The organism is Desulfobacter sp. (assembly GCA_028768545.1).
GTDB lineage: Bacteria > Desulfobacterota > Desulfobacteria > Desulfobacterales > Desulfobacteraceae > Desulfobacter.
Window position 1 is genome coordinate 2,350,556 of the sequence record CP054838.1, and the last position, 115,343, is coordinate 2,465,898.

The 115,343-nt window shown below is 48.5% G+C and carries 106 protein-coding genes, 2 tRNA genes and 5 pseudogenes (2 of these 113 running past the window's edge); 53 read left to right on the forward strand and 60 right to left on the reverse strand.

Going from position 1 to position 115,343, the window contains the following annotated elements:
- The 7 genes from HUN05_11285 to HUN05_11315 form a co-directional block, all read right to left on the reverse strand.
- Positions 1-860, reverse strand: partial view of a trimethylamine methyltransferase family protein gene (locus HUN05_11285; protein ID WDP85642.1) — the 5' portion only. The gene continues 394 nt to the left of window position 1, outside the view; 860 of the gene's 1,254 nt are visible here — the first part of the coding sequence; the start codon lies at positions 858-860; the stop codon falls past the left edge of the window.
- Positions 861-905: 45 nt separating this feature from the next.
- Entirely contained in the window at positions 906-2,468 is a 1,563-nt protein-coding gene (locus HUN05_11290; GenBank protein ID WDP85643.1) for a BCCT family transporter, read from the reverse strand.
- A gap of 51 nt (positions 2,469-2,519) precedes the next feature.
- Positions 2,520-3,458 carry an NAD(P)/FAD-dependent oxidoreductase gene (locus HUN05_11295; GenBank protein WDP85644.1) on the reverse strand — a complete coding sequence of 313 codons (939 nt, stop codon included), beginning with the start codon at positions 3,456-3,458 and terminating at the stop codon, positions 2,520-2,522.
- 24 nt (positions 3,459-3,482) lie between these two features.
- Positions 3,483-3,794 carry a thioredoxin family protein gene (locus HUN05_11300; GenBank protein WDP85645.1) on the reverse strand — a complete coding sequence of 104 codons (312 nt, stop codon included), beginning with the start codon at positions 3,792-3,794 and terminating at the stop codon, positions 3,483-3,485.
- 103 nt (positions 3,795-3,897) lie between these two features.
- Positions 3,898-5,460, reverse strand: a complete 1,563-nt coding sequence (locus HUN05_11305) for a sulfatase (GenBank protein ID WDP85646.1) — start codon at positions 5,458-5,460, stop codon at positions 3,898-3,900.
- Between the two features lie 352 nt (positions 5,461-5,812).
- Complete coding sequence (locus HUN05_11310) at positions 5,813-6,436, reverse strand: sigma-54-dependent Fis family transcriptional regulator (protein ID WDP85647.1); 624 nt, start codon at positions 6,434-6,436, stop codon at positions 5,813-5,815.
- Between the two features lie 120 nt (positions 6,437-6,556).
- Positions 6,557-7,180, reverse strand: coding sequence for a sigma 54-interacting transcriptional regulator (locus HUN05_11315; GenBank protein WDP85648.1), 624 nt, complete (start codon positions 7,178-7,180; stop codon positions 6,557-6,559).
- 200 nt (positions 7,181-7,380) lie between these two features.
- Between HUN05_11315 and HUN05_11320 the strand changes: the two genes are divergently transcribed.
- Both HUN05_11320 and HUN05_11325 read left to right on the forward strand, forming a co-directional pair.
- On the forward strand, positions 7,381-7,950 hold the full coding sequence (locus HUN05_11320; GenBank protein ID WDP85649.1) for a YkgJ family cysteine cluster protein: 570 nt from the start codon (positions 7,381-7,383) through the stop codon (positions 7,948-7,950).
- A 316-nt stretch (positions 7,951-8,266) separates the two neighbouring features.
- A complete protein-coding gene (locus HUN05_11325) occupies positions 8,267-10,258 on the forward strand; it encodes a PAS domain S-box protein (protein WDP85650.1) in 1,992 nt (663 codons plus the stop codon).
- A 109-nt stretch (positions 10,259-10,367) separates the two neighbouring features.
- On the opposite strand, the gene HUN05_11330 is transcribed toward HUN05_11325, so the two are convergent.
- From HUN05_11330 to HUN05_11355, 6 genes and pseudogenes are all read right to left on the reverse strand, one after another.
- On the reverse strand, positions 10,368-11,834 hold the full coding sequence (locus HUN05_11330; protein WDP88034.1) for a PAS domain-containing protein: 1,467 nt from the start codon (positions 11,832-11,834) through the stop codon (positions 10,368-10,370).
- Positions 11,727-12,602 (reverse strand): annotated as a pseudogene (locus HUN05_11335) (transporter substrate-binding domain-containing protein). Before HUN05_11335 ends, HUN05_11330 begins: the two are co-directional and overlap by 108 nt.
- Positions 12,603-12,634: 32 nt before the next feature.
- Complete coding sequence (locus HUN05_11340; GenBank protein ID WDP88035.1) at positions 12,635-13,804, reverse strand: IS4 family transposase; 1,170 nt, start codon at positions 13,802-13,804, stop codon at positions 12,635-12,637.
- A 548-nt stretch (positions 13,805-14,352) separates the two neighbouring features.
- Positions 14,353-17,562, reverse strand: coding sequence for a cyclic nucleotide-binding domain-containing protein (locus HUN05_11345; GenBank protein ID WDP85651.1), 3,210 nt, complete (start codon positions 17,560-17,562; stop codon positions 14,353-14,355).
- Positions 17,562-18,401: pseudogene (locus HUN05_11350) on the reverse strand (formylglycine-generating enzyme family protein). Before HUN05_11350 ends, HUN05_11345 begins: the two are co-directional and overlap by 1 nt.
- 165 nt (positions 18,402-18,566) lie before the next feature.
- Positions 18,567-19,685, reverse strand: a complete 1,119-nt coding sequence (locus HUN05_11355) for an ISAs1 family transposase (protein ID WDP85652.1) — start codon at positions 19,683-19,685, stop codon at positions 18,567-18,569.
- Between the two features lie 379 nt (positions 19,686-20,064).
- Here HUN05_11355 and HUN05_11360 point away from each other — a divergent pair, with 379 nt between their 5' ends.
- The 3 genes from HUN05_11360 (at position 20,065) to HUN05_11370 (ending at position 21,464) form a co-directional block, all read left to right on the forward strand.
- Positions 20,065-20,247, forward strand: a complete 183-nt coding sequence (locus HUN05_11360) for a hypothetical protein (protein WDP85653.1) — start codon at positions 20,065-20,067, stop codon at positions 20,245-20,247.
- Between the two features lie 56 nt (positions 20,248-20,303).
- On the forward strand, positions 20,304-20,603 hold the full coding sequence (locus HUN05_11365) for a hypothetical protein (protein ID WDP85654.1): 300 nt from the start codon (positions 20,304-20,306) through the stop codon (positions 20,601-20,603).
- Between the two features lie 180 nt (positions 20,604-20,783).
- A complete protein-coding gene (locus HUN05_11370) occupies positions 20,784-21,464 on the forward strand; it encodes a hypothetical protein (GenBank protein WDP85655.1) in 681 nt (226 codons plus the stop codon).
- 36 nt (positions 21,465-21,500) lie between these two features.
- On the opposite strand, the gene HUN05_11375 is transcribed toward HUN05_11370, so the two are convergent.
- The 7 genes from HUN05_11375 to HUN05_11405 form a co-directional block, all read right to left on the reverse strand.
- Entirely contained in the window at positions 21,501-21,689 is a 189-nt protein-coding gene (locus tag HUN05_11375; protein ID WDP85656.1) for a hypothetical protein, read from the reverse strand.
- Positions 21,662-22,390, reverse strand: a complete 729-nt coding sequence (locus tag HUN05_11380; protein ID WDP85657.1) for an adenylate/guanylate cyclase domain-containing protein — start codon at positions 22,388-22,390, stop codon at positions 21,662-21,664. Before HUN05_11380 ends, HUN05_11375 begins: the two co-directional genes overlap by 28 nt.
- Positions 22,341-22,913, reverse strand: a complete 573-nt coding sequence (locus tag HUN05_11385; protein ID WDP85658.1) for a hypothetical protein — start codon at positions 22,911-22,913, stop codon at positions 22,341-22,343. The genes HUN05_11380 and HUN05_11385 overlap by 50 nt, the downstream gene beginning before the upstream one ends.
- A 210-nt stretch (positions 22,914-23,123) precedes the next feature.
- A complete protein-coding gene (locus HUN05_11390; GenBank protein WDP85659.1) occupies positions 23,124-24,203 on the reverse strand; it encodes a glycosyltransferase in 1,080 nt (359 codons plus the stop codon).
- Positions 24,204-24,347: 144 nt separating this feature from the next.
- Entirely contained in the window at positions 24,348-25,628 is a 1,281-nt protein-coding gene (locus tag HUN05_11395; protein WDP85660.1) for an HlyD family type I secretion periplasmic adaptor subunit, read from the reverse strand.
- Between the two features lie 2 nt (positions 25,629-25,630).
- The gene (locus HUN05_11400) at positions 25,631-27,301 is read right to left on the reverse strand and encodes an ATP-binding cassette domain-containing protein (GenBank protein WDP85661.1); all 1,671 of its coding nucleotides are present in this window, start codon (positions 27,299-27,301) and stop codon (positions 25,631-25,633) included.
- 27 nt (positions 27,302-27,328) lie between these two features.
- The gene (locus HUN05_11405) at positions 27,329-28,669 is read right to left on the reverse strand and encodes a TolC family protein (protein ID WDP85662.1); all 1,341 of its coding nucleotides are present in this window, start codon (positions 28,667-28,669) and stop codon (positions 27,329-27,331) included.
- Positions 28,670-28,904: 235 nt separating this feature from the next.
- On the opposite strand from HUN05_11405, the gene HUN05_11410 reads away from it, so the two are divergent.
- Positions 28,905-31,118 carry an adenylate/guanylate cyclase domain-containing protein gene (locus HUN05_11410; protein ID WDP85663.1) on the forward strand — a complete coding sequence of 738 codons (2,214 nt, stop codon included), beginning with the start codon at positions 28,905-28,907 and terminating at the stop codon, positions 31,116-31,118.
- A 55-nt stretch (positions 31,119-31,173) separates the two neighbouring features.
- Here the strand turns inward: HUN05_11410 and HUN05_11415 are convergent, their stop codons facing one another.
- The 3 genes from HUN05_11415 to HUN05_11425 all read right to left on the reverse strand — a co-directional run bounded on the left by HUN05_11415 (position 31,174) and on the right by HUN05_11425 (position 36,434).
- Positions 31,174-33,525: a GAF domain-containing protein gene (locus HUN05_11415; protein ID WDP85664.1), complete on the reverse strand. Its 2,352-nt coding sequence runs from the start codon at positions 33,523-33,525 to the stop codon at positions 31,174-31,176.
- Positions 33,526-33,813: 288 nt separating this feature from the next.
- Positions 33,814-34,947, reverse strand: coding sequence for a hypothetical protein (locus tag HUN05_11420; protein WDP85665.1), 1,134 nt, complete (start codon positions 34,945-34,947; stop codon positions 33,814-33,816).
- Between the two features lie 317 nt (positions 34,948-35,264).
- Positions 35,265-36,434 (reverse strand): IS4 family transposase, encoded by a 1,170-nt coding sequence (locus HUN05_11425; protein WDP88036.1) that lies wholly within the window; start codon positions 36,432-36,434, stop codon positions 35,265-35,267.
- Between the two features lie 169 nt (positions 36,435-36,603).
- Here HUN05_11425 and HUN05_11430 point away from each other — a divergent pair, with 169 nt between their 5' ends.
- The 7 genes from HUN05_11430 (at position 36,604) to HUN05_11460 (ending at position 44,376) form a co-directional block, all read left to right on the forward strand.
- Entirely contained in the window at positions 36,604-37,818 is a 1,215-nt protein-coding gene (locus HUN05_11430; protein ID WDP85666.1) for an ISL3 family transposase, read from the forward strand.
- A 134-nt stretch (positions 37,819-37,952) separates the two neighbouring features.
- Entirely contained in the window at positions 37,953-38,975 is a 1,023-nt protein-coding gene (gene gshB, locus HUN05_11435) for a glutathione synthase (protein WDP85667.1), read from the forward strand.
- Positions 38,947-40,683 carry an ABC transporter substrate-binding protein gene (locus HUN05_11440; protein ID WDP88037.1) on the forward strand — a complete coding sequence of 579 codons (1,737 nt, stop codon included), beginning with the start codon at positions 38,947-38,949 and terminating at the stop codon, positions 40,681-40,683. The genes gshB and HUN05_11440 overlap by 29 nt, the downstream gene beginning before the upstream one ends.
- A gap of 21 nt (positions 40,684-40,704) precedes the next feature.
- Entirely contained in the window at positions 40,705-41,676 is a 972-nt protein-coding gene (locus tag HUN05_11445) for an ABC transporter permease (protein WDP85668.1), read from the forward strand.
- Between the two features lie 13 nt (positions 41,677-41,689).
- Entirely contained in the window at positions 41,690-42,583 is an 894-nt protein-coding gene (locus HUN05_11450) for an ABC transporter permease (GenBank protein WDP85669.1), read from the forward strand.
- Between the two features lie 4 nt (positions 42,584-42,587).
- On the forward strand, positions 42,588-43,562 hold the full coding sequence (locus HUN05_11455; GenBank protein WDP85670.1) for an ABC transporter ATP-binding protein: 975 nt from the start codon (positions 42,588-42,590) through the stop codon (positions 43,560-43,562).
- Positions 43,555-44,376 (forward strand): ABC transporter ATP-binding protein, encoded by an 822-nt coding sequence (locus HUN05_11460; protein WDP85671.1) that lies wholly within the window; start codon positions 43,555-43,557, stop codon positions 44,374-44,376. The genes HUN05_11455 and HUN05_11460 overlap by 8 nt, the downstream gene beginning before the upstream one ends.
- 11 nt (positions 44,377-44,387) lie before the next feature.
- Here HUN05_11460 and HUN05_11465 read toward each other — a convergent pair whose 3' ends face one another.
- The 18 genes and pseudogenes from HUN05_11465 to HUN05_11550 form a co-directional block, all read right to left on the reverse strand.
- A complete protein-coding gene (locus tag HUN05_11465; protein ID WDP85672.1) occupies positions 44,388-45,440 on the reverse strand; it encodes a hypothetical protein in 1,053 nt (350 codons plus the stop codon).
- 4 nt (positions 45,441-45,444) lie between these two features.
- On the reverse strand, positions 45,445-45,942 hold the full coding sequence (locus tag HUN05_11470) for a hypothetical protein (GenBank protein ID WDP85673.1): 498 nt from the start codon (positions 45,940-45,942) through the stop codon (positions 45,445-45,447).
- A gap of 16 nt (positions 45,943-45,958) precedes the next feature.
- On the reverse strand, positions 45,959-46,624 hold the full coding sequence (locus HUN05_11475; GenBank protein ID WDP85674.1) for a hypothetical protein: 666 nt from the start codon (positions 46,622-46,624) through the stop codon (positions 45,959-45,961).
- A 27-nt stretch (positions 46,625-46,651) separates the two neighbouring features.
- Positions 46,652-48,451 carry a hypothetical protein gene (locus HUN05_11480; GenBank protein ID WDP85675.1) on the reverse strand — a complete coding sequence of 600 codons (1,800 nt, stop codon included), beginning with the start codon at positions 48,449-48,451 and terminating at the stop codon, positions 46,652-46,654.
- A gap of 10 nt (positions 48,452-48,461) precedes the next feature.
- Positions 48,462-50,051 (reverse strand): SUMF1/EgtB/PvdO family nonheme iron enzyme, encoded by a 1,590-nt coding sequence (locus tag HUN05_11485; GenBank protein ID WDP88038.1) that lies wholly within the window; start codon positions 50,049-50,051, stop codon positions 48,462-48,464.
- On the reverse strand, positions 50,051-51,694 hold the full coding sequence (locus tag HUN05_11490; GenBank protein ID WDP85676.1) for an ABC transporter permease: 1,644 nt from the start codon (positions 51,692-51,694) through the stop codon (positions 50,051-50,053). Before HUN05_11490 ends, HUN05_11485 begins: the two co-directional genes overlap by 1 nt.
- A gap of 12 nt (positions 51,695-51,706) precedes the next feature.
- The gene (locus tag HUN05_11495) at positions 51,707-51,853 is read right to left on the reverse strand and encodes a hypothetical protein (GenBank protein WDP85677.1); all 147 of its coding nucleotides are present in this window, start codon (positions 51,851-51,853) and stop codon (positions 51,707-51,709) included.
- On the reverse strand, positions 51,850-52,578 hold the full coding sequence (locus HUN05_11500; protein WDP85678.1) for an ATP-binding cassette domain-containing protein: 729 nt from the start codon (positions 52,576-52,578) through the stop codon (positions 51,850-51,852). Before HUN05_11500 ends, HUN05_11495 begins: the two co-directional genes overlap by 4 nt.
- Positions 52,579-52,657: 79 nt before the next feature.
- Positions 52,658-54,784 (reverse strand): annotated as a pseudogene (locus HUN05_11505) (VWA domain-containing protein).
- A 188-nt stretch (positions 54,785-54,972) separates the two neighbouring features.
- Positions 54,973-55,824, reverse strand: coding sequence for an EamA family transporter (locus HUN05_11510; GenBank protein WDP85679.1), 852 nt, complete (start codon positions 55,822-55,824; stop codon positions 54,973-54,975).
- Between the two features lie 84 nt (positions 55,825-55,908).
- Positions 55,909-56,793 (reverse strand): sodium:calcium symporter, encoded by an 885-nt coding sequence (locus HUN05_11515; protein ID WDP85680.1) that lies wholly within the window; start codon positions 56,791-56,793, stop codon positions 55,909-55,911.
- A 199-nt stretch (positions 56,794-56,992) separates the two neighbouring features.
- Positions 56,993-58,585, reverse strand: coding sequence for a hypothetical protein (locus HUN05_11520; GenBank protein WDP85681.1), 1,593 nt, complete (start codon positions 58,583-58,585; stop codon positions 56,993-56,995).
- 117 nt (positions 58,586-58,702) lie between these two features.
- Entirely contained in the window at positions 58,703-59,860 is a 1,158-nt protein-coding gene (nrfD, locus tag HUN05_11525) for a polysulfide reductase NrfD (protein ID WDP85682.1), read from the reverse strand.
- Positions 59,861-59,871: 11 nt separating this feature from the next.
- On the reverse strand, positions 59,872-60,696 hold the full coding sequence (locus HUN05_11530; GenBank protein WDP85683.1) for a 4Fe-4S dicluster domain-containing protein: 825 nt from the start codon (positions 60,694-60,696) through the stop codon (positions 59,872-59,874).
- The gene (gene dsrJ, locus HUN05_11535) at positions 60,693-61,088 is read right to left on the reverse strand and encodes a sulfate reduction electron transfer complex DsrMKJOP subunit DsrJ (GenBank protein ID WDP85684.1); all 396 of its coding nucleotides are present in this window, start codon (positions 61,086-61,088) and stop codon (positions 60,693-60,695) included. Before dsrJ ends, HUN05_11530 begins: the two co-directional genes overlap by 4 nt.
- Entirely contained in the window at positions 61,081-62,748 is a 1,668-nt protein-coding gene (locus HUN05_11540; protein ID WDP85685.1) for a (Fe-S)-binding protein, read from the reverse strand. Before HUN05_11540 ends, dsrJ begins: the two co-directional genes overlap by 8 nt.
- Positions 62,749-62,751: 3 nt before the next feature.
- Complete coding sequence (gene dsrM / locus HUN05_11545) at positions 62,752-63,759, reverse strand: sulfate reduction electron transfer complex DsrMKJOP subunit DsrM (GenBank protein ID WDP85686.1); 1,008 nt, start codon at positions 63,757-63,759, stop codon at positions 62,752-62,754.
- A 55-nt stretch (positions 63,760-63,814) separates the two neighbouring features.
- Complete coding sequence (locus HUN05_11550; GenBank protein ID WDP85687.1) at positions 63,815-64,324, reverse strand: RsbRD N-terminal domain-containing protein; 510 nt, start codon at positions 64,322-64,324, stop codon at positions 63,815-63,817.
- A gap of 330 nt (positions 64,325-64,654) precedes the next feature.
- Here HUN05_11550 and HUN05_11555 point away from each other — a divergent pair, with 330 nt between their 5' ends.
- Positions 64,655-65,179 carry an acyloxyacyl hydrolase gene (locus tag HUN05_11555; protein ID WDP85688.1) on the forward strand — a complete coding sequence of 175 codons (525 nt, stop codon included), beginning with the start codon at positions 64,655-64,657 and terminating at the stop codon, positions 65,177-65,179.
- Positions 65,180-65,352: 173 nt separating this feature from the next.
- Here HUN05_11555 and HUN05_11560 read toward each other — a convergent pair whose 3' ends face one another.
- Entirely contained in the window at positions 65,353-66,006 is a 654-nt protein-coding gene (locus HUN05_11560; GenBank protein WDP85689.1) for a sulfotransferase, read from the reverse strand.
- Between the two features lie 282 nt (positions 66,007-66,288).
- Between HUN05_11560 and HUN05_11565 the strand changes: the two are divergent.
- Positions 66,289-66,552: pseudogene (locus HUN05_11565) on the forward strand (transposase).
- Between the two features lie 253 nt (positions 66,553-66,805).
- On the opposite strand, the gene HUN05_11570 reads toward HUN05_11565, so the two are convergent.
- From HUN05_11570 to HUN05_11580, 3 genes are all read right to left on the reverse strand, one after another.
- Entirely contained in the window at positions 66,806-67,213 is a 408-nt protein-coding gene (locus HUN05_11570; GenBank protein ID WDP85690.1) for a hypothetical protein, read from the reverse strand.
- A 476-nt stretch (positions 67,214-67,689) separates the two neighbouring features.
- Positions 67,690-67,782: transfer RNA gene (locus tag HUN05_11575), tRNA-Ser, on the reverse strand.
- 15 nt (positions 67,783-67,797) lie between these two features.
- A tRNA-Ser gene (locus HUN05_11580) sits at positions 67,798-67,885 on the reverse strand.
- Between the two features lie 432 nt (positions 67,886-68,317).
- Between HUN05_11580 and HUN05_11585 the strand changes: the two genes are divergently transcribed.
- From HUN05_11585 to HUN05_11635, 11 genes and pseudogenes are all read left to right on the forward strand, one after another.
- Entirely contained in the window at positions 68,318-68,770 is a 453-nt protein-coding gene (locus tag HUN05_11585; protein WDP85691.1) for a hypothetical protein, read from the forward strand.
- A 6-nt stretch (positions 68,771-68,776) separates the two neighbouring features.
- On the forward strand, positions 68,777-70,456 hold the full coding sequence (locus HUN05_11590) for an arginine--tRNA ligase (GenBank protein ID WDP85692.1): 1,680 nt from the start codon (positions 68,777-68,779) through the stop codon (positions 70,454-70,456).
- A 6-nt stretch (positions 70,457-70,462) separates the two neighbouring features.
- Positions 70,463-71,245, forward strand: a complete 783-nt coding sequence (locus tag HUN05_11595) for an SPOR domain-containing protein (protein WDP85693.1) — start codon at positions 70,463-70,465, stop codon at positions 71,243-71,245.
- Positions 71,242-71,529 (forward strand): Asp-tRNA(Asn)/Glu-tRNA(Gln) amidotransferase subunit GatC, encoded by a 288-nt coding sequence (gene gatC / locus HUN05_11600; protein ID WDP85694.1) that lies wholly within the window; start codon positions 71,242-71,244, stop codon positions 71,527-71,529. Before HUN05_11595 ends, gatC begins: the two co-directional genes overlap by 4 nt.
- A gap of 54 nt (positions 71,530-71,583) precedes the next feature.
- On the forward strand, positions 71,584-73,059 hold the full coding sequence (gene gatA, locus HUN05_11605) for an Asp-tRNA(Asn)/Glu-tRNA(Gln) amidotransferase subunit GatA (GenBank protein WDP85695.1): 1,476 nt from the start codon (positions 71,584-71,586) through the stop codon (positions 73,057-73,059).
- 76 nt (positions 73,060-73,135) lie between these two features.
- Positions 73,136-73,315 (forward strand): hypothetical protein, encoded by a 180-nt coding sequence (locus HUN05_11610; GenBank protein ID WDP85696.1) that lies wholly within the window; start codon positions 73,136-73,138, stop codon positions 73,313-73,315.
- 98 nt (positions 73,316-73,413) lie between these two features.
- Positions 73,414-74,430 (forward strand): annotated as a pseudogene (gene mutL / locus HUN05_11615) (DNA mismatch repair endonuclease MutL).
- A gap of 198 nt (positions 74,431-74,628) precedes the next feature.
- Positions 74,629-75,435, forward strand: a complete 807-nt coding sequence (locus tag HUN05_11620; GenBank protein ID WDP88039.1) for a hypothetical protein — start codon at positions 74,629-74,631, stop codon at positions 75,433-75,435.
- Positions 75,436-75,585: 150 nt separating this feature from the next.
- Positions 75,586-77,229, forward strand: a complete 1,644-nt coding sequence (locus HUN05_11625; GenBank protein ID WDP85697.1) for a hypothetical protein — start codon at positions 75,586-75,588, stop codon at positions 77,227-77,229.
- Positions 77,230-77,364: 135 nt separating this feature from the next.
- Positions 77,365-78,429, forward strand: coding sequence for a hypothetical protein (locus HUN05_11630; protein ID WDP85698.1), 1,065 nt, complete (start codon positions 77,365-77,367; stop codon positions 78,427-78,429).
- Between the two features lie 349 nt (positions 78,430-78,778).
- Positions 78,779-79,960, forward strand: coding sequence for a hypothetical protein (locus HUN05_11635; GenBank protein ID WDP85699.1), 1,182 nt, complete (start codon positions 78,779-78,781; stop codon positions 79,958-79,960).
- 688 nt (positions 79,961-80,648) lie between these two features.
- Here HUN05_11635 and HUN05_11640 read toward each other — a convergent pair.
- Positions 80,649-81,281: a hypothetical protein gene (locus tag HUN05_11640; GenBank protein ID WDP85700.1), complete on the reverse strand. Its 633-nt coding sequence runs from the start codon at positions 81,279-81,281 to the stop codon at positions 80,649-80,651.
- A 12-nt stretch (positions 81,282-81,293) separates the two neighbouring features.
- Entirely contained in the window at positions 81,294-82,718 is a 1,425-nt protein-coding gene (gene gatB, locus HUN05_11645) for an Asp-tRNA(Asn)/Glu-tRNA(Gln) amidotransferase subunit GatB (GenBank protein WDP85701.1), read from the reverse strand.
- A gap of 195 nt (positions 82,719-82,913) precedes the next feature.
- On the opposite strand from gatB, the gene HUN05_11650 reads away from it, so the two are divergent.
- The 7 genes from HUN05_11650 (at position 82,914) to amrB (ending at position 88,714) form a co-directional block, all read left to right on the forward strand.
- Positions 82,914-83,102 carry a DUF2065 domain-containing protein gene (locus HUN05_11650; GenBank protein WDP85702.1) on the forward strand — a complete coding sequence of 63 codons (189 nt, stop codon included), beginning with the start codon at positions 82,914-82,916 and terminating at the stop codon, positions 83,100-83,102.
- 3 nt (positions 83,103-83,105) lie between these two features.
- The gene (queA, locus tag HUN05_11655; GenBank protein ID WDP85703.1) at positions 83,106-84,170 is read left to right on the forward strand and encodes a tRNA preQ1(34) S-adenosylmethionine ribosyltransferase-isomerase QueA; all 1,065 of its coding nucleotides are present in this window, start codon (positions 83,106-83,108) and stop codon (positions 84,168-84,170) included.
- 93 nt (positions 84,171-84,263) lie between these two features.
- A complete protein-coding gene (tgt, locus tag HUN05_11660; GenBank protein WDP85704.1) occupies positions 84,264-85,436 on the forward strand; it encodes a tRNA guanosine(34) transglycosylase Tgt in 1,173 nt (390 codons plus the stop codon).
- Positions 85,433-86,620, forward strand: coding sequence for a pyridoxal phosphate-dependent aminotransferase (locus tag HUN05_11665; GenBank protein WDP85705.1), 1,188 nt, complete (start codon positions 85,433-85,435; stop codon positions 86,618-86,620). The genes tgt and HUN05_11665 overlap by 4 nt, the downstream gene beginning before the upstream one ends.
- Before the next feature lie 63 nt (positions 86,621-86,683).
- Entirely contained in the window at positions 86,684-87,034 is a 351-nt protein-coding gene (gene hypA, locus HUN05_11670) for a hydrogenase maturation nickel metallochaperone HypA (protein ID WDP85706.1), read from the forward strand.
- 58 nt (positions 87,035-87,092) lie between these two features.
- Positions 87,093-87,758 (forward strand): hydrogenase nickel incorporation protein HypB, encoded by a 666-nt coding sequence (gene hypB, locus HUN05_11675; GenBank protein ID WDP85707.1) that lies wholly within the window; start codon positions 87,093-87,095, stop codon positions 87,756-87,758.
- Positions 87,759-87,811: 53 nt separating this feature from the next.
- Positions 87,812-88,714, forward strand: coding sequence for an AmmeMemoRadiSam system protein B (gene amrB, locus HUN05_11680; GenBank protein ID WDP88040.1), 903 nt, complete (start codon positions 87,812-87,814; stop codon positions 88,712-88,714).
- Positions 88,715-88,794: 80 nt separating this feature from the next.
- Here amrB and gltX read toward each other — a convergent pair whose 3' ends face one another.
- Complete coding sequence (gltX, locus tag HUN05_11685; protein WDP85708.1) at positions 88,795-90,210, reverse strand: glutamate--tRNA ligase; 1,416 nt, start codon at positions 90,208-90,210, stop codon at positions 88,795-88,797.
- Positions 90,211-90,443: 233 nt separating this feature from the next.
- Between gltX and rpmF the strand changes: the two genes are divergently transcribed.
- The 18 genes from rpmF to HUN05_11775 all read left to right on the forward strand — a co-directional run bounded on the left by rpmF (position 90,444) and on the right by HUN05_11775 (position 103,893).
- Positions 90,444-90,632, forward strand: a complete 189-nt coding sequence (gene rpmF, locus HUN05_11690) for a 50S ribosomal protein L32 (GenBank protein ID WDP85709.1) — start codon at positions 90,444-90,446, stop codon at positions 90,630-90,632.
- 22 nt (positions 90,633-90,654) lie between these two features.
- Positions 90,655-90,888 (forward strand): acyl carrier protein, encoded by a 234-nt coding sequence (acpP, locus tag HUN05_11695; protein ID WDP85710.1) that lies wholly within the window; start codon positions 90,655-90,657, stop codon positions 90,886-90,888.
- A gap of 21 nt (positions 90,889-90,909) precedes the next feature.
- The gene (gene rpiB, locus HUN05_11700; protein ID WDP85711.1) at positions 90,910-91,350 is read left to right on the forward strand and encodes a ribose 5-phosphate isomerase B; all 441 of its coding nucleotides are present in this window, start codon (positions 90,910-90,912) and stop codon (positions 91,348-91,350) included.
- 53 nt (positions 91,351-91,403) lie between these two features.
- The gene (locus HUN05_11705) at positions 91,404-92,645 is read left to right on the forward strand and encodes a serine hydroxymethyltransferase (protein WDP85712.1); all 1,242 of its coding nucleotides are present in this window, start codon (positions 91,404-91,406) and stop codon (positions 92,643-92,645) included.
- Positions 92,642-93,148 (forward strand): cytidine deaminase, encoded by a 507-nt coding sequence (locus tag HUN05_11710; GenBank protein WDP85713.1) that lies wholly within the window; start codon positions 92,642-92,644, stop codon positions 93,146-93,148. Before HUN05_11705 ends, HUN05_11710 begins: the two co-directional genes overlap by 4 nt.
- Before the next feature lie 19 nt (positions 93,149-93,167).
- Positions 93,168-93,671, forward strand: coding sequence for a transcriptional repressor NrdR (nrdR, locus tag HUN05_11715; GenBank protein WDP85714.1), 504 nt, complete (start codon positions 93,168-93,170; stop codon positions 93,669-93,671).
- The gene (gene ribD / locus HUN05_11720) at positions 93,664-94,800 is read left to right on the forward strand and encodes a bifunctional diaminohydroxyphosphoribosylaminopyrimidine deaminase/5-amino-6-(5-phosphoribosylamino)uracil reductase RibD (protein WDP85715.1); all 1,137 of its coding nucleotides are present in this window, start codon (positions 93,664-93,666) and stop codon (positions 94,798-94,800) included. Before nrdR ends, ribD begins: the two co-directional genes overlap by 8 nt.
- Before the next feature lie 10 nt (positions 94,801-94,810).
- Entirely contained in the window at positions 94,811-95,476 is a 666-nt protein-coding gene (locus HUN05_11725) for a riboflavin synthase (protein ID WDP85716.1), read from the forward strand.
- A gap of 42 nt (positions 95,477-95,518) precedes the next feature.
- Positions 95,519-96,721 (forward strand): bifunctional 3,4-dihydroxy-2-butanone-4-phosphate synthase/GTP cyclohydrolase II, encoded by a 1,203-nt coding sequence (locus HUN05_11730; protein ID WDP85717.1) that lies wholly within the window; start codon positions 95,519-95,521, stop codon positions 96,719-96,721.
- Positions 96,722-96,790: 69 nt separating this feature from the next.
- On the forward strand, positions 96,791-97,261 hold the full coding sequence (locus tag HUN05_11735) for a 6,7-dimethyl-8-ribityllumazine synthase (GenBank protein ID WDP85718.1): 471 nt from the start codon (positions 96,791-96,793) through the stop codon (positions 97,259-97,261).
- A 3-nt stretch (positions 97,262-97,264) separates the two neighbouring features.
- Entirely contained in the window at positions 97,265-97,681 is a 417-nt protein-coding gene (gene nusB, locus HUN05_11740; GenBank protein WDP85719.1) for a transcription antitermination factor NusB, read from the forward strand.
- A gap of 48 nt (positions 97,682-97,729) precedes the next feature.
- Positions 97,730-98,350 carry an MBL fold metallo-hydrolase gene (locus tag HUN05_11745; protein ID WDP85720.1) on the forward strand — a complete coding sequence of 207 codons (621 nt, stop codon included), beginning with the start codon at positions 97,730-97,732 and terminating at the stop codon, positions 98,348-98,350.
- Positions 98,350-100,605: an aminodeoxychorismate synthase component I gene (pabB, locus tag HUN05_11750; protein WDP85721.1), complete on the forward strand. Its 2,256-nt coding sequence runs from the start codon at positions 98,350-98,352 to the stop codon at positions 100,603-100,605. The genes HUN05_11745 and pabB overlap by 1 nt, the downstream gene beginning before the upstream one ends.
- 65 nt (positions 100,606-100,670) lie before the next feature.
- Positions 100,671-100,877, forward strand: a complete 207-nt coding sequence (locus HUN05_11755; protein ID WDP85722.1) for a hypothetical protein — start codon at positions 100,671-100,673, stop codon at positions 100,875-100,877.
- A 96-nt stretch (positions 100,878-100,973) separates the two neighbouring features.
- A complete protein-coding gene (locus HUN05_11760; protein ID WDP85723.1) occupies positions 100,974-101,375 on the forward strand; it encodes a hypothetical protein in 402 nt (133 codons plus the stop codon).
- 33 nt (positions 101,376-101,408) lie between these two features.
- On the forward strand, positions 101,409-102,041 hold the full coding sequence (locus HUN05_11765) for an HAD family hydrolase (GenBank protein WDP85724.1): 633 nt from the start codon (positions 101,409-101,411) through the stop codon (positions 102,039-102,041).
- A 131-nt stretch (positions 102,042-102,172) separates the two neighbouring features.
- On the forward strand, positions 102,173-103,450 hold the full coding sequence (gene sat, locus HUN05_11770; protein ID WDP85725.1) for a sulfate adenylyltransferase: 1,278 nt from the start codon (positions 102,173-102,175) through the stop codon (positions 103,448-103,450).
- A 242-nt stretch (positions 103,451-103,692) separates the two neighbouring features.
- Positions 103,693-103,893: a hypothetical protein gene (locus tag HUN05_11775; GenBank protein WDP85726.1), complete on the forward strand. Its 201-nt coding sequence runs from the start codon at positions 103,693-103,695 to the stop codon at positions 103,891-103,893.
- A 79-nt stretch (positions 103,894-103,972) separates the two neighbouring features.
- On the opposite strand, the gene HUN05_11780 is transcribed toward HUN05_11775, so the two are convergent.
- From HUN05_11780 to ffh, 11 genes are all read right to left on the reverse strand, one after another.
- Positions 103,973-106,234, reverse strand: a complete 2,262-nt coding sequence (locus HUN05_11780; protein WDP85727.1) for an inorganic phosphate transporter — start codon at positions 106,232-106,234, stop codon at positions 103,973-103,975.
- Between the two features lie 328 nt (positions 106,235-106,562).
- Positions 106,563-107,426 (reverse strand): 16S rRNA (cytidine(1402)-2'-O)-methyltransferase, encoded by an 864-nt coding sequence (gene rsmI / locus HUN05_11785; protein ID WDP85728.1) that lies wholly within the window; start codon positions 107,424-107,426, stop codon positions 106,563-106,565.
- Positions 107,407-107,781, reverse strand: coding sequence for a YraN family protein (locus HUN05_11790; protein ID WDP85729.1), 375 nt, complete (start codon positions 107,779-107,781; stop codon positions 107,407-107,409). The genes rsmI and HUN05_11790 overlap by 20 nt, the downstream gene beginning before the upstream one ends.
- Positions 107,782-108,375 (reverse strand): ribonuclease HII, encoded by a 594-nt coding sequence (locus tag HUN05_11795; protein WDP88041.1) that lies wholly within the window; start codon positions 108,373-108,375, stop codon positions 107,782-107,784.
- Positions 108,376-108,397: 22 nt separating this feature from the next.
- Positions 108,398-108,748, reverse strand: coding sequence for a 50S ribosomal protein L19 (gene rplS / locus HUN05_11800; GenBank protein ID WDP85730.1), 351 nt, complete (start codon positions 108,746-108,748; stop codon positions 108,398-108,400).
- A gap of 27 nt (positions 108,749-108,775) precedes the next feature.
- Positions 108,776-109,363, reverse strand: a complete 588-nt coding sequence (locus HUN05_11805) for an RNA methyltransferase (GenBank protein ID WDP85731.1) — start codon at positions 109,361-109,363, stop codon at positions 108,776-108,778.
- The gene (trmD, locus tag HUN05_11810) at positions 109,350-110,123 is read right to left on the reverse strand and encodes a tRNA (guanosine(37)-N1)-methyltransferase TrmD (GenBank protein ID WDP85732.1); all 774 of its coding nucleotides are present in this window, start codon (positions 110,121-110,123) and stop codon (positions 109,350-109,352) included. The genes HUN05_11805 and trmD overlap by 14 nt, the downstream gene beginning before the upstream one ends.
- Before the next feature lie 9 nt (positions 110,124-110,132).
- Entirely contained in the window at positions 110,133-110,660 is a 528-nt protein-coding gene (gene rimM, locus HUN05_11815) for a 16S rRNA processing protein RimM (protein ID WDP85733.1), read from the reverse strand.
- A 3-nt stretch (positions 110,661-110,663) separates the two neighbouring features.
- On the reverse strand, positions 110,664-110,894 hold the full coding sequence (locus HUN05_11820) for a KH domain-containing protein (protein ID WDP85734.1): 231 nt from the start codon (positions 110,892-110,894) through the stop codon (positions 110,664-110,666).
- A 55-nt stretch (positions 110,895-110,949) separates the two neighbouring features.
- On the reverse strand, positions 110,950-111,204 hold the full coding sequence (rpsP, locus tag HUN05_11825) for a 30S ribosomal protein S16 (protein ID WDP85735.1): 255 nt from the start codon (positions 111,202-111,204) through the stop codon (positions 110,950-110,952).
- A 14-nt stretch (positions 111,205-111,218) separates the two neighbouring features.
- Positions 111,219-112,544: a signal recognition particle protein gene (ffh, locus tag HUN05_11830; protein WDP85736.1), complete on the reverse strand. Its 1,326-nt coding sequence runs from the start codon at positions 112,542-112,544 to the stop codon at positions 111,219-111,221.
- A 95-nt stretch (positions 112,545-112,639) separates the two neighbouring features.
- Here ffh and rlmN point away from each other — a divergent pair, with 95 nt between their 5' ends.
- The gene (gene rlmN, locus HUN05_11835; protein WDP85737.1) at positions 112,640-113,680 is read left to right on the forward strand and encodes a 23S rRNA (adenine(2503)-C(2))-methyltransferase RlmN; all 1,041 of its coding nucleotides are present in this window, start codon (positions 112,640-112,642) and stop codon (positions 113,678-113,680) included.
- A 106-nt stretch (positions 113,681-113,786) separates the two neighbouring features.
- Here the strand turns inward: rlmN and HUN05_11840 are convergent, their stop codons facing one another.
- Positions 113,787-114,791, reverse strand: a complete 1,005-nt coding sequence (locus HUN05_11840) for a tRNA 4-thiouridine(8) synthase ThiI (GenBank protein WDP85738.1) — start codon at positions 114,789-114,791, stop codon at positions 113,787-113,789.
- A gap of 14 nt (positions 114,792-114,805) precedes the next feature.
- On the opposite strand from HUN05_11840, the gene nth reads away from it, so the two are divergent.
- Positions 114,806-115,343, forward strand: partial view of an endonuclease III gene (gene nth, locus HUN05_11845; GenBank protein ID WDP85739.1) — the 5' portion only. The gene runs 98 nt beyond the window's last position; only the first 538 of its 636 coding nucleotides appear in the window; it begins with the start codon at positions 114,806-114,808; its stop codon lies off the right edge, out of view.

A 115,343-nucleotide genomic window follows, 5' to 3' on the forward strand; every position in this document is an offset into this window, starting at 1 on the left:
GAAAAACTGCCGAACATCATGGGCATATCTTTTTTGCTCATGTCCGCAATGGTGGGCATGGCCGAATTCAAAGATTTTATACCCGGATGGATCAATTGTCCCAGAACCATGCCGAACAGGGCTTCTGACTGGGCCAGGGAGGCCAGGCCGGTCATGCTGTAAGGCCCTGTCAGTCCGCCGATGGGCATGGAGTTCATGATAAAGGGCAGACCCCGGGTCACGGTTTTTAAAAACGGGTCCACCATTTCATCGCTCACCGTCATATAGGTTGAGATAATACTCAATGCTGCGCCTACCTTATGGCCTTTGTCATGATAGTGTTTTAACCGGTCATAGGCCGCCTCTGATAATACCGTGGGCATGATCAGCTTACCGTTGGCCATCTCTATCATCTGGTCAATGGCCGCACATTCCATCTGTGCGCGTTTTTCCATATCCTTTTTTTTGATACGATTACAAATATTAAATGAGCTTTGGAGGCTGGTTAAAAGATCTGTTTTGCCAAAGAGCTCGGCCAGGCGGGCCATATCTTCAAGCCCGGGGGATCTGGGGCCGTCATCATCATCAAGATAGGCTGCCATGCCGCCGGTGCCAAAGCCCCTGGGCCAAAAGTCCATGTCCTGCCGGATCTGCTCCAGGCAGGAGTTGATCACCTCTTGGGTGATATAGATCCTGCCGACCTCTTCACTATAATTTAATTTGCCGGCCTGCTGGGCCGGTATTGCCTCCAGAAGCTTATTTGCGGTTTCAGGGGAAACTGCAAACCCGTAGGATTCAACTAGCATCACCGCATCCGCCTGGATCCGCTCGTAGAGTTCCGGATTGCCGAATCGTTTTTTATCTGTCTTATCTGCCGTCATGGGGCACCTTCTTGTATATTTTTTTAATTTTGTTTTTGAACCGGGTTATTGGGTGTCTTCTTGGGCACGGCGCAGCATTTTAATCAGGGAGGCCGCCATCATAAAGGTGAGAATGGCCAGGGGGGCACCGGCAATGATAGAGGCCTTCTGAAGGGCCTGCAACCCGCCCGAAGCCAGGAGTATCAAGGCCAGTGATCCGATAAAAATACCCCAGATTAGTTTCATGGGGACACTGGGTTCTGTTTTTCCGCCGGACATCTGCATGGCCACAAAAAACGAGGCGGAATCTGCAGAGGTGATCAGAAAAATAACCAGGTTTAAAAAGACGATGCCGGCCACTAGGTTGCCCCAGGGATAGGTGGCCAAAAGGACATAGATGCCCGATCCTATATCCGACTTGAGTGCGGCCGCTATGTCTGCTGCCCCTGAAATCTGGGCATGCTGGGCTGCGCCGCCCACAATGGAGAACCAGACAATGGCCACAAGGGTGGGAACCAGGCAGACCCCTATGATAAACTCCTCGATCGTTCTTCCCTTGGAGATCCTGGCCACAAAACCGCCGCAGAACGGTCCCCAGGAGATCCACCAGATCCAGTAGAAAATGGTCCACCATTCCAGCCATTGTCCCTTGGTGTTCGTGGCATCGGTCCAGAACGTCACAAAGACAAAATTTTTAATATAGCTGCCTGCGGTCTGAACCATGAGGCTCAGCAGTTCGGTGGTCGGTCCGGAAAAGAGAATAAAAACACCCCAGCAAAAGGCAATAATCACATTGATGGTGGATAAATTTTTAATTCCCTTTTCAATGCCTGAAACAGCCGACAGGATATACAGGCCGATGAGAATTGCCATGAAAATCATCTGCCCGCTTGTGCCCAGCGCCTGACCCGTGATGTGTTCTATACCTGCGTTGGTGCTGATAATGCCCAGACCAAGGGCTGTGCTCACCCCGGCGATGGTGGCAAAGGCTGCCAGGATTTCAATCACTTTGCCCAGGACGGAGGATGAAATTTTGTCACCGAACAGCCCGTAAAGAGAGATGGATACATTCATGGGTTTGCCCAGGCGGTAGGCCGGGAATGCAATGGCAAGACCCACCAGGGCAAAAATTCCCCAGGCATGAATTCCCCAGTGCATGATGCCGATCTGAATGGCGATGGGGCGGGCTGCAGGTGTTGCCGATTCTGCAAGGTAGGGCGTATTCATATAATGCATGATGGGTTCACCCACTGCCCAGAAGGCATATCCCACACCAACACCGCAGGAAAAGAGCATGGCCACCCAGGCAAAATAACTGAATTCAGGCGTGTCTGTCTCTTTGCCCAGCTTGAGGTTGCCATATTTACTAAAGGCGATCACCACAATGACAATCAGATAAATAGCAACCGAGAGAATGAAAAACCAGCTGAACCGTGAGGTAATCCATGATTGTGCGGCCGATAAGAGGCTGTCAAAATTCTTGGGGGATATAAATCCGTAAATAACCGCAATCAGGGTAATTGCTCCGGTTATAAAAAAAATGGCAGGGTCATAGTTTCCCAGAAAACGGTTAAATTTTTTGCCGGGAACGGACAAGGACGTTGCTGAATCTGTGCTCGAATTGGGCATGATAGACTTCCTTTTTTTTATTGACTATTGTACAGCGACAAAGACCGGGGCTCAAGCCGCAGGGTCATGCCGGTGCTTTTTACGGATATATTCGGCTGCGCTCAAGGCTGCGATGGTTCCATCACTCATGGCCGTGGTGATCTGGCAGTATTTTTTCTGCACAAGATCTCCTGCCGCAAAAACCCCGGGGATATTGGTAGACAGATCATCTCCGGCATCGATATATCCGTATTTATTCAAAGAGATTGTTTCCTTGAACAATGCTGTCTGGGTGTCGTGTCCCATATAGACAAAGATGCCGTCCGCTTTAAGCCGGCGTTCTTCATCTTTTTTTGCATTGTAAAGGAGAACACTGACCAGTTTGTTGTTCTCAATCTCCAGCTCTTTAACCCTTGTGTCGGTAAATATATCCACCTGTCCCTGGTGGCCTAACAGGTTTGTTTGTGCCTGCTGTGATGCAAACAGCCGGTCCATTTGTTCAATCACGGTGATGTGTCTGACGCCCAGGGAGAGCAGGTAGACAGATTCTTCTATACCGCTGTTGCCTCCCCCTACCACCAAAAAATTTTTTCCCTTGTATCCGGACCCATCGCAAATGGCACAATAATGGACTTGTTCACATTCGGTATTTATGGGCAGGGGTCTGGGGGTTCGGCCGGTGGCAAGGATCACGACATCCGCGGTAAAGATGCCTTCATCGGTTTCCACGGTTTTTATATCCCCTTCAAGGGAGAGCCGGTCCACCTCGATCACCTCTCGGATATCAACCCCCATGGCATCCACCTGATCCCTGACTTTTTCCATCAGCTCCTGCCCGGCGATTCGGGGCTGTGATGGAAAGTTTTCAACAAGATATGTGGTGTTTACCAAACCGCCGCAGATACTTTTTTCCAGAATAAGGGTTTTTAAGTTGGCCTGTGAGGCATAGATTCCGGCTGTCATTGCAGCAATCCCGCCGCCCAGAACGATTATATCGTAGTTTTGATCCATTGTTTTCTCCCTGAGAAAATTGTATCAGGCCACCAGCTTTTCAAGCTGGCGATAGGTAATATCCCCGCTTTTTTCAGCAATTTTTTCACCGTCCCTGAAAATAAACAATGACGGAATTCGCCCCACATCAAGCGTATCCACCGTTTTTGGGCAGTTTTCCCGGTTGAGTTGAAAATAGCGAATCTCTTTTTTCTGGGCGGCGGGCATGCCTGAAAACTTGGTCAAAATTTTTTTCATGGCATTGCAATAGGGGCAGCGGTCTTTATAAAAAAGAACGATATTCAGGCCTGCGGAAATACTGGCGTCAAATTCCTTGTCTGTAATGTCGGTTATCATCTGAAATTTCTCCTTTGAGTTGTTTTAAACCGGACCGGTTTCTGTGGGCTGAAACCGATCCTTTTTTTTACCGCCATTGGTTTATTTCATACCAACGCTCGTTTTATTCCGGGTAGATGGATTCTGCCTTGAGCTCGAGCATGAATTCCCGCAGCTTGTCAAACATCTCCCTGGCTTTTTCAGGATGCTTTTCAGCAATATTCTCCAGCTGGAAGGGATCCTTTGACCGGTCAAACAGGCTGTCTTTTTCCGGGACTTCTGTCAGGGAACCGGGAACACAGGTCCATTGATTTTCCTGCTGGGCCTTAATCCTGTCAAACATGGTCTGGGTATCCCCCACACCTTCAGAGACTTCGCCCTCCTGGATGTCAAACACTTCAAACATGGTTTTACCGCTGGCTTCTGAATTTTCCAGGGCCACGGTATTCAGCCAGTGGATATAGGACCACTCTTTGGTGATGATGGACCAGGACTGGCCGAAAAAACCAGTGATCAGAAAATCTCTGATATCCTCCACCTCACCCTTTAACAGGGGCCACAGACTCTTACCCTGCATATCAGGCCAGGATTCCTGGGGGATATTCATCCATTCCATCATGGTGGGGGTGATATCTATGTTTTGAACCAGGGCGGATTTTCGGGTTCCTGCCTCAAGTCCTTCTGCTTTTACGATCATGGGGACATGAACCAGTTCTTCATAGGGCCAGGGGCGGCATTTTCTGACAATGCCGTGTCCATGCTTGCCATTGCCCAGGGGCTCTCCATGATCGGCCATGAGAACCACCATGGTATCCCGTTCCAGGCCCAGATCCCTGATTCTGTCCAAAACCTTGCCCAGCCATTTGTCCACGTTGGTTACTTTTTCTGCGTACAGGGCGCGGATATGTTCCATTTCACGATCTGTGTATACATTGTCTGCATAGGTGGATACCGGATTCCAGATTTCCTGGCCGTCGTAATCTGGGTCATAGGGGCATTTTAAATCATCGTCATAGATGGAGGGGGCATCCCAGGGTTCATGGGGGTCAAAACTGTCGATCCAGAGGAAAAAGGGTTTGTTCCGGTCTGCCTCTTCCAGAAACCGGATGGACTGTTTGGCAATCTGGGCCACATTCTGGTCTGCATCGGTTTTCCAATACTGCCGCTGGGCCAGGTATCCCTTCATCTCATCCTTTGAAAACTCAGACCACATCTCCTCCACCTCATTACCGTCTTCATCTTTACGATAGGCAGGTTTATGGTAGTCCTCCATTTTCAAATGATAGAGGGGATCTTCAGCATAATAATGGTTGTCATCATCATGGCCCCTCAGATTATAGACATAATCAAACCCGCGCTGGTATCCGTACTTTGGCAGGTGCATCACCGCTGTGTCTGTTATCAAGGCAGAATAGGTGCTGTGCCGCCACAGGATATCGGCAATGGTGGTATCATCCAGTTCCAGAGGAGACCAGCCCCGGTAGGGAAGGGTGTAACGCCCGGTGAACAATGCCCGTCTCACAGGGATGGTGGGAAGTCCTTCTGAGTAGACATTGTCCAGAACAACGCCTTCCCTTGCCAGGCGGTCAAAATTCGGGGTTTTAATTTTCCCGCCGTAACAGCCCATGTAATGCCACTGAAGACTGTCACACATGATCATGACCACATTTTTATTACGTTTCTGCATTGGTTTTTCTCCTTATTTGTTATCCGGCCGTAAACCGTTATGGAACAAAATGATTTCATCCTGCTGCCAAGTCTGGCTACATTTTTTCCAGGCTCTGATTCAAACCCTCTGACAAGAGAATAACAATAAGTGTGCCAAGGCTCAGTGGGGCTCTTTTTTTTGAACCTAACCACCTGAAATAATAGGTTTGTCTGAAATGTTTTGGCGGGTTTGGGGCTGCGGGAAGGGAATATCATGATTACGACAAAAATGTCGCATAAACAGAGTTGTTTGAACGGAATGTATTGATATTAATCGAGAAAATCAAAAAGCGACAAAAAGGTCGCTTTTTGTGACACTATGGACCGATTATCTATTTTATCCCATGTTTTTTTAACTTGCGCTGCAAGGTTCTCATGGTAAGACCTAAAAGGGAGGCTGTGTCCCCTTTTTTCCACCGGCATTGTTCCAATGCGGATTGGATGAGTTTTTGTTCAAAACTATCCATGGAATCGGAGAGGCACATGCCCTGGCTCAGGGTCTCCTCTTTTGCCAGCTCAGCCGTGGAAATCGGAATGATATCTTCGATGTGCAGGTGGCCTAAGGTGATATAGCGTTCAACCACATTTTTCAATTCCCTGATATTCCCGGGCCAGGAATACATCTCCATCCTGAGCCTGAGGGCGTGGGGGAATTGTTTAATGGATGATAGCCGGCTGTCACTGGTTTGAAGAAAATGGTCAATTAAAAGGGGAATATCATCTTTGCGCTCTCTTAAGGGCGGCATTTTCAATGGAATGACATTGATCCTGTAAAAAAAATCCTCTCTCATATTTCCCTTGCGGACCAGTTCTTTTAGATCCCGGTTGGTTGCGCAGATCAGGCGAAAATCTGATTTTTGAAGGGATTTGCCGCCAATGGGGGTATATCCGATGCCGTCCAGCCCCCTGAGCAGTTTCATCTGGAAATTCAAGGATATTTCACCCACCTCATCCAAAAAAAGGGTGCCCTGTCTGGCCCGTTCCAGGTATCCGGGCTTGTCTGCAGTGGCACCTGAAAACGATCCCTCGCTATGACCGAAAAATTCTCTTTCCAGAAGATTTTCAGGGATTGCTCCTCAATTAACAGGTACAAAGGGGTGTTTGTTCCTCGGGCTTAGGGAGTGAATTGCATGGGCTGCCAGCTCTTTTCCCGTGCCGGACTCTCCTGTGATGATCACTGAAGCGTCGTTTTGGGCCAAGGTTAAAATCAGATCATAAACCGCCTGCATTGCATCACTTTTTCCAATCATCTGTTCCAGGCGGTACCGCTGGCCCATGGATGATTTTAACCGGATGTTTTCGCGCTCTAATTCCAGTTCAATTGTTTTTTGATCGGTAATATCGGTCAAAAGGCCCTCAATAAACTGAAACCGGCCGTCGGAGGAAAAAATAGCTATCCCTTCTTCTTTCACCCATTTGTTATACCCGTCAGCCGTTCTGACCCGATAGATGAGCCGGTATCGGGGAGAGTGAACAGACAATTTGCCCAGCACTTTTTTGTTCCGGCGCAGATCGTCTTTGTGAACCATCTTCCGGAAGGCCTTGTTTTCGATCAGATCCCCCGGTTCGTAGCCCAAAATGGATATGGCTCCCCTGCTGGCATATTGAATGGTCAGGTCCTTATCGTTCAGGCAGCGAAAGGCCATACCCGGAAGATTATCAATCAAGGTGTCAAGATCAATATTTAGTTTGCGATCCATTAATCAAAAGCTTATCTCTTTCACCCGGTTGTGTCAACGATAGAAATGATCTGGCAAAAAAACCGAAAATCAGACCATGGGCTGTTTTTTGACCTGCCTTTACTGGCCCGGGAGACCGTTTCTTTTTTTTCGAAGATCCTGTATAAGGATCGCAAGGATGATGCACGATACAATAACCACCCCCCGACAAAGGCCCTGCCATGTCCAAAGATGAGATACTTGACCCCTTATTAAAAAATTATACCGACCTGCTCAGCCGGGTGGATGTCCACATCCAACAGGTGGCGGCGCGTTATTCAGACCAGATTGCCTGCCACAGGGGATGTGACAGCTGCTGCCGGTTTTTAACCCTGTTCCCAGTAGAGGCTTTTGCCCTGTCCCGGGCCTTTGAGTGCCTGGATAAATCAGCTCAAAAAAAGGTGGAAAAAAGACTGCAACTTATTGAAAAATCAGGGGATAAAGAACCTGAGAATTGTCCCCTTTTAGTGGACAGAATCTGCCTGATCTATCCGGCCCGGCCCGTGATTTGCCGTACACACGGATTGCCTTTGTACATAAAAAAAGATGGAAAGGCCTTGGTGGATTTCTGCCCTGAAAATTTTAAAAATATGACCTCTTTTCCCAAGGATGCCCTGATCAACCTGGATCAGTTAAACACCCTTTTGACCGCTGTAAACAAACATTTTACAGCCTCGGTAGATGCTGATCTGCCCGATAGGATCCCCGTATCCCAGGCGCTTTTCCTATGCAGGGATATGATTGAAGATTAAACCAGGCCCTTATTTTTTTGTCCTGTATTTTCTGGATGATGAGAATGCGCCGAACCCGGGGAAAATATTGTTGACTTGCAAACTTTAGGGCAGTCCGTGAGGTTTGCTCCATCTGAGCCCGTTGATTCCAAAATTGTGAGGGCGGTTTTATTTGTCTTGAGAATTTTATAAAATTGAATTATCTCTGGAAACTCTGTTTTAGCTCCTGATGACGCTGTAAATCCCAGGCCCTTTAAAGACGATGCAAAAATGATACGGACAGACTTAAATGAAACCTAAACCCAAAAGCAGACCCCGCCTATGGGATGACGTTTTAATGCTTGAGTCAAAAACCATTATCTTCTTTATTGTCAGTATTTTGGCGGCTATTGTCCTGTCGATTATTGCCAATGCTTTCTGCCATAAAAAAATAATAATTGAGCATGAAAAGTCATTTCAGGAACAGCAATCTCTCCAGGCCTTGCTTGCAAACCAGGCCATGGCGGCTAAAATTCACTGGCTTTACAAGGAATCAGACACTCTCGGGAACTATTCATTGCCGGAATTTGCCATGGGCAAACGTGATATCCCCTCTTTGGTCAGACTATTTTCCCTTGAACAAAATGCCTACCCGGAAAATATCGCCCATGTATACATGGATGCCCCTAACCATGTTCTGCATTCAAAAATTCAGGAAAGCCTGACAGGGGCTGAGGCAAAACGTATGGCTGTTAAATGGGCGGACAGATACTGGGCCGGATTAAAGACCCCGGAACAAGGTCCCATGATTCCCGATTTTCATATCACTCCTGGGTATCAGATGATGGGAATGCTTTTTCCCGTACGAGTTCAAGATTCGCTAAAGGGGGTGCTGGCTGTTGTGATTGACCTGCGGCCAATGGTTGAGCGATATATCGCCCCCATCCGTTCGGGCCAATACGGGGCAGCCTATCTTCTTGATGAAAAGGGCACCATTGTTTACGATCATGAAACTCAAATTATTGGCAGAAATATTTTTGATGGAATACATGCCAACCATCCTGACCTGGAAAGGGTTGATAACCGCCTTGTAAATGAAAAAACAGGAACTGATGAATACCGCTTTACGGTACACCGGGAGGGCAACAGGGTCTCACGTAAGCTTATCGCCTGGAATACCCTTTACATTGGTGACCACAGCCTGATTGTCTGTATTTCGGCTCCGGATATTGAAATCAACAAGTCACTCTATGGCATAAGGCTTCAGAGAAATATTTCAGGCATCTTTCTGACCCTGGTCATTATTGTCATGAGTATGGTTTTTTTCCTCTCCCGGCAGCAGATACTGAAAAACAGCAACAGGCAGCTTCAAGAGACCCTTGGAAAACAAACAGCAAAATTGAGGCAAAGTGAAGAAAAATACCGGACAGTGGTGGAAAAATCACCCATGGGCATATCCATTATTGACCATAGTGGCTGTTATGGCTTTGTGAACCAAGAATTTTGCAGAATTTCAGGTTATACTGAATCAGAGCTGCTCAAAAAACCATTTTTTTTCAACATTGCAGAAACAAGCATGGATAAGGTTCTGAAACGTTATGAAAAAAGAATGCAGGGAGAACCGCTTCAGGAGGTCTATGAGGTCTCTTTTGTTCATAATAATGGGCACCAGCGAGAAGCCCTTGTCAGAAGTGTGGTCTATAATAATCATGAAGATCAAACCAGCTACCTTGTTCAAGTCTTGGATATCACCCAGCGCAAACAGGCTGAACAGGCCGTTATTGAGAGTGAAAAAAAATACAGAACCCTTTTTGATTCCTCGGTTGATTCAATCTCGATCATTGATGTGGATACTGGTAATTTCATAGATTGCAATGATGCTGCAGTCAAGCTGCACAATACAAAAGTCCGTGAAAATTTTATAGGGTTGACACCTGAACAATTATCTCCTGAATTTCAACCCAATGGGAAATCCTCCCGCCAGCTGGGGGCTGAATACATCCGGACTGCTGTTGAAAAAGGGGTGAAAATTTTTGAATGGACCCATTGTAAGCGTGACGGCACATTATTTACCGCCTTTGTGTCCCTTTCTGCCTTATTATTACCCCAAAAAAATCTTGTCCTGGCCATATCCAAAGACATGACAGAGCTCAAACAGGCTGAACAGGAACGCGAACGATTGATCAAAGATCTGCAGACCGCCCTTGAAGATATTAAAACTTTGAGCGGCCTGTTGCCCATTTGCTCCAAGTGCAAGAAAATTCGTGACGATAAAGGGTATTGGAACACGCTTGAGGACTATCTTGAATGCCATTCAAATATCATGTTTAGCCACGGATTATGCGCTTAATGTTCGGATGAACTTTACGGCAACCAGGACTGGTATCTAAAAGTCAAAAAAAAGCAGCAGGACAGAGACAAATAGGCATTGCAGGAGATGCTGAGGCGCTTGTTTCGGGTCAGCGATCTTTTCTGGGATTGATTTTGATCATATCCTTTTTTCCCTTTAAGGGCAGGCAGATGGTAAATTTTGTTCCGGCACCGGGACTTGACTCTACGCTGATTTCTCCTTGGTGGTTTTCAACAATAATAAAATAGGAGACAGAAAGACCAAGACCGGTGCCGACGCCCACAGCCTTGGTGGTAAAAAAGGGCTCAAAAATACGCTTGCGGGTAAGTTCATCCATCCCAGGGCCATTGTCCTCTATTTCCACACAGACCCTTTCCTCTTTTTTTTCAAGACGTGTCCTGATGATAAACACGGGTTTTTTAGTTTTTGCTGTTTTCATGGCCTGGGCACCGTTACCCAGGATATTAAGAAACACCTGCTGGATTTTAGCACTTTCACAGAGCACCGGCGGGACATTTTCATCATAATCCTTTATGATCTGAATCATTTTAAAATCATAGTGTTTCTTTAAATCAAAGTCTGTCGCCGCAAGTTCAAGCGTTTTTTCAAAAAGGTCTGAAAGGGAATTGGAAGACATCTGGGCATCGCTTTTTCGGGCAAAGCTGAGCATATTCCCCACAATTTCAGCCATGCGCCGGCCTGATTTGTTGATGGTCGAGAGCATACGTAAAATCCCCCTTTTTTCCATAAAGGCATTGATATCTTTTAGATCAATGCCGATTTCTTCTGCAACACGCATATTGGCCGGCATGGTCATATCGGTCAGGCGGTTATTTATGACATCGGAGGTCTGCATGACACCGGCCAGGGGATTGTTTATCTCGTGGGCCATGCCTGCGGCCAGTCCGCCCACGGAAAACATTTTTTCACTTTGGATCATCATCTCTTCCAATCGTACCCTTTCGCTCACATCATCAATCCTGATGACGGCACCTTCAACTCGGTTGGCAATCAAAGGATAGATGGTGACATCCTCATAACCTGCAAACTTTCCAAATATGCCGGAGGTTTTATGCTTTGAAATAATCTTGCGGGTGATTATGCTTTGGGCGATATTTCCCATAAACACACTCATCTGGGGCAATAGGTTTAAAATATGTTTCCCCTGGGCATCTGCCAGATCAATCCCGGTCATTTCCTGGGCCTTGTTGTTCCATTGGGTGATGTTTCCATCAGTGTCCACTCCGATGAGCATGGACGGCATGGAATTGATGATATTACTGATATAATTGCGCGCGTTTAACAGGTTTTTCTCGCTTTGCTGAAGCGCCTTTGTCCTTTTTAAAACGGTATTTTTCAAACTCCAGGACCAAAAAAAAACAAGAATAATGATTAAAATCAAAGGAGAGACAATCCAGGCGGTATATTGGATTATTTTCTTTTTTCCCCAGGTGTTGTTTTCGTATACCCCAAACCATTTATGATAAATTTTTTCATATACCCCGGTGGTTTTAATAATGCTCAGGCCTTCATTTAATTTTGCCAGCAAATTTGCATTCCCCTTGGTAACTGCCATACAGTATTTGCGTTGAATTATTGGCGGGCCAACCGCAATAATGTTTTTAATTTTTTCTTTTTCAAGGATGATCATCCCCTGTAATCTTGAAATAACCGCACAATCGCCTTTGCCTTGTGATAAATCATTCAGGGCCTCTTGGGTGCTGTTTTTTAATAATAGCGATTTGGTAATATTATTTTCAACCGTGAAATCATGGCCCAGATCATTTTTTTGTACGAGAATTTTCTTGCCTTGTGCATCTTTTAAGGATTTGATTTTTGATCCTTTTCGAACAAAAACTGAGTAAGAGGCAATGAAGTGGGGAATGGCAAAGTCAACGCGTTTCGCTCTTTGTTCTGTGTTAAACATGCCCATCAAGGCATCAATGGTTCCTGTTTCAATTTCAGGGCGGACCTGTGCCCAGGCATCCAGTTCTATTTGTATCTGAAGCCCCATTTCCCGTGCAACCGCCCTGATAATATCCACATTGAATCCATCGGGTTCATTTTTGTCGTTCAAAAACTCATAGGGTGGATAGTTGTTGTCTCCCTTAATCATTAATGGAGAAGTGTTTTGGGCATTTACATTCTCAACTGTAAATATACAGAGCAGGCAAAAGAGCAGATATTTCCATCGCATTAGATGATTGTCCCTTCTTGGATGAAAGCAGATAAAATGATTTCGGGTGTAACGAATTTCACGATAACTCCTTGTAAATTGGTTTGTGCCGGATTTGTTCTGGCGCAACTCGTGGCCGGCCAAAAACCCAATCGCAAAAACAGTCATGTAAATGTGTTGCAAAATTCAGTGATGTCCGGTTAGGTTTTTGCTTGCTCAATAATTTTTTGATCTTTGACAATATTGTCCCTGTTTGAACTATGAGAGCCCTGCTCCTCGCAGCCAAACAGGTCATTTAGAATGGCGGTTCGCAGCTGCCGAACTCTTTTGATCGTGACCTTTTCATTAAACTGTTTTTGGCAATGGATTGCCAGTAACAGGTAAGTGATAAGGCCGCCAAGAATCTGAACCATAAGGCCGTATTCACTGCGGGCAATGAGATGATATACCTTCAGATGTTCTTTCCACCATTTGAAAAAATCCTCAATGGTCCACCGGAGTTTATAAATTGTTGCTATTTGTTCCGCTGTTAAATCATGCCTGTCAGTTGCCACATAGTATTTGACGCCAGCAATTTTATAGCCAACAACCCGAACAGGCCTTTTCGTCTGGTTTTGATTCGGAGTACCAAGTTTAACCAGTGCATCATAAAAAATGTAGCTGTCGGAAGGGGTCTCGTGGTTATCAATAATTGTTCTTGTTGTCCTGGTTTTTATACGGCAGACAAAATGTTTGCCTTGCTCCTGAAGCAGGTCAAATTCTTTATGGGATTGATATCCACGATCCATAACACCTGTTTGCCCCTTGGAAAGTATTTTGGGAACAAAAGTGCGTTCAGCGCCGTTGCCTTCAGTCAAAAAGATTTTGTTTGGGATTCCGTGATTAATGTCAAATCCGCAATGTACTTTGGCTTTTTTACTTCCTTTTCTGTAGTTCGCCCAGTGCATTGAAAGGACTGCATTTATGAGACTACCGTCAATGGAAACCAACTCTCCTAACTCGGCGTGTTCACCCGGATGACACTCAAGAGCCTGTTTATAAAGATCCTCAAAGATAAATTGCAGTTGTTCGAGTCCCCTGTGATTGATGGCTTCACAGAAACTACTACGGCTGATACCACCGTCTGGCGCAATATTTTCTTTAGCAAAAACATTCTCCTTGAGATCCTGAATTAAATGTCGGGCAGACTTGTGCTCCTGAAGATGGAAATAAACCAAAGCATTTATCTGGTCTTCGAATGTCATTTTTAAAGGGCGGTCTCCTCGAGATTGTAATTCCGGTGCTTTTGAAAGTGACTTTATCAGAGGGCACCTGAAATTGTCAAAGTTCAGGGACCGTAGTTGTTTTTTAGGGACTGAGATGTGCGTCATTTGAGCTCCTTGAGTTAAATTTTCAAGGCGCACAAAAATTTTTACGCACATTTGTCAACACAAAACCGACTGTTTTTTCAATGATTTTAGATGCTTTTTATATGCAACAACCTAACCGGACACTACTGTGCAAAATTATAAGATGGCAGACTGGTTTTGTCAAAATCGATATTTTTCAGCCCGTATATTTCACAATTTTTTTGTTTTAGCTGCAAGGCGCAAGTGAGGCTTTAGTGAGCTTGCTGCCAACGGGCCCAACCCCGCAGAGGATCTGATATCGGTTCGTCCCAAGGGGGGGGGTACCCTTGGGTTTGCCAGCCTATTATAACCTGCGGGATTTAAAGATATTAAGATTCGGTTTTCCCCCCGAGGACCATGAAATATCCGGGGAGGTCAGATCCGATAGACCTTCCTGGGTATTCTCCCGGAATATGATCCAGGGTTAAAATTTTAAAGAAATCGCCCGGGCTTTTGGCGACAGTCGGCAAAAAAGGGGCACAATCACGCCGATGTTTAGGTTTTAGATCCAACCTGTTTTTTGCCCGAGTTTAGCTGATTTCAAATTTTCCGTGGAGATAACGGATGCGCTGGCTTAATACCGAACAGATCTGAAGGGAAATCCTTGGAAACTCCATGGCTGTTTCTTTGAATTCCTGTTTGTGGAGAATTAGGAAGCGACAGGGGGTCACGGTTTTGATGGTTGCCGATCTTGGGGCATCATCAATAAGGGCCATTTCCCCGAAGGCCCCGCCGGATTCGATATGGTCCAATACCACCTCTTTATCGCCTGAAAGCTCTTTGATCACCTCTACTCGTCCGTCTATGACAAGAAATACGGTTTCCCCCATTTTATCCTGTTTGATGACAGTTTCATTGGCTTGATAATCCAGTTCCTTTGTCTCTGCGGCAATGGCTGCCAGCTCTGCTGCACTTAAGCCTGAGAAAATATCAATCTCCTTTAAAAGCAGTATTTTTTCTCCCATGGATATTTCAGTGGATCCAATCCGTTGCCCGTTTTGTCTTTTTTGATCGGATGTGTTGAGAATCATTTTGGCTTCCTTTGAAATAATTTTGTCTAACCTGGATTTGAGCGTGTCTGCCATGGGAGAAAGATCAAATATGTCCGGAGCTTCATGGACCATGGCAAGCCCCATGATGACGTCCACCCAGTCCTGGGAATTGAGCAGGGTCTCTATGACCGTCTGGCCTTTGGGGTCAAATTCAGGCATTTTTATAAAGGGTTGTCCCTGTTCAAGGGCAATCTGGGGAGACGGGCTTTCTAAGAGGGGCACCATGGCGTTAAAGGTCTTCCGGTCCAGAACGTCGCTGACCAATTCAATGGCATTGGCCCGCTGGCGGGTGTCCGGAGAGAAAATACCCCGCCAGGCAGTTTTCATCTTCCCTGATTTATCGTGGATGGCCAGGACCCGGATAATATTTTCCAGCACCATTTCTTTTTTCTGGTTCAGGTGCTCGACGGCAAGGGCGCGGCCGGGTGTGGGGCCCATCTGTCGTATGGTTTCACCCATGGCCAGGTAGGTATAGCTTTTGGTGATCTGCTCCTTGGCAAACATCAGAATATCAAACTCTTTGATGTCCATGTGCTCCAGAAGTTCAAAAATACCCCGTCTGATCCGGGAGCCGGGCAGTCCTAAGGATTCAACCAGAAGTGTGTTGTTCCGATACTCGGCTCGCTTGATTTTTTCCTTGGCAAAGCTGCGGATTTCCTGGGAGATATCTGCAATCAGTGAAATGGTTTTCTTCAAGGCCGTGTCATTGTCTATGGTCAGGGCATCGAGTGCGGCCAGTCGTACCGGAGCAAGATCGTAGGAGAGATAGGAAAAGATCACCGAATTCAGTTCTTTTGCCTCCAGCCGGGACAGGGCAATAATGATGTCCGGGATAATCGGGTCGATCTTTTTTTTGGATAAAATTTTAAGCAGAATATCAATGTATTCCCGGTCCCGGCTCAGGCCTGCACTGATGATTCCGGACTGGCGCTGGTCCATATCATCTGAATTAAGCCATTGGTCAATCAAGGATTTGTATTTTACCGGGTTTTGGGCGTAAAGACAGGCCGCGGCAAATCCCCTGACCACAGGATGGGTGCTTTGAACATAGGGACGCAAGTCCCTGCCCCTGGCCGCAGTAAATCCCTGCTGGCAGACCAGTTTTAATATGGCAATGGTGGTTTCGGGTGTTTTAGGATCAAGATAGGTCACTAATTTTTTGGCCGCTTCGGGTTTGTAAGTTTCCGATATCATTTTGATCAGGGCCACCTGGGTGGTTTCATCCTGGTCTGCCAGGCAGGCCAGAATATTTTCATCCAAGGTTTTTTCTGAAAAATTTTTTAAGAGCTTGGCATACCAGATCACATCTGGTCCCCGGGCCGATAAAAACGAGGCCTTAAGATCTTTTAAGACCTTGTCCTGGTTGAAAATATGGGAAATTTCCTTGGGACTGAACCGTTTGATATCCAGAAGGTTGTTGGAGATGAGATCCTTGAGAATACTAGCGTATTTTGCCTTGAGGATAAAGGGGGCGCCAAGCCACACCAGAACAAAGGGCAGGGCGACAAGAGAAAGATATTTGGGGTGGAACAAGGAATCTGAAATCAGGATGATACCCGAGCCTGTAAACAGGGCCAGTCTCACCACCGTTCCCCGAAGAAAGGGGCGGATCATGTTTCTGTAGGATTCAGGGAAAAGCCCGATAAGAATACCGTTGGCCGGCACATTGATGGTGGTTCTAAGGATGTTGGTGGACATCCTGGCATACATGGCTGAAAACATGTCAAACCGGAACAAAAATGCGGTAAAGGCAATCATGTAATTAAAGGGGTGGAACATCAGGGCCACGGGCAGGCCCCACCTGCCGTAAATTCTGCCCACAAAGAGCAGGATAAAGAGGCTGATGGTATACAAGCCCCCCCTGAAATATCCGAAAAACTGGATCATGGCAGCTTCCGAGGCAAACTGGTCGTCAATGGCATAGTTGAACTGATAGTTCATGATGGGGACCACCACGTTGGGCATAAAGGTCAGAACCAGAACGATTTTAACCAGGATGGAGTCCTTGACCAGGGGATAGACATCCTGGATTTCCTGGAACATGGATTTTTTCTTTTTTGCCTCCTGGCCTGTTTTTTCCTGGAAAATCAATGAAGCGTAGCTTCTTCCCATGGCCCGGACAATGATCATCCCGGTTAGGGTGGTGGCAAGATAGAGGTAGAGCAGGTTGTCCAGGTTGAACCATTTTGCAAAATAAGGGGTGCCCACAGAACCTAAAATCAAACCGATCACTCCGCCGGCCGTAAGCAGAGGAAATAGCCGTTTGGATTGCCGGGTATTGAACAAATCATTGCACATGTTCCAGAAGAGCAGGGCCTGGAGAAGTTCAAACTGGCTTTTGAGCATGAATAATATGGGGTAGAGGATATCAAACCCAAAGGGAATGAGCAGGCGGATGCCTGTGACCAGAAGGCCTGAGGCCAAAAAAACATAGGCGAGCAGACGGGCCCCGCTCATCCGGTTGAGCAGGGTGGTTAAAAATCCTGTGATAAACAGGGTGACCACGGCATTGAGCATGTTGACCACGGGCATGAATTCAACCCCGTAGCGTTTTAAAAATGCGGTTTCCGCATAGTTGTTCAGGATGATGCCTGAACTGCGGACGATGAACAAAAGGGCGGTGGCCCAGAGCAGAATACTGATCTCTTCTTCATATATTTTTAAGAGGCCAAGGATTTTTTTTTGCATTAATTGGCCTCAAGCACCAGTCTGAATCCCGTGGTTTTAAATTTTGAACCGGGATGGGCATAGGTCCGGTTGGCGCTCCTAAGATAGTGGGAATGTTTATACCAGGACCCGCCCCGTCTCACCCTTGAATCTGAATCCATGGTTGAATAGGCAGATGGATTTGGGCCTGCAAGATAGTCTTGATAGGAATCCGCACACCACTCCCATACATTGCCGTGCATATCATAAAATCCCCATGGATTTGGGGGAAAGCTTTTAACCGGTGCAGGTCCGTTGGCGCATATTTTCATGGTTTCATAAAAGAGGATGCAGTCCTGGTCTTTTTTGGTATTGTTGGCATACATGGCCTTTGAACAATCAATATCATTTCCCCAGCTATAGGCTGTGTGTGCCCCTGCCCGGCAGGCATACTCCCATTCTTTTTCAGTGGGAAGCCTGTATCTGCCGTGGTTTTTTTTGTTTAATTGTTTAATATATTTGACGCAGTCATACCAGGAAATCCGGGTGACGGGCATATTTTCCTTGCCTCGCCGTCTGAACAGCCAGGGTTTTCCCATGACGGCCCGCCATTGTTTCAGGGTGACCTCTGTTTGTTAGAGATAAAATCCCGAGGTGATGGTTACTGTATGCTGCTGCTCGTCCTTGTTCCTGAACGGTTCGTTAACCGGGCTGCCCATCTTGAAGCTGCCCGGATCCACCCGGATAAAGGTCATGCCCATTTCATTGGTGATTATTTGCTCTCCTGCCATGCACCAGGCGGGGAAAAGGCCGAGGCAGACCCAGAATACGGCTGCCAAAAGGCAAACTTTTTTTGGAGAAAGCCAGAATAAATATCTCATATGCAAAATAATATCCTTAAAATAGGGCTGAAAAATATCCTTAGGATGACTGTCTCAAGGTATTCTAAATTAATTTATCCTTGTTATCAAGGGGCAAGACCTATGCTGACAGGGCTCACGCATGTAAATATTGTAAAGTGCCTATAGTTTTGATTGGTTCAAGTATCATCCAAACATAACTTCCTCCAGATATTTGATATCCATAGCAGCATTCAACCTTTTGGTTTTTACACTCCCTTTAAATGTCTTATTGTTCCGTAATAAATTTAATGCAATGTGCCGAATCGCTGCAAAATTCTCAGGAGAGTTCCCCTTTCTGACTCTGCTTTCGTCTTCACGGAACGCAATATCCAATACCCAATGCACTGAATTTTCAATTCCCCAATGCCTCCTGACAGCATTACCAAAAATATTGGGGTCGCTATCCAGGCTCGATATATAATATCGCTTTTCATGACTGATCTGGCCGTCCATTTCCCGGGTGGATTCAATCATTCCAATACTTTTCAAACCTTTCCAACTTTTTTTATCTTCAAACCAATCAATATCAGAGGTTATCACAGCCCTGCGCGTTTCGACTCGACCGTGCCCTCCGTCAACACTGGTCTGTTCATTAAACTGGTACCCCTGATTTTTCATTTCTTCCATTTTATTGAAAAAAAGTACCGCTTCATCATGCAAGGTTTTATGATTTTCTTTCAGGGCAAGGACATAGTCACACCCTTTGTTTATTATGGTTTCAGCGATTTTCTTTTGAGTGCCCATGGCATCAATGGTTATAATGCAGCCCGAGATATCTAAAAGTTTTAAAAGATTTGGAATGGCCGTAATTTCATTTGATTTTTCTTCGGTTTTTAATTGCCCTAAAACCACTTTATTAGACGAAGCCCACGAACTGATCATATGAATGGCTTTCTTATCATTGGAGGTATCGTGTGAACGCCTTAGAGTTTTGCCGTCGATTGCAATGACTTGACCTTTGGTCATCTTTGCAACCGACTGAACCCAGTGCATAAAACTGCTCTGAAATTCATTCGGGTTCATCCTTTCAAAAATTCTGCCAAAGGTGTCATGGGAGGGTATCCCATGGGGAAGGCTTAGAAATTTTGACAACCACCTTTTTTTCTTTTTGCCAAAGTTTTCAATTTGCTCATAAGTGTCTGCGCCAGCAACTACCGCACAAATTGCGATGATGACGACATCAATTAAATTATGAAGCTTATTGTGGTGTCTGGGGTCCTGAATATTGTCAAAAAAAGTTTCAAGAGATTTTTTTTCGTTCATTGGCAACTCCTTGTGTTTATTGCCATATATATCGTATCTGTGCAGCGATGTCTAGGAAAATTTTGTTCGATGCTCATATACTATAACAAGCCAGGAGAGCCAGGCTGGGATAGGGTGAAGGGGGTGGAGTGGCGTAAATGAGCGGCCCGCCAGGACGGCATAGGTCCGATCATTTCCGCTTCTTAAGCGGTCAGGACGACCGCTTAAGATTTAACGGAATCCCCCTCACCTATTCCAGCCGGGTAAGGACGAATCTTAATAAAAGTTACATGCGATGAGGGCGCATTCCCATTTTCCCGGTTTTAAAAAGGCCTGTCTTTTAGAGCAAAAAGAATGATATCCTCTGTTACGCTGAAATGAACATAAATGGATTGTGCTAATGAAGAAAGCTGAAGATTGTAATACTGTTGATGAAGTCCTTGCATGCCTCAAAGAACTGGAAGAAGATCCAAATCGCTTGGTTCGTAACGCTAACGAATTAGAACAGATGGAGCAGGAAATCCTTGAGTATACAAATCGGATAAGCGCCTTTTTTTTAAAAAAAAGATCCAGGCCTCAATAGATTCCTCTGAACAGGTCGACCAAGAAAAAGAATTGATGTCCAATTGGCCGGGACGGATGAAAAGCGAAGGGCTTGAGACCGTTTGGATTCAGCTTTGTACAGATAGTTCGGTTGATATTCATGTTCGATACTATCGAAGGTCCTGTGACCGCCGAAAAGGAAAAAGATATAAAGGTGCATACGCTGGCTTAATCCTTCTTGGAATCCATGATCGCTGCTCGCCTGCTTTGGCTTCTATGGTGAGTTCTTGGTCAGCCTTATTAAGTTCTTTTGAAGAAGTCCGTCAAGTGCTTTGTGACCGTGGGATGACGTTGGGTATAAAGGTCATCCGTAAACTGACCTATCGGTACGCATAGCGGGCTCGAGCCGAACAACAAGCGGGCCGAATCCCATTAAATGATAGAGATTTACTTGAAGGGCGGCGAGTCGTTATCAGCACTGATGGTGGCCGCACTCGGCTCAGAGAGAAGAAAAGGGGACCAAAAACCCAAAAGGATAGAACCCGATTTCGTGGGGCATGGCGAGAACCCAAGCTTTTGATCATTTATGTAGTGGACGCCCATGGAAAACAAGAAAAAAGCTTTTCACCATTTATTGATGGCTGTTTCAATGGACCGGATGGTGTATTCCACTTGTTAAAGGGTTATTTGAACTCCCTTCATATTCAGAACTCAGACAAAATACTGTTTGTTGCAGATGGGGCACATTGGATTTGGAATCGAATCCCCGGACTGCTAAAAGCATTGGGTTTGGCTCCTGAGCGTGTGTATGAACTTCTCGATTTCTACCATGCAGTTGAGCATCTGGGTACAGTAGCAGGCTTAAGGAAGACCTGGTCATCCAAGGAACGCAAACGCTGGGTATCGAAGCAGCGAGGTCTTCTGCTGAAGGGAAAGGCGATTGAGGTGGTACAGGCCGTCCAGAAGCTTTGTAGAGGCAGAAACAGTAAGGCTATCAAGACGGAACGGGATTATTTTGTGCGCAATGAACTGAGGCTTAATTTCTCAACTGTAAAAGCGTTGAACTTACCTATTGGCAGCGGTGCTATTGAAAGTTCGATTCGGAGAGTCGTGAATTTACGTCTTAAAGGTCCATGCATCTTTTGGTATCGGGAGAATGCAGAAAAAATGATTATGCTGCGATCATTTTATAAAGCAGGGCGTTGGAACTGCCTGAAGCAGATGGCAAACATGCACAATCCAGTGCCAGCGGTATAACCGGGAAAATGGGAATGCGCCCTGCGATGACCCTGCCTATGCTGAGGCCTGGTTTATCCATTTAACCAAAAGCGCCCTGTCCTGTTCATCCATGGATGTGATGTTGAATTGGACAGAGTGGGCAGTCTCCCCCTGGATGGTTTTGGCGTAGATTTCTCCAAAACAATGGGCCTCAATGCAAAATTCAAGTGCCAGCTTTACATCAAAAAAAGAGGGAAGGGGCACCCGGGTTCGGGCATAAATTGTTTTTTCGTCCAGAAGATAGGTCTCACCCTTAATGGGAATTTCTGAATTTTTTTTGTCTTGGATGGTCCAGCAGGTAAAGGGAATCCTGATTTCCACCCGGCGGCTTTTGGCTGCCGGACGGACAAGTGTCTGGGAAAATCAGGGCTGTGAATGGCTGTCACCGAATAAAAGATCAAAGGTTTTTTAATGCCTTTCATCATCATATTTGCTGGCGGCAGGGCAGTCACCATCTCCTGGACCAGATCAAAGGTGGACTGACCGATCAAAATCTGTCCGCCGATACTGTTGGATTCAATGCGGGAGGCCCGATTGACCGTATCCCCGACAATCCCGTATTTCATCCTCGCCTGGGATCCGATGTTTCCCAGGATCACCTGTCCGGTATTGATGCCGATGCCCATTTCCATGGGCAGTCTGCCTTGGTCTGAGGTCTCCTTGTTCAGGTCAAGGAGGCAGTTCTGCATTTCAATGGCGCAGGCAATGGCCCGTTCCGGATCATTTTTATGGGCGTTGGGCGCTCCAAATACGGCCAGAATGGCATCTCCGATGATTTCATCAATAATACCGTCATACTTGAGAATAATATGGGACATTTTTCCCAGGTAGCGGTTGAGCAGCTGGACCATGACTTCAGGGTCCCGGGTTTCCGACATGCTGGTAAACCCCCGGAGATCGGACATCAGCACGGTGACCGTTTTTCGCCGACCCCCCGATCTGTGGACCCTTGGGCGAGGTTAGAATTTCATCCACCACCTTTTGGGAGAGGTATCTGCCAAAGGTCTCCTTGATAAATTTGACCAGGTTGAGGCGTTCCTCGGATACGTTTATAATTTCATTGAGCATGGCAGTTCTTGAGGCGACAAGGGTTTTGATTTCATCCGGGGCCTTGTCCGGCAGGTCAACCCCGTTGACCTGGGTATAGTCTTTTTGAATTCGTTTGTTTGCCTCTGCCAAAGATTCCAAGGGGAGAATGATTTTATCCGTAAGAAATTGTTTCAGGGTCAGCATCATAAAGGCAATGATAATTCCCACAAGGATCAATATCCGGACGGCATACCAGAACAGGTCCTGGGGACCGGCATCCTGGGTAAACCACCGGTAAAAAAGGGAAAAGACCAGCAATACCCCTTCAATGACAAGGATGCGCCAGAACACCCCCATGAGCAGTATTTTTCTGACCCCGTTGGTTTTTTGTTTTTTCATAATTTTCATGTCTTTTTTTTACACCCCGAGGCAGGGGCAAGCCTGATCGTCCATCATTATTCTTACATACCCTAAAGGTAAGGAATTAAAACTTTAAGATAAAAGCATTTAAATTCAAACCCAATCGCCTGATTCCTTTTTGATTTTGCGACCTTGGGATTATATCTTAAGCTATTGGGCCAAGGGTGACAAGGCTTGGATTCTGCCGGGTCATCCAAACCTGGGGCCTGGTTTGTTTTTTGCCTGGATCATTTGTTTTACAACTCGGATTTGGGCGGCAAGGGTTTTGTCTATGCAAAAATTATCTGCAATGGTTTGCTGGGCCTTGAGTTTGAGCGTTCCCATAAAAGAGGGATAGTCCAGGCAGGCGGTTATTTTTTGGGCGATTTTTTGGATATCGAAAACATCTGTTAATATGCCGTTGACCCCGTCCTTTATGATGTCTCTGACCTGGGCAGTGTCAGGGGCCACCACGATGCTGCCGCAGGACATGGCCTGCAAAAAGGAGTCAGATAAAATAAAGGGTCGGCTCAGATCCACATGAATTGAGGAGGCCCGGAGCAAATCACAATAGGTGTCAAAGGGCAGGAAATCAAGGAAATGAACCCGCTCTGGATCCGGAAAACGGGTGCGGGCCATTGTTTTTTTATAAAAATGGTTTTGGCCCGGCCCAGGACCGTATCCGGCCGGCTCGTCTTTTAGAATCACCACATGGGCGTCGGGGCGTTTTTCCAGGATCAGTGGAATGGATTTAATAAACCGGACAATTCCCTGGTCAGGGTCAAGCCCTTTGTTTGTATAAGTGATAATTTCTTTTGCACAGCCAAGATCCAGACGGGAAAGCATAAGGGACTTTTTGGGGGCAGGTTTTGAACAAAGGGGGGGTATCCCCGGATGGATGACTTGGAGCTTGTGTTGAAATATCTTTGGAAATTGATTTTTATCCCATAGGGTGGGGCAGATCCCATGGTCGCAAAGATGAAGATCTGAAAGCAGGGGCAGGGTTTGTTCCCGGATTTTTATTCGGGTGGTTAATCTGGGTAGATGATTTTTCTCCCTGTTCGTTTCAAGGAGGTCTGGGCGGGGATATCGGTCAAAAAAAGCCAGAAACAAGGCCTTGGGAAAAACATCTTTTACAAAAAGGGTTGATCCCTGGCCTGCCGCCCCCAGGATCAGGTCAGGCTCAAAGCCTTGAACCTTTAAATCTTCCAGGGCCTCAGCCACGGCCCTGTCCATGGGGCTACGGCCCTGTATTTTTTTCTGCCTGAGCAGTTTTGCCTCTGGAATCATTATTTTATCTACACCTGAAATTTGCTGACCAGGCCCGGGCCCGGCCGTGATAAATTTTATCCGGTGTTCAGGCGCTTGGCCTAAAATTTGTGCCAGATGGTTGAATTGTCCAGGAAAATTAGGATGGATGAATATTAAGTTCACCTAGCGCTCCTGAAGGGAAAAACTTAAGGTGTTGATAAAGGGATCCATGAGGTAGTCAAGGATGGTCCTTTTCCCAATATGGATATAGGCCATCACCACCATGCCCGGGTAAAGTCGGTATTTTTGATCTCCTGCCTGAAAATAGCTTTGATCGGATTCAATGCGGACATTGTAAAAGGTTCGGGACTGGGCATCGGTAAAGGTATCCGGGCTGATCTGGGTGACCCGGCCTTCAAGTTTATTAAATTTTTTGGCATCTTTGTTGGGCAGTTGGAGAAATACCCTTTGTCCGGGTTTGATATATCCGATATCAGATATGTCCAAATGGGCCTCGATCACCAGACGATCCATGGACGGGACAATATCCGCAAGGGTATCCCCGGGTTTGACCACTCCCCCCCGGGTCACCTTGTACAGCCTTTTGATCACCCCGTTGATGGGGGATCTGATGATGGTCCTTTCCAGGCTGTCCCTGAATTTTTTAATCCGGATGGAAAACTCTTTGAGCTCCTGCTTGGCTGTTTTGAGTTTTTCTTCTGATTCTTCCCTGAACCGGTTCCGGGCTTCGTTGAGTTTTTCCCGGGTTTCAATTAGGGCGTGTTCCGCCTCTTTAAGGGCGGATTGGTCAGCCATGATTTTACCCTGGATTTCATTTGTTCTGCGCATGATTTCAATATGCTTGATCCGGGTGGTGAGATTGTCAGCCAAAAGTTCAAGGCTTAAGGCCAGTTCCTCTTCCAATAGGGGCAGGCGTGCACGCTTGTTTTCCAGCTGGGCCTTTATGGTTTTGATCCGTTCTTGTTTCTGCCGGACCATGGTGGCAAGCTTGTTCACCGTGGACTGGTGGCTTTTTTTATTGGCGTTGAACAGGGACCTGGCTTCACGGACAAGTCCGGGAAGATCATTGATGATTTGACTGGGAAATTCAATCTCCGGCCTGGTTTCAACCTGGGCTGAGAGGCGGAAAACATCGACTTTTAATGCATTCACACGCATGGTCAGTTCTTCAAGGCTGGCCCCGGAGCGGAGTTGCTCAAGTTCGATCAGAGCCTGGCCCGTGGTCACCGGGTCTCCTTCTTTGATATTGATTCTGCGGATGATACCGCCCTCAAAATGCTGGATCTGCTTGACCTGGGTGCTGGGGATCACAAGGCCCTGGGCCATGGATACCACATCCAGCCGGCCCTGATATGCCCAGAGGCCAAAAGAAAGACAGAGAACCACCAGGAGGGAAAAAAACAAGTGGGTGGTTCTGGTGATGTCAGGGGCTGAGTTGTCCATGATCATGGCCTTTGATCTGATCTGTAATTTTTGCGGATCAGGACGGGAACAGGTTTTTTATTGAGGTTGAGCACCATTTCACCCCCTTTTAAGATTTTGGGATCATTGGTCAGCACCACAATGGTTTTTTTTGATTCAGCCAGATAATTCATTGTTTGGTATACGGCTTGAACCCCTTGTGCATCCAGTCCGTCTGTGGGCTCATCTAAAATCACAAGCTGCCCCTGGCCGGCCAGGGCCCTTGCAAGGGAGATGCGCTGGCGGATGCCCTGGGGCAGATCTCTGCCATTTTCCGCAATTTGTCTGTCCAGTCCCTGGGGGGTGCGGTCTAAAAAGGGTCTTAAATCCGCAAGCCGGATGATTTCATTAAACCGCTCATTGGACAAATCTGGATTTGAAAGAAGAATATTTTCCCTTAAGCTGCCCAGGATAAAGTCCGGTTCCTGGGGCATGTAAATCACCTGCCTGCGCCACCAGGACGGTGAAATTTGTGCCAGGTTGACCCCGTCAGCCAGAATTTTTCCCCGCCTGGTGTTGAGCAGACAGGTCAACAGTTTTGCCAGGGTTGTCTTGCCGGTCCCATTGCTGCCGGTCACCCCGACAACAGAACCGGGTTCAAGCGTGAGGGTCAGGGACTCAAACAAAGGGGTGGTCGTATTGGGATAGGCAAATCCAAGATCCTGGCATTCAAGTTTTCCATGATATCGGCCCAGGGCTGTTCCGGCAGCGGGTTCAAGGGGGATGGTTGAAAATTTTGCCAGGGCCTGGAATGATTTTCGGGCACGGGCCAGGGCAAATGCGGCCTGGACCAGGCGTGTGGTATTTTGAAAGGCCCTTCCAAAAAGGATATTGGCACCGATCAAGGCCCCCACGGATAATTTGCCCTGGACCACCAGAATCGCTCCGCCGGCATAGATGAACACCGAGGTTAAGGCGGATACGGTCAGGGTGAGGGTTGTTAAAAGGTCCCGGTAAGCGGATAGCCTGGCCTGGAGGTCAGAGATGGTTGCAAGCTGGTTTTCCCATTTGTTCCATAAAAAAGGGGCGGCACAAAAGGCCTTGACCGTTTCCAGTCCGTTGACCACTGAAAAGTTGAGTCCCTGGTGGGCTGAAACCGCTGAACCCAGAAGATTGCCTGTCCGGCCGGACCGGGCCAGGGTGATCCATGCCGAGCCTAAAGTAATGCTGATTCCCCCAAGGGCGATCCCGGCCAGCACAGGGCTCAAAAGATAGAGCACCCCCACCAGCACCAGGGAAAAGGGAGCATCCAAAACAGCTGTCAGGGTCTGGGCATCATAGGCCTGACGAATGGTCTGGACATGGGTGAGACTGTCATGGATGTCCTGTTTGGGAATCCCCAGAAGCGGTGCGGCCTGGGCCTGGCTGATCAGGGTGAGCATTTCTCTGGACAAAGAATCGTTGGGACCCTGGTTCACTGCGGTTGCCATCCGCGTTCTCACCATCCTGAAGCCCAATTGGAGAAATACGGCAATGCACATTCCAAGGGTCAGGGTGATCAGAGTCCCGTGGAATCCGTAGCTGACGTAGCGGTTCAGGATCTGGATCACATACAGGGGCATGGCCAGGCTGAGCAGGGTGGTCAGGCATGTGGCCACAAGTATTTCAACGGCCAGAACCGGTTGTTTGAAAAGTCGCCTGAAAAGTTCTTTCATGTCAAAGAATCGGCAATTGCCCTGGCCTTAAAAGGAGAATAGATCAAGGTTTATTTTTCCCATGGAAAAGAGCAGATTATAGGCTGCGATTTTCATCTCTTCCCTTGCGGCAATGGCCGTGGCCTGGGCATTGATATAGTTGACTTCACCGTTAAGCACATCTAAAAGGGAGCGGGTGCCCATCGTTCTTTTTTTTTGGGCCAGGTCCAGAAATCGTTCTAGTATCCGGGTCTGCTGATCCAAAAGTTCTTTTCTCCGGGTCAGGGTGAAAAATTGTTCCCAGGAGTTGGCAGGCTGCTCTTGGACAAGTTTTTTTGAATGGTTTAAATGGGTGGATGCCGCACTCTTTGAAGCGGTTGCACTTTTTACCGCAGCAAGATCACTTCCCCCACGGAAAAGATTATAGCTGAATTCAACCCCTGCTGAATAATCCCGCCGATACCCCTGGACCTCGGCATCGTCATTTGCGTCAATATATTCACCAAACAGGTTGAATCTGGGGTAATAGGTGGATTTTGATATTTTGATATCCTGACGTCTCAGGTCCAGATCATATTGGGTCAGCTTGATTTCAGGATGGTGTTCAAGGGCCGTGTCAACGGCAGAGTCAAGGGAGGCCGGAAGGGCCTGTTCAGGCAATGGAACCTCTTGAAACAGATCAATCTGATCAGGATTTGGATAATAATAAAAAATGGCCTGGAACCGGTTTTTTGCCATCTGAAGTTCTCCCTCGGCCTCTACCCTGAGGGCCATGGCGCCTGCCAGCTGGGATTTTGCCTGGAGGACATCCGAGGTCAGGCCTGCTCCTTTATCCACCAGGGCCTTTTCTATGCCGGTCAGTTCCTTGATCCGGTTTTCAGAATACAGGACGCTTTTGAGTTGTTCCCTGGCCCGGACAATTCCGATATAAGCGGAGATTCCCTGTCTGAGCATCCGCTGGGTAACGGCTTCCTTGCCGGCCCGGGCCTGGGCCAGGGCAATCTCGTCCCGGTCAATGGTATGGATGGTTTTGCCAAAATCCGTGATGAGCTGGGTTCCCTTGAGCGTTACTTCATGCCGCCATTGATGGGTGGATTCGTTGAATTCTTTTTCAATCCCCTCTTTTCCGGCGTCTCCGTAAAGGTCAAGGGAGGGGTAGTAGAGCCCTTTGCTTTGTCTGAGCATGGTCTGGGCGGATTCCACTTTGTGGGCATAGGTTTTGATTTCCTGGTGATTTTCGACCAATTGGGACAGCATGGCATGGGGCGATGGATCGAACACAATTTTTTGGGGGGTATCTCCAGGTCCTGGAGAATTTGCCTGGGCAAAGGGTAAAAAAAAGACTGCGGCGATAATCATATACAGCCATACCAGATTCGTTAGTCTCATAAGATCAACCCCTCATGGATAAGAATTTTTGAGTTTCTGATGATCCCGAAATATAGGGATGACCAGGCGCATTGTTCGTATCTTAACTATATTGCTTTTTTTATTGCATAAATACCAGAGTGTCTTTAGCATAAACATTAACGACTCTTTGTTGTCAAGCATAAAAATCTTTGATCCACCAGCGGTATAAGGCGTTTTCATCTGTGTTCACTGAAAATTTCAGGCGGAAAAAGGCATGAGGATATTTAAGGCATTCAAGCAGACACGCTGGGCGATTTTAGGTGCAGGATTTTTTATCATCGCTGCTTTCGCCCTGTTGTACATTTACAGACCCCCCTATTTAAAGATGATGGAACTCAAGCTCTACGATGCCTTTCTTCAGCAGGTCCATACCCGGCCTGAAAATCCGAGTGTGGTTGTGGTGGATATTGATGAGTACAGTATAAAAACCTTTGGCCAGTGGCCCTGGCCGCGGTATCGGGTAGGGCTTTTACTCAAAAAGATCCAGATGGGCGGTGCCTTTGCCGTGGGCAGTGATATTCTGTTTGGAGAGCCGGACGGCACCTCACCCAAGGTGATCCGTGAGATGCTCAAACGCGATCTTAAGGTGGATCTTGGATTTACCGGGTTGCCTGAACAGCTTTGGGACAATGATCGTGTCCTGGCTGATATTCTGGCCACAGGCCCCTTTGCCCTGGGATTTTCTTTTTATTTTAAAGGTACAGGTGGAGGGGATAACCCAAAGAGTCTTCTGCCTTTTTTCAAGTCTGCCGTGGTCAAGGAACAAGGTGCAGGCGACCCTGTCCAATATCTGGTCCGGGCAGAGCAGGCCGTGCCTCCCTTGCCCCTGCTGATGGCTTCTGCCCGCAGGGCAGGGTATATGAACACCTTTACGGATATGGACGGGGTGCTGCGCCGGGTGCCCCTGATCATGGCCTGGAAGGGACAGATCTATCCCCACCTGGCCCTGGCCACCTTGATGACCGGTCTGGAAGGAAAGATACCTGATCCCGTGATCAAGGTGAGCCCCGGAGGCATTTCATCCATCAGGATCGGGTCTACCACGATTCCCCTTGAGGCGAACGGGGCCATTATGATCAATTATAAGGGGCCGGCAAAAACCTTTGATTTTATCCCGGCCGCCCATATCCTTGAGGACCGGGTTGAAAAAAATAGGCTTGAAAATAAAGTTGTATTTTTGGGTTCCTCAGCTGCCGGGCTTATGGATATCAGGGTCTCTCCCCTGGCAGAGGTGTATCCCGGGGTGGAGGTTAATGCCACCATTGTGGAAAATATTTTGAAAAAAGATTTTATATTCCGGCCGGACTGGGCCCCGGGCCTTGAGCTCGCCGCCATCTGCCTGTGGGGGATCATCACCGCCTTTTTGATCGGTCTTGCCGGTGCCTGGCTGACTCTGCCCATTACCTTGGTGCTGGGGGGCGGGGTGTATGCCGGTGGACTGTGGGCCCTTAAGGCTTATCATATATGGCTTTCTCCCCTTTTTCCCCTATTGGTGCTGGCGGCCAATTTTTCCTGCCTGACCCTGTTTAAATTCTGGTTTTCAGAAAAGAGGAAAAAATTTTACAGGTCTGCCTTCAGCAAGTACGTGTCCAAGGCCGTGGTGGATCAGATCAGTGAATCTCCTGATAAAATGAGTCTTAAAGGAGAAGAAAAAGAGGTCTCCATCCTGTTTGCCGATATCCGGTCGTTTACCTCCTTGTCAGAAAGACTCTCGCCTACCCAGGTGACCAACCTGCTCCATGATTATTTTACCCCGGTGACACGCCACATTATTAAAAACAAAGGCACCCTGGATAAATTTATAGGAGATGCCGTGATGTGCTTTTGGAATGCGCCCCTGGATGTGGAAAATCATCCGGCCCTGGCCGTCCAAACCGGGTTTGATATTCTGGCATCCTTAAAAGAGTTGAATTTAGTATTTGCCGATAAATACAAGATTCAAATCGATATCGGCATTGGGGTGCATTCAGGCAGATGCCATGTGGGCAATATGGGATCTGTGGATTTGTTTGACTATACCATTATCGGGGATAATGTAAATCTGGCATCGAGACTGGAGAGCCTGACCAAGTTTTATGGGGTAAAATTCATTGTCAGCGATCAGGTTAAGGCGCAACTGGAATTAGTTTATGTTTTTCAGGAATTGGATCAGGTCCGGGTCAAGGGTAAAACAGCTCCTGTGGGGGTATATACCCTGTTTTCAGCAGAGCTTGGCGATTCTAAGGCCCAGGAACTTTCAACCTATGAACAAGCGCTTGGTCTTTACAAGGAAAAATCCTTTGACCGGGGACTGTCCGTGTTTTCAGACCTGGTAAATCAATTTCCCAAGACAAAGATTTATCAGGTCTACAAGGAAAGGTGTGCCTATTTTATTTCCCATCCGCCTGAACCTGACTGGGACGGGGTCTTTGTTCATAAAACCAAATAGGCCGAATATTTCATAACCTGATCGAATCGTGAAATATGCGGGATAGGCCCTTGGATTATCCCGCCTTCATTTCAATGATGTTTTCCACCTTTGCGGCATTGTCCACCCCCACCCGGATGGCTTTGAGCCCTCTGACATCCGGCATGTCATCAAGTTCCAGAGTTTCCATATCATTGTGAAGTGTTCCCTTTGTGGTCAGAAAATCAATGTGCCGGCGGATCTCTTTTCCTTCGTTGGGGGTGGCATATACCAGGGCAATCCGCCCGGGCTGGGTCAGCCGTTCTCCGGTTCCCTTGACCAGGGCCTTATCCAGCCGGGACTTGATGATTTCATGGCGGACATCATAGGCACCGTCCACATCAAAGCGCTTTTCATCATACCTGAACCGGATGGACAAGGGGGTGTGGTTGACCAGGATGAGATGACAGGTATCCAAGGGCACCTTGAGCCGGGGTTTGATCTGTTCGGTATGCCAGGCAAGTCCGCAGGCCAGCATGATCTGCCACAGGGTCATGTCCTGGATGTGGAAGGGGGCCAGACGCTGGCTTTCATTCATGGAGGCTCCGATATACATCATATAGTCCACCCCGTCGGTTTGCCGTTTTTCAAAATAGTGGGGGAAATTTTCCTGGATCAGCCCGTCTTCTTTTTCTAAAAAAATGGACAGGGCCTGGTTGAGCTGGAACACGCTTTCTTCATAGTTTTTTCGTTTGTTGTAGATCATGCCGCGGTCCTGGTCCAGGGCATTTTCATATGCGTTTATCTTGTTTTCCACCCCAGGCCCCAAGGCTTTAAGATCTTTAAACGAAGGGGAAATTTCATGGTGGAGAAGGGTAAATACGGCGTTTTCGTCACTGGAGGTGACCCCTATTGAAATCTGATCCTTGAGGGTATTAAACCTGTATTTATACTCTTGTAGAATCGGCCAGGGTCTAAGTCGCTCGCTGGCATCCATGATATCAAGGGCCAGGGCAAGCTGGGCCGTGAGATCCTGCTGGATTCCTTTGTTCCGGGCCAATGAAGATCCCCTGATGTCTGACTGGCCGTAAAAGGGGATCACATCCTTGAATATAATAGGGGACATTTCAGAGGTGGTATCTCCATTTCGGATTCGTTCCATATGGCTGATGGCGGACTTTTCAAACCGCCATTCCACAGAAGGGTGAACCGCAGTGCATTTTTCCTTGATAATGGATTGGACATGCTTGTCCATTTCATCTATCCCCCGTCTTAAAGCCACTGAAAAAATCGGGGTCACCTGGTTCAGCAGCATGGTGTCCATGGGGCCTAAATCGTTGGGCGTGGCCGTAAAGACCTCAAGAAGCCCTATGGTCTCTCCCTGGTAGGTCAGGGGGGAAAGGAGCATGGATCTGATGCCCGCGGTCACAGCCTGTTGTTCGGCCGGCACAATATCTTTTTTTTGGGACAGATCTGCCACCCTGAACACCTCGCTGCCCTGGGCGGCCCTAAGCCATACAGAGTCTTTAAGATCGTCCAGGTGAAGATGTTTTGAATTGGAAAACAGGCAATTGATATTGGAGTTGTAGTCGTTTTTAAGCACCATGATCTGTTGGTTGCACACCGCAGCAATACCAATGGCGATGTCAGGCCGTTGAAACAGGGTCTGCATCCTTTTTTCAAGAAGGCCTATGCCCTGGGAAGAAAAAATAGATTCCTGGTCAATGAGGTCCCTTTCCAGAGCTGAAATCACCTGGGATTCAGTCACGTCCATGGCCCGGACCAGGTTGAAGCCTGAAAATTTATACTGAGCCAGGTCAATATATTCTCCAAGTACATCTAAGTCTGTAATATTATCCTGGATTCTGTTTTGATCGGCTTTGGACAATGGCCTGGGGGGGGACAACGCCTCTATATTGACAAACTGAAAATCGGTTGTCATGCCAAAATATCTGGACAGCCCGGTTTTTTGATCCGGGAGCACCTTGATGTCCAGGGCTTCCAACCGCTGGCAGGCAATGCCGTAGATGCGTTCTAAAACCAGCATATAGATTTTGAGCCGCTTATCATCTATTTGGGCCTGCAGGTTTTTTTCAATGACGGATTTTAAAAAATTGTCATTGTCCAGAAAGATGCGCTGGAACTCAGGGCTTACGAAAAAAGGGTCATAGGTACAGGGGGGCAGGGCGCCCAGAATTTCTTTTTCAAAGGTGGCCGGCGGAAAAACAGCCGACATGAGCGGCCTGATAATATCATAGTGCTCGTTGAGCACTCCGATGTCCTTGATATCCCCCTGGAGTTGTTCTGTCTTATAAAATTGGTCTTTGATGTGGCAGAACACGGCCTCCATGTGGCCGCATTGGTCTGCCAGTTTTTTTTCCCAAAAATCCATAAGCGGGGCCAGGCTGACACAGGCATTGATATCCTTACCCAAGATATTGTTTTCCATGACTTTCCTTTTTAAATGGTGAATATCCCAATTTAAGCACGGCCAAATTTTTGTCAATGGGCGTTCCAGGTCCAGAAGGGGAAAGGTCAGAAACTAAACCTTTGAATTCAAATGAACTCTTCCGGAGTAGAGACCCGGACAAAACCCAAAGCGGATTTTTATAAACCTCTCTTTAAATTTTTGTCCTTATAAATTTCCTTTTTTAAGGTTTTTATATCCTTCCAGTTTGATTTTCTTTTCCTGGCATTTATCCTTGATGATATTGGCGGCGGCCAGGTTCATTTTCTTTTAATGGTCATTCACCCTGACATTGAATCCGCAGTTAAAAGGGCCCAACCGGATGCTTTCGTCTTTGCCCTCATAGGCATCATAAATTTTGGTATAGGGATGGGCAAAGAGCCAGCGAAGCTGCATGGTGGTGACGGCATTTTCGGCCAGGCTGTCCATGAACCGGGTCAAATCCTTGAGATCCTGGTCCTCAAGATTGTTCCAGCCCAGGATGACATTGGCGTTGACCTTGAATCCATTTTCACGGCAAAAATCAAGGGTGGCAATGACTTCATCCATATGGGTGCCCTTGTTCAGGTATTTCCACATTCGGTCCGAGGGATATTCAATGCCGAATCCCAGGGTGGAGGCCGGGATTTTTCCATTGAGCTGAGCGACCACATCTTTGAGGGCCTGGGTTTCAGCCTTGGCTGCCCGCATAAAATACCGATATTCGATATCATCGCCCCTGGGCAGGGCCGGCAGTATTTTTCTGATGTGTTCCGGGGTCATGGACCCGGTATTCAGGCGGACGATTTTATGGCCTTTAAATTCAAGATCTTTAAATTCAAGTCCGAATTCTTTACGCTTCCTGGCATGGTCCATGGTGTGCTGGGCAATGGAGCAGAAGGGGCATTTTTTCCAATAGCAGAGGTTTTCAAGGGTATAGGAAAAATAGACCCGGCTGCCCTGGGGCACGGTGGAGGGAATTTCAAATTTCCAGGTGCCGGAAAATTCAGGCACCCCAAACAAGGACTCCATGCTCTGGCCGGTGAGTGTCAGGTTGGACGGCAAATCCCCTTCGACCTTAAAATGAACAGAATGCCATTGGTTTTCAACGGCACAACGTTCCGAGGCCACAGGACCGCCCACAATAAATTCGATTTCAGGGTATTGGAGGGCCCAGATATATGCCTGGTATAGATGGTTGATATACGAGGCCGAGATATAGGCCTTTCCTTTGCGTATGGGAAGGCAAACATCGCCGTATGCCTCTGCATCATACCAGAGATCGGGATCCTGAAGATGTTCCATCCAGAGAAAGTCTCCTTTGGATTTGCACAAGTCCCAGACATCTGAAAATCCGTTGCACAGATCAAACCAGCCAGAGTTTGTTTTACCGTAAAATTGAATAAAGAGGGTATCGTTCATCATAATATCCGTTCGTTGAAAAAAATTTGAGTTTAAAATTGATAAAATACATGAATTCAAATCGTTTGTCTCTCGCTTTTCAGATAAAAGCCCCAAATCCACCGCCTATTTTTATATTTGCTTAAATATGGGGATGTTGACAACCTGCAAGGAACCATATTGCGGCACTAAGTGAGCGACCCATGAGGTGGTTAAGTCATACTTCGCAGTGGGGAGCAAACCAAGGCAACCAAGAAGAAGGTGCTGTAAGGTGGATCAGGAAAGCGATAAGCGTTTGACAACTTGGGTTCCATGGCATAAGAATAGTCAGTGATGTCCGGTTAGGTTTTTGCTTGCTCAATAATTTTTTGATCTTTGACAATATTGTCCCTGTTTGAACGATGAGAGCCCTGCTCCTCGCAGCCAAACAGGTCATTTAGAATGGCGGTTCGCAGCTGCCGAACTCTTTTGATCGTGACCTTTTCATTAAACTGTTTTTGGCAATGGATTGCCAGTAACAGGTAAGTGATAAGGCCGCCAAGAATCTGAACCATAAGGCCGTATTCACTGCGGGCAATGAGATGATATACCTTCAGATGTTCTTTCCACCATTTGAAAAAATCCTCAATGGTCCACCGGAGTTTATAAATTGTTGCTATTTGTTCCGCTGTTAAATCATGCCTGTCAGTTGCCACATAGTATTTGACGCCAGCAATTTTATAGCCAACAACCCGAACAGGCCTTTTCGTCTGGTTTTGATTCGGAGTACCAAGTTTAACCAGTGCATCATAAAAAATGTAGCTGTCGGAAGGGGTCTCGTGGTTATCAATAATTGTTCTTGTTGTCCTGGTTTTTATACGGCAGACAAAATGTTTGCCTTGCTCCTGAAGCAGGTCAAATTCTTTATGGGATTGATATCCACGATCCATAACACCTGTTTGCCCCTTGGAAAGTATTTTGGGAACAAAAGTGCGTTCAGCGCCGTTGCCTTCAGTCAAAAAGATTTTGTTTGGGATTCCGTGATTAATGTCAAATCCGCAATGTACTTTGGCTTTTTTACTTCCTTTTCTGTAGTTCGCCCAGTGCATTGAAAGGACTGCATTTATGAGACTACCGTCAATGGAAACCAACTCTCCTAACTCGGCGTGTTCACCCGGATGACACTCAAGAGCCTGTTTATAAAGATCCTCAAAGATAAATTGCAGTTGTTCGAGTCCCCTGTGATTGATGGCTTCACAGAAACTACTACGGCTGATACCACCGTCTGGCGCAATATTTTCTTTAGCAAAAACATTCTCCTTGAGATCCTGAATTAAATGTCGGGCAGACTTGTGCTCCTGAAGATGGAAATAAACCAAAGCATTTATCTGGTCTTCGAATGTCATTTTTAAAGGGCGGTCTCCTCGAGATTGTAATTCCGGTGCTTTTGAAAGTGACTTTATCAGAGGGCACCTGAAATTGTCAAAGTTCAGGGACCGTAGTTGTTTTTTAGGGACTGAGATGTGCGTCATTTGAGCTCCTTGAGTTAAATTTTCAAGGCGCACAAAAATTTTTACGCACATTTGTCAACACAAAACAGACTGTTTTTTCAATGATTTTAGATGCTTTTTATATGCAACAACCTAACCGGACACTACTGAATTTTTTTGTGTTATTCGCACAAAATCGGAGAATGAATTAATGTCCACAAGCTTCATATACCATGCCTTTGGCCTTCGTGACTACTTTTATAAAACAACACGTTTCATCGGTGGAATAATCACTTTTGAACTCATACCAAAACCGGAGGCGGTAAAATGCCCGGAATGTAATTCCAGGTCCGTCACCAGGAAAGGGATTGTGACAAGAGATCTCAGAACAATACCGGTAGGTTCAAAACCCGTGATTCTCAGGACGGCTATCCAGAGAATTTGGTGTTCGTTCTGTCAATTTGTCCGGCAAATCAAACTATCCTTTGCCCAGGAGGGGAAAAGCTATACCCGGGCTTTTGAACGGTATGTCTTGGAGTTGTCTCAGTTCATGACAATCAAAGATATTGCCATCCATTTAAGGATCAGCTGGGATACGATAAAGCAGATCCAGAAAGAAGACCTGCTGAGGCGTTATCGAAAAATCCCCCTTGAGAAAGTCCGGCAGATTGCCATAGATGAAATTTCCATAGGGAAAGGGCATAAATACTTGACCATCGTGATGGATCTGGAATCCGGTAGAATTCTGCACGTGGGAGAAGGAAAAGGTGGTGAAGCTTTGAAATCTTTTTGGACAAAAGTGAAAATATCGAAAGCAAAAATCAAAGCCGTCAGCATCGATATGTCCCCGGCATACTTGAGTGCTGTTATTGAAAATCTTTCTGGTTCAGCAATTGTCTTTGACAGATTTCATGTTGTTAAATTGTTCAATGAGAAACTGTCGGATTTCAGGCGAAAGCTCTACAACCTTCTTGCCAATACCGGGCAACAAAAACTTCTGAAGGGAGTCCGGTGGCTTTTGTTAAAAAATCCCGAAAACCTCAGTGATGACAAGAAGGAGGCCCAACGGTTAGAAGAAGCATTGAAAATAAATCAGCCGCTATTGGTAGTCTACTACATGAAAGAGGAACTCAGGCAAATATGGAATCAAAAGAAAAAAGAAACAGCTGAAAAGATAGTCAGCAATTGGATCAATCTGGCCAATATTTCCAAAATTTCAATGTTGATGAAATTTGCCAAGACCTTGGCTGTGCACAGGCAAAGAATCCTTTCATACTATGATTACAGGATATCTACAGGTCCTTTAGAAGGGACAAATAACAAGATAAAAACCATGAAACGGAAAGCTTATGGATACAGGGATTCGGAGTTTTTCAGGTTGAAACTTTTGGACCTTCACAATAAAAGGTACGCATTAATCGGATGAACCTGATTTTAGATGCTTTTTATATGCAACAACCTAACCGGACACTACTGAAGAATAGTGGATCTTTAGTGTCTTTTCATGGAATAAATTTGTAGTATTGGATCAAGGTTTTGCTGCGTCAGAATGGAAAAAAAATGAAAATCGGGTTTTTAATGGATGAGCTGGGCCGGATAAATCCCAAATGGGAAACCACGGCATATCTCATGTATGAATGCAACCAGCGAGGGCATTCTGTGTTTTTTTTAGAACCCCATGACCTGTATATCCGGAACAACCATGTCGTGGCCCGGATGAGAAAGATTACCGTGGACCAAGATCTGGGAATTGAGGACTATTGGCAGGCCCTGCTCAATTGCCTGGACCAGGAAGAGCTGATTTTTGAAACGGTTACAGATCTGGATGTGCTTTTTCTGCGCAAGGATCCGCCCTTGAAATATGAGGTCATGGCTTTTTTAGGGCCGGTAAATGACCAGGTTTTTATGATCAATACCACCTACGGACAGGTCAATGGAAGCTCCAAGGCCTATATTCTTAATTTTCCGGATATTATTCCCCAGACCCATGTATCCCGCGATCCTAAGCGGCTCAGAAAGATCATTGATGATTTTGGCGGGGACATGGTGATCAAGCCCCTTCATGGCCACGGGGGCCATGGGGTGATCAAGGTCAGCAATCAGGACCAGGAAAATTTAAACTCTTTGATCAACTATTATGTCCGGTCAGGCAGGCCCTATCCTGAACGGACCCCCATCATGGTTCAGGAATATTTAAAAACCGTCAAAGACGAGGGAGATGTCAGAATTCTTCTGCTCAACGGAGAGATTCTGGGGGCCATGGGAAGAAAATCAATTTCAGGGGATTTCAGGACCAATGTCCATGCCGGTGCCAAAGCGTTTAAACATGTGATCACACCGGCCCAGAAGGCCATTTGCCAAAGGATTAAACCCCGGTTGATAAAAGACGGGCTTTACTTTGTAGGGATTGATATTATCGGAGACAAATTGGTTGAGGTCAATTGCGTGAGCCCCGGAGGTATTCCCAGGATCAACCAGTTTGATCGTGTCTCGCTTGAGTCAAAGGTTGTGGATTTTATTGAGGAGAGGATCATTGTACCCAAAAAACCTGAGGATGAACCCTTGGCTGAAACCTTGGGCTGATTGCAGTGCCCCGTTTTTTCTGCTGGCAGGGACAATTGTATTTGCAGCTGTTTTGTTTTTTTCCTGCCAGCAGAGTGAAAGAAAGCAATTTTTAAAAATCGGTCTGCCTGAAGAGCCAAGATCCCTGAACCTCTGGCTTGGAACCGATGCCAATTCCCGAAAAATTCTCACCCAGATTTATCAGCCCCTGTACAACCGGCATCCTGAAACCCTTGAAATTATCCCCTGGCTGGCAGCCGAAGATCCGGTTGTTGATGCTGACGGATTGACCTATACCATTGCCCTGCGCAAGGCCAAATGGTCGGACGGCAGTGATTTTACCAGTGATGATGTCCTGTTTACCCGCCAGCTTTTTTTTGATTTTAAAATTCCAAGGTATTATTCCAAATGGAAGATCATTGAAACACTTGAGGCACCTGATCCCCATACCCTGGTTTTTCATCTTAAAAAGCCCTCTGCCATATTCATGTCCCGGGTGATGACCGCCCCCATTGTATCCAGACGAGAGTGGGAGGCTGTGGCCAAAGATGCCATGACCAAAGAAAAACCCCTTCGCTCTCTCCAGGACCATGAAGTGGTCACCCCCATGGGCACCGGCCCTTTTATGCTTAGCGAGTATAAAAAAGGGGCCTATATCCACATGCAGAAAAACCCTTATTTTTTCGGTACGAACAAGACCATTGGCGGACACCTGCTCGGTCCCTATGTGGAAGATGTGCTCTACCGGGTCTACGGCACATCGGATGTGGCCATCCTGGCCCTGAAAAAGGGAGATATCGATTACTATTGGTGGGATATTCAGCCCGGGTATATCAAGGATCTAAAAGAGCAGGATAATGTGGATCTTTATTTTAACAAAAAAAGTGCCCTATATTACCTGGGATTCAACCTGAGACAGCCGCCATTCAATGACAGGGCCCTTCGCCGGGCCATTGCAACCGTGATTGACAAAAAATTTATCCTGACCCGGATCCTTCAGAATTTCGGCACGCCCATGCATTCCATCATCCCGTCGGGAAATCATTTTTGGCATAATCCTGATGTGGCCAAATACGGCCACGGCCAATCCAAAGAGGCGCGGATCAAGGCCGGGGTTGAGATCTTAAGGGCAGTTGGATATGCCTGGCAGACCCCGCCTGTGGACGAAAACGGAACCCTGGTCACGCCCTCTGACATCCTTTTGCCCAATGGGAAAAAGATGGATAAATTTGTGATTCTGACCCCGCCGGCAGATTATGATCCTAAACGGGCCTTTGCCGGGACCATGATTCAGGAATGGTTAAGAGCGCTGGGTCTGCCGGCCTTTTCAAGACCCATGGCCTTTAATTCCCTTTTGGATACGGTCAAGGGCAAGCATGAGTTTGATGCCTTTGTTTTGGGGTATGGAAAGCTGAACCTGGATCCGGATTATCTGCGCGCCTTTTTTTATTCCAAAAATGACAAGCCAAGGGGCTGGAACATGAGCGGGTACAGCAATGCTCATTTTGATGCGATTGCAGACATTCAAAGAACTTTGATCGACACAGGCGAACGCAAAAAACTGATTCTTGAGATGCAAAAAATTATTTTGGATGACCTGCCTTATCTTCCCCTGTACAATCCCCATATCATTGAAGCGACCCTGAACGAATATTTCGGGGGGTGGGTGGCCAAGGTGGACGGCATTGGAAACATATGGTCCATCTGTGTTGTCAAGCCGGTGGATTAAACCTCAAGCTTAGGGTAAACCATGAGAGTCCAGTATATCATTGCCAAGCTCATTGAGATTGTCATTATCTTTTTTGTGATTCTGACCCTCTTGTTTTTTCTATTCCGCCTGAGTCCGGGAGATCCGATTTCCAAAATTGTGGATCCCATGCTCACCCCAGAAGACATGAAACATATGATCGCCCAGATGGGGCTGGACAAGCCTGTTTGGGAGCAGTATCTCATCTACGTGGAAAATTTTTTCAAGGGCAACTTCGGGGTTTCTTTTCACTATGGGGAACCGGTGTTTCAAATTATCAAAAATCGTCTGGGATGGACGGTTCTGCTGTTTACCACCTCCACTGTCATGGCCGCCCTGGCCGGGGTCTTTCTGGGCAAAATTTCAGCCTGGAACAAGGGCAGCCGTTTGGATAATGTCATGTCCATCTCAGCTCTGGTCTGCTATACCCTGTTTATTCCCTGGTTTGCCCTGATCCTGCTCTGGCTCATGGGGTTTAAGTTTGGACTGTTTCCATTGGGCGGGGTGCTTTCTCCTGAGCTATGGGTTGCAAAGACCTCGGTTCTGGTCAAATTTGTCGATATTTTACACCATATGGTGTTGCCCCTGATGACCCTTTTTATCATCAATCTGGGATCCTATCTTCTGCTCATGCGTTCTTCCATGCTTTCGGTGCTCAGGGAGGATTATATTATCACGGCAAGGGCCAAGGGCTTGAGTGACCGCGTTATTCGGGACAAGCATGCAGCCAAAAATGCCGCCCTTCCCGTGATCACCAGTATCGGCTTAAGCCTTGCCTTTTCCATTAACGGGGGAGCGCTCACCGAACAGATTTTTACCTGGCCGGGCATTGGCCGGGAACTTATTTTTGCCGTGAGTAACAATGACTACCCCCTGGCCCAGGCCTGTTTTTTATTGATCGCCCTGGTGGTACTCACGGCCAATTTGATTGTGGATCTGCTCTATGCCTGGCTGGATCCGCGGATAACATATTGAGAGGGATGACCCTGTGCTGAACAATCACTATATCCAAAGGTTTGTCAAAGGCTGGGGGATTTTTATTCAAAATCCCGTGGGCAAGGCCGGTCTCTTTATTCTTCTGGTTTTTATGGCCATGGCCATGGCCAGTTTTTTTCTTCCCCTGTTCAGCCCCATGTACAACGCCATGACCGGGATCGATCCGAATATTAAAATCTCCACCCCCCCAAGTCTTGGGCACTGGCTGGGCACGGACAATGTGGGACGGGATCTTTTTGCCCAGCTGCTTGAGGGCGCCAAGGTCGCCTTTATCGTGGGGCTTTCCTCGGCCTTTTTTTCCATTGTGCTGGGCACGGTGATCGGTATGGTTGCAGGGTATGCCGGCGGATGGATAGATGCTTTTCTCATGCGCATCGCCGACATTATCATGGTCATGCCCTCACTTGTAATCCTGTTGATTCTGGCCTCCCTCTTTGGCCAGTTTAATATCTGGCTCATTGTGTTTATCATTGCCATTATGCGCTGGCCGGCCGTATCCCGGGTGATTCGTTCCCAGACCCTTTCTTTGAAGCAGCGCCCCTTTATCGAGGCCTCAAAAGTGGCCGGGGCCTCATCCGCAAGGATTATATTTCACCACATCATGCCCAATGTGCTGCCCCTGGCCTTTTTGTACATGACCTTCCGAGTGACCAGCGCCATCCTTGTGGAGGCGGCCCTGTCTTTTTTGGGGTTTGGAGATCCCTCCCAGGTCAGCTGGGGTATGATGCTTCAATGGGTGTGGAAGTCCGGTCATATGTTCCAGGCGCCTTATTGGCTGATTCCGCCGGGCATCAGCATCTCCCTTCTTACCCTGGCCTTTTACATGCTGGGCCGGGCAATGGATGAGGTGCTGGACCCGAGATTAAGAAAGGAGGGGCAGTCCTGATCCCATGGCTTTGCTTTCAGTAAAAAATTTAACCATCGGCTATGAGACCCCAAACGGGATGGTTACGGCAGTGGACAATATCTGTTTTGACCTTGAAAAGGGACGGCCCTTAGGTTTTGTGGGGGAATCAGGGTGTGGGAAAACCACCATTGGCATGGCCCTTATGGGTCTGCTTCCGGATAATGGGAAAATTCTTGGGGGCAGCATTGAATTTGACGGCAAGGACCTGGCCGCCCTGATCGAAGCCCAATGGCAAAAGGTCCGGGGAAAGGATGTGGCCATGATTTTCCAGGCGGCCATGAATGCCCTGAACCCGGTATACAGGATTGACGACCAGATCAAAGAAGTCATTGTCACCCACCAGCCGGATATTTTGGATTCGGAGTTGAACCGGCAGATGAAAGCCTTGTTTGATCTTGTGGAAATTCCCATGGACAGGATCCATGACTATCCCCATGAATACTCCGGCGGGATGAAACAGCGGTTGATCATTGCCATGGCCCTGGCCTGTTCCCCCCAGCTGATTATTGCGGACGAGCCCACACCGGCCCTGGATGTCATTGTACAGGACCAGATTTTAAAAGGGTTGAAAAAGATTCAGAAAAAGATGAAGACCGGTTTGATATTTATCTCCCACGACATTGCCGTGGTGGCCTCAATCTGTCAAGATATCTGCGTGATGTACGGCGGTCAGATTGTCGAGATGGGACCGGGCAAAGAGGTATTTTCTTCTCCGAGTCATCCGTATACCAAAACCCTTTTGGGATCCTATCTCAGCCTTGATAACGAGGATCGTATTGTTATCCCTGATATGCGGGAAGCCCCGGACCTGACCATGAGAAGCGGAGACTGCAGGTTTGCGGCCAATTGCAGTTCATGTTCAGACGGCTGCGGTAAGGCCCCGCAATGGATAAACCTTTCACCCACCCATAAAGCCCTGTGCTGTGAACCGGGGATTTACAGGAAAACTTATGAATAGTTATGAGCCAGGCGGTCCCTTGATTGAAATGAAAGGGGTGACCAAGGAGTACACGCCCAGAAAACATTTTTTCTCAAGATCGGAAAATAAGGTCCTGGCCCTGAACGCCATTGATCTTTCCATCCAAAAAGGGGAGATTTTCGGTCTGGTGGGTCAGAGCGGTTCCGGCAAGACCACCACGGGAAGACTTTTGGTGAAACTTGAAAATCCCACCCGGGGAAAGATCCGGCTCAACGGGGAACTGATCAATGCTCTTAGGGGCAAAGCCCTGCATGAGTTTCGGTCAAAGGTTCAGATGATATTCCAGGATCCCTACCAGTCCCTCAATCCCCATCTGTCCATTGCCCAGACCATTTTAGAACCTTTGGAGGTCCACAGAATAGGCAACAGGGAAAGCCGCAATCAAAAGGTGATAGAGACCTTGGAGACCGTAGGGCTCATGCCGGGTGAGGCTTTTTATGACCGATACCCCCACCAATTATCCGGGGGCCAGCGCCAGCGGGTGGCCATTGCCCGTGCCATTGTTCTGGAACCTGAGTTTATCGTGGCAGATGAACCCACCTCCATGCTGGACGCCACCATTGCCATTCAATTGTTTGGGCTGCTTAAAAATATCCGGGATAAATTCAACATGACCTTTTTGTTTATCACCCATAATCTGGCCGCTGCAAAATATCTTTGCGACCGGGTCGGGGTGATCAATGAGGGACATATTGTGGAGGTGAACACGGCCCGGCAGATCATTCAAAATCCGGAACACCCCTATACCAAAAAACTCATCCAGGTCCAGCCCGGGTTCAATTATTCAGGTTAAATCCAGCCCCTTTATTTCAACTTTTCCTGTGTGATCCCGGCCCAGGCAGTGTTTTTCGGCTGGATCTCAACCCTGGGCGCAAGTCCCTTGGTTTGCCAAAAAATATGTCCGGGACCGTATAATCTGCCCCGGCTGATGACCAGGGCAGACCCGTCGGACAGGACCACAACTTTCTGGGTCATGGCTTTCCCATGGCTTGGGGTGCCGAAATTTAAAGCGGTATGATGACCTACTAGGGCGGCAATGAGCACTTCTGAGGCAGAGGCTGTGAAGCTGTTTTGCCATATGGCTATTTTTCGGCCAGTCCATATCCGGCCCTTGGCGTGATAGTCAATTTTTCCCTGGTTGGTTTCCAGGGTCATGATTTTACTGCCCAAGGGTAGAAAAAGTCCTGCAATATCCACGGCTGCAAAAAGATCGCCTCCCGGATTGTTGCGCAGGTCCAGGACCAGCCGGGCCGTTTTCGGTACAGAGGCCAAAACGGCCTTTATCTGGGCCAGGGTCTGGGACGAAAAATGACTGATGCGGACAATGAAAAGGCCATTCTGGGTGCTTTGCCAGACCGACTGGTCTGTCATGGGGTATCGCTTGATGGTCAACTCTTTTGTACGGGTGTTGTGAGCAATTTTTAATTTGACTTGGGTGTTTTTTTCCCCCCGGATTTGGGTGCCCACCCAGTAGATGGATCTGCCGGCAACGGGTTGGTCATCCACCCCAATAAGCTCATCCCCCTGTTGAACACCCGCAGTAAGGGCCTGGCTCAAAGGCCTTGGCAGGCAGTAAAACCGGCCGTTTCTTTCAAGTATTTCCATACCGATACCGTGAAAGGCAAAGTTTTGGGCCTGTTTCCAGGCCTTGTACTCTTTGGCGGATAAATATCGGCCATAGGGATCATGGCTTTGCATATAGGCCTTGATGGCTGCCGTGGTCGTCTGTCCGGCCCCGGGCGAATCAAGGCTGAGTTTTTTGATTTGGGTTGTTGCCTCAAAAAAGATGCGCATGGCCTGGACCATGGAAGCCTGCCACAGGATAAGTCCTGCCATGGGTATGGTGATAAACCGCATCTGCCTACAAGGCGCTCAAGGCCTCGGCCTCTTTTAAAAGTTCATCCATACGTTGCTGCAGTTGGGCGATTTTAGCCTGCTTGGCGGCATCAGACGTTTTGGAGTTGTTGGTTTTGATAGTATGGTTGCGAAAATTGCCGACCTCTTCCAACAGCCGCTTTAACTCTTTTTCCTGTTGGGCATTGGCCGCTTTTGTCTGTTCAAGCTCTTTTTGCAGTTTGCCGCTTTCATTGTACAAGGCTGCAAGTTTGGTTTTCATGGCCTCGTGTTGGGCCTGTTTTTCCTGCTGGGTCAGCTCCAGCGCCTGGCCCTCTTGTTTTGCCTGGGCAGTATCGGCCTCGGTGGTCTCAAGGGTTGATTTTCTGTCGTCAATCCGTTTTTCGTAGGCCTTTGGATTATAGCTGAACAGTCCTCCCTTGCGGGGGTCGGTCTCGGTGGAAACACAGCCTCCGACCAAAGAGAGGATAATAAGAGAGCCAATGGCGGGTAAAAGAAACTTCATCTATCTATCTCCTCATTTAAACGGACATGCGTCCGGAAAGGCCTGCCAGGTCTTCACTATGCTGTGCAAGTTCGCTGATCAGGGTCTCCAGCTTTGCAATTTCAGCATCCAGATCCTTGGACTGGTTATTGGGTGTATTGGGGTCTAACTGGGCCATGGCCTGTTTTTGGGAATCCAGCTCAAATTGTGCCCTGGAAAGTTTTTCATTGGTGGTTTTTAAGGCCAGCTCAATGTCCTTTTTTTCAGCCAGCAACCGTTCTTTGCTGGTTTGACGGGCAGTATACTGCTGTTCGAGTTTTTGGGTTTCAGCATCCAGAATTGCAATATCAGACCGAATTTTTTCATTGTATGCCAGGGTCTCCTGGTTCACCTTTTGGGCGCTGGCAATGCATTGGTCCAGCCAGTCTTCTTCTTTGGCATATTCAGCTTTTTTGGAGGCCACATGGTCTCCATAGGCATACCCTGCAGCCCCGCCGGCCACAGCGCCAACAGCAGCACCGATCAGGGCACCCTTGGAGTCCCCTCCGACCAGGGCGCCGACCAGGGCACCGAGAACCGCCCCTGTGCCCGCTCCCACAGCCGTGCCCTCATTCCGGGTCCTCTGGCCGTCCTGGGTGGTGCCTGTGGTGGTGCATCCCACCATTAATGCCAAAACAAGAACTACAGCAATCACATGAAACATAACTCATACTCCTTTTTGTTATTGGCCTTATCTTTCGACTGGAACGATAAGGGATTTATTATGATCAAAGCGTATTAAAAGCTCCAATTGTTTTTTTCCCCGGGCAATGGTGTGGTTGTCCTGAACCCAGAGATCAAGTTTTTCTCTGTCCTTGCCCAAAGGGTAGTGAATAGACCCGTCAGTCTGAGTGATGGGTTTGTTTTTTTTCGTTACCCCCATCAGCCAGGCAAAATTGCCGCTTTGTGTATCCCAGATCAAGGCTTTTGTATCGGCCTCCCTGAGCTCAAGCCCGGTGATGGTCTGGTCCGGGGCCTGGATTTCCAGTCTCAGCCGGCTGTCAGGAGAACCGTTTCCCCGAAAGGCCTCATTTCTGCCCACAAAGTCGCCAAAGCCTTTTTTCAGTTTCAGGCTGGTCTTGCCTGTGTCAGGCGTTTGGGTTGGTTGGGTTTCAGGGGCCGGGACAGGTGGGACCACCCCCTCAGCCGGTTCGGTTTTTACCGCCTGGGTTTTTTGTTCTGCCGGTTCGTACTCTTTTTGGGGGATATTGGCGGGTGCATAATCCAATTGCCCGCTGCCAAGGTCCCCAACTTCGGGTATATGGGCCGCAGGTCCTGCCGATATGGCCGGGACATCTGATTTTCCCTGATCTATTTTTATTGAGCTTAACGAGGCCTCCAGAATATCGGCATATTTGTCATCCTTGAGAACCGTTGCAATGCCGAGCACCTTGCCGTCAGAGGGCTTATCTTCAAACAGGATTAGTTTTGCCGCAACTTTTCCCTCTTTAACCTTTCCCGTATATTGGACCGCAGAAAGTCCTGAGATCTCTATTGTTTTCTTTTCAATCTCTGTCATGTATTTGAGCTGTTTTTCCCCGCCTTCTTCCCTGACCACAGTGATGCCTGCCAGGTTGTCACCCACTTCAAACCTGCCGTTTCCATTTCGGGTTTGGCTATCCCAGGTGGTTGGGACCTGGAGGCTGACCACCCCAAGGTCATGGGTTTTCCAGGGCGGGGGCACGGCAATGGAAGCAGGACAGGAAATGGGCTCATCATCCTCTCCAAATTCCTGGCCGCAGACGGGCAGGGCAAGCCAGGCCACCCTTCGCTCTATCCACCCTTCCCGGTTCCATCCGTCATTGACTTTCCCGTTAATAATCATATCTCTTTTGACTCTGTAGGAAAGGCTGAGTTCCAGGACCACGGGGGCTGTCAGTTCCAGGCCGTATTTATCTTCAACAATGGACGGGATCCAGCTGATCTCCATGGTATCCTTGTTTTCAATCAGGCTGATTTTTTCTTTGTCCTCGTCAACAATGAGATCTCCTTCATTGCTGAGGATTCTGACATGGAAGAATCGTTTGATGACCTGGTACCTGACCTGGCTGCCCGGCCCCTCCATTCCGGACAGGGGCATGGTGATCTCTTGGGGCTTGGGGGCCAGCAGTTTGATTTTTACCGGGGTGCCCAGACGCTGGATTGCCGTCAGCCGAATAAAAGGGGTTTTATAAAGTTTAGCATCATTGGGGTTGTACTCAACCGCCCGTTTCATGCCCCTGTCCTTGTACTCATCCCAGAAATATCGGGCCACGGGGTTGTCCTGGGGCAAGGGTCCCCGCAGCCCCTGGGTTTCAATGGCCACGGGCAGTTTGAGTTCAAATTTTGGAGGACCTGATTTTTTGTTCAACTCATAGTCGAAAAAAACAATATCTTCCAGGGCCAAGGCCTCCACAGGGTCTCCCTGTTCCAGGGCATGACAGGGCACTTTGATCAAGAGGGTAAACAGGATCAACAGGTTGAGCGTGAGTATGGTTTTAAATGTTTTCAAAAAAGCCTCCTTATATGCCTAGGGTACTTAACTCTTTTTGCCAGTTTTCAGGGGACGTCCGTTTGGTTTTAACAAGGGTGTCAAGATGCTTTTCAACCAGTTTGGCCACATTCATCTGCTGGGCTGCATCATTTTCCAGTAAGAATTTTAAATACCTGTTTCCACCGGCCTGTCTGGCCTTTGGGTCCAAGGTCTCAAGCTGCCGCAATGAGGCTGAATAATTGTCCATGGCCTGGGAGATATTGGCCAGAATTTCCTGGTTCCGGGTTTCAAGTTTTTCTTTCATGGCCGCACGTTTCCCTGCGGCGGCAGCCGTGATCAATTTTTGTATGGTCGGCAGTTTTTTGCTCTCAAGGTAGATAAAAAATCCTCTTTCAGCCGCGATTTTAAACCAGGCATAGGCTGTCTCAACATCGGCTTTGGCCTGGATAAACCTGACATCTGCCATAATGCCTTTGAGCCGGCCAAGTTCCTGGAGCATCCGGGCATCCTCACCGGCCATTTTTTCAAGGCGGGCCAGGTATTCTCCGGCCTGGTCAATGCTGACCTGGCTTTTCTGGCTGGTGGGGGCTGTGCTCACTGCCGCCGGCGTGGCAGCGCCGCTCCCTGTTCTGTAGCTGTCCCAGGCCTCTGCATAGGCCTGGGCGGCAGTACGGTCTCCAAAGACCACGGCGGCCATCACAGGGCGCAACCCCATGGTGGCTTTTTGATTGGGGCTGGGCGGTTTACTGCCCCTTGCAATGTAAAAGGGTTCTTCGGTTCGCAGGCTGGTGCGCATTTTTTTTTCCGACGTCAGATAATGCCCTCCCCGGGCAACAAACCCGCCTGGCCGGCCCTGGTAATACTCGATCATGTACAGGTCGCGGGTGATTTCAGAGACATTGCCCAGCATATCGTGAAGGCCCAGGGGATTGGGCTGGAGAAGACCTATGCCTTTAATTTTACCATGGCTGGACTTGGGGCCTGCAAACCATTCGCAGGCGCTCAGTCTTTGGGTGTACGGAATCCGCCGGTCAAAGGCATCGTTTGAGACCATGGCCCCTCCCCTTGCGGCAAATTCCCATTCCGCTTCGGAGGGCAGGCGGACAAAGCCTGTGCTGGCACCTGATTTTGGCAGTTGATCCAGGGCATTGGCAAACAGCCATTGGTTTAACTTGTCCATAAATTGCTGTGCCTCAAACCAGGTAAGGTTTGAAACAGGTTTGTCAGCAGTCTTTTCATCCATGCCGGGCCGGTCCATGACCGCTGCCCATTGTCCCTGGTTGACCTCATATTTGGCCATATAATAAAACCAGTCTTTTCCGGATTTGCTCTGCCCTAAAAAAGAGCCGGAAAGGCTCACTTGAGTAGGGTGTTCCTTAAACCCGCCGTCAGGATCACCCATGCGAAAGCTGCGCTGGGCAAAGGGTTGATCTCCCTGGCCGATGAATACCGGTCTGAAAACCATCTGCCGGTTCTGGGGCAGGGGGATGATAAAATCATTTTGGGCAGGGCTGGGATTGTCCACGGTCTTTTGGGCAAAGGCCGGCAGGGCACAGGAAAAGGTCAGGGACAAGGCCAGAAATAATATCGAGAAAAAAAAGGCTTTAGGGTTAATCATCATTCATCCCTTAGGGCCTCGGCCGGATCTATGGTGATGACCCGGAAGGCCGCGAGTGCGGTAGCGGTTTGTCCCAGAAAGATCACCCCGGATGCCGCATAGGCCAGGTGATCCCAGCCCAGGCGGCAAACACTTTCACCCGCAGCCAGTTGGGAAGAAAAAAGCTGGTTGATTAAACCGGCCATGCCCATATAAAAGCCTGAGGCAAGGATTAAGCCGCCCATGGACAGGAAAAACGCCTGGAAAAGGGGGAAACTCAGCAGGGCATTTTGACCGAACCCGATGAGACCCAGCACCCCCAAATCCCTGCGTTTGCGTTCAACCGAGGCATACAGGCTTGCGGTCAGCGAACCGGCCCCGTCCAAAACGCCGCCAATGGCGATGAGCCAGAATATCATGCCCAGGTTTTGGTCCAGTGCCTGAATATCCCGGATCCGTTCCGCCTCTGTGTGGACAGGGATCCCCTGTGCTTCAAAGGTCTCCTTTAAGGGGGCAACATCCTCAAGGGTTTTGGCATAAAGCCTGAACGCAGCATACCCTCTTCGTTTTAAAATAAATTTATCTTCCCGGTCTAGCCAGGAGATCTGCCGCCTTTGGCTTAAGTTTAAAATGCCGGCAAGCTCCGGCGGCACCAGAACCTGACCCTCCCGGGAAACCAGGGGGTGCTGTGGGATCACCGGGATACTGAGTCCGGAGTCGGATACGAGTTGATCTTCCGGCTTTATTTTAAAGTCTTTGGGCAGAATCGTTTGGCGCCAGCCAGGGCCCATGGGCAGGTTTTGGGCCCAAGGGGTATCAGATTCCAGGGTATGGGGCAATGCAAACAGGGTCATGGCTTTGTTGCCAAGCATGATTTGAGTGGGCTTTACCCAGGGCAGCACCAGAGCATTTTTCCCCCTTAGCCTGCGGCCGGCCGTGGTGAGTACTTCTTTTCCCAGGGCATTTTGGGTGCTGATAATATAGATATGTTTTTTGTGGGTTAATGTATAGCCCAGGGTGTTGAGCTGTCGGTCTTGAGCCAGTTTTTCCACCCTGCTCAAACCTGTGCCTGAAATCAGTTTGACCTTGAGTACGGGATCCATGGGGGTATCAAGTCCTACAACCACACCGTCATACACAGGTTTGGCCAGAGGAACCGCACCTTTCCATCCAAATTTGCTCACGGCCTGTCCATCTTTAAATCCTTCTATGTCCTCTAAAAGACTTAGGGGAAAATACACAAGATCCCGGGCCGTTGCCCTGGGATCAAGCACCCCTGAGATGGTCAGGCGGGTCTGGCCGGTTTCAAACTGACTGCCCTTTAAGCGTTTCACAATCAGTTGTATTTTGTCCCCGGTGCCGGCTTTTAATTTTCGGGCGGTTTCCGTGGACACCACACATTGGCCGTCCAGGGGAGGCGCGGCATTGTTTTCAATTAAAAGCGGGTCATTGAGCGCTGTGGGCTGTGCTTCCAAGGAGAGTTTGCCGGTTTTAGATTTAAGCTGCACACTGGCGGAAATACTCCGGGTGGTGGGCACAAGAAAATCAACTCTGGGATCGGTTTGGAGTCTTTCCAGCCAATCCGGGGTAAAAGAACGGCTGACCATGGGACGGATCTCACGGTTTCGGGGATCCTGGAGCAGCCGGGATCTCAATGTTTCCATGGTTCCGTTTTTTTAACCGAACAAGAGCAGAAGGGGGCCGACCACGGCTGCCACGGCCAGAAACAGGCAGAGGCTTAGGATCCATTCATGCTTAAGATCAGCCCATGCCAGGCTTGGGACCAGGCCAGGGCGCCAGGTCTTTTTGTCTTGGCCAGTCATAGGCATTTTTGTTCCTCTAAGGTCGAACGGGTTAAATCAGCGGTTTTGCGCTCCACCTTAAAGTTGAAGACCCGGTCCACCCGCCCCCTGATCAGGGATGTGTCATGGGTGACCATGATGGTGGTGGTGCAGGATTTGCGGCTCAGTTGTCTGAACTGGTCCCGGATTTCCACAGCAGTGAGTTCATCCACGGCTGCGGTGGGCTCGTCTGCCAGGACAATTTGGGGGGCATGAATCAAGGCCCTTGCAATGGCCACCCTCTGGTGCTGGCCGCCTGACAGAAATCCGGGCAGTTTATCCAGCTGTTCTTCTATGCTCAGGTCCTGGGTTATGGCATTGACCTGGCCCTGGTCTTTTTGTCTGTTTAAACGCAAAGGCAGCAAGATGTTTTCACGGACACTTAAAAAGGGAAGCAACCCGCCGGTCTGGAGCACATAACCGATGTGCCGGCCCCGGATTTTGGCAAGATCTGCCTGGCCAAGACAGGTTAAGTCAATGGGGGTTTCATTGGCTGTGATGAAAAACTGATCGATTTTTTTAGGCTTGAGCACCAGGCCTAGAATATCTAAAAGCGTTGATTTCCCACATCCTGAGGGGCCGACCAGGGCAATAAATTGCCCCGGGACAAGATCCAGCTCGGGAACCACCAGTTCAAATCGGACTCCGGCCTGGGAACGGGTATGGTTAAGTTGCCTTAACCGGAGCACCGTCTGGGTCCTGGCCATTATGCCGACTCCAAACCCGGAGTGTGTAGAATCATAAAATATATCTCCGGAACCTTTAAAATTTTATGATATTTTCGGGTTATGGGAGCAGCTTCAGACTGACAGGGTAGACATGCTCGTCTGAATCATCTTCCGGGTTAAGGGCGACCCAGCCTTCGGGCCTGTCATGGATGGACTGATAGGCCTGGATTTTGGCTTCCAGTTCATTTAAAAATTCATCCTGTTCATCCACAGATCGTTGTTCATGCTCATAAGACTGCTCTTATAGGGCAGGCCTGAAAGAAATTCAGGAATCAGACCGGTATCTGCCATGGTTTTGGCATTTTTGATCAAATTGGGATCACGGGAAGCCGCAGCAGAGGTGGCCTGCAGGGCGCTGAAAAAATCTTCCCCCCCGATCTGGCCCCTGCGTCCTGCTGCCATGACTTCTTTTAAAATGGTGTTCAAAGAGTCGAGCTGGCGCTTGTTGATCAGGAGCCTGACCTCCATGGCCTGGATTCCGGGGTGATCAGGTCTTTGTTTGTGGCATAGGCAACAATGTCCCTGGGCGCCGGTCTGTTTTCCGATCCATTCCACCATGGCGGCCTTGACCATCTGAAAGGCCAGATCCTGGGCACTGGGGTCTTCTTGATAGTCCTGGGTTTGGGTCGGCAAGGCCTGGGCCCGAGCAGAGGGGGCTGCCGGGAGAACCGTGCCTTCTGCGGCCGGGGCCGCCCCTGGACCTGGTTCCTGGCTGAGGGCTGCTTCTTCGCTGAAAGAGGCCTGGGTGATCGGTGAGTCACCCAGGGCTTGGTCTGTATTGCCCTGCTTGACAGCGCTGAGCATGGTGGTCAGGGCATAGGTGATCTCTTGGGCGATCCGGGTGAATCCTGGAAGATCTTCAGAACTGACAGAGTAGTAGGCGCTTTCACCCTGCATACCCGGGTTGGCACTCAACTCCATGAACTGCATCCGGGCGGGTTCATGGTATTTTTTAGCCCTGGGCGCTTTTACATGCATGGCATAAAGATAGATGGAAAAATCATCGGAAATGGCGCGCAAGGTCTGGGTGGACTGGCCTGAGACATTGTACTTGTGACCGGTGTCATGGCCCGGGGCATCTCCTAACAGCACAACAATGCGGATGGCCCCGTCTGTCCAGGCGGTCTGGGAAATGGCGTCGCTGATGCCGCTGAATACATCTTCGGCATAGTCATCAGAGTCCGTGGTGGTCACATCCACCTGGGAGAGCACATCTACAAATTCATTGGGGCGGCAGCAGATCCGGGGTGTAGTTGTGGGTGGTATAGCCGATCCCCGGGATTTGATCCACAGGGTCACGATAGCCCCAAACCCCGAACCGAAGACTTTGGGCGGTTGCCGGGTCTGATCCAAGGTCCTGAACCACCTGCTTGACAACATCCAGGGTGGCTTGAATATAGGGGCGCATGGACACGGTGGTGTCCGAGACAAAGACCACATCCATATTCATGGCCTTTAAAACGCTGGCGCTTGCCTGGGCTGCCTCCTGGTTGGCTTCGTCCAGATAGGCGTTATTCAGGCTGATATCTGTGGACTGCCGTGCATCAGGGCCCTGGGCCGTGGCCGCGGCAATTTGAACCAGCCGTCCTTCCCGGCCGTCAATTTCCAGCTCCTCAAACGAGAGAATCGGCAGCAGATAAAATTGGCTTGCAATGTCCACGGCCTGTTTGGGTTCGACCGAACGGATGGGGAAATCTTCCGGAATCTCTTTTGTTTCAAGGGCAGTGTAGAGTTTTTCCACTTCAAGTGCTCTGGATTGGGCATCCTGGACAACAATATCTGCCAGGGGTTTTTTCTGGGCAAACATGAGCACGGGGTTGCGGCCCTCGGGATGGGTATAGGCAAGACACATGGTCTGTTTCCACTCAAACACATCTTTGGCCTGCATCCACCCCAGCACATTGCCCCGGTTGTCCGCACCGATTTCATACCACCCGTCCTGGAGTTCTATGTCTTCGGCACTTGGCCTGGCATACACATAATAGGGCTGAAATGCAGGCACATTTTCTTTGACAGTGGTGCTGGTGATATCTTTAGTCGAATAGATGTTGGAAAAGGGTCTGGCAAGGACGCGTAAGGGCAGTATGCTTTTTCCCTCGATGGGCACGGGTTTGCGCCTTTCTGCCGCGAAAGCCGGCATGGCCAGACTCAGAATGATGAACAGCCAGAGACCTTTTTTAAACATAACATCAAGCTCCTATTCAATTGGGACGATTTTAGGGGGGAACACCTCTTGTATAAACAGTATTCACAGGCTCTATAAAAGAATGGCCTAGTGTCATTCTTGCCATAGTTTTTTTATCGTAAGGCCTTTGCCTTTGTCAAGGAAGAGTATGAATGAAAAGATCAAATTTTTAAAGGGGGCTGGATTTTTTAGTTTTTCACGATGGTGAGAACCACGGCCAGAATGATGAGGCTTGCCCCCATATATCCGAAAAAGGTGAAATATTCCCCCAGAAAAAAATAGGCGGTGACTGCGGCGACCACAGGCTCCATTGTGGCCACAATGGAGGCCTTTCCCGTTTCCAGATGCTTTAATCCCCGGTAATAGCAGATATTGGCAAGAAAGGTGGAGACAAGGGAAACCCCGGCAAGCGCAGCCCAGGCCACCGGGGTTTTATGGACAAACTCAACAAAGGGCAAAATGCCCAAAACACCGATGGGCAAAAGCCATAAAAAAAGGTTGGCGCTGGAATACCGGCCGGAAAAATATTTCCCCATGGTATAGTAAAGGGAATAGCAGAATCCTGCGGTCAGGCCTGAAAGCACGGCCATCAGGGTCAAAGGGGTGCCTGACTGGGTATTGCCCCCGGTTTTTGATATGAGAAAAACCCCTGAAATCACTATGAAAACGGACCCAAGCTTGGTCCAGGTCAGTCTTTCCTTGTATATGAAACGAGAAGAGATGACCACCCAGGCCGGGGCCGTATAGAGCAGGACAGAGGCAAAGGCGGCTCCGGCCTGTTTGACGGCAAACTGGTATGAAATATAAAATAAGGATATCCCCAGCAGGGCAAAGACAACCATCAGGGGGGCATCCTTTTTTTTCATGGAGACCTGCTTGGAAACAAGGGCCTGGGCGCCGAAGAAAAACCAGGTGATCAATGCCCGCCAAAAGGCTACTTCCATGGGGCCCAGTCCCTGCTCAAATGCGATTGAGGAAAAAATGCCGATAACGCCCCAGCAGGCGGCGGCCGATAAAATAAATGCATATCCTTTAATCATCTGGTAAGTCATATCAGAAATTTAAGGGTTGAGAAACCCCAAAAGCAGAGGGAGCATATTCCAGAGATCAGGTTCAACCCTTTTTTATAGCTGGATAAATCCTTTGAAAACAAAGACAAAATATCCCACGGCCAGGCCGGCGCCGATGATCCGGGGGATTTTTCCTAAAAGAATGGTAAAGATCAGATGAACACATCCTGCCCCGAGAATGGCAACCATCCCGGGCAGAAAACTTTCTGGCAGATTTATGGGGGTAAACAGGGCATAAAGGCCGATGCACAGGGGAATGCAGATATGGCAGTCCCCCATCTGTGATGAATAGGCAATATCAGATCTTGCCCTGGCTGAATAGTAAAAGGCCAGCAGACCATTGGGGATGACCATGAGAATCCCGCTTAAAAGGCCCAGGTATTTTAGGGACAACAGCCCTTTTTCATGGGTTGTCACCCAGGCGACCAGCCCTTCGATACTGTGAAGGCAGGCCCAGGCGACCAGGCCTGCAAGGATAAGGTCAGCAATCAGGCTGGGGGTCAGGGTGTTGTTTTTTCCAACGTTGGTCTTGAGCAACTCAAAGATATGAATGATCTGCCAGAATAAAAACAGGCCGCAAAGCATGAGTCCGTCGGAAAAATCAAGAACCTTGTCCCTGGAAAGGGTATACACGGCCCCGGTGAAAAAAAGCAGGCCGATGATGGTCAGTACAAGGGAAAAATAGGAGATTCGCTCCTGGGGGGCTTTGGACTTTTTGTTCAGGTGGGTTCCGGTAAACAGGGCGCAGAGGCCCAGGATCAGGGTGAGGTTGGTAACATTGTTGACCATGCAGTTTTCAAGCACAAGACTGCTGGGGCCGTTGGTCCGTCCCATGACAAAGGCAAAGGCAAGGTTGGCAAATCCGGAACAATAGGGCATGACCAGGGTGCCTTCAAACCCTTTTTTTTCAACGGCATTCAGGCGCCAGACCATGACCATGGAGGATACAAGAAAGAGGAGAACAAGCTGGACAGGACCCTGGGCTGTAGCAAAGGAAACTGCCCTGTCAGTCCAGGGGCTGCGTACCAGTGTATCGGTCAGGGATAAAAAAAAGCCCCCACCTCTTTGATCTGATCATTCATGGGAAAAAAAGAGTATCATGATTATGGGTCAAAGGCCAATCAAGGCCAACCCCGGGTCAGGCTTTTTCAAACCAATCGGTTTCAACATTATAAACCGCCTGCCAGTCTTTGACAAACTGCTCACCAGGTCTTGTATCCCCTTTGTGAACAAAGCTCAGGGCATGATATCTGAACAATGCCCAGGCATTCTGATTTGGATCCAAAAATTTTTGGGCCAGGGGGGTATTTAAACCCGCCGTTGTCGTTTTTTGGCTGCGTTGATATTCCTTTCGGGTTAAAAAGGCGATGATGGCCTGTTTTTCCGGCCGGGCTGAGAGATAGGATTTAAGGGCGGCCATGAAAAAGGCGGCTGCAGAGACCCTTGCCTCTGCCACAGGGGTTTTTCGGGTAAAATCAAGATGGGCCTGGATTTTTTCTTTATATTTCGTTTTCTGGGATAAAGAAAGAAAAGAAAAAGGGTGGTTTTTAAGCTGCTCTTTTTTGATCCGCCTGACCACGGACAGGGTCATGTTTTTGCGCTGAATTCTTGCCTTGTCCTCAAAAATTTCAAAATATTCTTTTACGCTTCTCATGCCTGGCGGGGTCAGTTGGTCATCCCCGTTGTCCAGAAGAATGTTTTCCACTTGAACATCCAAAAGCCGGGACAATTGAAATTTTCCCTGTTTACCCTGAACCTCAAGGGGTTTGAAATAGTCGACCAGCAGGGCAGGGCGGCCCAGTTTTTTAACCGGGAAAAAAGGGGTGTCACAGGTCACAGGAATTTTTTTATGCCCAAAGGGATAAAGGGCTGAGGTAAAGGTCGGGATGATGATAAAGGCACCGTCCAGAGAAATCTCCGTGCCGTAAGAGTCCGTGATCGAGGGTTTGACAGATTCAAAATCCTCGTCAAGACAGGCCGGGATCAAAAGGTCGGAACCGGCATGCTGTTTGGAAAAAGTTTGCCCGATATCTGCTTCAAGATCCAGGACCCTGTGCTTGTTTCTGTCGGTCAGGCTCACGGAAAAAGGAATCTTGTCTTTAACCAATTGTCGGACAAGTGTTTGTCTGGCCCTGGGAATTTTAGTCAGCAAACTAAATTGGCAGGGGGCGTTAATGCGTGTCAGGATATGGGTTAGATTCCAGGGGGGATCGGTCCAGTCCAGGGGGTCTGATCCCCCGTAGAGGGCAAGATCGGTATTGTTCAGGTCCAAGAAGGTTTGAATGAACCGTGTTACGGCTGTTTGGGTAAAATGTCCCCTGACCCTTGGCAGGGCCCATTCATTGCACCGCCGGCAATAGCTGGAACATCCTGAGGTCATCTGGAATGTTACTGCATGTTTGAACAGGGGGGCCCACTGCCATTGGGCCAGGCCCAGTTTATTTTCCCAGCCATCATAGTCCAGATAAACCAGGTCTCGTTTCCGGGATTGGTTCCTTAAAAACCTGTAAAGGTCGTTTGATTTTAGTGTGAGATTCTCAAGATCAGGACCTTTGCCCAGGGTGGGGATAAACCGTTTCAGGGCCACCTGGATCTGGCGCAGATGTTTTTCACAGGTTTCTAATATTTTTTCTTTTTTGACCTGTTTAAGAATGGTCTCCAGCAGCGTTGTAACAAGAGACGGGTCTCCCTGGTAAAGGGCTGCCAGCACCCGGTTTTTCAGGGATTCCATGGGGACATCCCGGGTCGGGATGATATGGTTTGAAAATTGAGTCATAAATAAATAAAAAGGGGGCTTTTAAAAAAAAGCCCCCTTTGGGTATTACCTTAAGAGTTGCGGGTTAAAAAATTAACCGCGAACCTCTTCTTTAACTGTGGTTGCCAGTTTGAACAAAATGGTCAGTACAAAAAATCCCGTGGCGTATACGGCCAGGGAGATCATCATTTCTTTGCCGGTGGGGGCGTATTCCGTCACATGGTGCAGAGGCGAGGGAACAAAACCGCCGGCAATCATCCCTAAAGCCTTGTCAATCCAGGCACCAAAGAAAATCATGGCGCAGGTGATGGGCAGCAGGGTTTTGTTGTTTCTTAATTTTGGAATGATCAGGAAAATAGCACCCAGGGTCATCAGGGCCAGGGCAGACCACATCCAGGGAACCATCATGTTGTAACCGTGGTAGCCGAAGAGCAGGTAGCCGATATGGGCTTTATGACTCGGGATTCCTGAGTAGTAAACCACAAAACATTCACAGGCAAAGAAGAACAAATTGGCAATGATGGCCCAGCAGACAATTTTGGACAAGGTCTGAATGGCTTCCCAGCCCGGATCAAACTTGGTGAATTTTTTGATGATATAGCAGAGGATAATCAAAAATGCCGGACCCGCTGCAAAGGCAGAGGCCAGAAATCTGGGGGCCAAAATGGCGGTCAGCCAATAGCCGCGTCCCGGAAGGCCGCAGTAAAGATAGGCCGTGACCGTATGGATCCCAATGGCAAAGGGGATGGAAAGATAGACCAGCGGTTTGGTCCACCAGACCGGTTCCACCTGATTTCTCTCGGCTTCCAGCACCTTCCAGCCCACGACAATGTTCAAAAATAGATACCCGTTGAGAACAAGCATGTCATAAAAGAGCATGGAGTGGGGGGTGGGGTAGAGCAGCACATTGAGCATACGGATGGGCTGACCCAGATCGACCACGATGAACAACAGGCACATGATCAAGGAGGCCACGGCCAGAAATTCACCTAAAATGGTGATTCTGTGAAATTTTTCATAATTGTGAAGATAATAGGGAATGACAACCATAACCCCCCCTGCAGCCACGCCGACCAGGAAGGTGAAGTTGGCAATATAAAATCCCCAGGATACATCCCGGTTCATGCCGGTGATCTGCAGACCGTTCACGAACTGGTCAACATATACCAGGGCGCCTGCTCCCATGACGGCGAGCAGAAAGACTATCCATAACCAATAAGTTTTACTTCCTTTAATAGCTATCTCAAGCATACTCGCCTCTCTTAAACGATGTAGTAAACACTGGGCTCTGTGCCCAGGGATTGTTTACGTCTGATTGAATAATGTTCGTTAAGAAGTTCCCGGATTTCAGATTCGGGATCTTCCAGATCACCCACAACAATGGCACCTTCGCTGGCCTCTACACAATGGGGCTGCTCGCCTCTGGCCAGGCGTTCGGCGCACAGGTTGCATTTTTCAATCACCCCCTTGGTCCGTGTGGGGAAGTCCGGATCGGTTTCTTCGATAAACGGCCTTGGATCCCTGAAGTTGAAACTTCTGGATCCGTAAGGGCAGGCAGCCATACAGAACCTGCAGCCGATGCAGCGGTGATAGTCCATCAGAACAATCCCGTCTTCCCTTTTAAAGGTGGCCTGGGTGGGGCATGCCTGAACGCAGGGCGCCTCTTTGCAATGGTTGCAGGTGACCAGAAAGGGAAGATGTTTGAAACGTTCAGCTAAAAATTCATCTTCCTTGTCCGGAAAGGCAGAATGAAAATGTTCTTCCCAGATCCATTTGATATCCTGGTGGTGATTTACAGGACGGGTGTTGGGAAATTTTTCCTCGTCCACCTCATGGTTGAAATCCGGGACATTATGGGCTTTGTGGCAGGCCTCTCTGACGGCCTCGGCTACTTCTTCGTTCAGCTTGTTGGTATCAATTACCATGCCCCAGCGGTGGGCGTGAAGGGCTTCGTGGTTCTTGGCTTTCACCGCATGGGCCGCGCCATGAGAATCAGATGCGGCAAAGTTAATTGCCGGAGCAGCACCTATTCCAATGGCAGCAATCCCCGCTACTTTAAGAAAGCTTCTTCTGCTCTTTTCCATCATTGAATCTCCTTGGGGTTTGTGTGACATTCCCAGCAGTAGGGGCTGACAGACGCATAGTCATGGCAGGAATCACAGAATTTGGCTTTGTCTTCATGGCATCCCAGGCAGGAGTTATCACCTGTGGACAGACTCATATTAAAGGTATGTCCGTTGGCACCTGTGTATTTCCGGTCTGCATCTCTGACCACAGAATCCCGCCATTCATCCAAAAGGGACATGTGGTTGGCTCTCATCTCGTATTTGTCCAGGACGCATTTTTTTTCTGCCTTGGCTTTGCCCAAAAGTTCGGGTTTAGGAGCGGCCATGGTCTCGGTGGCCATATTAAACCAGAAGGGGGAGAGGACAGCGATAACAAAGACCGCAAGCCCGGCAATTATATAATTTTTACTCATCTGATTCCTCCTCCATGCCCGGTAAGGGTTCCATTCTCAGATCCTCGGTTCTGTCCTTTTCACCCGGGAGAATCAAGGCGTTGCCCACCAGTTCATGAACACCGTAAACTTCAGCCTCGGGCACCCAGTATTCGCAGAGAGTGGACAGGGCTGCCCTGTCAATGGCGCAGATGGTGGCCAGGGTGTTGACACCGTATTTTTCATGAACATGCTTGAGGGCATTGGCGCGGGGAAGCGCCCCTGCCATTCTCAGTTCCATGTTTTCACCGGCATTGAGACCGGCGCCTGAACCGCAGCAAAAGGTCTGCTCACGGATGGTGTTGGGCGGCATTTCATAGAAGTTGTCCACCACATTTTTGATCACGTACCTGGGTTCGTCCAAAAGGCCCATGCCCCGGGCCGGGTTGCAGGAATCGTGAAAGGTGACAATGCGATTTGCATTCCGGCTTTTGTCAAGTTCCAGCTTGCCGTGTTTGATCAAATCGGCGGTGAACTCAGTGATGTGGACCATCTTGGTGGAGGCGGCATTTTCAAATACCGTTCCTGTGATGGGGTTCACAGGGACCTCCATGAAATCGGCAGGGCCGTTCATGGTATCCATGTATTGGTGAATCACCCGCCACATATGGCCGCATTCCCCGCCAAGGATCCATTTGACGCCCAGGCGTTTGGCCTCGGCATACATTTTGGCGTTGAGCCGTTTCATGGTCTCATGGGAGGTGAAAAAACCAAAGTTTCCGCCCTCGGATGCATAGGTGGACCAGGTCACATCCAGTCCGTATTTGTCTTTGAGGTATTTGAACAGGATGAGATACCCTTGACAGGTGTAAGTGCCCGGATCGGCAAATACATCACCAGAGGGTGTGACAAAAAGGATGTCCGCCCCTTTTTTCTGGTAGGAGGGCTCACAGTTGACCCCTGTGATATCTTCAATATCCTCCACAAAGAAATCCAGCATGTCTTTAAAGGCATGGGGCTGAATCCCTAAATGGTTTCCGGTCTGGTAACAGTTGGAAACAGGCGTTGCGATCCAGTCAATGTTCAGGCCGATCAGATTTAAAAGTTCCCGGCCCATGATGGTGATTTCAGCCGTATCAATGCCGTAGGGGCAGAACACGGAACAGCGGCGGCACTCAGTGCACTGGAAAAAGTAGTACCACATCTCTTTGAGCACATCCAAATCCAGGTCACGGGCACCGTTGAGGCGCTGTCCGCCGGGCAGTTTTTTCAGGATCTTGCCGGCGGTGGTAAAATCATTCCTGTAGACGGACCTGAGCAGCTCGGCCCTGAGGACCGGCATGTTTTTAGGATCTCCTGTGCCCAAAAAAAAGTGGCATTTGTCAGCGCAGGCGCCGCAGCGGACACAGACATCCATGAAGATTTTAAAGGTCCGAAATTTCTCCAGCCGTTCCTTGATGCCATTGTGGAGAATTTCTTTCCAGTTTTCAGGAAGCTTCCAGTCGTCATCCAGGGGGTTCCATTCCCTGGCATTGGGCAGGCCAAGTGTTTCTACACTTTCAGGCTTTGCCGCATAACAGTACATCCCCGGTCTGATCTGAACGGACTTGGTGGTGTCCAGCCAGTTGGACGGCTCAGATGTGGACTTGGGAGCATAGTCTATTTTGTCTAATGCTTCATCCGGTGTAAGTTCGTCAACCATCTATTACTCCTTCTTATCCACCGGCAGCCCGGCTTCAATCATTTTTTCTCTGAAGTGATCTTCATACTGTTCATAGGTATGGATGTCCACATCATAGTTCCAGGGATTTACATGCCGTTTGGCCCGGGTGTTGTTGGCCATGTTTCTGGTGGGGCTCAAGAAGACCCCGCCCATGTGCATGAGCTTGGATGCCGGAAAATAGGCAAAAAGGACAGAGACCATGAATACATGGGCGTAAAACAGACCGCCCACCCCTTCGGGGATGACAGGGGCAAAGGTGACAAGGCCCATGGTCAGCTCTTTGATCCCGACGATGTCCACCTTGGTAAAATACCGCATGGAAATCCCGGTGGCAGCAATGCCGATGATCAAAAACAAGGGGAAATAATCCGCTGCCTGGGAAATATAGTTGACCTTTGCATCAAAGATTCTGCGCCCCAGAAGAAAAAGAGCGGCTGCCAAAAGAACCACACCGGAGATGAAAAGACCGGGAAGGCCGATTTGAACGATGCCGTCAGCGTACTCCAGCCATTTAAGGCAAGTGGGTACAGGAGATGTGAAAAACCTGAAATGCCTGAGCAGAACCACCAGAAAAGAATAATGGAAGGCCAGGGCCCCTAACCATAGGAAAATTTCCCAGGAATAGGAGAGCCTGTTGGATGCATTCCGGTTAAACGCGGCTTTTGTGTTCCGAAACAAAGATCTGAAAAGAAAAATTTCCAGAACCATGCGGACAAAAACGCCGGCTGATGTATTTGGATTGTCAATGCAGTTTTGTTTTACCCATGGCAGAGACTTCTGCTGGCCGCAGGTTGTCGGAATCCTGAACGGCACGGCAGATGATGCCCATCCCATGACTTTGAGAACAAAGCCGACGAGGAATGCAGCAACCGCCATGTAGGGAAAAACCACCCCAAAGACCACCTGAAGCCCTGCTCCCTCAACCCCTGTATAGGCCACTAGGAAAAGCAGAAAAACAGCTGTAAGGGGGATCAAGTACCTTTGATTCATGTTATAACCACCTCATTATTGTGTGTATGACCCGCCATTCACCGTATCATACATGTTAAGATTTGAAAGAGCCCAAAAGATCCTCTTCTTTAAGCTCCTTGACTAAACCTGCCCTTTCAAAGGCACTGTGGATGCGTCTCTTGCTTTCAGTGGCCTTTAAAAGGAAAAGATCTTGCTTACATTTTAATAGTTTATTGAACCCTGCCAGGGCAATGGCGTCCACCAGCCGGTCAAACTCTTTTGCATGAGACGGATCAATGATGTTTTCACCGATCTCTTTTAAGGCAAAGATAAAGCTGACCGCATCTGCTGCATCAAAGGACTGGACCGTCCGGATTCGGATCAAAGGATCAAGTGCTTGTTCAAGGCTTTCCCGGTCAAATTTACCCGTGATCAGGTTTAAGACATCTTCAAGGCCTTCCCGGGTGACCGCTCCCACAGGGTTGTCAAAGCGGTTGGCGTTTTTTCCCAGAATTTTTGCACTTTGGGCAGGGTAGGTGTCAATAGTCGCACGGAACCAGCGCTCAAGGATCTGGTCCCGATTCTTTTTAATTGTCTGTTTCAAATTTCTATATCTCAACTATTATATATATCAAAGGGTTGTCGTCTCAATTGTTAGATGGATATAAACTTCCTTCTATTTTATGTCAAGGATAAAGACGGTTTAGTTTCCAAATCCAAACCATTGGGCCCGATTGGGGTAAGCCTTTGACCCGGGCCGCTTGCCAAGTTCAGCACACCTGGATTCAAGGGGGCTTTTTGCCGGGTTGATCACCCAATGGTTTGCCCGGCTAAAACCCGTTTATTTTTTTAAGAAATGGTGTATGACCATTGTGAAAATAAAAAAAGATCCCTAGGGTTAGAATTTTAAAAGATGGTATTGGAAAGGAAAATAATGAAAAAATCGATTTTTGTACTTATCTGTCTGGTCTTTCTCAGCAGCAGTGTTATGGCTCAGGATTCTTCGGGGTTCGGGCTCTCCTTGGGTTACGGCCAGAGTCAGGACAATGTTGACATCTACCGCATCGGCCTGGTTAAAAAATGGGGGGTTACCTGGCTGAAAAACAGCACCGGATACCTGGACGGTTATTTTGAGCTTTCCTACAACCACTGGGACGGCGGGGATAAAAACATCAATGCCGTGGCCCTGTCTCCGGTTTTTTTATATGCTTTTAATCCCAATGACTCCAATTGGTACCCTTATATAGAGGGCGGCATCGGCATTGCCTATCTTGATGAGTATTTTATTAAGGACAGGAATCTGTCATCCAACCTCCAGTTTGAAGACCGGATCGGCCTGGGCCTGCGCTATGACAATTTTGATCTGAGTGCAAGGTATATGCATTATTCCAATGCCTCCTTAAAACAGCCCAACAACGGCATTGACATTTTTATCGGATCCCTTGCCTGGTATTTTTAAATCCGGGTGATCTAAAACGCGGTTTCTGTGCTGCTTAAAAATTTGAAAGGAAGTCCGGGCTTGGCCCGGGCTTCCTTTTTGGTTTTAGCCTGGCAGATTGGGTTTGCAGATTTGATAGGGCCGGCCCAAACGCACGGCCTATAAAGAAAAATGCCGGCGCCCGGATTCGGGCCTCATGCGTTATTTTTTGCGGGATTTATCCGGGGAGTTCGAATAAAATCTTCTCCGTTTTTCAGATTTTCTTGGAAGGCCTGGAGACCGCCAAATTCGATGATTTTTTCCAAAGAGGCTCTCTTGTTGTTCACAAAATCATGGTAACTGATTCCAAGAAAAGAAAGCTTATGCTCGATAAGGTCAATAAAGATTTTGTTATAAATGGATCTGGCGCCGAATGCACCATACAAGGGAGGCCAGTTCCGTCGCCGCCGGCAGGCTTCGATCTGCGTGAAATTTCGATGAACCAGAATTATTTTGGTTTTAAATACAGAGCAGATTTGGGGAAGGCAAATAGAGGCCAGGGGCATTTTTAAGGCAATGACTTTTGGGATTTTGTTGTTTTCAGTCCTGGTTTGCTGCTCAAGTGTTAACCGGTATTTTTTCAATGCAGGGATAAATTTATTTTGATAATTATCCTTGTGCTTTAAGGTTGCCTCATCCACGTAGGCATGAATCAGGTTCCGAAATGACATCAGCTCAAAGGTGTTTTTTGTTTTTGGATCCGAAGATTCAAAATAGGGCCCCAAAGTCTGAACCCCCATGCTGTTCAGTGCGCCGATAACGGCAGTGGTCCCGCTTCCCCACGAACCTGCAATTAGAATTAATTTCATTAAAATTATGTCTCTTGGCTGTCAGATTGGCCTTAATATCGGTCGGTATTCGGTTAATTCACTTGGGATATATATCAAAAAGAATCAAAAAAACGGAATTATTTTTTTGATTCTTTGTTGTTTGGGCATGAAAAAAAGGAAACCGGTGACGGGTTAAAAAAGATTTGATTTCCTTAAAACAAAAAAGGGCATTCAAAGCCAGGCTTTTTATTTCCTTTTCAGTTGATGCTGGCGGAGAATTTTGAACGCCCTCTAAAATCCTGGCGGAACAACTGGGAACGCCTCAGTCATTTCTTTAAATATCCAGAAGAGATTCGACGGATAATATACACCACAAATACCATTGAGGCTGTGCATCGACAGTTTCGAAAACTGACCAAAACAAAGGGATCATTCCCGAACCAGGACAGCCTGTTAAAGCTACTTTACATGGGGATCCAGAACGCCAGTAAAAAATGGACAATGCCGATTCAAAATTGGTCACTGACAATTTCCCAGTTGGCAATTTTCTTTGAAGGCCGGCTGGATAAAGAGCTGGGAATTTGATAGGGATTTATTTACAGATGGAAAAGATGGTTCCAGGAACTCCACTCCAGCAAAAGTCAACTCCTCCGACGTGGCTGATTGAAGGCCCATTCTCGGACCTGACTTTTACTTCCGCTGGCGCTGAGGCAGATCCGGGAACCGAAACCGTGACACAGAATTCTGAACATTCCCTTCGTAAAATTGAATATCAGAGTCTGAAACCCCCGTCATTAAGTTGTGTCTTATCGAAACCCACAGAAACGATTCGGTCACACTATTCAACATGGTAAGTCTGGTAACCAAAGGATTCCAGCCAGCTTTTTGCATCGTTAATGGTCTCAAACATCTTTGTGATATGCTTTTGGTGCTCGTTTATCACGTTAGTATTTTGCCACTTTTTAACTTCGGATTGACCAACCACAACTGCATGATGGGTAATACCAATTGTAAACTTAGAGACAGCGAAGTCGAGAATTAAACGTTCTGTTGACGGTGTCGCTAAGCCCCATTCTAAATTATTCACTAAAAAAGCAAATGATTTGCCTTGATACCTCTTTTTGAATATTCTGATAACATCATCTAAAAAGTCTTTTGTAACCTTGTCATCCCATGCGAAAAAACATTGAATATAAATTAACCCAGGATAGGTCTTAATATTATAAAAGTTCTTTTTGACTTCCATATGACAATTGGTATCATAGCGTATCCGTGCTGTAAACCCCGGGTCATATTATGAACACCAACGCGGACGAGCCTTTTGCGACTGTATATTGTGTGAATTGCGGTGTTACTTTAGGAGAAAGAATCATTTTAGGTCTCAAGGTGGTCTGTCCTAAATGTTCAGTTTTTCAACAAGAATTTTGATGGTTGCAGTATTAAGAGTTTTAGTTCGTGCTATGTTAATCAATCCCCTCAATTTATATGCCAATACGGGCGCAACTGAGTTTTGCGTATTTGTAGTCACTGGTAGCCAAGGATCGCTTGATTTTTCGGCAGCCGAAGACCATACGAACATCAGAAGAAATTTTCAACCTAAAACAATAGATGTGATATACATGAACACCTCCGCTCCGGTGTATCTGAAAGTGTATCACTTGAGGGTGTATAGACTGTCTTGAAAATAGAAAAGGCCCATGAATAGGGCCCCTCAGGTAATGCTGGCGGAGAAGGAGAGATTCGAACTCTCGGTACAAGTTTCCCCATACACTCGCTTAGCAGGCGAGCACCTTCAGCCAGCTCGGTCACTTCTCCGCAAGTTGTTATTTTTGGCGGAGGAGGTAGGATTCGAACCCACGAAGCTTTGACGCTTAACGGTTTTCAAGACCGCCGCCTTCAGCCACTCGGCCACTCCTCCCAAAATAACCAGCGCAATATATCATCTTGTTTTGGGTTGGTCAATACAAAACCGTGGAAAGATCAGGCCAGGGCAAATAAAATTTATAAAATACCCAAGGCCATGATGCGACCCTGTCTTGCCCCCAGGGAAGCACAAAAAAAATGGGATAAAGGATGAACGCCTTTGTTAATTTTTTGCCATAGGCAACCCAATACATTTTTCTCAATATTTGGATCCATGGCGGTGTTTAACCTGTCTGCTTTTTTTAAACCCAAGGCCCTGACCGAATCTTGTGGTGCAGCCTGTCCTGATGTCTTGGCCTTGGCCATGAGTCTGAAACCGTGGCGGTTTTTAAAGGATTCGGGCTGGGATAAGTTTAAATCATTGACATGGAAAGCAGTTGAGCTATATTAAGAGGTTTTAGGTCAATGAATTTAATAGGAGACAAGAATGAAACAGAAAATCAGGTTTGAAAAGAACATCAAGGACGGGATTCTCACGATTCTGGAGTCCAGCGAGGTTGATCCCGGCGTGGTCCAGCCCTTGCTTGAAGAAGAATATGAGCTCGAAGAGATGGTCCAGGCCTCCAAAGAAGGCGTAGACGCATTTATTGCCAAGCTGCGCCGTAAAAGTTTTTTCCCTGCAAGGGATCTGTCTGAAAAACTTTTTGATGCGACCAAGGAGTTTTTGACGGACGCTTCCGCTGAAAAGCTGGTGATTGATTATAATGACACCGAAGCCTTTCCCGGAGAAGAGGATTTCCGCCTAGAAGACGATGATGTGGAACTGGATGCCATTCTTGATGAAGACGGGGATACCAAGGAAGATGAAATCAAGGAAATTGATTCTGAAGATGATACCCCGAAATTCACTCCTGAAGATACTTCTGAACACGAGAATTAGACTTTTATGAAAACAAAAATCAGAGAAATGGTGCTTGGCGCGGCCTTGCATGCATTTGAACAGGGACTTTTGCCTTCGGACCTTGTGCCTGAAATGGAGATCGAAACCCCAAAGCACGAAGGTCAGGGGGATTTTTCAACCAACTTTGCCATGGTCTCTGCCAAGAATCAGAAAATGGCGCCCCGAAAAATTGCCCAGGCTGTTGTGGATTCAATGGCCTACAAGGGCGGCATGGACAAGGTCATTGAAAAGGTGGAGATTGCCGGGCTCGGGTTTATTAATTTCTTTTTGTCTGCCAAGGCATGGCATCCGGTGATTGACCAGGTCCTGAAAGAGGATGAGCGATTTGGCGCCTCGGATATGGGGAAAAAGGAAAAGGTTCAGGTTGAATTTGTCTCTGCCAATCCTACAGGCCCCCTTCACGTGGGGCATGGCCGTGGTGCTGCCGTGGGAGATTCCGTCGGTAATATCCTTTCCTTTGCCGGGTTTGATGTTCAAAAAGAGTATTATATCAATGATTCAGGCCGGCAGATCCGTACCCTGGGCACCTCGGTCTGGCTTCGGCTTTTACAGGGCCAGGGCCGGGAGGTCACATTTCCTGAAGATTGCTACCAGGGCGATTATATAAAGGACCTTGCCCAAAAGGTGTTGGACGAAGAGGGCAGCGCCCTTTTGGAGATGGAAGAGGCCCAGGGTATTGATGTCTGTGCCAGGTTTGCCGCCCAAAAAATTCTTGGCGGGATCCGGGCGGATCTTGAGGATTTCGGGGTGATATTTGACCATTGGTTCAGCGAGCAAAGCCTTTACGATTCCGGCCGGGTGCCCGCTGCCATTGAAAGCTTTAAAGATAAAGACCTGATCTATGAAAAGGACGGGGCCCTCTGGTTTCGGACCGAAGATTTTGGGGATGAAAAAGACCGGGTGGTGGTGAGAAACAACGGGCTGACCACCTATTTTGCCTCGGACATCGCCTATCATGATGAAAAATACGAGCGGGGGTTTGACCGGGTCATTGATGTCTGGGGCGCGGATCATCACGGATATATCAAGCGGATCGATGCCGCCGTTGTGGCCACGGGCCGGAAAAGCGAACAATTTGAGGTGATCCTGGTCCAGTTGGTCAACCTGCTTCGAAACGGCAGCCCCGTGCAGATGTCCACCAGGGCCGGGGAATTTGTCACCCTCAAGGATATTGTGGACGAGGTGGGCAGGGATGCGGCAAGGTTCATGTTTTTAAGCCGGAGCTATGATTCCGGCCTGGATTTTGACCTGGAGCTGGCCAAGGAGAAAAGCTCGGATAATCCTGTGTACTACGTTCAATACGTTCATGCCCGGATCACGGGAATTCTTGTCAAGGCAAAGCAAGAGGGACTGATAGAGGATATTGAGTTTTCTTCGGGCCGGTATTTATCCCGCCTTGTTCAGGATGAAGAGTTGAATCTGATTAAGCAAATGGCCGGGTTTCAAGAACAGGTGGAAAAAAGTGCTGCCACCCTTCATCCCCATGTGATTTTTACCTATCTTTTGTCTTTGGCATCGGCATTTCATGCCTATTACAACAAGCATAAGGTGATTACCGAAGATGTTGAGCTGTCCAATTCAAGGCTCAGCCTTGTTCTGGCCGTGAAAAAAGTCATTCGAAACGGTCTTGCACTTTTGGGCGTATCTGCACCGGAAAGAATGTAACCCATCGTGGTCAAAGGCATTATAAAATACGGGCTTTATTTTTTTGCAGGGCTTTGGATCTTTATTCTGGGTGTGATGGTGGGCCGTGGAAACCCACCGTTCAGTTTTGATACCAGAGGATTTCAGGCTCGACTGGAAACCATTGCCAAGGCGTCTGGAAGTCGAGCGCCTGCCGGTGAAAAAATGGATCTTAAATTTTATGATGCCCTGAACAATCCGGTCCGCCACGAGGTGAAGGGGCGGCCTGAAAAATCAGGAGAAATTATTCCCTCCACTGAAAAGCCGATGCCTGTCCGGCCCAGGGCGGCTGACCAGGCGATTCTTGTCAAGCTGAGCCGAAAAAAAGCCACCCTGAATCGGGGGGCCGGATCAGGGCAGGCCTTTCAAGAACAAATTAAATCAAAAAAAACGCCTGTTAAAACCGGAATTAAACCCGTAAAAAAACCTATTGTTTCAAAAAAGAGTCCTTTGCCTGAAAAATCATCACAACCTTTAAAAACAGCCCAAAAAGAAGATCCCCGGGCGGTTGAAGCCCGAAAAACCCAATCTAAGGGAGGGTACACCATCCAGGTGGCGGCTTATAAGGCCTTTAAAGATGCGGTCACCCACATGGCAGCCCTGGAAAAAAAAGGGGTGGCCTCCTATCGGGTCCGGGGCAAAAAGGACGGGAAAACCTGGTACCGGGTGAGGACCGGGGCCTTTGCCGATTATGATACGGCAGCCGCCCGGCTTAAAGAGTTAAAACAGGCAAAGATAGACGGCATGATCATTAAAAAGGAAGAAAGATGAAGATATCAAAGGATGAAATTGAGAAGATTGCCCTTCTGGCCCGTCTGGACATTGACGAAGATCTCAAGGAGACCTTGTCCGGCCAGTTGAGCCATATCCTGGATTATATTGATACCCTGCAGTCTGTGGATGTTGACGGGGTGACCCCGGTCTCTGGTGCGGCCTTTATGAACAATGTGCTCAGGGAGGATGAGGTCGTGCCTTCTCCAGGCCCTGATGTCACCCTGGCCAATGCCCCGGAACGGGATGATGATTTTTATGTGGTGCCCAGGGTGGTAAAATAAAGGATCGGGCAGACTGTTGTTTTTTGTTCAAAGATTATAATTTAAGGATAGACCATGGATTTACATACACTGACCATTGCCCAGGCCCAAAAACTTTTGTCTGACAAGGCAATCTCCTCGGTTGAGCTGACAGCCGCCCTTTTAGAGCGGATCAATGCCCATGACAAACGCATTGGCGCTTTTATCACCGTGGACCCGGAATCTGCCCTGGCCCAGGCCAGGGCGGCAGATGAGCAAATTGCCAAACAGGATCAAAAAACCTTTACAGGGATTCCTTTGGCCTTAAAAGACCTGCTGTGTACCCAGGGGGTGAAAACCACCTGCGGATCCAAAATCCTGAAAGACTTTGTGCCCGAGTACAATGCCACGGTGGTGGAAAAGATCAACCGTGAAAACGGGGTGATCCTGGGCAAGACCAATCTGGATGAATTTGCCATGGGCTCTTCCACTGAAAATTCCGCGTTCAAGCTTACCCGGAATCCCTGGAACCTGGACCATGTGCCAGGGGGGTCTTCTGGCGGTTCTGCCGCGGCTGTGGCTGCCCAGTTCTGCTCTGCCTCTCTGGGCACGGACACGGGCGGTTCCATCCGCCAGCCCGCCTCCCATTGCGGGGTGGTGGGGCTTAAACCCACCTATGGGCGGGTTTCCAGGTTCGGCCTTGTCTCCTATGCCTCTTCCCTGGACCAGATCGGCCCCATTACAAGGGATGTAAAAGACAGCGCCTTGATGATGAATTTGATCTGCGGCCATGATCCCAAGGATTCCACTTCCGCGCCCAGGGATGTTCCGGATTTTACAAAGGGTATTGAAGATTTTAAACGCAAGGGGTTAAAGGGAATGACCGCAGGGATCCCCAAAGAATTTTCAAGCCTTGAGGGCATTGATCCCGAAGTCATGGCAGCCTTTGAATCTGCCAAAGAGGTGTTGGCCGATCTGGGGGTGAAGATCAAGGAGGTCTCCCTTGCCCATACCGATTATGTGGTGGCCGCCTATTATATTATTGCCCCCTGTGAAGCCAGCGCCAATCTGGCACGGTTTGACGGGGTGAGATACGGATTCAGGGACAAATCCCAGGATGATCTTATTGAAATGTACAAGAAAACCAAATCCCAGGGGTTCGGCCTTGAGGTCCAGCGCAGGATTATCATCGGCACCTATGCCCTGTCTGCCGGATATTATGATGCCTATTACGGACGGGCCTCCCAGGTCAGGGCCTTGATCATGGATGATTTTGCCCGGGCCTTTGAAAGTTGCGACATTATTCTTTCGCCTGTGGCGCCCACCCCGGCCTTTAAGATTGGAGAGAATACTGAAGATCCTCTGACCATGTATTTGAGTGATATCTTTACCCTGTCTGCCAATATGGCCGGAGTTCCCGGGATTTCCGTTCCCGGGGGGATTTCAGCCAAAGGCCTGCCCATGGGCATTCAGATGATGGCCAGGCATTTTGACGAGCTTTCCTTGATCCGGGCGGGGTTTGGGTTTGAACAGGCCATGGGCCTTGATCGCACCCTGCCTGAATTGGGATAGCCCGCTTTAGCGCCTTGCAGCTAAAGCAAGTAGAACCGTGAAATATGCGGGATAGACAACCCTTTAAGGAGAAATTATGAGTACCCAGCCCCAGGGGGATGCATTAAAAAAAGCCATTCAATGGATTTCAGAACAGAGAAAAGAGGATCCTTTAAAAACGCCGGCGGCCCTGGCGGATCAGGCAGGGTTCAAGTTTGATTTGAGCCCCAAGGACAGTGAGTTTCTGCTCCGTTTTGTTCGTGAAGACAAGGCTTAATAACCGGAAAACCATTTTTAAAAGGGCGTTTGCTGGCCTTTTTATGCCCTAAGCCCGGGCAAAAATAATATCGGCTTGCCTTTAAGGATACCCCTTGCATGAGAAAGATTCGAATTCTTCCCGAGATCCTTTCCAACCAGATTGCCGCAGGAGAAGTGGTCCAGCGGCCGGTTTCCGTGGTCAAAGAGTTGGTTGAAAACAGCATGGACGCAGGCGCGGACAGGATTACCGTGGAAATTGAAAACGGGGGTAAATCCTTGATCCGGGTCTCTGACAACGGTGCAGGCCTTGACCGGGACCAGGCCATGCTGGCCATTGAGCGGTATGCCACCTCCAAGATCTATGAAAAAGAGGATTTGTTCTCCATTTCAAGTTTCGGGTTCAGGGGGGAGGCTTTGCCCTCCATTGCCTCTGTGTCCAGGTTTACCCTGGTTTCAAGGCCGAAAGACCTTGATGCGGGCACCCGGATTGATATCAACGGGGGCCGCCTTGCCAAGGTTGCCGATACCGGGGCTCCTCCCGGCACCATGGTCGAGGTCAGGCAATTGTTTTTCAACACCCCGGTCAGGAGAAAATTTTTAAAGGCCCAGTCCACGGAAAACAGCCATGTTTCAGATGCTGTATCAGGCCTTGCTTTAGGTAATCCTGACATTGGATTTCGCTTGTTTCTCAATAAAAAACTGGTGAAAAACTTTCCCCCGTCACAGGATTTGATCACCCGGGCCGGCATGGTCCTGGGCCGGGATGCCGCAGGCCACCTTTACCCTTTGGACGGCCGGGAAGATCAGATCCGGATTTCAGGAGTCTGTGCCAATCCCCAGGTCACCCGGAGCACGGCCAATCGAATCTATTTGTTTGTCAACAACCGCCTGGTCCATGACAGGGGCATTGTTGCCGCAATTTTCAGGGGATTTCGGGGCCGGATCATGAAGGGCCGTTTTCCTTTGGCCGTGGTCTGCGTGAGTCTGCCCTATGACCAGGTGGATGTGAATGTTCACCCGTCCAAGCGGGAGATTAAATTTTTAAACCCCCAGCCTGTGTATGATACTCTTGCCCGCACCGTCTCTTGTGCCCTCTCAGATGCCCAGACCGATCCTCTGGCATATTCTGCCTCCGCATCCTTTGCCCCGACGTTTTTGCAAAAAAAATATCAGCAAGAGGGCCAACAGGGATATCAAAAAGAGAATCAACCGGAGGAAAAAGAGAATTGTTTTTCCACGAGCACTGATCCTGGAAGCAAGTCAAATCCAGGCAGAGAGGCGCAGTTTCCGGAATCCGTTGGTAAGCCCTCTTTTTCTGTGGCCCAGGACAAAATGGGATGGGACCAAGCGCCAGGACAACAAGCGCCAGGACAAAAAGAAGCAACTCAAAAAGAGACAGGGCAAAATTCAGCCTACCCAGGAGAGATGACAGCCTCTGAACGGCCTCCGGTTTTGGGGAACAAAGAGGTTGAATCTTACCATGGAACACCTTTTCGGGAAATGGGGCCAAGCCCTGCGAAACCTCAAGTGCCCTGTGATGCCTTGATCTCTCCGGGCCGGGATGAATTTAAGGTGCTGGGCCAGGTTCTCAACACCTATATTGTGGTGGAAAAGGAGAATCATCTGGTCCTGGTGGACCAGCATGCCGCCCATGAGCGCATTGTTTACGAAGCCCTTAAAAAACGGCATAAAACCATACGGGTTCAAAGCCAGACCCTGATGGTACCTGAAATTATCGATCTCACCCACAAAGAGGCAGACATTTTGGACCACGCCCTGGAAACCTTTGCCGGCCTTGGGCTTGAAATTGCCCGGTTTGGAGGGGAAAGTTTTGTGATCAAGGCGGTGCCTGTGCTGGTGGAAGAAAAAGCGGTCAAAGAGATGGTTTTGGAGATGGTCGAGCAGATCAGCGCTGCCAAGGGTGGCGGCGGGGAAGAAAACTGGCTGGATCACTGTCTTGTCACCATGGCCTGCCACAGGGCGGTTCGGGCAAACCAGGCAATGAATCCGGCAGAAATGAAAACCCTGATTGCAGATCTCATGGATTGTGAAAATCCCATGCATTGTCCCCATGGTCGGCCCATCCTGGTTTCCTTTGATCAGCGGCAACTGGAAAAGCTGTTCAAAAGACTTGTGTGATCCAGGGGAATAAGATATATAATCCGTTACATTTTTTAACGATTTCATGCTTGCGTGGAATGAATATTATCAATAGAAATGCACGACAGGGCAGGGGAGTGACTCCGCTTATCCTGTGATTTTTATGACCTTTAGGTGTAAGGAAAATTTATGTTTAGATCCAGGCAGACAACATCTGTAAACAGGCTGGTCATTGCGGCTCTGATCCTTTTTGTTACGCTGGCAAATGCCGGAATCGGGATGTGTGCCCCCCCTAAAACCGTGGCGGTCTTCCCCTTTGAGATGAATTCCCCCCAGGGTCTTGGATTCCTGCAGAACGGGCTGTTTTCAATGCTCTCTTCACGCCTGTCAGATGCCGGCAAGGTGGATGTCCTTGACCGGGAAACCGTGGATCAGGCCCTGGCAAAGGCCCAGACCTCAGAGGCCACCAAGGGAAATCTCAACGAGACCAAGGCCAGGCTGATCGGTGCCCAGATGGGGGTTGATTTTGTGCTCTTCGGCAGCCTGACCAATTTTGGTGAGAGCGTGAGCCTGGATGCCTCCATGGTGGATGTGACCGGAGAAAAAGAGACCCTTGCCTTTTTTGAGCAGAGCAATGCAATGGGAGACGTTATTCCCCTGGTCAACACCTTTGCAGGGGATATCAACCAAAAGGTCTTTAACCGCAGGATCAACAATGAGCTTTATGTTCAGCCCGGACCCGAGCAAGCACCTGCCCCGGGTGGGTTCCAATATGCCGGCGGTGCCGGAGTCTACGGCGGCGGGATGATGGCAATGCAGGGAAGCCAGGGGTTTGCCACCCATTTGAAGTATGATGGAATCATTACCGCCATGGCCATTGGCGACCTGAACAAAGACGGGGTTCAGCAGGTCGTGGCTGCCACGGATTTTAAGCTGCTGATTTACACCCTTAAAAATGCCATTTTAACCCTTGACCAGACCTTGGAATATAAATCCTATATCCGCATTGTCAGCCTGGATATTGCCGATATCAACGGCAATGGATATCCTGAAATTTTTGTTTCCGCCACAACCGTTCACCGGGAAAATCTGGCCTCGTTTATTGTGGAGTACAACGGCAGTGCCTACACCACCCTGGTTGAAGATGAGTCTGAGTACTACCGGGTGATGCCTACCCCTGAAAAAACCCAGGTGCTCATGTCCCAGGACAAGGGGCGCGATCCTTTCAACGGGCGGATCCACATCATGACGGCCAACGGGGATACCTATTCAAAGGAAAAACGGATCAGAATGCCCAGGGGGGCCTCTGTCCTTTCCATGACCCGGGGACCTGCCACGGATGAAGACAACTTTCAATATGTCTATATCAATGAAAACAACCGGCTGATCGTGGCCAGTGACTCAGGCTCCCTGGTCTGGGAAAGCACCAAAAAATACGGGCTGACCAATAACGTATGGCTCATGCCTACCGGCGGCGCAGGCCAGACCTATAGAGAGAGAAAGTATTATCACCCCAGAACCCTGTTTTATGATGTGGGCGCAGACAAGACAAATGAAGTTGTTGTGGTCAAAAACCAAGAAGCCGGCGGCGGTAATTTTGGCCAGTATAAGCGCTTTACCGAAGGCCATATCGAGGTGATGAAATGGAATGGGATGGCCCTGGCCCCGGTATTTCAAACCATGCCCGTTCAGGGCTGGATTTCGGATTTTGCCTTTGCCGATCTTGACGGGGACGGTGAAGAGGAAATGGTGGTCTCTGTGGTGAGCCGGAGCAAACTGGCTATTTTAGCCAAAGACAAGTCATCAAATATCATTTCCTATAAATTAAAATAGCAGTTGCAAGTTTAAAAATAAGTTGACAAAGTATGGAAAATAGCTTTTAACTTGTGTTTAATTATGGTGGAGTCCCTTTAAAAGGAGGGGGTTTCACATGTTTCAGGCAGTAAGATAACCTTTAAGGAGAAAAAGATGAAAAAATTAATGATTGCCGTTGCAGCTATTGCAATGTTTGCCAGCTCTGCCTATGCAGCAGACTGGAACTTCTATGGAAACGCTCGTTTCTATACATTTTATGAAAGTGTTGATCACAACACTCCTGGTACTGATGATACTGACAACACAGTATGGGCAACTTCCCCCAACTCTCGTATCGGTGCCAATGTTAAAGTATCTGACGAACTGTCCGGTCGTTTTGAATGGGACATCGCTTCTGACATCAGAATCCGTCTTCTTTATGGAGAGTGGAACTTTGGTGCTGGCTCTCTCTTAGTTGGTCAGGACTGGACCCCCACCAATATCTTTGGTTCCAACCAGGTTGGTGCCACTGAACTGGGTCTTGGCGGACTTGGTGAAATGGGCGGCGGCCGTACTGGTCAGCTTAAATTGAAAATGGGCGGTTTCCGTCTTGCTCTTGCTACTCCTGATGTTAATGCCATGGACGATACTACTGGTGTTACTCTTAAAGATGATGATTATGCTGGCGTTGCTTATGACACAGAAGTTAAAATTCCCCAGATTCTTGCCAGCTACAGATTTGCCGGTGACAACTGGTCCGTAAAGGGTGTTGCAGGTTACCAGAAATTTGATCTTGAGAACCAGAGCGTATCTTCCTACATCGTAGGTATCGGTGGTGATGTTGCCTTTGGTGCTGCAACTCTGTATGCCTCTATCCATAGCGGCGAAAACATCGGCAACCTTCAGAATGGCGCTGCTACCGGCGGAGCCCTGACTGACGGTTCTTACGCAGTAGTTGACGGTACTACCGTTATTGACAATGAAAACCTGAGCTGCAGATTTATTGTTAACTATGTTTTCAATGACATGATTTCTGCTGAAATCGGTTATGGTTATACTGAGAACGAACTTGACACACCTGGTGCGGTTTCTGACGAAGCACAGTCTTACTACATCAACCTGCCCATCAACCTGGCTCCCGGCGTCATCCTGACTCCTGAAATCGGTGTTGTTGATGAAAAAGAAGACGGACAGGACAAAACCACTTATTATGGTGCCCATTGGAGAATCAACTTCTAATTTAGAAGTTATCCCAGTATAAAACTGCCTGAATGATTAACGGGCTGGTGATGCAGATCACCAGCCCGTTTTTTTTTGTTTTTTAACGCCTGTCTTTTTTTAATTTAATGGTTTTCTCTGTACTAATTTCGCATTGTTGAGGAAAATTGTTCATTTGTTGTTTAATTGTAAAAAAATGTTGTGAAAGATGTTGACAATGGGTGGTGGTATCTGATTAATTGATTCGTGAACAATGTTTATCAAAGAAACGCGCGGTCTTTCCCTATAAAAAAACAGGTGTTTAAAAGGAGCACCTGGTTTTGACCCAGGCGGGGAAGCGGGTGTTCAACCCTCAACAAAAGGAGAAAAGATGAAAAAATTAATGGTAATTGCTGCTCTGCTTGTCTACATGACCGGTTCTGCATGGGCTGCTGCTGAGTGGAATTTTTACGGTTCTGCCCGTGTCAGCACCTTTTATTCGGAATATAAAAATAATCCGTTTATCGCAGGCACTCCGGACACGGATAATTTTGAGATGGACAATAATGGTAATGCCCGTATCGGCGCCAATATTAAAGTCAGTGATACGCTTACCGCGCGTTTTGAGCATGGGGCCAAATCAGGGTCTGCCAATATTCGTATCCTCTGGGGCGAATGGAATTTCGGCGCAGGCTCCCTGGGGATTGGTAAAAATTATACCCCCCTGCTCATGCCCTATTCCAACCAGGTTTATAATATCTTTTACAAGGAAGACGGCGACACCAATATGAGCCTTTTCGGCATGCTTTACGGCAAGCGCGAAGCTCAGGTCCGTCTTAAATTCGGTAACTTCCAGGTTGCCCTTGTTCAGCCGAGAACACGTGTTTATTGTGCTCCTACCGGGCTTGGTTCGGGTGCTCCTTATTATTTGATGTTAGATCAGTCTAGTACCGAAGTTAAATTGCCCAATATCCAGGCCAAGTATAAGTTTGAATTTGACATGGGCCATGTCAACCTGGCTGCAGGTTACCAGACCTACGATCTTCTTGACGCTGGTGAATCCTATGATGTGACCTCCTGGGTCCTGGCTCTTGGCGGCCGTTTAAACGTGGGCAAAGCCTATTTTAAAGGGAATGTCTGGGGCGGTACCAATGTGGGCAACCTGGCTGATATCCTTGTTTCCGGCAGTATCACATCCACTGTGGCCTCTGTCTCGTCTGGTGATAATCTTGACGGTGCAGGCCTGGGCTTTGCCAGATGGAGTGATGGTACCATGGTTGGCTTTGGTCAACCTGCAAGGGGTTTGACAGACAACGATGCCCTGGCCGGTTTGATCGTGGCCGGTTATGAGATCAGAAAAGGGTTGTACGTTGAAGCAGGTTACGGCTATACCCGGACCGAGCTTGACGTTGTCGGATCTGAAAAAGATGATGCAGCCACCTGGTATGTCCAGTCAACCATCTTTCTGGCTCCCGGTGTTTTTATCACACCTGAAGTGGGTGGCTTAGACGGCAAGCAGACCGGCGATCCTGAGATCTTTTATGCAGGTATAAAATGGCAGATCAATTTCTAATTTAGACTAATCTTTGCACAACCCGCCTGGGAATTTAAAAGGCCCGGTGAGAAATCATTCTCACCGGGCCTTTTGTACGTTTGACGGTCTGGGAATAAAATAACCTGGGGATAGACAAAAGCGGTGCTTGTCTTTTTATTCTGGAACATACCAGTGATCAGGGCATTCTTTGTGATCGCGGTGGGCTTGCCCAGTCTTTCATACCCCTTGGATCAGGCACTATAGAAACGAATCATTTGGAATATATAAATATAAGCCCCTGAATTCAAAAACGGTCATGTGGCAATAAATCACCGGCCAGGATTTGACCATGGGAGGGGATTATATATTTGTTTTTTAATCTTTAAATCTTTGTCCTGGGAAATTTAAAAGGTCGTCATCTCTTGCATGATAAGACTTGGCCGTAAAACCATCGTTTTTGTCCCTGGCTGTTTTGTAAATTAAAGCTCGTTTGAATTTTGCAGGCTTGGATTTTATTTGACCCTCTCTTGTCTGGTCATGCCGGGGCAGTGGGGGGATGCTTTTTTGGGGGAATGCCTGAACTGGCCTGGACCCTTTGTTGTGAAGATCATTTCAAGGGCATGAGCAGGACATTACCATGGGGTTGCCCTGGTCTTAATAAAACAACGCCCTGTCAAAGTTAGGTGGGTTCTGACAGGGCGTTAACTTGATCTTATCAAATAAGATTTTAAAACAGATACTTCCAGACCTTCCAGCCGATCTCTTCTTTGGGCTGCCAGCCTGCAGGCACCTGCATGAGGTGTTCAGGGTTTTTGCGTTTCAGGTCGTTGATATAATCTTGTTTTTCCTGTTCCATCTGTTCCCAGGTGGCGGTATTTCTTTCAAAGACCCGCTGGTTGATGGTGGCAGCGATTTCATCCACTTTTTTGATCAGCTCATCCTGGTTTTTGGATTGTTTGAAAAAGGCCATATAGCGTTTGTTTTCCATGTCAAATACCCGGGCATCAATGGAAAAGGCCCCTGCAAGCTGGGTAACCGAACCTGCCAAAACAAATTGGCTCTGGGTCTTTTGGGCGGTTTTTTTAACGGCATCGTTGGTTGGAAGGCCCTTGAGATCCGTATACAGGGAATCCATTTTTTCAGGGGCGATAACCCTTACCTTTCCAGGCCAGGAGATCCTTGAATAGAGCATGCGGCTGATCCCTTTTTTTACAAAATCCAAATCGTTCTGGGCATGGATGGTAAAGGGAAGGACTGCAAATTTCTGTTCGGCATGGGCCTTGGGTGCCGGCAGGATCTGGATCACCGCAAAGGTGACCAAAAGGATAAACAAAGATGAAAGAAGATGCAAAGGTTTCACGATAGGTTTCCTTTATAATTTGGATTTAATCAAAGGGGTGACGATTTTAGGATCGGCTTTTCCCTTGGTTTTTTTCATGATCTGGCCCATAAAAAAGCTGAATAATTTGGTTTTGCCCGCTTTATAGGCTGCTGCCTCTTCGGGGTTTTCTGAAATCACCGTGTCCACCATGCGTTCAAGCTCATTCTCGTCAGAGACCTGCTCAAGGCCTTTTTTCCGGACAATGACTGAAGGGGCCTTGCCGGTCTCGGCCATCTGCTCAAATACGGTTTTTGCGGCATTGGCATTGATGCTCCCCTTTTCAAGGAGGAGCAGTAAGTCTGAAAAGGCCGGGGCCGTGATTGGGGACTGGCTGATGTCCAATCCCTTTGCATTGAGCAGGCCCATGAGCGTGGTCATGGTCCAGTTTGCCGCCTGTTTGATATTTTTCAGGGGTTTGATGGTCTCTTCAAAAAAGTCGGCCATATCAATGCTTGCACAAAGCACGGAGGCATCATATTCAGAAAGGCTGAATTCTTTGACAAACCGCTGTTTTTTCTGGTCCGGCAGTTCGGGCATGGTCTGTTCCACCGCCTGGATCCAGGTATCGTCAACAATCAGGGGAACCAGGTCAGGATCGGGAAAATACCGGTAATCATGGGCCTCTTCCTTGCCCCTCATGGTGGCGGTACAATTTTTATTGGGGTCCCAGAGCCGGGTTTCCTGGACCACCGGGTTACCCTCTTCCAATACATAGGTCTGGCGTTGGATTTCATAGACGATGGCTTTTTCCACGTTTTTAAAGGAGTTGAGGTTTTTAAGCTCGGTCCTGGTGCCGAATTCTTTTTGGCCTGGGGGCCGGAGGGAAATATTGGCATCACAGCGAAAAGAGCCCTGCTCCATGTTGCCGTCACAGACATCAATGTATTTTAGAATGGCATGGAGTTTTCTTAAATAGGCCCCTGCCTCGGCTGCAGTTCTAAGGTCGGGTTCGCTCACAATTTCAATGAGGGGAATGCCGGTGCGGTTCAAATCGACCATACTCCTGGCCCGGTTGGGATCATGGATGAGCTTTCCGGCATCCTCTTCCATGTGAATCCGGGTGATGCCGATCCTTTTTTTTCCTTGCTCTAAATCAATGTCCAAGTGGCCGTGTTCTGCAATGGGGGCGGCAAACTGGGTGATCTGATAGCCCTTGGGCAGGTCCGGGTAAAAATAGTTTTTCCGGTCAAACCGGCTTTCTCTGGCAATGGTGCAATGGGTGGCCAGACCTGCTTTAATGGCAAAGGTAACCGCCTTTTTGTTGAGAACAGGCAATACCCCGGGCATACCCGTGCATACAGGACAGGTATTGGCATTGGGGGGGCTGCCGAACTGGGTGGAGCAGGAACAGAAGATTTTTGTCCGGGTCTTGAGCTGGGCATGGACCTCAAGCCCGATCACAGGTTCAAATGCCATAAATTCGTTTATTCCTTTTATTTTCCTTAACTTGTATTAATAACAGCCTTCCTTTATAACCTTGATATTTTGAATAATCAATATAATTTATTGGAATTTGTATTGGAAAAGTTATTGCAAAACCAGGCCCAAAACTATAAAACAAGGACCTGCGGATTTTATAAATACAGGAAATAACTTGGGAAATAAGCTTTGATGAAATTTTTTCTTTGCGTGATGGGTATGGTCATGATGGTGGAAGGCCTGCCCTATTTTGCCTTTCCGGGCAAAATGAGACAGATGGTCTCTGTGATACTCGGGCTTGACGACGCCACATTGCGGCGGTTCGGTTTTTTTATGATGCTGGCAGGGCTGGGGATTGTCTATTTGGCCATGGGAGAGTGATAGATGTATCAATTGTCCGACTATGATTATGATCTGCTAGAAGAATTGATTGCCCAGACCCCGGCCCAGGAGAGAACCCGGTCCAGGCTGCTGGGGATTCACAGACAAAAAAATACCCTTTCCCACCAGCATTTTTCCGACATTGAAGGTCTTTTGCGTCCCAATGATCTGCTGGTGGTCAACAATACCCGGGTGATCCCGGCACGGCTGATGGGAAAAAAAGAGACCGGCGGCCAGGTGGAGATCCTGATCATTGACTATGCCCAGGGCCTGGTTCATCTGGAAAAAACCGGTGTTTTTCAGTGCGAATGCCTGATCCGGGCCTCCAGGCGGCCCAGGCCCGGGGCAAGGCTTTTCATGGACGGCCAGATTCTTGCCCGGGTGGTGGGTCACAAGGACCGGATCTCCATCGTGGCCTTTGACGGGGGAGATGCCTTTTTAGGGCAGCTTAAGGCCGCAGGCCAGATCCCGCTTCCCCCCTATATCAAACGGTCGGGGGACACGGATCTTGCCCAGCGGGACAAGCAAGACTACCAGACGGTCTATGCCCAGAAAGACGGGGCTGTGGCCGCACCCACGGCAGGGCTTCATTTTACAGACCCTTTGATTGAAAGACTGGCGGCCAAGGGGGTAAAGATGGTGGATATCACCCTCCATGTGGGATACGGCACCTTTGTGCCGGTGCAGGTGGATGATATCCGGGATCATCAGATCCATTCCGAGTCTTTTACCGTCTCGCCTGGGGCGGCAGAAAAGATCAACCAGGCAAAGAAAGATAAACACCGGGTGATTGCCGTGGGGACCACATCGGTTAGGACCTTGGAGTATATTGCAGATGACCAAGGGTTTGTCACTGCGGGTTCAGGGCTTTGTGATCTCTTTATTTATCCAGGGTACAAGTTTAAATGCGTGGATGCCATGTTCACCAATTTTCATCTTCCCAAATCCACCCTGCTCATGCTGATTTCAGCCTTTTATTCCAGGGAAAAAATTTTAGATGCATACAGGACTGCCGTGGCTGAAAAATACCGGTTTTTCAGCTATGGGGATGCCATGTTTATTCAATAACCCCATGATCGGCCGCCTGTCCATAACAGAGGATGAAGGAGCTATGGCAGCAATGTTCTGGCCAAGGGGTCATATAAAAGAGAGAAAACGTTTATGCTGACATTTGAATTGTTTAAAGATAACGGCCGGGAGTCTAAGCCAGATTCAGGTCCGGATTTATCCTCCCATGAAGGAAAAGACAAGGACTGTTCCCGCACCGGGGTGATCACCACGGACCGGGGGCAGATTGAGACCCCCATTTTCATGCCCGTAGGTACGGTGGGATCGGTCAAGGGGATTTCAAAGGAAGATCTGGATCATTGCGGGGCCCAGATTATTCTGGGAAATACCTATCATCTGTATTTGCGTCCGGGCTGCGAAGTCATTGAACCCATGGGCGGGCTCCATGAATTTATCTCCTGGGACAAGCCCATGCTCACCGATTCCGGAGGGTTTCAGTTTTTTTCCCTGGCCAAGCTGGCCAAGTTCACGGATGAGGGGGTGAATTTTCAATCCCATATTGACGGGTCCAGGCATTTTTTCTCCCCTGAAAAGGCCGTGGAGATCCAGATGATTTTAGGCTCTGACATCATGATGTCCCTGGACTGGTGCATGGGGCATCCCGCCACCCGGGGTCAGACCGTTGAGGCCTTGAAAAAAACAACGGCCTGGGCAAGACGCGGGTTTGATTTCTGGCAGGACCAGGGGGCAAAGAACAACCTTTTCGGGATTGTTCAGGGCGGGATGTACAAGGAGCTGCGCTCTTTGTCGGCCGAGCAGATTACAAAGATTGATTTTCCAGGCTTTGCCATTGGCGGGCTTTCCGTGGGAGAACCCACCCCTATCATGTATGAGATGGCCCGTCACACCCTGCCCTTGCTGCCTCCTGACAAACCCAGGTATATCATGGGAGTGGGCACGCCTGAAAATTTGGTGACCCTGGTGGGCATGGGCTGTGACATGTTTGACTGTGTCATGCCTTCCAGAAATGCCAGAAACGGGCAGCTGTTTACCCGCACCGGCACCATCAATATTCCCAATGCACGGTATAAAACAGATTCAAGGCCCATTGATGATACCTGCCAATGCTATACCTGCCAGAATTATTCCCGAAGCTATTTAAGGCATTTGTACAAATCACGGGAGCTTTTGGCCTATCGGCTGAATACCATTCATAATCTCTATTATTATCTTGACCTCATGGACAAAATGCGCCATGCAATAAAACAAGATCAGTTTTTAGAGTTTAAAGATGATTTTTTTGCACAAAGGAAAAAGCCTGAATGACCATTGCCCAAAAAATTTTTGCCGACATTGAGACCGGTTCATGGATCAGAAAGATGTTTGAGGCAGGGGCCCGGCTCAAGGCCGAGTACGGGCCGGAAAATGTATTTGATTTTTCCCTGGGCAATCCCAATCTGGAGCCGCCCCAAGCCTTTAAGCAGGCCCTTGAAAAAGCGGTTCAAGATCCTGCTTGCGGGCTTCACGGGTATATGCCCAATGCCGGGTATCCCCATGTAAGAGAGCAGATTGCCCAAACCCTGGCCAGGATCCAGAAAAAAAAGATCACCAGAGAGGATATTGTCATGACCTGCGGGGCTGCAGGCGGATTGAACATTGTGTTTAAATCCCTGCTCAACCCGGAAGAAGAGGTGTTGGTGACCTCGCCTTATTTTGTGGAGTACAAGGCCTATGCCGACAACCATGGCGGCCGGCTCAAAACCGTGCCTGCCCGGGATGATTTTTCCCTGGATCTTGATGCCATGGCCAAGGCCATTGGGCCCAAAACAAAAATTGTTTTGATCAACTCTCCCAACAATCCCACAGGCGCGGTCTATTCAAGAGTTCAGCTTGAAGGGCTTGGCCGGATGCTAGAAGAAAAATCAAAGATCTTTGGTCAAACGATTTATCTTGTCTCTGACGAGCCCTATACCCGGATCGTCTTTGACCATGTTGAGGTGCCCCCCATATTTGACTTTTATGACCAAAGCCTTGTGGTGACCTCCCATTCCAAGGATCTTTCCCTGGCAGGGGAGCGCATCGGCTATGTCACTGTGAATCCTCGCGCCTGTTACCGGCAGGAGATTGTCAATGCCCTGACCCTGGCCAACAGAACCCTTGGCTTTGTCAATGCCCCGGCCATGATCCAGCGTGTGCTGCCTGATCTTCAGGGGGTCAGCGTGGATGTGGCCATCTATGAACGTAAGCGGGATATGATTTGTGAGGGGATGAAAAAGGCCGGGTACACCTTTCATAAACCCATGGGCAGTTTTTATCTTTTTGTAAAATCTCCCATTGAAAATGATGTGGACTTTGTTCAGATTCTTCAACAAGAACGTATTCTTGCGGTGCCGGGAAAAGGATTTGGCGGGCCCGGATATTTCAGGCTGGCATTTTGCGTGGATGATCATTGCATTACTGCCAGCATGGACGGATTTGAACGGGCCATTCAATTAATTAAACAATTATAGACTGCCTTGGACGGCGGCCTGAATATACAAGGATGAAATTTATCCTGTCAGGAGAAAGAAATCATGCATGAAATGGGTGTTGCCGAACAATTGGTCAAAATTGCCCTGGACGCCATACCTGAAGATATTGAAAATCCAAAGGTGGAAACCCTGAACTTGAGGATCGGCAAACTTGCGGCTGTAGTAGAACACAGCCTGACCTTCTGTATCGAAATCATCACCAAAGATACCCCTTTGGAGAATGTGGCCCTGTCCATAGAAAATGTGCCCGTCAGAATCCGGTGCAAATCCTGCAGCCGGGAGTGGGAGGCGGACTCCCCTGAGTTTTCCTGTCCCCATTGCAAGGATGCCCAGGTGGAAATGCTTTCGGGCAGGGAGATTGAAATTACATCCATGGAACTTGCCGATGATTGATCTCAGGGCTATTTTAGTGTAAATCAGAAATAAGTATAAAAAATAAAGGATAATCCCAATGGAAATAAATATTCAAAAGCGGGTGCTTGAGCAGAATAAAACAGAGGCAGACGTTAACCGGCTGTTTTTTAATGAGAAAAAGGTTTTTGTCCTGAACATGATGTCCTCTCCGGGCTCGGGCAAGACCGAAACCCTGTGTAAAACCTTGGGGGCGCTCATGCCCGGGATCAGGGTAGGGGTGATTGTGGGAGATGTCTGCACCACCAACGATGCCGACCGCCTGGAGGTTACCGGGGCCAAGGTCACCCAGATCAATACGGACCAGTTCGGGGGGGACTGCCATCTGGCGGCCCATCTTATTGATGCCTCTGCACGGGCCCTTGGCTGCGATGACCTGGATCTGCTCATTGTGGAAAATATCGGAAACCTGGTATGCCCTGCGGAATTTGATATTGGAGAGGATGCCAGGGCCGTGGTCCTGAGCGTGACCGAAGGGGAAGACAAACCCTTGAAATACCCCCTGATGTTCCAGGTGGCGGATGTTGCCATTTTAAACAAGGTGGATCTGCTCCCCTATCTGGATTTTGATGCGCCCTTGGCCGTTGAAAATATGAAAAAGGTCCACCCGGGCATGCCGGTATTTGAGATTTCCGCCAAAACCCAGGAGGGATTTGAACCCTGGCTTGAATGGCTGAAAACCAAGGTCAAGGAAAAACTGGGGTAAACCAGGCCCTCATTTTTGAGTACACGACTGTACTCTGATCAAAAAGAGGCATGATGGATAAAAAAGAAAATGCCCCGGGCTCCGGGGCCATTAAACGCCCAGCCTTTGCCGGGTCCTGGTATCCGTCCGGGGCCCGGGCCTGTGAAAATGCCATCCAAACCTTTTTAAAGGGGGGTAGGTCTGATCCCTGTTTTTCGGGCAAGGGCCTGGGCGGGATTGTTCCCCATGCCGGGTGGGCATATTCAGGCAGGATTGCCTGCCGGGTATTTGATATTCTGGCCCGGCACCATCCTGGGCCGGATACCATTATTCTGTTCGGGGCCCACATGCATTCGTCTTCTCCCGGGTTTACCATGGACCCGGGGGGCGTTGAAACCCCCTTTGGGAATCTTGAGGTGGACACAAGTTTTTTAAAGGCTCTGGTTTCCAGGTTGTCTTGGGCAAAGGATCGTATCAAACGGCTTTCCCCAAAGGCCTTTCCCGATGAAAACACCATCGAGCTTCAATTTCCCTTTATCCGGTATTTTTTTCCCAACTCAAGGATAATTGTCTGGGGGGTGCCGCCCACAGATCTCAGCGTGCACATCGGGCAGGCATGCGCCCAAACCGCCCGGGACCTGGGCAGATCCATCCTGGTCGTTGGATCAACAGACATGACCCATTACGGCCCGAATTTTGCCTTTGAACCGGCTGGAAAGGGGAAAAAAGCCCTGGAATGGGTGGTGTCCGAAAATGATGCCCAGGCCATCCGGGCCATGGAAAAAATGGATTCCCAGGGGATACTTGACCAGGGACTGGCCCATCAGAATCTCTGCTGCCCCGGGGCGGTTGCGGCGGCCGCCGCTGCCTGTAAAAAAATGGGCGCGGCCAAGGGCATCTGCCTTGACCACGCCACAAGTTTTGACATCGCGCCTGCCACAAGTTTTGTGGGATACTGCGGGATGATCTATGTCTGAACCCGGAGATGTGATGACAATTTGGAGACCATAGGGTGTCATCTCTCCGGATGCTTTGATCTATTTCTCAGCTTTGGTTTTCAGCTTTGGTCTTCGGTTTTGGACAGGCAAAATTGGGCGGCCTTTCGGATGCGCGCAATTGTTTTTTCCTTGCCAAGGGCCATGAGCATTTCAAAAATTCCAGGACTGACGGTGGTGCCGGTCACAGCCACCCTGAGGGGCTGGGCAATCTTGCCGAATCCAAGTCCAGTCTCTTCCATGATTTTTTTAAACACCTCTTCCTGATCCTTTTGGGCAAATGTCTCCAGGCCTTCAAGCGCATCTGCGCATTGGGTCAAAAGAGAGGCTGTCTCGGGCTTTAAAAACTTTTTGGCTGCCTTTTGTTCAAACTCGACGTCATCCATGTAGTAAAAGAGTGCGGCCTGGGCCATTTCAACCAGGGTTTTGCTTCTGGGCTGAAGGGTTTCAATCACGGCGCAGGTGAAGTCGTTGTTCTCAGCCTTTACCCCGAGTTCTGCCAAAAAGGGCAGTAGCGGTTCTGCAAGTTCTGCCGGACTTTTTTTCTGGATATGCTTGGCATTTAAGGAGATCAGCTTGTCCGTATCAAACATGGATGCAGACCGGCCCAGGTGCTTTAAATCAAATTTTTCAATGAGATCGTCCCGTTCAAAAAATTCCTGGTCTCCATGGGACCAGCCTAACCGGACCAGGTAATTGATCACGGCATCGGGCAAAAATCCCATTTTTTTGTACTCTCCAACGGACATGGCGCCGTGGCGTTTGCTCAACCGTGATTTGTCAGCGCCCAGCACCATGGGCACATGGCCGAATACGGGAAGTTCTGCGCCCAGGGCCTGGTAGATGAGCATCTGCTTGGGGGTGTTGATCAGATGGTCATCCCCCCGGATAATGGTGTTGATATTCATGGTGATATCATCAATCACCACAGCCAGATTGTACATGGCCACCCCGGAGCTGCGCTGGATGATGAAATCGTCAATTTCAGCATTCTGAAAGGCTGTGCTGCCCTTGACTACATCATCCACAATGGTCACCCCGGTATCAGGGGTTCTGAGCCTGACCACGGTGTTGTCTCCTTTTTTCAGGTGCCGGTCCCGGCATTTGGCGTTGTACATGGGTTTTTGCCCCTTGGCTTTTGCCTGTTCGCGCATGGCATCCACCTCTGCGGGGGTGCAGTCACAATAATAGGCATGACCGGATTCGACCAGGCGGTCAATATATTCACTGTAAATATCATGGCGCTGGGTCTGGAAAAAAGGGCCCTGGTCCCAGTCAATGCCCAGCCATTCCATGGCTTCTAGGATGGCATCCACGGATTCCTTGGTGGACCGGATTTTATCGGTATCTTCGATGCGTAATACAAAGGTGCCTTTGGTTTTTCTGGCGTAGAGCCAGTTAAACAATGCGGTCCTGGCACCGCCGATATGAAGGTATCCTGTGGGCGAAGGGGGAAAGCGGGTAACAATGGGTTTCATATAATCTCCAAATGGAATTGATTTATTTAAAATAATCGATTGTAAAATCGAGCCCTTATCTATCATAAATTAAGGGCGTAAAGCAATATATGGTGAAATTTTCTTTAATGCTTTAATCGAGGGGTTTGTATTATTCTTGACAGGTTTTAAAAATTGAGGTAAATATGTTTGTTTTAGTATGTCGGTAGAAAACGAGTGAATTGTAAGTAAAATAATATAGTTAGGAGAAACCCATGGCAGTACCTAAGCAAAGAAGCTCCAAGGCAAGAGGCAGGAAAAGACGGACCCACTACAAAACCAGCGCTCCCACCGTATCTGTATGCCCGGAGTGCCAGGAACCCAAACTTCCCCACACAGCATGCCCTGAATGCGGTGCCTACAAAGGCCGGAACGTAAATGCTGCCCAGGAAGACGACGAATAAATTAGAGGAAGGAATCCGTGTCATGACCGTTGAAACCAAAGTGAAAAAAGTGATTGCCGAAAAAATTCCTGATATTGATATTGATGATGTGGTCCCCGAAGCCTCGCTCATTGAAGATCTTGGGGCAGATTCTTTGACCATTGTCGAGCTTGTCATGTCCATGGAAGAAGTCTTTGAAATTGAAATTGATGATGATGCGGCAGAAGGGCTTGTAACGGTTCAGGATGCCATTGATTTTATCAAGGCAAAATCTTAACCTTTAAGGATCTTAAGGTAAATGGACAGGGATAAAACAATTATTATCGGCAGTGACCATGCCGCTTTCGGATTAAAGGAAAAGATCAAGGATCTTTTGTTTAATCTCGGATACGGGGTGGAAGATGCCGGAACATTCAGTGAAGAATCTGTGAACTATGCGGATTTCGGCAAAAAAGTTGCCCGTTCGGTTTCCACAGGCGAGTTTGCCAGGGGCATTCTGCTCTGCGGTACAGGCTTGGGCATGTCGATCCAGGCCAATCGGTTTAAAGGTGTGAGGGCTGCCCTTTGTTCGGATATTTTTTCCGCCCGGATGAGCAGGCTTCACAATGATTCCAATATCCTGGTCATGGGCGGACGCGTGGTCGGGGATATCCTTGCCTTTGAACTGGTGAAAGAATGGCTGTCCACTGAATTTGAAGGCGGACGGCATCTGGACCGGATCCTTTCCATGGATGCCTAAAGGAATCTGTAACCCAAGCGGGGAACGCAAATTAGATCACCGTGAGGAGGGGTATGCGCTATATTGAAGAAAATGATCCCGAAATTGCCCGGGTTGTTGAAAGAGAATCGGCACGCCAGAACGAGGGGTTAAACCTTATTGCCTCTGAAAACACGGTGAGCCGCGCCGTGATGGAAGCCCAGGGCTCCATCATGACCAATAAGTATGCCGAAGGGTATCCGGCCAAACGGTATTACGGCGGGTGTGAATTTGTAGACCAGGCAGAAGAACTGGCCATTGACCGGGTGAAAAAGCTTTTTGGGGTGGAATATGCCAATGTTCAGCCCCATTCAGGATCCGGGGCAAACATGGCCGCCTATTTTTCAATTTTAAATCCCGGAGACCGGATTCTGGCCATGGATCTTTCCCATGGGGGGCATCTGACCCATGGGGCAAAAGTCAGTTTTTCAGGCCGGCTCTTTAAGTTTTCCCATTACGGGCTTAATCCGGATACGGAAATGATCGACTTAAACCAGGTGGAAGATCTTGCCAAATCTGTCAAACCCAAGCTGATTGTGGCCGGGGCCTCAGCCTATCCCAGGATTATTGATTTTAAAGGATTTGCCCAGATTGCAAAGCGTGTCGACGCCTTGTTTATGGTGGATATGGCCCATATTGCAGGGCTTGTGGCAGCCAATGTCCATCCCTCGCCCGTGGGATTTGCAGATTTGATCACCTCTACCACCCACAAGACCCTCAGGGGCCCCAGAGGCGGTTTGATCCTATCGTCTGATAAATTTGCCAAAGCCATTAACTCCCAGATTTTTCCCGGGATCCAGGGCGGGCCGCTCATGCACGTGATCACGGCCAAGGCCATTGCCTTTAAAGAGGCGCTTTCTCCTGAATTTGCAGATTACCAGAAACAGGTGGTTAAAAATGCCTTTGTTCTGGCTTCCGTACTCATGGACAGGGGATATAAACTGGTCTCCAACGGCACGGACAACCACATGGTGCTTGTGGATTTTTCAGGCCGGGATATCACAGGCAAAGAGGCTGAAGAACGTTTGGGAAAGGCCGGCATCACCGTGAATAAAAATACGGTGCCCAATGAAAAAAGAAGCCCCTTTGTGACCTCGGGCATCCGTATCGGGGTTCCCCTGATCACCTCCCGGGGAATGAAAGAGGATGCGGTTTCGGCCATTTCAGGATTTATTTGCGATGTTTTAGATGACGGGGCAAATATTACCCGGGCCGCAGGCCAGGTCAAAGAGATTTGCAGTCAATACCCTTTATACGAGAAGAATCTTTCCCAATGAGTTTAATTCCGCCTGAACCCAACCCGGCCCATACTGATTTAAACTCGACTTTTCAGGGAGAACGGCCCTCATGGGATGAGTATTTCATGGGGATCACCGACCTTGTGGCAAGCCGTTCCACCTGTTTGAGACGAAAGGTGGGTGCGGTGCTGGTCAAGGAGAAAAGAATTCTGTGTTCCGGGTACAACGGGGCGCCGTCTTCTGTTCCCCACTGCCGGGAAACCGGCTGTCTTCGGGAACAGCTCAAGGTGCCGTCCGGTGAAAAACATGAACTTTGCCGGGGGGTCCATGCCGAGCAGAATGCCATTATCCAGGCGGCCTATCACGGGATTGCGGTCAGCGGCGCAGTTCTTTACTGCACCACCCAGCCCTGTTCCATCTGTGCCAAAATGATCATCAATGCCGGTATAAAAAAGGTGTATTACAAAGAGGGCTATGATGATCCTCTCTCTTTGGAAATGTTTGACCAGGCCCATGTGGCCCTGGTAAAGCTTAATCTCTAATTTCAATTAAGAGGCTGACATGAAATGCCCATATTGCGGAAAACTAAACACCAGGGTGGTTGATTCGCGTCCGGGCAAAATTGAGTTTGAAGTCCGGCGCAGAAGAGAATGCCAGGACTGCAACCAGCGGTTTACCACCTACGAGAGAGTTGAACAGGTCCCTGTAATGATCGTTAAAAAGGACAGCCGCAGGGAAGAGTTTGACCGGGAAAAGATCTTAAAGGGCATTCAGAAGGCCTGTGAAAAAAGGGTCATCAGTGTTGACCAGATCGAAGAAATGGTGGACACCATTGAACGGGAATTGCGGGACAGCAATGAGCGGGAGGTGGCCTCCAAGGTGGTGGGCGAAAAGATTATCACAGCCCTCAAAGCGGTTGATGATGTGGCCTATGTGAGGTTTGCCTCTGTGTACCGGGAATTCAAGGATGTTGCGGATTTTATCCAGGAGTTAAAAGGGCTGGTGCCCCAGTGTCAATCTGTTGATCTCGGGCCTTTGAGCCTTGCGGGCACCCAGGATGACTGATACCCGATATATGAAAAAGGCCCTAGAACTTGGGGCCCGTGGCAAGGGGTTTACCTCGCCCAACCCCTGTGTGGGGGCGGTGGTGGTAAAAGACGGCCGGATTATCGGCCAAGGGTTTCACCCCAAGGCCGGCGGCCCCCATGCCGAAGTCGTGGCCATTGACAATGCCCTTGACCATGCCCCGGACCTTGTACCCGGATCCACCATCTATGTCACCCTTGAACCTTGCAATCATTTTGGGAAAACCCCGCCATGCACCCGAAAAATCCTGGATGCCAAAATTTCCCGGGTGGTGGTGGGGTGTAAAGATCCCAATCCCCATGTCAGAGGGGGAGGGATTGCATTTTTAAGAGAAAACGGGGTGGCTGTGGAAACCGGCGTTCTTGAATCCAGCGCCCAGACCCTGATCGAGGATTTTATCTGGTACAGCCAAAATGATAAGGATCCTTTTGTCATTTTAAAGTGTGCGGCTACCCTGGATGGGTATATTGCCACGAGGACAAAGGATTCCAAGTGGATTACCAACGATCTTTCAAGAGGTTACGGACATCAGCTGCGTCATGAAGTTGATGCCATTCTCATCGGTTCGGGCACCCTTCATGCCGATGACCCTTCGCTTACGGCCCGGATCAAGGGTAAAACAACGGTTGATCCTGACCGGATTATTTTAGATACACGGCTGACCATCCCGGAAGATGCAAGGGTCATTACCCAGAAATCCTCTGCTCGCACCATTATTGTGACAGGCCCCTGCGTGCCTGAAGATAAGAAAAACAGGCTCTTGGAAAAGGGGATAAAGATCATAAGTGTAGATCTTATAGACCAGAGACTTGATTTCAATGAACTCATGATTAAGTTAGGTCACATGTCTGTGTCAAGCATCCTCATAGAAGGCGGTGGCCGGGTGGCCTCTTCAGCCTTAAAGGCCAAGATTGTCAACAAGGTCTGCTATTTTCTGGCCCCTAAATTTTTAGGGGGCAATGACGGGATTCCCGTATTCGGGGGAGCTGGCCCTGAACGGATCAAGGATGCCTTTGAACTGACCCGTGTGAGCACGCGCGCCTTTGGATCGGATCTTTTGGTGACAGGCTACCTTGACAAGGGATCATCCGCTGGGAACAAGGCATAGGAGGCAGGAGGTGTTTACAGGTATCATAGAAAGTTTTGGAACCATTCAGCGCATTGAGTCAAACGGAGAGGGCCGGGTGCTTTCCATTGGGTGTGACCTGGATTTGTCCCAAAGTAAAATCGGAGACTCCATTGCCGTGAACGGGGCCTGTTTAACGGCCATCCACCTTGGCGACCACGAATTTAGGGTGGATATGGCGCCTGAAACCGTTTCCAGGACAACATTCAAGCAAATGGGTCCGGGGTCTCGGGTAAATATAGAACGGGCATTGAGACTTTCTGATCGGATTGACGGGCATCTGGTCTCTGGCCATATTGACGGCACCGGCATTGTTCAATCCATTCAGAAAAAAAGCAATGCCGTGATTCTGGATGTGGGGGTCTCTGAATCTTTGGCCGCAGACATGATCGAAAAAGGATCTGTTGCCATTGAGGGAATCAGCCTGACCATCAACCGGTGCTGGGATAAGGGATTTTCAGTCAGTATCATTCCCCATACCGCAAAAATAACCACCATCGGGTTAAAGCGGGTGGGGGACAAGGTCAACATTGAAACAGATATGTTGGGAAAATATGTAAAAAAGTTTTTAACCAAAGGGAGGATGGGAGCCGATGACAACAAATCTTCGGAATCGGATATCAGTCTTTCTCTTCTTGCCAGAAACGGATTTTTATAAGCCGTTTATAATTTGTATTCTTAACGGATTTTAGGGGAAAACATGCCGCATTTAACCATTGAACAGGCAATTGAAGATATCAAGAATGGCAAAATGGTCATTCTTGTGGATGATGAGGACCGGGAGAACGAAGGCGATCTGACCATGGCAGCAGAGGCGGTTACGCCTGAAGCCATCAATTTCATGGCCACCTACGGCCGGGGGCTGATCTGTCTCTCTTTGGATTCAACCATTGCAGACCGTCTGGATCTGCCCATGATGGTGGATCATAATACCTCCCAGTTTGAAACCGGTTTTACCGTGTCCATAGAGGCCAAAAAGGGCGTGACTACGGGTATCTCCGCAGCAGACCGGGCCACCACTATTCTCACGGCAGTGGCAGATGAAACCACCCCTGCCGACATTGCAAGGCCGGGACATATTTTTCCCTTGCGGGCCCGTGACGGCGGTGTGATGGTCAGAATCGGACAGACAGAAGGCTCTGTGGACCTGGCCCGTCTGGCCGGACTCAAACCTGCCGGCGTCATCTGCGAGATCATGGATGAAGACGGGACCATGGCCAGAATGCCTTCCCTTGAAAAGTTTGCAAAAAAACATGGGATCGGCATCTGCACGGTTGCTGATCTGGTAGAATACCGGCTTAAAACCGAAACCTTTGTCAAACGGGCCGCAGAAACCGTGATTCCCACAAAAGTCGGAGGAGAGTTCAAGATCATTGCCTATGAAAATGACATGGACAGCCTCACCCATATTGCCCTGGTAAAAGGGGAGATTGATTCTGAAAAGGAAATTCTGGTCCGGGTGCATTCAGAATGCATGACCGGGGATATTTTTTCTTCCTTAAGATGCGACTGCCAGGATCAGCTGCACAGGGCCATGGCCATGATGGAGGAGGAGGGGTGCGGTGTCCTGCTCTACCTGCGCCAGGAGGGCCGGGGGATCGGGCTTGTGAACAAGCTCAAGGCATACGAATACCAGCGCCAGGGTCTGGATACGGTGGAGGCAAACGAAAAGCTCGGGTTTAAGGCGGACATGAGAGATTATGGTATTGGTGCCCAGATGCTGGTGGACATCGGTGTTAGAAAGATGCGTCTGCTGACCAATAATCCTAAAAAAATGATCGGCCTTGAAGGATACGGCCTTTCCGTTGTGGAACAGGTTCCCATTGAGGTGGAAGCCAATTGCTTTAACCAGGGGTATTTAAAGTGCAAACAGGCCAAAATGGGCCATCTGCTACATATGTAAAAAATTTGCAGACCAGCCTTGGGGCTGGGGTGTAATTTGCCATGGAAATATTTGATAAAGGACAAAACAATGCCACAGATGATTGAAGCCAATCTGGATGCCAAGGGGAAAAAATTCGGGATCATTGCCTCAAGGTTTAATGATTTTATTGTTGGAAAACTGGTGGATGGGGCCGTGGATGCCTTGGTCAGAAGCGGGGCAGCTGACAAGGATATCACCGTGATCAAAGTGCCCGGTGCCTTTGAAATTCCTTTGGTGGCCAAAAAAATGGTTGCCCAGAAAAAATATGATGCCGTTATCTGTCTGGGGGCTGTCATCCGCGGAGCCACCACCCATTATGACTATGTCTGCGCTGAAGTCTCCAAGGGCATTGCCCAGGTGAGTATGGAGGCCAATTTGCCGGTAATGTTCGGTATTCTCACCACAGAGACCATTGAACAGGCCATTGAACGTGCCGGTACAAAGGCTGGCAATAAAGGCTTTGACGTCGGCCTGGGTGCCGTTGAAATGGCTAATCTCTGCCAGAATATGGATACATAATCCATGGGCGAGAGACGAAAGGCAAGAGAGCTTGTTCTGCAGGCTCTGTTTTTTCTGGATGTAAATGAGACTGATCCGGAACAGGGGATCCAGGAATTCTGCATCCAGAATGAAGACGCCTTCACCCCTGAGATCACCTCTTTTTTCCATGAACTGGTGAACGGGGTATTGGAGGAAAAAAAAAAGATCGATCTGCTTCTGGACAAATGGGCCAAACATTGGAAAATTTCCAGGATGCCGGTGGTGGACCGGAATATCATGCGCATTGCCGTATTTGAACTGATCCGGCGGCCGGATATCCCGGCAACGGTATCCATTAACGAGGCGGTTGAAATCGGCAAGAAATTCGGCACACGGGATTCAGGCCCCTTTATCAATGGTGTACTGGACCGGATCCGAGTCCAGGAAAATCTTGAATAACCGGCATAAACCTTTTCTTCCCGGCGGAACGATTCACAGGAGGTTGTTTTGATCATCAAAAAACTTGAAGTCGGCCCCATTATGGCCAATTGTTTTATTTTGGGTTGCGAAAGTACAAAAGAGGCTGTGATAATCGATCCAGGGGATGATGCCGATCAGATTCTCATGGCCCTTGCAAAGGCGGAGTTAAAGGTAAAATATTTGATTAATACCCATGGGCATTTTGATCATGTGGGGGCAAACAAACGGATGAAAGAGGTCACTGGCGCCCAGATTGCCATCCATCCTTTGGACGAACCCATGCTCACAGACCTGACACGGTCTGCTGCCATGTTCGGACTTTCTGCTGAAAATTCTCCTCCGGCAGATATTCTGCTTCAAGAGGGGGACGAGATCTGTTTTGGTGAGATCACCCTCAAGGTCATTCATACCCCGGGCCATTCTCCGGGCGGGGTTTGTATTTTTACCCCGGGTCACCTCTTTGCCGGAGATACGCTTTTTATGGGATCCATCGGCCGTACCGACCTGCCCGGCGGGGATTATGACACCTTGATTTCAAGCATAAAAACAAAGCTGTTTGATCTGGCAGATGAGACCCTTGTCTATACAGGACATGGTCCTGAAACCAGTATCGGCAATGAAAAACGGGTGAATCCCTTTCTCAGATAATGGGTTTTTTACCGCCCCTGCCGAGAATAAAAACGCTTCTTATCCAGGAGATCCGCCTGGATCTTTCCTTTGAACAGGCCGCTGCAAGGTTTGCAGATATCCCGGGCACTGTCCTGCTCTTGTCCGGCTCTGATTTGGATTGTGCAAGGTATAATTGTCTGGCCCTTTATCCCTGGCTCTCTTTGGAAGGATCCGGTCGGAAACAGACCTTGAAGATAGAACAAAGGGACGGCCAATCCATTTCCCATACCTTTGACTGTGAACCCTTTGACCTGCTTCAAGCGCTTCTGGCAAGGTTTTCTCTTGGAGATATCGATTCAAACCTGCCCGTGGCTGCCGGGCTGTTCGGGTATTTTGCCTATGATTTAAAGGACGAGATCGAAAATCTTCCAAGAACCTGTGTGGATACGTTTTTACCCGAGCTTTCTCTTTTTGCCCCTTCTGTTCTTCTGGTTGAAGACAGGACCCGAGGTAAAACCTATCTCTCCTCTCCTTTGCTTGACTGTGCCCATGGCCAACGCTGGGTACAGGAAAGAAAAGAAATGTTTTTTGTCCAATTGAAACAGCCTTGGAAATCAAAGGCCTTTTCAATTGATCCCCAAGGCTTGATCTCTTCTTTTACCAAAGACGAATACATCAAGGCTGTCTCCCGGATCATCGAGTACCTTGAAGCCGGTGACATCTACCAGGCCAATCTTTCCCAGCGGTTTGAGACCAAATTTACAGGGGACGTATATAGCCTTTTTCTGGAATTATTCAATAAAAATCCAGCCTCTTTTTTTAGTTTTATTCACTGCAAAGACCATGATGTGGTGTCCACCTCTCCTGAACGCTTTATTCAGCTCAGGGGAAAAAAGGTGGAAACCCGGCCCATCAAGGGGACCATTGCCAGGGGGACCACCCGTAAAGCAGACCGGGAAAACAGCAGAGCCCTAAGTGAGAGCTCCAAGGATGATGCTGAGCTGACCATGATTGTGGATCTCATGCGCAACGATATTTCCCGGGTAACCCTTGCAGGATCTGTGGATGTGACCCAGCACAAACGTCTTGAACCCTATGAAAATGTATTTCATCTGGTGTCTGTGGTCACTGGGACCCTTGAACCGGATAAAACAGCTGTTGATCTGCTCCATGCCACTTTTCCGGGCGGATCCATTACTGGCTGTCCCAAGATCAGGGCCATGGAAATTATTGATGAGCTGGAACCGGTCAAGCGCCACGTTTATACCGGGTCCATCGGCTATATCAGTTTTCACAATACCATGGACCTTTCCATTGCCATCCGTACGGCCACCATCCATGAAAACCAGCTGGTTTTTTCAGTGGGCGGGGGGATTGTGGCTGATTCTGATCCTGAAAAGGAATACCAGGAAACCCTGGACAAGGGTAAAACCCTGATGGATACCCTTCTCAATGCCTCTTTTGACCCGGGCACCCGTCATTTGACCACCTGGGTGAACGGTAAGATTTTAAACCAAACCCGTGCCCGGGTGCCGGCTGCAAGCAAAGCCTTTCAATACGGGGCCGGACTCTTTGAAACCATCCGGGTGGAAAATGGAACACCCCTGCGGCTCAACGCCCATGTCAAACGGATGGAAAATGCATGGAAAAATTTGTTTGATATTCCGGTTCCCAATATCACCTGGGACAAGGTGATCACCCTTTTGGTCCGTGACAATAATCTTGAAGATCAGGTCTGTGCCGTCAAGCTTGTGATTGCAGAAGACGGGCGGCCCGGCCATCCTGTGTTCACTGCCGCCTTTATCAGACCCTATGTTCACAGGCTTGCACTGCTCAATAAAAAGGGGCTGGATCTTAAGGTTTTTCCAAATTCCCGCAAGACCTTTCTGGCAGATCACAAGACCTTAAATTATTTTTATTATGAGCGGGCCGGCAAATATGCCCGGGCCCAAGGCTGTGACGAGGCGTTGATTTTGAATTCGGATATGAGTGTATCTGAAACCAACACCTGTAATATTTTTGCCATCCAGGGTTCAACCCTTGTCTGCCCTGAGTCCTGTCATGTCCTGCCCGGGGTGACCTTTGGGGCCGTGTCCCAGGCCTGGCTTGCCAGAGGGTATAAGATCAGATATGAAAAAATGACTCCCGAACAATTGGCGGCCTATCCGAACGTCATGGTGGCCAATGCGCTCATGGGAGTTGTCCGGGTCGATCATATCAACGGGACCCGGATTGCCCAGGACCCGGGTCTTTGCAAAATGCTCAATGCGTTTCTAACCAATCAATCATCCTAGGGCACTTGTATAAAAGTTCTGAATAGGATAAATTTTAGGGAAATAATATCAGGAACGGATAGGATATGATGAAAAAGAGTCTTTTAATTTTTATGGTGGCAGCCGTGTTCACGCTTTGCACCACCATGGGGTATGCAAAGCCAAAAGCGGTGTTTGTGAACCCGACCTTTGAATTTTCCCCCCTGGCTGAAGGCCAGGGCATCACCCACGAGTTTGTCGTGAAAAACTTGGGAGATACCCCTTTAAATATTCTCAGTGTTATTCCGCCCTGAGGCTGCGATAAGCATGCCTATGACCGGCAGATTCCCCCGGGCGGGGAAGGTAAAATCAAGATAGGGGTTAAAACCGGCGGGTACGGCGGCAGCCGGATGAATAAAAAGATTCTGATCAAAACCGATGATCCGGAGTATAAAAAGTTTTATCTGACCATCACAGGAAAAGTGAACCAGATCTTTAAGATGACACCTAAAATCGTGAGCCTGAGCGGTGTTCCGGGCCAGGAGCTTGAGGCGGTTGTGACCATTACCCCGGCCTTGGATTATGATTTTGAAATTTTAAGCTTGATTCAGAAATTCAACACCCAGATCAAGGCCGAGCTTATCCGGCCTGAAAAGGGACAAAGAGACTGGCTTGTCAAAATAAAATCCAAGTCTGACAAGCCGGATGATCTTTATGATGTCATTACCCTTAAGACAAACAGCCCGTACAAGAAGAGTTTAAAGATCAGGGTCTATGCAATTTATTTTGAAGAGATTCAACAAAAATCATAGGATCGGTTTGTCCGAATAAAAGAGGCCGTTTAAATGGATGTTTCAACAATTAAGGCAGTGGTGTTTGACTGCGACGGGGTGCTGTTTGACACGGCCCTGGCCAATCGAAAATTTTACGATGAACTGCTTTTGGCCTTTGGTAAAAAAAGGCTGAATCAAGAACAATTTGTCAATGTTCATATGATGACGGTAAAGGCGGCCATTGAGTATCTTTTTTCTGAGCTTGAGGACCATACCCCTGTTTACGAGAAGATGAAATCCGTGGGCTATGCTAAATTTATTCCCTATATGGAAATGGAAGACGGATTAAGGACGCTTTTGGGTGATTTGAAAGACCAGGGGCTGATCCGGGCCATTGCCACCAACAGATCCAATACCATGGATTCTGTTTTATTGGATAATGATCTGGCAAACGAGTTTGAGATGGTGGTCACCTCGGCTGATGTGGATCATCCAAAACCTGCGCCGGATCAATTGAATAAAATCATGGCAGCCTATGGGCTTTTGCCCGAAGAAATAATTTTTATCGGTGATTCTGAATATGATCAGAAAGCGGCTCAAAAGGCCGGTACCTGGTTTGCTGCATTCAAACAGCCGGGACTGACGGCCCATGTCCATGTCCGGTCAATGAAGGAGATTGCCCCTCTTTTACGGTTAAACAAATAAAATTCTTGACAAATTTTGCAATCATCATTAAATCTTACAAGATTTTTAAATAAAATTGAAGTCAGATGCCGTGTATGCATTTGACGCCCATAAATTGGTAATTAAACCATTAATTAAGGAGATTGAAGTATATGTCTAAATTAGTTGCACCCCATGGTGGAAAAGGACTGGTAATTTGTAAGCTCGAAGGCGCTGAACTTGAAGCAGAAGTTAAAAAAGCAGCTGGCCTGAAACAGATTGAGATTTCTTCCCAGGTCAAAGGTGACCTGATCATGCTCGGTATCGGTGGATTTTCTCCCCTGAACGGTTTCATGACCAAGGCTGACTGGAAAGGTGTTTGCGCTGATTTCCTTCTGGCTGACGGTACCTTCTGGCCTGTTCCCGTAATGCTTGATGCAGCGGCTTCTGATGCTGCCGACGTTAATGTCGGTGACGAGATTGCCCTGGTCAGAGGCGGTGAAACCTATGCCACCATGAAAGTCGAAGAAAAATTCGAAATGACCGAAGACGAGAAAAAATGGGAATGCGAGAAAGTCTATAAGGGTCATGGCGAAGAGTCTGCTGACGCTGACTTCTGGAAAATTGCCATGGAAGATCATCCCGGTGTTCAGGCGGTTATGGCCAGAAAAGAATTCTGCTTTTCAGGTCCTGTAAAAGTCCTTTCCGAAGGCGAGTTCCCTGAAAAATTCAAAGGTGTTTACCTGACACCCACCGAGACTCGTGCCATCTTTGATGAAAGAGGCTGGGCAAACGTTGCTTCCATGCAGCTGAGAAACCCCATGCATCGTTCCCATGAGCATCTGTGCAAGATCGCCCTTGACGTATGTGACGGCGTTCTGATCCATTCTCTGATCGGTAACCTCAAACCCGGTGATATCCCTGCAGACGTTCGCATCGAATGCATTGACACCCTGATCAAGGGTTACTTTGTTCCCGAGCATGTTGTCAATGGCGGATATCCCCTTGACATGAGATATGCCGGTCCCCGTGAAGGCCTGCTGCACGCCACTTTCCGTCAGAACTACGGTGTCAACAGAATGATCATCGGTCGTGACCATGCCGGCGTTGGTGATTTTTACACACTTTTCGAAGCTCAGGAAATCTTTGACACTATTCCCCAGCCCGAAGGCGAAGGAAAAGCACTGCTTTGCGAACCTTTGAAAATTGACTGGACATTCTACTGCCACAAATGTGACGGCATGGCTTCCATGAGAACCTGCCCCCACGGCAAAGATGACCGCGTTATTCTTTCCGGTACCAAACTGCGTCACGCCCTGTCCAACAACGAAGAAGTTGTTGACCATTTTGGCCGTGAAGAAGTTCTGGTTATCCTGAGAAAGTACTATGCCTCTTTGACTGAAAAAGTTGAAGTAAAACTGCAGAGCCATGCAGAAGGAAGCAAGATGTAATTGAATCTTTAACTATATTTAATTGATTGGTATAGTTTGATGAAAACGGCCTTTCCCTGCTGGGAAAGGCCGTTTTTTATTGGGGTGGCATGGTATAGACCGCCTGCCTATAAGGGTGAATATGGATCTGAAACGCAGAATGGTTTTTTCCCATATTTTCCTTCTGCCTTGTTATTTTGGCCCTAAGCGGGTTTGGCGGCAGTATCGGGTATGATTTCCTGTTCAATGATAAGGCCGGGTTTATGGGGAATTTTATCACCCGCCTGGACTTGAGAAAACAATTCAGCCTTCTTTTACTGGGCATCAAGGCCCATGGATCAGATGTCGAGTTTGACCCGGATCCGGATACAAAAATCACAGGGCCCTGTGATCTTATTGTCATGGGCCAAACAGACCCTGTCCAGGCTTCATCTCAATGGCCGGCCTTCAAAACCAGCCGTTAAAAAAAATTGGGATTCCAATATCAAAATATAAAGGAGGTGGCCAAGACCTGTCCCCTTGTTTATGGGTGCTGTTTTTATTCTAGTTGCAGGCTTTTTTAGGGTCATCCAAGGGAAAGGCCTCATTAAAGATTTCCAGAAGCTTAACCGTTTGTTTGGCCATCATCACACAATTGCCTGAAATGGCATAGAACATGATACTCAGCCGTGTTTTGGAAGATTCATCCCGGATTCTTTCGATCTGGTTGGTGTTATAATCATCCACCAATTCCCTGAGATAATGAAATTGGGCCCCGATATGGTTGCAATCCACAATATCTTTCTGGCCGAATGCATTTTCAACCTGTTCTAGGATATAGAGAATCACTTTTTTAATGGCTTTGAGTTCTTCAATCTGTGCCGGGAGAAGTCCCTTATGGCGGTTGGCTACATGCATGGTGGACCGGATCACCGTATCCCTGTGGCCATCGGAAAGTTTTTGAAGCCGTCTGATGATCTGGTAATAGTTGTAGGATATCTTGTCATCTTCCCGCTGAAGCAGCCGCAGCACCTTAAAGATATTGGCAATGATGATATTGGTGCCCAGCTGGAATTGTTTGACTTGTTTTCTTTCCCTGCGAAGGGTTTCAAGATCTTCTTCAAACAGGGCATCAAAGGTCTTGTCCAAAGATTGCCTTATTCCCCTAAGCTGGTGGGTCAGATGGTCAAAGGTATCAGAGACCGAAGAGGAAAAATCCTCGACTTTTTCAAGGTGGAAAATGGTAATTTCTTCCTTGGACTTTTCCTTGCTTTCATGCTGTTTTTTATTTTTCCAGATCATGAGGCCCACAAAGAGCATCAGGCCGATAATCCCCGCGATATTAAAGTAAAAGATGATGTTTGCGGCAATAAAGGCCGCCACAAAGGCGATAAATGCGGTCATGAACCAGCCGCCGACGACGGTAAGGACCCCTGTGACCCGGTAAACCGCGCTTTCCCGTCCCCAGGCCTGGTCTGAAAAGGAAGAGCCCATGGCAACCATAAAGGTGACATAGGTGGTGGACAAGGGCAGCTTCAGGGAGGTGGCAAAGGAGACCACGGCAGAGGCCACCATAAGGTTGACGGATGCACGAACCAGGTCAAAGGAGGGCTTTTCCTTTTGGGAAACATGGCCGGTTTCGGCCATGGGCGTAAGCCGCCCGGCCACAGCCGTTCTGATCCCTAAGGGGGTGATATTTTTGACGGAGTGAAACAGGCTGTCAAAGAGGTTGACAATTCTTCTGGAGAGCCAGACCGATTCAAACCGTTCCATGCCTTCGTCCTGCTGACCTAAACTAATCTCGGTTTCAGTGACGGTTCTGGCCTTTTTGGAAATCCATAGGGTAAAGACCATGATGGCGCCTGCAATTAGCATGATAAAGGTCTGGGACTGGACTTTTTTGCTCAATGCCTCCATGGTGGCATTCATGGGGTCTGCCGAGGCCAGTGCACTTTGAAAGGCATTAAGACCGGCCAGGGGCACACCGATAAAATTGACCAGGTCATTGGCGGCAAAGGCCATGGCCAGGGCAAAGGTCCCCACAAGTACAATGGGTTTCAGGACGTTGATTCTAAAAATCATGATCAGGATCTGGAAGATCAGGGCGGATACGGTAAAAATACCGGCCATGATGATCAGTGAGTTTCCCTTGATCCAGGCCACGGTCTGGGCATCCATGAAGGTGGCGCCTTTGGAGCCCTTGACCAGGATGAAAAAAGTGATGGCGGTCATGGCCATACCGCCCCACAAGGCCCCGTAGCGCCTGAGCCTTTTTTTGTAGTCAAAGGTGAAGATCAAACGTGAGAACAGTTGCATCACCGCCCCTGAGGCAAAGGCCACCACAATGGACAATAAAATTCCTCCGACAATGGCCAGGGCCTTGGCTGTATTGATATAAGACCAGATATCCATCCCGTTATTGGCATGGGTGATGATTTTGATCAGGGAAAGGGCCACGGCCGCACCTAAAAGTTCAAACACAATGGACACGGTGGTTGAGGTGGGCAGGCCATGGGTGTTGAACAGATCCAAAAGGAGGATGTCCGTGATCATCACAGCCAGAAAAATGGTGAGAAGTTCGGGCATGGTGAAAAATTCCGGATGGAAAATACCTTTTCTGGCCACCTCCATCATACCGCCGGAAAAGGTGACACCTGCAAGGATTCCTAAGCTTGCAATGATCATAATGACGAAAAAAGGGGCGGCTTTGGACCCAATGGATGAATTTAAGAAATTCACCGCATCATTGGTGACGCCCACCACCAGGTCAAAAACGGCAAACAGGATTAACATACCTACTATGACATAGTATATTTCAATGCCCATGGCGTTATTTTAGTCCTTTTATTGGGAGAAAATAGTCAGGCCATCCTGGGTATGAATGGCTGTAAATATTGGTCTATTCAATTTTTATCTTGCCTGGGTGCTGAAAATGAGCCAACACCTTTGTGGCAACCTCTCGTGTTAAGCTGACAAATTGATACGGTTTTTAGGCTTTTTAATCTAAAAATTCAAGAGTTTGAACTATATTCTAACACAATACTAATATTTGTAAAATAATTCGTACATGGGCCAATTCATGAATGATCTATGATTGCTAAGGGGATTGTTATGGAAGGGTTTTTATCCAACCTTAAATATGAAAGCCTGGGATCTAACCCTTGGGGGATTTTAAGGAGAGGATGGTGTCATAAACATTTTTTTTGGAGAGGTTGAAGGTTTGGGAGATTTCCCTGGCAAGGTCCTGGGTTTTGGGCTTGTCTTTTAACCGTTCTAAAATCAGGGCTTTAAGATCCTCTTGGCCAAGGGTGATCTTTTTTCCAGGATTTCCCTGGATAAGGAGGACGCATTCTCCTTTGATCTGGTCCCGGTTTTCAAGTTCCGCCAGAATTTTTGACAGGCTTCCCCGTACAAATTCTTCATGTCGCTTGGTCTGTTCCCTTGCAAGGCAGGCATTGCGGTCGCCCAAGACTTGGTGGGCCTTTTTAATGAGGGATTTAATCCGTTTTGGGGATTCATAAAAGATCAACGTGGCGGTCTGGTCTTTTAATTTGTCCAAGGCCTGGGTGAGCTTGTTGGTTTTTTTGGGGAGAAATCCGCAAAACAAAAACTCGTCTGTGGGCAGGCCTGCCGCGCTGAGTCCGGCAACAGCCGCATTGCAGCCGGGCACCGGCACCACAGGGATCTTATGTTCACAGGCCAGAGTCACCAACCGGTATCCGGGATCTGAAATCAAAGGGGTGCCTGCGTCTGAAATCAGGGCAATGGTCTGGTTGCTGAGCAGTTTTGATACCAGGTCAAAAGAGCGCTGGGACTCGTTGTGTTCGTGGCAGGATATCATGGGGGTGGTGATCCCGTAATGGGAGAGAAGGCGTCGGGAATGCCGGGTATCTTCGGCAGCAATGAGATCGGCCTCTTTTAAGATGCGCACGGCCCTGAAGGTGATGTCTTCCAGGTTGCCCATGGGGGTGGCCACAATATAAAGGGTGGCTGTTATCTCATCCCCCTGAAAATGCATTTCGGATCAGGTTAATTTGCGGGGCATCAGGATCATCCTTGGCGTAAAAGACTTCCACCACATCAAACCGGACCCCTTGGCGGGTTAATTTATTTGCCTTGAGGTAATAGGATGCGCCCATGATGATTTTGAGCTGTTTGGCATGGCCCACAGATTCCCTGGGCAATCCTTTTTTGAGGCTGGTTCTGGTTTTGACTTCCACAAAGCAGAGGGTATCATTTTCTTTTGCAATGATATCAATTTCAAAGCGCTGGGTACGATAGTTTTTTTCAAGAATGGTCAGGCCTGAAGACTCAAGGAATTTGCAGGCCGCAGCTTCGCCTCTATGTCCGAGTTCTTGGGTTCCAGGGCCCATTTATATCCCCTTTACCCCGCGAAAGGTTTTCCTGTGAACAGGACATGGCCCGTGGGCCAGGATGGCAGCCTTGTGAGCTTTTGTGGGATATCCCTTGTGCCTGTGAAATTCATATTCAGGAAAGGTTAAAGAGAGGTCTTTCATGATCCTGTCCCGGGTCACCTTGGCAATGATGGAGGCGGCTGCAATGGAAATGGACTTAGAATCCCCTTTGACAATGGCTTCCTGGTCAAGGGGGCTGTCAATGGTGAATTTTCCGTCGATGAGCAAATAATCCGGGGAAAGGGCAAGATCTTCAACCGCCCGTTTCATGGAGAGCAAAGAGGCGGCAAGAATGTTGATTCGGTCTATCTCTTTGTGGTCGGCCATGCCGATCCCCACAGCCAGGGCATTTTCCTGGATCACCGGGAAAAGTGCGGCCCGTTTTTTTTCACTGATCTTTTTTGAGTCTGTGATGCCGGGATATTCAAAATCCTGGGGCAGAATCACGGCTGCAGATACAACAGGACCGGCAAGGGGTCCCCTGCCGGCCTCGTCAATACCTGCAACATGTGTATACCCGTTTTTTTGGGCCCTGTGTTCAAAGGTCCACATCGGGTTGGAAAAATCTTTGGGTTTATGCAAACCGTTTTTCTTTGATCCTGGCAGCCTTGCCCCGAAGATTTCTCAAGTAGTAGAGTTTGGATCTTCTGACCCGGCCTCTTGTCACCACTTCGATTTTATCAATGGCAGGGGAGTAAAGGGGGAAAATTCTTTCCACGCCAATGCCGCCGGAGATTTTTCTTACGGTAAACCTGGCGCTGGACAGCCCTTTGGTTTTTTTGATAACCACACCCTGGAATACCTGGATACGTTCTTTTTCGCCTTCCCTGATTTTTACATGGACTTTTACGGTATCTCCGGAGTCAAACTCGGGGATATCAAGGCGCATCTGTTCTCTTTCAAGTTTTTCAATTACGTTTGTCATGTCGTTTCCTTCCCTTTTGGCTGGGCTTCAGCCATTTATAAGTCGGTCTAAATATATTGATGCAGCAGACCGGACAGAGAGGTGATTGTAAGATCCTGCACCCTGAATGGGTTCAAGCGTATAATCACATTGGTCAACCACTTCATCTGCCAGCCCCCATGCCGTGCCAAACACAAGGACATGGGATGCATTGCGCGTTAAATCCTGTCTTAACCTGCCGCAGCTCACGGCATTGTCCGCAGCCTTTGCACTGGTGGCCACGCAGACCACAGGCCTTTGGTCTTGTTCTTCAATTTCCCGGCGGACCTGGCCAAAGGTTTTTGCCACCCTGACCCGTTCCAGGGCCTCTTTTCTGGAGGGGTTAACCTTTCCACCCGCTCCTTTGGTCCAATGGTCCATGATCTGTCCGGCCAGAACTGCCTGGTCTTCATAGGGGGTGACCACGTAGTAGCCCCGTACCCCGAATGTCCGGCATGCCCTTGCAATATCATGGAGATCCATGTTGGTCAGGGCGGATCCAATGATCATCCCTTTTTTATTGATCACGGGATAGTGGATCAGGGCAAGATAAAAATTATCTTTTTCTTTTGGCAAGGATATTTTATCTTCTCCCATTGCACCCTTCCTCGTTGACAATGGCGGTTAATTCCCTGCACCATTGTCTGAGAATCTCTTTTTCTTCTGCATCCGGGGCTTGATCTGCAAACAAGTCCGGACGCTTCATAAAGGTTCTTTCCAGGGCCGAGCGTTTCCGCCATTGCCTGATCTTTTCATGATCTCCTGAAAGGAGTACCCCGGGCACGCTCATGCCTTTGTATGTTTCAGGTCTTGTATACTGGGCATGTTCAAGCCTTTGGTCAATAAAAGAGTCTGACTGGGATGAATTTTCACTTCCCAATACCCCGGGTATCATCCGTGCAACCGAATCAATGACGGCCATGGCAGCCACTTCTCCGCCGGTCATGACAAAGTCACCCATGGATATCTCTTCATCCACCCACCTTGAATAGACCCGCTCGTCAATCCCCTCATACCTGCCACAGACAAAAATAAGGTCTGCGCCCTGATCTGCAAGCCTGCAGGCCGTTTCCTGGGTAAAGGGTTGGCCCTGGGGACTCATGCAGATCACTTTTGCCTCTGACGCCCCTTGTTTTGCCGATTCAACAGCTGCCTCCAGAGGGCCGGGGGTCATGACCATGCCGCTTCCCCCGCCATAGGGTCTGTCATCCACGCTATGGTGCTTGTCCGTGGAAAAGTCCCGGATATTGACTGCCCTGCCAAGGATGATTTCTTTTTCAATGGCCCTGGCAATCATCCCGTTTTGGAAAAAGGCGTCTAAAAATTCCGGGAACAGGGTCAGTACGGTGAACTCCATGGAATCAGCCTATTCTAAAATAAATCCAGGGGGCAGGTCCGTGGTCACCTGTCCTGTTTCAATGTCTACATCCGTCACAAAATGCCGGTTCATGGGAATCAATATTTCCGTTTTTGTGTTTTTGTCCGTCACCACCAGGATATCATCTGCGCCTGTGGGGAAAATTCTTTCAATGGTGCCTAATTTCCCCAGGGTTTGGTCCTCGACCCTAAGACCCTGTAAATCTTTCCAATACCAGGTGTCTTGTTCGAGGGCGGGAAGCAGGTCCTTGTCCACAATGATCTCTTTGCCCACAAGATCCTCTGCCTGCTCCCTTGTTTTTACCTCTTTTAAAAAGAGCAGTATCCCTTTTTTCCGGTCAGAGGCCCTGTCAATGACATGGGGAGTCACTGTTTTGCCGTTCTCGTTCCGGAGGTTGACTGTGATGCCCTTTTCAAAGGTCTCCAAAGATTGGGCAAATGACCAAACCTTGAGGCCGCCTGCCAATCCGTGAACCCCTGTAATTTTACCGATGGTAAGCCAGGTCTGATCTTTCATGAACTACTCAATGATCTCCAGGACCGTCCTTTTGTTTAACTTGGTGGACGCTGCACTTAAAATGGTTCTCATTGCCCTGGCGGACCGTCCCTGCTTGCCGATTACCTTTCCCAGATCCTCTTTGGCCACCTTGAGTTCCAGTACAGAAGTCTGATCACCCGTAACTTCAGATACCTGAACATCTTCAGGGTTGTCTACCAATGCTTTTGCAATATACTCTACCAGCTCTTTCATAAAAACATCTCCTTATCAATGGTATAGAGGTGTCAAGGGAATTCCAGGACCGGTCTTAAGCAGAAGCGCCAATCACACCCTGTTTTTTCAAGATGCTCTTTACCGTGGTAGAGGGTTTTGCACCTTCACCCAGCCAGTACTTGACCCGTTCTTCTTTCAGGGTAACCACTGCGGGTTCCTGCATGGGATCGTAGGTTCCCAGGGCTTCCAGAAATCTGCCGTCCCTGGGGAATTCAATATCAGCAGCAACGATTCTGTAAAAGGGTTTTTTCTTGGTGCCTTTACGGGTGAGTCTTAATTTTACGGACATTGTTTGTTCTCTCCTTAAAATGGAAGCATGCCTTTTAATGAGCGCATACCGCCTTTATTAAACTTCTTTATCATTTTCATTGACTGGGTATAGCTTTTGAGCAGTTTGTTTACATCCTGAACCGTGGTCCCGGACCCGAGGGCAATCCTTTTCTTCCGTGAACTTTTGATGATGGCATGTTTTGCCCGTTCATCAGGGGTCATGGAATTGATGATGGCCTCTATTCTGACAAACTCCCGGTCACTGATATTCAAATCCTTGAGCATCTTTTTGTTCACGCCCGGCAACATGCCGAGCAAATCCTTGATGGAACCCATTTTCCGTACGGATTTCATCTGGTTTTTAAAATCCTCAAGGGTAAATGCATTCTTTCTCAGTTTTTGTTCAAGGGCCTTGGCCTCTTTCTGGTCAACGGCGGTCTGGGCCTTTTCAATAAAGGAAAGGGTATCTCCCATTCCCAGTATCCTTGAAGCCATCCGGTCTGGATGAAACGGTTCAAGGGCGGTTGATTTCTCCCCTACACCGATAAACTTCAAGGGCTTGCCGGTTACTGCCTTGATGGACAGGGCCGCACCGCCCCTTGCATCACCATCCATTTTGGTCAGGATAAATCCGTTGAGATCCAGGCGCTTGTCAAACTCGCCTGCAATGTTCACCGCATCCTGACCGGTCATGGCGTCGGCCACAAGCAGTATCTCAGACGGGTTGAGCCCTTTTTTAATCTCTTCAAGCTCAGCCATGAGTTCATCATCCAGGTGCAACCGGCCGGCCGTGTCAAGCAGCAGGGTGTCGCATCCCTCCTGTCTTGCGGCCAATTGAGCCTCCTGGCAGATTTTCAACGGCTTCATCTGAGGTGTGGACGCAAATACCGGCACATCCATTTGTTTTCCAAGCTTTGTGAGCTGGTCAATGGCTGCCGGACGGTATACATCCACAGGTACAAGATAGGGCTTTTTTCCCATCTTGCGCAGGTAAAACGCAAGCTTGCCTGCGGTTGTGGTCTTACCTGAACCCTGAAGCCCCACCAGCATGATGGACCCTGTGGCAGTTTTGCCAAGGTCCAGTTCCTGGTGGGAGGAGCCCATCATTTTTGTAAATTCTTCATTTACAATTTTGATGACCTGCTGGCCCGGGGTAAGACTTTTCATTACCTCCTGACCAAGGGCACGGGTCTTTATATCTGAAATGACATTTTTTGCAACCTTATAATTGACATCGGCTTCGAGAAGTGCCATCCTGACTTGCTTTAAGCCTTCCTCGATGTTCTTCTCGTTAAGGGTGCCGTGACCTTTTAATTTTTTAAATACCGAATCCAGTCTGTCGCTCAGATTGTCAAACATAAAAACAACACCTTTAATATCAAATCAAATCATTGATTTTAAACTACAATCCGTGTAATGTCAAGAAAATAATAAAAAAGTGCAGGAAATTTAAGATGGAAAACATATTGGATCTCACCCGGGAAGAACTGAGTGAATGGCTTGATAGCAAGGGAATACGCCCATATCGGGCCAATCAGATTTTTAAATGGCTTTACCTGAAACTGGCCCAGGACTTTGACCAGATGACCGATCTTGGCAAGGAACTGCGCCAGACTTTGAAAGATCATTTTACCATTGGAAATATGATCCTGGAACAAAGAGAGGTCTCAGCCGATACCACTGAAAAATTTTTATTCAGGCTTGGGGACGGGACCTATATGGAAACCGTGCTGATCCCGGAAAAGGATCATTTTACCCTTTGTGTCTCTTCCCAGGTGGGCTGCGCCATGGCCTGCAAGTTTTGCCTTACGGCCAGAAACGGATTCACAAGAAATTTGACCATGGGCGAGATCGTAGGGCAGGTCAGGGAGGCCCGGGCTCAGGTCCAGAACATGGGGTATGACCCCCTAAGGCTGTCCAATATTGTGTTCATGGGCATGGGAGAGCCTTTGGCCAACTATGACAATGTTCTGCGGTCCCTTGCCGTGATTCTGGATACGGATTTCGGGATGAAATTTGCCACCCGCAGGGTCACCATATCCACCTCGGGGCTGGTGCCCAAGATTATTCAACTGGGACAGGATACGGATGTGAATCTGGCCGTCTCCTTAAATGCCACGGACAACAAGACCCGGTCCCGGCTCATGCCCATAAACGATACATATCCCATTGAGGACCTGCTGGGGGCCTGTAAAAAATTTGCCATGAAGCCCAGAAACAAGATCACCTTTGAATATATCCTCATGGCAGGGATCAATGATTCATTCGCCCATGCAAGGCAGCTGGCAGATCTTTTGATGCCCCTCCGGGCCAAGGTCAACCTGATTCCCTTTAACGAACATGAGGCAGCCCCGTTCAAGCGTCCGTCAAGGGAAAAGATCAATGGATTTTTACAGGTGCTCCTGGACCGGAATATGACGGCCATTGTCCGCAAGAGCAAAGGGGATGATATCTCTGCGGCCTGCGGTCAGCTCAAGGCAAAGTACCAGGCCTGAACCTTACCTTCTGCCGCTTGGGGCCTTTAGGCTTCCAGCCACCCGCCTTGAATATGATTAAAAATCTTAAGCCATATTTTGGACGGTTTTAATTCGACCATGAGCCTTAGTGAATGAGCAGGTCCTGAAATTTTCCTGGTGCCGGGGTGGCAACCGAGACTTTTCTTGTGTCCTGGCCTTGGAAGATTTTGACCTGTGTGACTATTCCTGGCTCGGCCTTGGTATACCCGGCCAGGATTTTAGCCCCTGTCAGGATCTGTTCTTCAGTCATATCTCCGAACATCAGGGCATCGGGTCCGGCCAGGTCTGCATGGCGGAGCCGAATATGGTCTTGGGCATTGTACAAGGCCATGATTTTTTTGTTGTCCCTTTGGTTCCTGCCCACCACAAGTTTGGTTTTTTCACCTATTCTGAAATGGCGGCCATGTTTTAAAAGGTGCAATTGCCCCGGATATTCGGTCTTCTGGACATAGAGAAGGTCTCGAAGCCGCTGGGAAAATCCCTTGTCCGTGAGCAGGCATCCTCCGGCAGGGGAGGGGAAATCCTTGATTTTGAACTCTTGGGCCAGGGCCATCTGCCTTTTTCTTCCCCTGCCGGAGATATCCAAAAGCTGCTCTCTGTCCACAAGCCCCTCTTGTTCCGCAAGGGTTTCGGGCAGCAGTTTTGCGCTCAAGGGCCTGAGAATATATCCGTCAAATCCAGAATGCTTTTCCACATACCTGAGGGCGTTTTTGGTCTGGGACTTGGGCCGCTGGCCTGCAACTTCACCTGAAAACAGAAAATCAAACCCCTTTTCTTTCATCAAAGCGCCGGCCAGGGAAAACATCAGGGTGTGGCAGTCCATGCAGGGGTTCATGTTTTTTCCGAATCCGGTTTTGGGCGAACGCATCATTTCCATGTAAACGTCGGTGATCTCTTTTACAATCAAGGGGATGTTGAAGTTTTTAGCGGCTTTTTTGGCGGCCAGGGCATCAAAAAACGGGGTTTCAAAGCTGATCCAGGTCACCTCAAGCCCCTGCTTTTTTAAAACAAGGGCGGACAGGATGCTGTCCAGTCCCCCGGAGCAAAGGCCCAAGGCTTTGGTCTGTGTTGTGGTTTTGTTTTGATTCATATATAAGGTGCTTTGTGGGTTCTGATTTTAAAAAAATTGCCGTTATTATCAAAAGATTAAGGTCGCGGTATCCTGTTGTCAATACCCAGCTTGACCACAAGACACCGTTTCAGCTACTTATTGCCACCATCATGTCGGCCCAGTGCACAGACCGTCAGGTCAACCAGGTCACAAGGGTATTGTTCTTTCATTATCCTGATCCTTTATCCCTTGCCAATGCTCCTTTGGAGGATATCAAGCGGATCATTTATTCCACAGGGTTTTACAACAACAAGGCCAAAAATATCAAGGTCTGTGCCCAAAAATTACTCGAGGATTTCAACGGAAAGGTGCCTGAAAAGATTGATCTTTTGACCACCCTTCCCGGTGTGGGGCGAAAGACCGCCAATCTGGTCAGGTCGGTGAGTTTCAAGATTCCGACCATTGTGGTGGATACCCATGTCAAACGGCTGGCCTTCCGCCTTGGCCTCAGTGATCAGACCGATCCGGAAAAGGTGGAGTTTGAGCTCATGGACATTATCCCCGAGTCATCCTGGAATGATCTTTGTCTGC

Excerpts from the sequence above, each read along its gene's own strand:
- HUN05_11765 (WDP85724.1), top strand. The coding sequence starts at position 101,409 with ATGGATGTTTCAACAATTAAGGCAGTGGTGTTTGACTGCGACGGGGTG.
- trmD (WDP85732.1), bottom strand. The coding sequence starts at position 110,123 with ATGGAGTTCACCGTACTGACCCTGTTCCCGGAATTTTTAGACGCCTTT.
- HUN05_11455 (WDP85670.1), top strand. The coding sequence starts at position 42,588 with ATGGCTTTGCTTTCAGTAAAAAATTTAACCATCGGCTATGAGACCCCA.
- HUN05_11440 (WDP88037.1), top strand. The coding sequence starts at position 38,947 with ATGAACCCTTGGCTGAAACCTTGGGCTGATTGCAGTGCCCCGTTTTTT.
- HUN05_11775 (WDP85726.1), top strand. The coding sequence starts at position 103,693 with ATGGGGAATTTTATCACCCGCCTGGACTTGAGAAAACAATTCAGCCTT.
- HUN05_11570 (WDP85690.1), bottom strand. The coding sequence starts at position 67,213 with ATGGAAGTCAAAAAGAACTTTTATAATATTAAGACCTATCCTGGGTTA.
- HUN05_11705 (WDP85712.1), top strand. The coding sequence starts at position 91,404 with ATGCGCTATATTGAAGAAAATGATCCCGAAATTGCCCGGGTTGTTGAA.
- rpmF (WDP85709.1), top strand. The coding sequence starts at position 90,444 with ATGGCAGTACCTAAGCAAAGAAGCTCCAAGGCAAGAGGCAGGAAAAGA.
- HUN05_11520 (WDP85681.1), bottom strand. The coding sequence starts at position 58,585 with ATGGAATCCCTGAAAAACCGGGTGCTGGCAGCCCTTTACCAGGGAGAC.
- HUN05_11665 (WDP85705.1), top strand. The coding sequence starts at position 85,433 with ATGACCATTGCCCAAAAAATTTTTGCCGACATTGAGACCGGTTCATGG.
- HUN05_11795 (WDP88041.1), bottom strand. The coding sequence starts at position 108,375 with ATGTGGACCTTTGAACACAGGGCCCAAAAAAACGGGTATACACATGTT.
- HUN05_11415 (WDP85664.1), bottom strand. The coding sequence starts at position 33,525 with ATGGAAAACAATATCTTGGGTAAGGATATCAATGCCTGTGTCAGCCTG.
- HUN05_11330 (WDP88034.1), bottom strand. The coding sequence starts at position 11,834 with ATGGCAGTTACCAAGGGGAATGCAAATTTGCTGGCAAAATTAAATGAA.
- rpsP (WDP85735.1), bottom strand. The coding sequence starts at position 111,204 with ATGTCCGTAAAATTAAGACTCACCCGTAAAGGCACCAAGAAAAAACCC.
- HUN05_11515 (WDP85680.1), bottom strand. The coding sequence starts at position 56,793 with ATGGTCATGGTCTGGCGCCTGAATGCCGTTGAAAAAAAAGGGTTTGAA.
- HUN05_11485 (WDP88038.1), bottom strand. The coding sequence starts at position 50,051 with ATGATTAACCCTAAAGCCTTTTTTTTCTCGATATTATTTCTGGCCTTG.
- HUN05_11755 (WDP85722.1), top strand. The coding sequence starts at position 100,671 with ATGATGAAAAAGAGTCTTTTAATTTTTATGGTGGCAGCCGTGTTCACG.
- rsmI (WDP85728.1), bottom strand. The coding sequence starts at position 107,426 with ATGCATTTTCAGGGGGATGAGATAACAGCCACCCTTTATATTGTGGCC.
- HUN05_11590 (WDP85692.1), top strand. The coding sequence starts at position 68,777 with ATGAAAACAAAAATCAGAGAAATGGTGCTTGGCGCGGCCTTGCATGCA.
- ribD (WDP85715.1), top strand. The coding sequence starts at position 93,664 with ATGACTGATACCCGATATATGAAAAAGGCCCTAGAACTTGGGGCCCGT.
- gatC (WDP85694.1), top strand. The coding sequence starts at position 71,242 with ATGAAGATATCAAAGGATGAAATTGAGAAGATTGCCCTTCTGGCCCGT.
- HUN05_11495 (WDP85677.1), bottom strand. The coding sequence starts at position 51,853 with ATGACTGGCCAAGACAAAAAGACCTGGCGCCCTGGCCTGGTCCCAAGC.
- HUN05_11530 (WDP85683.1), bottom strand. The coding sequence starts at position 60,696 with ATGATGGAAAAGAGCAGAAGAAGCTTTCTTAAAGTAGCGGGGATTGCT.
- rpiB (WDP85711.1), top strand. The coding sequence starts at position 90,910 with ATGGACAGGGATAAAACAATTATTATCGGCAGTGACCATGCCGCTTTC.
- gatB (WDP85701.1), bottom strand. The coding sequence starts at position 82,718 with ATGGCATTTGAACCTGTGATCGGGCTTGAGGTCCATGCCCAGCTCAAG.
- HUN05_11405 (WDP85662.1), bottom strand. The coding sequence starts at position 28,669 with ATGAGACTAACGAATCTGGTATGGCTGTATATGATTATCGCCGCAGTC.
- nrdR (WDP85714.1), top strand. The coding sequence starts at position 93,168 with ATGAAATGCCCATATTGCGGAAAACTAAACACCAGGGTGGTTGATTCG.
- HUN05_11305 (WDP85646.1), bottom strand. The coding sequence starts at position 5,460 with ATGCAGAAACGTAATAAAAATGTGGTCATGATCATGTGTGACAGTCTT.
- tgt (WDP85704.1), top strand. The coding sequence starts at position 84,264 with ATGCTGACATTTGAATTGTTTAAAGATAACGGCCGGGAGTCTAAGCCA.
- HUN05_11410 (WDP85663.1), top strand. The coding sequence starts at position 28,905 with ATGAGGATATTTAAGGCATTCAAGCAGACACGCTGGGCGATTTTAGGT.
- HUN05_11620 (WDP88039.1), top strand. The coding sequence starts at position 74,629 with ATGGGATGGGACCAAGCGCCAGGACAACAAGCGCCAGGACAAAAAGAA.
- HUN05_11730 (WDP85717.1), top strand. The coding sequence starts at position 95,519 with ATGCCGCATTTAACCATTGAACAGGCAATTGAAGATATCAAGAATGGC.
- HUN05_11360 (WDP85653.1), top strand. The coding sequence starts at position 20,065 with ATGAAGAAAGCTGAAGATTGTAATACTGTTGATGAAGTCCTTGCATGC.
- HUN05_11315 (WDP85648.1), bottom strand. The coding sequence starts at position 7,180 with ATGGATCGCAAACTAAATATTGATCTTGACACCTTGATTGATAATCTT.
- HUN05_11320 (WDP85649.1), top strand. The coding sequence starts at position 7,381 with ATGTCCAAAGATGAGATACTTGACCCCTTATTAAAAAATTATACCGAC.
- amrB (WDP88040.1), top strand. The coding sequence starts at position 87,812 with ATGGATAAAAAAGAAAATGCCCCGGGCTCCGGGGCCATTAAACGCCCA.
- HUN05_11460 (WDP85671.1), top strand. The coding sequence starts at position 43,555 with ATGAATAGTTATGAGCCAGGCGGTCCCTTGATTGAAATGAAAGGGGTG.
- HUN05_11325 (WDP85650.1), top strand. The coding sequence starts at position 8,267 with ATGCTTGAGTCAAAAACCATTATCTTCTTTATTGTCAGTATTTTGGCG.
- gatA (WDP85695.1), top strand. The coding sequence starts at position 71,584 with ATGGATTTACATACACTGACCATTGCCCAGGCCCAAAAACTTTTGTCT.
- HUN05_11540 (WDP85685.1), bottom strand. The coding sequence starts at position 62,748 with ATGGTTGACGAACTTACACCGGATGAAGCATTAGACAAAATAGACTAT.
- HUN05_11290 (WDP85643.1), bottom strand. The coding sequence starts at position 2,468 with ATGCCCAATTCGAGCACAGATTCAGCAACGTCCTTGTCCGTTCCCGGC.
- HUN05_11445 (WDP85668.1), top strand. The coding sequence starts at position 40,705 with ATGAGAGTCCAGTATATCATTGCCAAGCTCATTGAGATTGTCATTATC.
- HUN05_11510 (WDP85679.1), bottom strand. The coding sequence starts at position 55,824 with ATGATTAAAGGATATGCATTTATTTTATCGGCCGCCGCCTGCTGGGGC.
- HUN05_11385 (WDP85658.1), bottom strand. The coding sequence starts at position 22,913 with ATGAAAAAACAAAAAACCAACGGGGTCAGAAAAATACTGCTCATGGGG.
- HUN05_11790 (WDP85729.1), bottom strand. The coding sequence starts at position 107,781 with ATGGGCCCTGGAACCCAAGAACTCGGACATAGAGGCGAAGCTGCGGCC.
- HUN05_11610 (WDP85696.1), top strand. The coding sequence starts at position 73,136 with ATGAGTACCCAGCCCCAGGGGGATGCATTAAAAAAAGCCATTCAATGG.
- HUN05_11555 (WDP85688.1), top strand. The coding sequence starts at position 64,655 with ATGAAAAAATCGATTTTTGTACTTATCTGTCTGGTCTTTCTCAGCAGC.
- HUN05_11395 (WDP85660.1), bottom strand. The coding sequence starts at position 25,628 with ATGGACAACTCAGCCCCTGACATCACCAGAACCACCCACTTGTTTTTT.
- HUN05_11420 (WDP85665.1), bottom strand. The coding sequence starts at position 34,947 with ATGATGAACGATACCCTCTTTATTCAATTTTACGGTAAAACAAACTCT.
- HUN05_11295 (WDP85644.1), bottom strand. The coding sequence starts at position 3,458 with ATGGATCAAAACTACGATATAATCGTTCTGGGCGGCGGGATTGCTGCA.
- HUN05_11840 (WDP85738.1), bottom strand. The coding sequence starts at position 114,791 with ATGAATCAAAACAAAACCACAACACAGACCAAAGCCTTGGGCCTTTGC.
- HUN05_11465 (WDP85672.1), bottom strand. The coding sequence starts at position 45,440 with ATGCGGTTTATCACCATACCCATGGCAGGACTTATCCTGTGGCAGGCT.
- HUN05_11585 (WDP85691.1), top strand. The coding sequence starts at position 68,318 with ATGAAACAGAAAATCAGGTTTGAAAAGAACATCAAGGACGGGATTCTC.
- HUN05_11490 (WDP85676.1), bottom strand. The coding sequence starts at position 51,694 with ATGGAAACATTGAGATCCCGGCTGCTCCAGGATCCCCGAAACCGTGAG.
- HUN05_11365 (WDP85654.1), top strand. The coding sequence starts at position 20,304 with ATGAAAAGCGAAGGGCTTGAGACCGTTTGGATTCAGCTTTGTACAGAT.
- HUN05_11625 (WDP85697.1), top strand. The coding sequence starts at position 75,586 with ATGTTTAGATCCAGGCAGACAACATCTGTAAACAGGCTGGTCATTGCG.
- HUN05_11355 (WDP85652.1), bottom strand. The coding sequence starts at position 19,685 with ATGAACGAAAAAAAATCTCTTGAAACTTTTTTTGACAATATTCAGGAC.
- HUN05_11560 (WDP85689.1), bottom strand. The coding sequence starts at position 66,006 with ATGAAATTAATTCTAATTGCAGGTTCGTGGGGAAGCGGGACCACTGCC.
- dsrJ (WDP85684.1), bottom strand. The coding sequence starts at position 61,088 with ATGAGTAAAAATTATATAATTGCCGGGCTTGCGGTCTTTGTTATCGCT.
- rplS (WDP85730.1), bottom strand. The coding sequence starts at position 108,748 with ATGACAAACGTAATTGAAAAACTTGAAAGAGAACAGATGCGCCTTGAT.
- gshB (WDP85667.1), top strand. The coding sequence starts at position 37,953 with ATGAAAATCGGGTTTTTAATGGATGAGCTGGGCCGGATAAATCCCAAA.
- HUN05_11500 (WDP85678.1), bottom strand. The coding sequence starts at position 52,578 with ATGGCCAGGACCCAGACGGTGCTCCGGTTAAGGCAACTTAACCATACC.
- HUN05_11470 (WDP85673.1), bottom strand. The coding sequence starts at position 45,942 with ATGAAGTTTCTTTTACCCGCCATTGGCTCTCTTATTATCCTCTCTTTG.
- dsrM (WDP85686.1), bottom strand. The coding sequence starts at position 63,759 with ATGAATCAAAGGTACTTGATCCCCCTTACAGCTGTTTTTCTGCTTTTC.
- nusB (WDP85719.1), top strand. The coding sequence starts at position 97,265 with ATGGGCGAGAGACGAAAGGCAAGAGAGCTTGTTCTGCAGGCTCTGTTT.
- rimM (WDP85733.1), bottom strand. The coding sequence starts at position 110,660 with ATGAAAGATCAGACCTGGCTTACCATCGGTAAAATTACAGGGGTTCAC.
- hypB (WDP85707.1), top strand. The coding sequence starts at position 87,093 with ATGGAAATAAATATTCAAAAGCGGGTGCTTGAGCAGAATAAAACAGAG.
- ffh (WDP85736.1), bottom strand. The coding sequence starts at position 112,544 with ATGTTTGACAATCTGAGCGACAGACTGGATTCGGTATTTAAAAAATTA.
- HUN05_11735 (WDP85718.1), top strand. The coding sequence starts at position 96,791 with ATGCCACAGATGATTGAAGCCAATCTGGATGCCAAGGGGAAAAAATTC.
- queA (WDP85703.1), top strand. The coding sequence starts at position 83,106 with ATGTATCAATTGTCCGACTATGATTATGATCTGCTAGAAGAATTGATT.
- sat (WDP85725.1), top strand. The coding sequence starts at position 102,173 with ATGTCTAAATTAGTTGCACCCCATGGTGGAAAAGGACTGGTAATTTGT.
- HUN05_11635 (WDP85699.1), top strand. The coding sequence starts at position 78,779 with ATGAAAAAATTAATGGTAATTGCTGCTCTGCTTGTCTACATGACCGGT.
- HUN05_11820 (WDP85734.1), bottom strand. The coding sequence starts at position 110,894 with ATGAAAGAGCTGGTAGAGTATATTGCAAAAGCATTGGTAGACAACCCT.
- nrfD (WDP85682.1), bottom strand. The coding sequence starts at position 59,860 with ATGCTTGAGATAGCTATTAAAGGAAGTAAAACTTATTGGTTATGGATA.
- HUN05_11390 (WDP85659.1), bottom strand. The coding sequence starts at position 24,203 with ATGATTCCAGAGGCAAAACTGCTCAGGCAGAAAAAAATACAGGGCCGT.
- HUN05_11630 (WDP85698.1), top strand. The coding sequence starts at position 77,365 with ATGAAAAAATTAATGATTGCCGTTGCAGCTATTGCAATGTTTGCCAGC.
- acpP (WDP85710.1), top strand. The coding sequence starts at position 90,655 with ATGACCGTTGAAACCAAAGTGAAAAAAGTGATTGCCGAAAAAATTCCT.
- gltX (WDP85708.1), bottom strand. The coding sequence starts at position 90,210 with ATGAAACCCATTGTTACCCGCTTTCCCCCTTCGCCCACAGGATACCTT.
- HUN05_11760 (WDP85723.1), top strand. The coding sequence starts at position 100,974 with ATGAATAAAAAGATTCTGATCAAAACCGATGATCCGGAGTATAAAAAG.
- HUN05_11650 (WDP85702.1), top strand. The coding sequence starts at position 82,914 with ATGAAATTTTTTCTTTGCGTGATGGGTATGGTCATGATGGTGGAAGGC.
- rlmN (WDP85737.1), top strand. The coding sequence starts at position 112,640 with ATGGAAAACATATTGGATCTCACCCGGGAAGAACTGAGTGAATGGCTT.
- HUN05_11345 (WDP85651.1), bottom strand. The coding sequence starts at position 17,562 with ATGCAAAAAAAAATCCTTGGCCTCTTAAAAATATATGAAGAAGAGATC.
- hypA (WDP85706.1), top strand. The coding sequence starts at position 86,684 with ATGCATGAAATGGGTGTTGCCGAACAATTGGTCAAAATTGCCCTGGAC.
- HUN05_11400 (WDP85661.1), bottom strand. The coding sequence starts at position 27,301 with ATGAAAGAACTTTTCAGGCGACTTTTCAAACAACCGGTTCTGGCCGTT.
- HUN05_11430 (WDP85666.1), top strand. The coding sequence starts at position 36,604 with ATGTCCACAAGCTTCATATACCATGCCTTTGGCCTTCGTGACTACTTT.
- HUN05_11380 (WDP85657.1), bottom strand. The coding sequence starts at position 22,390 with ATGTCCGATCTCCGGGGGTTTACCAGCATGTCGGAAACCCGGGACCCT.
- HUN05_11425 (WDP88036.1), bottom strand. The coding sequence starts at position 36,434 with ATGACGCACATCTCAGTCCCTAAAAAACAACTACGGTCCCTGAACTTT.
- HUN05_11710 (WDP85713.1), top strand. The coding sequence starts at position 92,642 with ATGAGTTTAATTCCGCCTGAACCCAACCCGGCCCATACTGATTTAAAC.
- HUN05_11805 (WDP85731.1), bottom strand. The coding sequence starts at position 109,363 with ATGGGAGAAGATAAAATATCCTTGCCAAAAGAAAAAGATAATTTTTAT.
- pabB (WDP85721.1), top strand. The coding sequence starts at position 98,350 with ATGGGTTTTTTACCGCCCCTGCCGAGAATAAAAACGCTTCTTATCCAG.
- HUN05_11300 (WDP85645.1), bottom strand. The coding sequence starts at position 3,794 with ATGATAACCGACATTACAGACAAGGAATTTGACGCCAGTATTTCCGCA.
- HUN05_11475 (WDP85674.1), bottom strand. The coding sequence starts at position 46,624 with ATGTTTCATGTGATTGCTGTAGTTCTTGTTTTGGCATTAATGGTGGGA.
- HUN05_11340 (WDP88035.1), bottom strand. The coding sequence starts at position 13,804 with ATGACGCACATCTCAGTCCCTAAAAAACAACTACGGTCCCTGAACTTT.
- HUN05_11780 (WDP85727.1), bottom strand. The coding sequence starts at position 106,234 with ATGGGCATTGAAATATACTATGTCATAGTAGGTATGTTAATCCTGTTT.